Raw genomic sequence first — 112,931 nt, 5'->3', positions numbered from 1 at the left:
GGCACCGTGTACGCGGCGCTGGGGCTGGGCATTCTCAACAAGTTCATCGAAGGCTGGGCGGGCGCGGTGCTCGCGAAGATCGCGGTGCTTGTCTTCATCATCATCTTCATTCAAAAGAGACCTCAGGGCATCTTCGCGATGAAGGGCCGGAGCGCGGAAGCATGAGCAAGGTTGTACTTCCTACCAAGGGGCCGCTGCTGAGCGGTAAAGGCTGGACGGCCTTCTTCGTCGCGCTGATCGTCGTGTGCGCGGTCGCGCCGGCTCTCAACATGTGGGTGCCCGCAGACAGCCCGCTGCACATGAGCGACTACGCCGTGGCGCTGGTCGGCAAGATCATGTGCTACGCCATCTGCGCGCTGGCCATGGACCTGATCTGGGGCTACACCGGCATCCTCTCGCTGGGCCACGGCCTGTTCTTCGCGCTGGGCGGCTACATGATGGGCATGTACCTCATGCGCCAGATCGGCCGCGACGGCAACTACAAGAGCGACCTGCCCGACTTCATGGTGTTCCTCGACTGGAAGGAGCTGCCCTGGCACTGGACCTTCAGCGGCAGCTTCGGAATGACGCTCCTGCTCATCGTCGCGGTGCCCGGGCTCATCGCCTTCGTGTTCGGCTTCTTCGCCTTCCGCTCGCGCATCAAGGGTGTGTACTTCTCGATCATCACGCAGGCCATGACCTTCGCGGCGATGCTGCTGTTCTTCCGCAACGAGACGGGCTTCGGCGGCAACAACGGCTTTACCGATTTCAAGCGCATCCTGAACATCCCGATCGCCACGCAGGAAATGCGCATGACGCTGTTCGCGCTCACCGGCCTCACGCTGCTGGGCTTCTTCCTGTTCGCGAAGTGGCTCATCGGCAGCAAGTTCGGCCGCGTGCTGCAGGCCATTCGCGACGCCGAGACGCGCGTGATGTTCTCGGGCTACAACCCGCTGCCGTACAAGCTCACGATCTGGGTCATCTCCGCCATCATGTGCGGCGTGGCCGGCGCGCTGTACGTGCCGCAGGTCGGCATCATCAACCCCGGCGAGATGAGCGCGGCCAACTCCATCGAGATCGCGATCTGGGCCGCGGTGGGCGGGCGCGCGACGTTGATCGGGCCGATCATCGGCGCCTTCATCGTCAACGGCGCGAAGAGCTGGCTCACGGTGGCGTACCCCGAGTACTGGCTGTACTTCCTGGGCGCCTTGTTCATTGCTGTCACGCTGTTCCTTCCGAACGGCATCGTGGGGCTGGTGCGCAAGTGGTTGTCGAGGGAGAAGAAGCAGGCGCAGCCAGAACACGTGCAGGATGCACGCCGCGCCGTTGCGGCAGAGCAGGGCGTCGAGCCCGATGCTCTTGCATCGTTGCCCGTCGATGCGAAGGGAGCACGCGCATGAGCCGCCGGGCCGCTCCCCAGGCGAATACCGCAGCGCGAAGCGCGGAGGTTTCTCAATGACTCCCGACCTGATGGAAGCCGGCGCCGAACGCGCCGCACGGGCCCATGGCCTGCCGTACGACAGCGGCAGCACCGAATCGGGTGGCCGCGCCGCCGACTTCGGCCGCCACGTCACGCCGGGCGAGGTCGACGTCACGCACGGCCGTATCCTCTACCTCGAAGACGTGAGCGTGAGCTTCGACGGCTTCAAGGCCATCAACAAGCTGTCGCTCGACATTGCGCCCGGCGAACTGCGCTGCATCATCGGCCCCAACGGTGCGGGCAAGACCACGATGATGGACATCATCACCGGCAAGACGCGGCCCGACTCGGGCACCGTGTTCTTCGGCAGCACCATCGACCTGCTGCGCCACCGCGAAGCCGACATCGCGCAGCTGGGCATCGGCCGCAAGTTCCAAAAGCCCACCGTGTTCGAGCACCTGACCGTGTTCGAGAACCTCGAGCTCGCGCTGAAGACCGACAAGGGCGTGCGCGCGTCGATGCTGTTCAGGCTCGACTCGGCGCAGAGCGACCGGCTGGCCGAAGTGCTGCAGACCATCCACCTTGCCGACAGCGTGTCGCGCCTGGCCGGGAACCTGAGCCACGGCCAGAAGCAGTGGCTCGAAATCGGCATGCTGCTGATGCAGGACCCGAAGCTGCTGTTGCTCGACGAGCCCGTGGCCGGCATGACCGACGAGGAAACGGCGCGCACGGCGGAGCTGTTCCTCACGCTCAAGGGCAAACACTCGCTGATGGTGGTGGAGCACGACATGAGCTTCATCCGCACGATCTCCGAAATCGTCACCGTGCTGTGCGACGGCTCCGTGCTTGCGCAGGGCACGCTGGACGAAGTGCAGGCCGACGAGCGCGTGATCGAGGTCTATCTCGGCCGCTGAGGAACCGAACCCATGCTGACAGTCAAGAACATTCACCAGTACTACGGCGGCTCCCACATCCTGCGCGACGTGAGCTTCGAGGCCACGCTGGGCAAGGTCACCGTGCTGCTCGGCCGCAACGGCGTAGGCAAGACCACGCTGCTCAAGTCGTTGATGGGCCTTGTCCCCATCAAGAGCGGCAGCATCGAACTCGAAGGCAAGGCTATCCAAAAGGCCACGCCCTACGACAGGGCCAGGGCCGGCATCGGCTTCGTCCCTCAAGGCCGCGAAATCTTCGCCAGGCTCACGGTGGAAGAAAACCTGCGCATGGGCCTCGCCTACAAGAGCGGCAGTACGCCCATCCCGCAGGAACTGTTCGAGCTGTTCCCCGTCCTCAAGCAGATGATCAACAGACGAGGCGGCGACCTCTCCGGCGGCCAGCAGCAGCAGCTCGCCATCGCGCGCGCCCTGGCGCCCAAGCCCAGGCTGCTGATCCTCGACGAGCCCACCGAAGGCATTCAGCCGAGCATCATCAAGGACATCGGCCGCGTCATTCGCATGCTGGCCGACCGCGGCGACATGGCCATCGTGCTGTGCGAGCAGTACTACGACTTCGCCCAGGAACTGGCCGACGACTACCTCGTGATGGAGCGCGGCGAAGTCATCGCGCGCGGGCTCGGCAAGGACATGGAGGCACAAGGCGTGCGCCAGCTCGTGGCGATCTGAGCGCCCCGAAAGGCCCGGCGAGGCCCTGCGAGTACCGGGCCTTCGGCATCTCCGTATCGGTGCAAATTCAGGGTTTACCCTAAAATTCGGCTTCTGCCCGTCGCCGCCGGGCACCTCCAGGAGCCTGGCCTTGAACGCCTCCCCACCCGCGCTGGACAGCGCGGACACCGACATTTCCGCTTCTCCCTCTTCGCCTGCACCGCGCGTCAACTTCCTGCGGGCCGTGCTCGCGCTCGGCGTCGGCGGCTTCGCCATCGGCACCGGCGAGTTCGTCATCATGGGCCTGCTGCCAGAAGTGGCGAAGGACATCGACGTGAGCATCCCGCAGGCCGGACACGTCATCAGCGCCTATGCGCTCGGCGTGGTCATCGGCGCCCCCGTGCTCGCGGTGCTCGCCGCCGGCTGGCGCCGCCGCGCGCTGCTGATCGCGCTCATGGCCGTGTTCGCGGCCGGCAACTTCGCCAGCGCCGCGGCCCCCAACTACCTGCTGCTGAATCTGCTGCGCTTTGCCACCGGCCTGCCGCACGGCACCTACTTCGGCGTGGCCGCGCTCGTGGCCGCCACGCTCGCGCCGCCGGGGCGCCGCGCGCGGGCCGTGGGGCTCGTCATGCTGGGGCTCACCGGCGCCACGTTGGTCGGCGTGCCCATCGCGGCGTGGCTGGGCCAGTACTTCGGCTGGCGCGCGGCCTTCGTGTTCGTCGGCCTCATCGCGCTGGTGGCCATCGCGCTGCTTCGCCGCGACATCCCCGACCTTGCGCCGCCCGCGGGTGCCAGCCCATGGCGCGAGCTCGGCGCGCTCAGGCGCAAGCAGGTGTGGTTCACGCTCGGCATCGCCGCCATCGGCTTCGGCGGCATGTTTGCGGTGTTCAGCTACATCAAGCCCACGCTGATCGAGGTGGCCGGCATGTCCATCGGCGGCGTGCCCTTCGTGCTTGCGCTGTTCGGCCTCGGCATGGTCGTGGGCAACCTCGTGGGCGCGCGGCTGGCCGACAGATCGGTGATGCGCACCATCGGCGGCGTGATGGTCTATGCGGCGCTGGTGCTCGCCGTGTTCACCTTCGCGGCGCACAACGTGGTGGCGGCGTCGATCAACGTGTTCCTCATCGGCACCACGGTGGCCATCGGCCCGGCGCTGCAGATCCGCCTGATGGACGTGGCCGGCGATGCGCAGACCCTCGCCGCCGCGCTCAACCACTCGGCCTTCAACATGGCCAACGCGCTCGGTGCTTGGCTCGGCGGCGTGGCCATTGCGGCGGGCCTGGGCTGGACTTCGACCGGCTGGGTTGGCGCCTTGCTGGCGCTCGCCGGCATGGGCATCTTCGGCTGGGCGGTTGCGAGCGCGCGCGCCGCTGCGCGCCGGCTGGAAACGGTCGCCTGCTGAAGGCCGGGCTTCGGCCGGCGATTCAGGGGCCGCTGCGCTCGCGCAGCAGCGCCGCGAAGCGGGCAAGTTCCACTGCGTTCAGGTCCGACACCGCCCAGAGCTGCATGCCGCCCCGCGCCCAGCGCTCCAGCTGGTAGCCCTGCCGCGTGGAAGGTACCGGCGCCTCTGCTTGCGCCTTCCGGCTCGGCCAGACAAACACATTGATCACATGCGGCCCCGAGCGGTACACCAGCGCTGCCACGGTGCGCCCGTCGAGATAGTCGAGCCGCCCGCCCGTCAACGGAAAGCCTTCGGCGGCCAGGTCGATCACCGGTGGTGAAAAGTCGAGCTTGCCCGCGAACCACGGCTTGACCGTGTGCTGGTCGGACGAGGCCACGTCGGCCAGGTGCGAGGCCATCAGCGAACGCACGTGGTTGGCGGTGACGGCTTCGGCGAGCGCATCCGAAGCGGGGGGCAGGGGCGTCACGAGCAACGCCAGCGCCACGCCCCAGGCGATGGCGGCGCCGGTGGCGAACCAGGCCAGCCCGTGCCACCAGGTGCGGCTTTCGCGCGCGCGCGACGAGGGGGCGGCTGCGGTTTCGGCCCGCACCGCGCGCGTGATCCGTTCGGCGAGTCCGCCGGGCGGCGCATGCCGTGCGGCGTGGCGCCGGATCAGCATGCCCAGTTCTTCCTCAGACATTGACATGGCGTGTCTTTCCTCCTTCATCCCCGTGCCCGCCGGGGCGTTCGTCGCGCAGGCTCTCGCGCAGCAGCGTCCGCGCGCGCGACAGCCGCGACATCACCGTGCCCAGCGGCACGCCTGCGATGCGCGCGATGTCCTCGTAGCGCATTTCTTCCAGCTCGCGCAGCACCACGACCTCGCGGTACACCGGGGGCAGTGCGTCGATGGCGGCGTTGACGCGCTCGCCCTGCGTGCGCTGCTCCCACTGCCGCGCCGGATCGCCCGCGTCGGCAGGCGAGGGGAAGACGGCGGCCTCGCTGTCGCGCAACTCGTCGAACTCCACCTGGTCGGCCAACTGCCGGTTCTGCCGCATCCAGTCGTAGCAGGCATTGCGCACGATGCCCAGCAGCCACGGCCGCGCGCTCTCGCCGCGCAGGCTTTCGAAGAAGCGGAACGCGCGCAGGTAGGCCTCCTGCACCGCGTCGTCGGCGAGCTGGTCGTCGCGCAGCAGCCAGCGCGCAAGGTTCCAGGCCGCATCGAGGTGCGGCAGGGCGGCGGCTTCGAACTGGCGTGTGCGATCGGTCGTCAACAGGCTCAAGGGGCTCCTTCTTCCTGCATGACGGGGCGGCCCGGCGCTTTATTCCATCTTTTTTCAACGACCTGCCTGGAATAAGCAGGGCACGTCATGCGTCATGCCCTGTACGGATTCTGCTTGTTCGCGCTCTCTTCATCAGGAGGTTTTCCACCATGATCGCCACGCCCGGTTTTGCACGCATCCTCGTCCTGCTCTCGGCCCTCGCGGCCTCGGCCGCACCCGCGCTCGCGGCCGGGCCCAAGGCCTACGTCGGCAACTTCAAGGACAGCACCGTCAGCGTGATCGACACAGGCACCGAGCGCGTCGTCGCGACCGTGCCCGTCGCGGCGGGGCCCGACGGCATCGTCATTGGGCCGGACAGGCGCAGCGTGTTCGTCAGCGGCTCCGGCGCCTCGGCCGTGAGCGAGATCGACGCGGCCACCGACCGCGTCGCGCGCAGCATCGACGTCGGCAAGGGCCCGCAGGGCCTGGCCATGACGGCGGACGGCAAGTGGCTGCTGGTGGCCGTCAACGGCGACGACCGCGTGGCCTTCGTCGACACCTCGGCCCACGGCGTGAGCGCCACGGTGCCGGTGCCCAAGCCGCACACCATCGCCATCCGGCCCGACGGGCGGCAGGCCTACGTGGCGTCGCAGGAGCCCGGCCACTTCGCGCTGGTGGTGATCGACATGGCGACCCGCGCCGTGGTCACGCAGATTCCGCTCGACAAGCCGCCGCGCGACCTGGAGTTCGATGCCGACGGCAAGGCGCTGTACCTCACGCTAGCTGGCGTGGCCGCCGTGCAGGTGCTCGACCCCGCCACCAACCAGTGGGGCGCGCCGGTTCCCACGGGGGTGTCGCCGCACATCGCGCAGCGCTTCGCCGCAATGGCGAGCGGTGTGGTGGTGGTGCAGGGGCCTGGCGAGGTGTTGCTGTTCGACCCCGCCACGCGTGCGTCGGTGCGCAGCATCGGCGTGGGCAAGCAGCCGCACTGGCTGGACCTATCGGCGGACGGAAAGAAGCTGTGGGCGAGCAACGAGGGCTCGAACGATGTCAGCGTGGTCGACCTCGCGGGTGGGCCGATGCACACGGTGGCGGTGGGCAATGCGCCGCGCAAGATCGCAGTGCAGCGCACGGGCGCTTCGGAAGGCGCGCATGCAGGGGGTTCGGCGCACGTGGCCATCCGCAACTTCGCCTTCGAGCCCGCACAGGTCACCGTCAAGGTCGGCCAGACGCTGACCTGGCAGAACGACGACGGCGCGCCGCACGGCGTGGTCTTCAAGGACGGCTCGGCCGGCATCGACCTGCTGCTGCCCGGCAAGGCCTTCGCGCGCAGCTTCGACAAACCGGGCGTGTACGAGTACGCCTGCTCGGTGCATCCGTACATGACGGCGCGCGTCACCGTGGTGGGGGCGCAGTCCCGGCCGTGACGGCACCGGTTGACAGCTGCGAGCGAAGCGAACGACAGTGCGGCGAATGATCTGTGTAGACATCGTCGCGTGCCTGGAATGAAGGTGGCGCAACTTTCTCGCCGTCGTCTGTTGCGCGGCGGGCTGGCGGCCGCGTCGCTGGCGCATCCCTTCCTGAGGCTGAATGCGCAGCAGGCCTCGCGCGAACTGTTCACGCTGGGCGTGGCCTCGGGCGTGCCGCGCGCCGATGGCTTCGTGCTCTGGACGCGGCTGGCGCCCGATCCGCTGCAGGGCGGCGGCATGGGCGATGCGCCCGTCGAAGTGCGATGGGAGGTCGCTGTCGACGAGGGCTTCGGGCGCGTCGTGGCGAAGGGCTCGGCCACCGCGGCAGCCGAGCTCGCCCACTCTGTGCATGTCGAGGTGCAGGGCCTGCCGCCGGGGCGCCCGTACTGGTATCGCTTCACCGCAGCCGGCGCGCGCAGCCCCATCGGCCGCACGCGCACCGCGCCAGCCGACACCGACGACGCCTTGCAGCCGCTGCGCTTCGCCTTCGCCTCCTGCCAGCAGTACGAGCAAGGCTTCTACGCGGCCTACCGCGACATGGCCGCGCAGCCGCTGGACTTCGTCGTGCATCTCGGCGACTACATCTACGAAAGCTCCTGGGGCTCGCGCCACGTGCGGCGCCACGAGGGCGGCATTCCCACGCAGCTGGCCGGGTTCCGCGACCGCTACGCGCTCTACAAGACCGATCCGCACCTGCAGGCCGCGCACGCTGCCTTCCCCTGGCTCGTGACCTGGGACGACCACGAGGTGGCCAACGACTACGCGAACGACGTGTCGCCGCGCACCGTCGACTCCGCGCAGTTCCTCGCGATCCGCGCGGCCGCCTACCAAGCCTGGTACGAGCACATGCCGGTGCCCGCCAGCATGCGCCCGCGCGGGCCCGACGCCACCATCTACGGCCGCCATCGCTTCGGCCGCATGCTCGACGTGCTGCTGACCGACGGACGCCAATACCGCTCGCACCACGCCTGCCTCGCGGGCCGCAGCGCATCGCCGCTGGCCGACTGCCCCGACCGGCTCGCGCCCGAACGCAGCTTCTTCGGCGCGGCGCAGGAGGCCTGGCTCGCGCGCGAACTCGCGGCGCCGCCCGCGCGCTGGACCGTGCTCGCGCAGCCCACGCTGCTCGCCAAGGCCGACCGCAAGCGCGGCCCCGAGCACGGTTACTGGATGGACGGCTGGGACGGCTACGCCGCCGCCCGCGCGCGCCTGCTCGACGGGCTGGCCGCACACAAGGCGCGCGGCGGCAACGCGCTGGTCGCGAGCGGCGACGTGCACGCCTTCTGGGCCGCCGACCTGCGGCGCGAGGCGCAAGGGCCGGCGGTGGCGACCGAATTCGTCGGCGGCGCCATCACCTCCGAAGGGCCGAGCGCCGCCAACGTGGCGAACATGCTCGCGAAGAACGAGCACCTGCGCTACGGCCGCGGCGACAAGCGCGGCTACGCGCTCGTGACGCTCGATGCACACGGCTGCGAGGTCGAGTTCCGCGCGGTGGACGACGAGAAGAACGCCGATTCGGCCGTGGCGCCCATGGCCCGCTTCTCGGTGGCCCGGGGCGCGCCCGGCGTGCATCTCGAAACCACCTGAATCTCTGCCGCCTGCAGGATCGCGCGGCCGTGCCTATGATGGCCGCCGCCATTCTTCATCCCTCTCTTTCCTCGGAGCGAGACCTCATGAGCATTCCCACCATCCGCCTCGGCCGCACCGGCCTCACCGTGTCGCGGCTCGCCCTCGGCACCATGACCTTCGGCCTGCAGACCGACGAGACGGTGTCGCACCAGATCCTCGACAAGGCGGCCGAAGGCGGCATCAACTTCCTCGACACCGCCGACGTGTACCCGCTCGGCGGCACGGTCGAGACCACCGGCCGCACCGAGGAAATCATCGGCCGCTGGCTGCAGAAGCAGGGCTCCGCGGGCCGCCGCCGCTTCGTCGTCGCCACCAAGGCGGTCGGCAAGGTCGGCCCGAACAGCTGGGACCAGGGCGCGTCGCGCAAGCACCTGCTGGACGCCATCGACGCTTCGCTCAAGCGGCTGCAGACCGACCACGTCGACCTGTACCAGCTGCACAGCGACGACCGCGAGACGCCGCTCGAAGAGAGCCTGGAGGCGCTCGACGTGATCGTGAAGTCGGGGCGGGCGCGCTACATCGGCGTGTCGAACTTCCTGGCCTACCGGCTGGCGCGCGCGCTGGGCAAGGCCGAGCTGCACAAGCTCACGCGCTACGTGTCGGTGCAGCCACGCTACAGCCTGCTGTTTCGCGAGATCGAGCGCGAGCTGCTGCCGCTGGCCAGCGAAGAAGGCCTGGGCGTGATTCCCTACAACCCGCTGGCCGGCGGATTGCTGACTGGCAAGTACAAGCCCGGTGCGAAGCCGGAGGAGAACACGCGCTTCACGCTCGGCACCGCCGGCGGCATGTACCAGGACCGCTACTGGAACGAGCGCAGCTTCAACACCGTGACGCAGCTGCACAAGCTGGCGGACGAGGCGGGCGTGCCGCTGGCCACGCTGGCCGTGGCGTGGGTGATGGCGAATCCGCTGATCACAGCGCCGCTGCTCGGTGCGAGCCGGCCCGATCAGCTGGATGCGACGCTGGCCGCCGCCGAATACAAGCTTGATCCGGCGCTGAAGCAGAAGCTCGACGAGCTGACTGCCGAATACCGCAAGGGCGACGCCCCGCGCTGAGTTTGTCTTGCTCCTTCTCCCTCTGGGGGAAGGCCGGGATGGGGGCAGGCCTTCGCACAGGCGCTGCACTTTTTCGATTGCCGTCGTGCCCCCACCCCAACCCTCCCCCAGCGGGGGAGGGAGCAAAACAAAAAACTATTCGGCAATGGCCCGCGCACGGTACGTTCTTGGGCCATGCCCGAGAATCGCTGCCGGCATGAACCGCACGAAACCCCCGCAATTTCCACCGGCATCCGGACCACAAAGGCAGCCATGGCGCAGCTGATGTCCCTGCTCGTGCAGAACGCGATCCTGGTGGTTTTCGCGGCCAGCTTCGCCGCGCGCCTCGGGCTGCCAGTGCCGGCGGCCGCGGTGCTGGTGCTCACGGGCGCGCTGCTGGCAGCCGGCGATGTCTCGGTGCCCGGCGTGGTAATGGCTGCCGTCATCGCCAACCTGCTGGGCGACGGTGCGTGGTTCTATGCCGGGCGGCGCTTCGGCTACCGCTTCATGCGCATGCTGTGCCGCATCTCGCTGTCGCCCGACACCTGCGTGCGGCGCGGCGAATCGCTCATCACCGATTGGGGCGGCCTCTCGCTCGTGGCGGCCAAGTTCGTGCCGGGCGTGTCGGTGGTGGCTCCGCCCATGGCCGGGGCGCTGGGCATGTCGGTGCGGCGCTTCATCGGTTTCGACATCGGGGCAGCGCTGGTCTGGACGGGGCTCTTCCTCGGGCTGGGCTGGGTGTTCCGCAACCAGATCCAGGAAGTGCTGGCCGTTCTCGCGCAGGCCGGCGGCATCGCCACTGCGGCGGTGGCCGTGCTGCTGGCGGTGATTCTCGCGGTGCGCTACTGGCGCCGCCGCGCCTTCATGCGGCTCACGGGCATGCCGCGCATCTCGGTGGAAGAGTTGCACGAACTGCTGAGCGGCGAAGAGCCCCCGCTGGTGATCGACGTGCGCGGCAAGGCCGGCGTGCAGGTCGATCCGCGACGCATTCCGGGCGCGCAGTCGTACACGCTCAAGGCGCTGCAGCAGCGCAGCCTCGACCTGTCGCACGCGGCGGGGCGCGACGTGGTGCTGTACTGCAACTGCCCCAACGAGGTGTCGGCCGCGCAGGCCGCGCGCGTGCTGCTGGCGCGCGGTGCACGGCGAGCCCTGCCGCTGACAGGCGGGCTCGACGCCTGGGTGGCCTCCGGCCGGCCCACCAGCACCGACTAAAACCGAGGCAGCTGAGCGAAGAAGGGCCAGCCCCTTCGCCTGCAGAGACAGGGCGCCCGTGCTAAGGTGCCGCGCTCCGGGTTAACCCTTGTGTTGAACCCGCTGCCCGACACCTCCCCCCGCCAGCCAAAGAGGCCCCTCGTGCCATCTCCTCAAGCTCCGCTTTCTTCCGGCGCGCACGCGCCCGGCCTCAGCCCGGCCCTTACGCTGGTCTTCGCCATCGCCTGCGGCCTGTGCGTGGCCAACATCTACTACGCCCAGCCGTTGATCGGCCCCATCTCCGACACGCTGCAACTGCATGCCGGGCTGGCCGGCCTGATCATGACGTTGACGCAACTCGGCTACGGCGCCGGCCTGTTGCTGCTGGTGCCGCTGGCCGACGTGGTCGAGAACCGCAAGCTCATCGTGGGCGCGCTGTTCGGCGCGGTGATCGGGCTGGTGGGCATCGCGCTTTCGAACTCCGCCATCACCTTCCTCGTGGCCTCGTTCGTGGTGGGCGCATGTGCGGTCGCGGCGCAGGTGCTGCTGCCCTTTGCCTCGCACCTCGCGCCCGAGGCCACGCGCGGCAAGGTGGTCGGCAACATCATGGCCGGCCTGCTGGGCGGGATCATGCTGGCGCGGCCCTTTGCCAGCGTGGTGGCTTCCGCACTGGGCTGGCGCGCGGTGTTCTGGCTCTCGGCCGCGCTGATGGCCACGCTCATCGCCGTGCTGTGGCGCGTGCTGCCGCAGCGCCGGCCGCATGCCTCGGTGGGCTACGCGCGCACCATGGCCTCGCTGCCCGGCATCGTGCTGAACACGCCGCTGCTGCGCCGGCGCGGCTTCTACCAAGGGATGATGTTCTCCGCCTTCCAGGCCTTCTGGACTGCCGTGCCGCTGGCACTGGTGCACAAGTTCGGCATGGGGCAGCGCGGCATTGCGCTGTTCGCGCTGGCCGGTGCGGCGGGCGCATTGATGGCCCCCATCGCCGGCCGGCTGGCCGACCGTGGCCTGACCCGCCCGGCCACCGGCGCCGCCATTGCCGTTGCGCTGTTCTCCTTCGTGCTGGGCGCCGTCGCCATGCACTACCGCTCGCTGGCGGGGCTGGTCGCGGCCGGCATCCTGCTCGACGGCGCGGTGCAGCTGTGCCAGGTGCTCAACTTCCGCAGCCTCTTCATGCTCGCGCCGGAGCTGCGCGGCCGGCTCAACGGCCTGTTCATGACCTTCATCTTCATCTGCGCGGCCGTGGCCTCGGGCATTGCGGCCGCCGTGTACGCCTTTCATGGATGGAGCGGGCTGTGCCTGCTGGGCGGCGGGTATGTGCTGGTGGCGCTGCTGCATTACGCGACCGAGTTCCGCCGGCAGCCTTTACCCGCAGCCGTGGGCCAGTAGCCGGTGGTAGCCGGCAGCCGACGCATGCGCCCGTAGACTCGCCCGCTTTTGCGTTCAATTGCCTTCAATGAGTTCTCCGGCTTTTTCGCGGTCCATCCAGGTCACGCAGATCGATGCCAGCGGCATCTGGCCCATCCTGCTGCTTTGCACGGCCTACTCCGTCCTGATGTTCGCGGGGACCGTATGGATTCTCGACCCCGACGCGACGGGCTGGCGCATTGCGCGCGACATGGCGGCCATGCTCGTGCTCTTCGTGCTGTGGCTTGTGGGCCTGGTGGTCGTCGTGCGTGCGTGGCTCTGGGTCGAAGCGCATTGGCTGCCATCGGGCAAGCGCCGCGCAAAGCTGTTCAGCGGACGCACGCAGGTCGACGCCGGTGAAGGCGGCTTCTGCGTGCAGGGCCTGGGCCATGTCGACTGGATCGACGTGCTGGCCATCGAAGGCATTCCCGACAGCGACAACTACCTGATCGTTCACACCCGGCCGTTCAGGAAGCTGCTGCTGACCGTGTGCGTCGACGAACTGGCCCCGGTCATCAGCCACTACCTTGCCCTCAGGAGCAGCATCGAGGCAACGCGCTGGGGCAAGCGGCAAAGCCGCGCCATGGTTTTCTGCTGGCGGTGCTTCAGGGCCTGGATCTGGGCGGGGTACGCGCTCGCGGGCGCGGTGGGCATTGCGCTGCTCCTCAATGCGGGGGATGCGGGCTTCGTGAAGACTGCGGTGGGCCTTTGCGTGCTCATGCCGCTGGTCGCGTGGCTGGTCTGGGCCATTCCCATCTCGCAGATCAGCACCTTCTCGCCTTCGCGGGTGCGCGCCTTCGAGCTTGATGGCACACGGCTGCACAGCACCGACGGCGAATGGCAGTTCGACCTGCGCCGGGACCGCATCAGCCGCCGCCGTGTGAGCGGCATCGGCTACGAGTTCACCTTCCTCGCCATTCGTCCGGAGTCGGGGAAGGGGCTCGACCTGATCCTCGAAGGCGGCGCCGACCAGGAGGCGCTGCTCGACGCCCTGGACGACCGCGGCCTGCTGCCGCTGACGAACCCCGAGCTCTGAAAGGCCGGCCAGGCGGCGGTGGTAGCCTTGCCCCCCGATGAACCTCCGCACCAAGATCGTTGCGCTCGCAGTGGCACCCTTGCTCATCGCACTGGTGCTCGTGGCCCTCGCGGTGCGCCACCAGGAGCATGACCTCGCCCAGCGCGAGCGCGCCCTCATCGAGCGCAGCTACATGGACCAGCGCCGCAGCGAACTGCGCAGCTACGTCGACCTGGCCGTGAGCAACCTGCTTCCGCTGTACGAATCCGGCCAGGACGACGAAGCCACCCGCAACGAGGCCCTGCGCCGCCTCGCCGCGCTCAACTACGGCGACGACGGCTACTTCTTCGTCTACGACCTCGAGGGCAACTCGCTCATGCACTCGCGCCAGCCCGAGCTGGTCGGCAAAAACCTCTGGGAGCTGCGCGACTCGCGCGGCCGCTACACCATCCAGGAGCTGATCAAGGGCGCGAAGGAAAACGGCGGCGGCTACATCGAATACGAGTGGCGCAAGCCATCGAGCGCGCAGATGGCGCCCAAGCTCGGCTACGTTACGGCGCTGCCGCGCTGGAACTGGATGGTCGGCACCGGCCTGTACCTCGACGACATCCAGTCGACCATGGACACCCTCGACCGGCAGATGAACGCCAACGTCACCGCCACGCTGCTGTGGATTGCCGGCATCGCCGCGCTGTGCCTGGGCGTGGTCAGCGCCGCCGGCCTGCTGCTGAACCTCAGCGAGCACCGCACGGCAGAGGCCAAGCTGCGCCTGCTCGCGCGGCGCGTGGTGCAGTCGCAGGAAGAAGAGCGCGGCCACCTCGCGCGCGAGTTGCACGACGGCACCAGCCAGACGCTGGTGTCGGCCAAGCTGCTGATCGAATCGGCCGTGGAGTCGCTCGACCGCCAGCAGCACACCACGACGCCGCCCGCGCTGGCCAAGGCGCTGCAGCGGCTCAACGATTCGCTGATCGAGGTGCGCCGCATCTCGCACCGGCTGCGCCCCGCCTTGCTCGACACCCTGGGCCTGCCCGCCGCGCTGGAGCGGCTGGTCGACGAGTTCAGGGAAGAGGGCGGCGTCGATGCCTCGATGATGGTCGGCGGCGAGTCTTTCGAGCTGCAGCCCGAAGTGAAGACAGCGCTCTTCCGCCTGACGCAGGAGGCGCTGACCAACGTGCGCAAGCACGCGCACGCGCAGCACGTGCACATTGCGCTGAACTTCGACGACGAAGAGGGCGTGCGCCTGGAAGTGAGCGACGACGGCACCGGCTTCGACATTCAGGCCGTGCAGCTCGACCCGCGGCGCGGCATTGGCCTGCGCAACATGCGCGAGCGCATGGAAGCCATCGGCGGGCGGCTCACCATGAACTCCAACGCGGGGCGCACCTCCATCGAGGCCGAGGTGCCGGCCCGCAGCGCAAAGGCACAGGCCGCATGACCACGACACAACAAGCCAAGGACACGCCCACCGCGGCCGTGCGCCTGTTCCTGGTGGACGACCACCCGCTGGTGCGCGACGGCCTGCGCGCCCGGCTCGGCTCCATGCCCAACCTGCAGATCGTCGGCGAGGCCGGCAGCGCCGCCGAAGCGCTTGCGCTGGTGGAGAGCGTGCGGCCCGACCTCATGCTGATGGACGTCGGCATGAAGGACATGAACGGCATCGAGCTCGCGGCCCTGCTGCTGCAACGCCAGGGCGCGCCGCACATCGTGATGCTCAGCATGTACGACAACCCCGAGTACGTGCAGAAGGCCTTGCAGGTGGGCGCGCGCGGCTACGTGCTGAAAGATGCGCCAGCGGCGGAGATCGTCGCGGCCATCGAGGCTGTGTCGGCGGGCGGCACATTCCTGAGCCCGGCCGTGTCGAAGAAGCTGTTTCGCACGCAGGAGCCGAGGCCTTTGCTCACCCCGCGCGAGAGCGAGATTCTTTCTGCGCTGGGGCGAGGGGAGTCGAGCAAGCAGATTGCGCGTGACCTTGGCCTGAGCGTGCGCACGGTGGAAGCGCACCGGCAGAGCATCAAGCGGCGGCTGGGCATAGAGGGGCAGGCGGAGCTGATCAAGTACGCGGTGGAGCATGCGCGGGAGTTCGGGCGGGGCTCCTGAATAGCTTGCCTGCTTCGTTGACTGTCAGCGCTTTGTGTACCGGCGCTGCCGATTGGCGATTACTCGAAGGAATCGAGGAATCTTCAACAGAAGTTCTTTCTGTGCGAGGCTGGCCTTCTATACAGTGAATGCCCCTGTGGTCGAACGACCCACCAAGTGGGCATGGAGGGCACTACTTCTTATTGCATTGATGGATGAACCGCTTCGCCTCACGGCGGGCTGTTGGTGCGGCACGCATCGACGCGAACGTGAGGCACAAAAGGCGACGGCCAAGGTGCGCGAACACCTCAGCCGTCTAACCAAGTGACGTGCAGTACTTTGACAAGGAGCACACCAAGTGGCTAAACGAATTATGGCCGGGCCTGCGAGGCCGGCATCTGCGGACGCGACCACGGCTCGGGATCCGTCCGATCTTCTTGAGAACAAGTTGGAGCAGTTGAACTCGCTGCTGTGGTGCTTCTACGGCGCCGGAGACGGATGGTTCCAGGATGCGGGGGAAGCGCATCGAGAGAATCTGCTTTGGATTGCTTCTGACTTGGCGCGGGAGGCGGTGGAGTTGTATCAGGAGATGGGTCCGGTTGGATGAGACGTTTGGGCACCAAATCTTCAAAGTTGGTTTGGTGCCCCTTCGCGACTTCTAGAAACGCACCATGTGTGGTGATGGCTGATTTTCAGCAGCTGCCATAGGTGCATGGCTTCCTTCGTATTCTGGAAATTCGAGGACCGAAAAAACGCTCGTCTGGACGCTGAGCCCTATGTCCCAGATAGCATTTCTACGGACTGAACGGTCTCAAGTTAAGCGCTTGCCTCGCGTCTCGGCTTGCATAGTGACATTTCTATTTATAGAAATCTGGATAGAAGACACTCACCGGGTTCCCGACGCTCTCGGGATCCTCAATCGCCTTACGTGCTTGATTTGCAATTTCAGCACGGTAGGTCTGAAGTTTCGGGACGAGACTGTAGATATCGCTTGTATCGAAAATCAATGTTCGCGATTGATTAACGTCGAATGGCAGTCGATCAGCCTTGCGTATGAGTTGAACGACCGGGAGGCGAAGGGCGTGGCGTAGCGCGACCTCGTAAAAAACGTTTGGATTCAAATAAGAAAGGTCGGCGATCGCGAGCTTTGATTTCTTCAAATACTCTAGAACTTGCGTTGTGATCATTCCAGCTTCTCCGATCTGATCCGCCCGCACGACGGTCAGCCCCAGTTCTGCCAAAGCCGGCTGCACAAGCGATGACATGAAAAGATCGGCGTGTTTGCGCTCAACACTGTCATCAGCTCCGATGGGGGTGATATAGAAGCAGATTTTCTCCCAATCAGATGCGCTGGCAGAGTCATCCGCAACTTTCTTGACAATGGGAGGTGCGGGCTGTGTCGCCGGAGCGCGAGCAGTTGTGCCTGAACCATCCACGTTAGGCAGTTCTTCCAGTAGCTGTTCTACGGTAATGAGCGTTTCGGCTCCTCCGATTGTTCTAAGGAGACCAAGATCTTTGACATTGACGATGAATGTGTCGACGCATTCATCCAAATCGGGAACATTGATTCCTGAATCTCGCAAAATATCCTTAATAATCTCACGCTCGGGAAGTCGCTTGCCTTTGTAGTGATCGTAGAGCAGTTTAAATGGAGCAACCCCATCAATTGCCAGGTCGAATGCTGATTTGCGGCGTTCTTTTTCAGCCTTTGCCGGATTAACTGCAATTGATCCGATAGGTGTCAATTCCAAGAAGTCAGCGGCGTACGAACCTGTGGTGATCCCGTACTTCCCTGAATTCGTGATCATCATCTTTGTCGCGCTACTGGTCGCCGACTTGCCCATCTTCTCTAACAGGGTCAAGCGTCGCACTCGCTCGCCGGCAGCATGCTGCATGATGGCATTGCCTAGATCGAGTGCATCCTGAAATGATGAGGCGGGATATGGTCGTGCTGTACGTGTACGAGCGGCTTCCTCCGCAGGTTTAGTACGGGTTTTTGCGGCTACAGATTTTTTCTTTGCGGTTGCCATGCGGCGCTCCTTTTCGCTGTCATCGTGTTCGAACAAGAAACTGTGGAGCAATGCAACGTGTGTGCTACTCCAAAGAAGAGCGCTCTCTCCCGTTGCATAAGCTTACGCCGCCGCACGACATAGCAAGCATGAAGAAAGTTTTGCACAGTTCATCGCAAAATGATGGAAGTATTTTTGAAAAATTAAACGCCCCACAAAGGAACTGTCTTGGCGTTAAATGTGTATAGCTTTGTGTGAAATTTGTCTTTTATGCTTTCGATGTAGTTTTTGTCGGCATCGGAGTAAGTACCTATGTATAGACTCCAGAGCTTGGGTGGTTTGTTGTTTTCGGCGTGGGCAGCCTTATTGAGTGCCTCAATAATATGCTCATCGTATTTGCCAAATGCAAATCCAAAAGATATGATTGAGCCGTCGACATTGCAGAGGTGATCGTAGCAATTTGATAGATATCGATTGTGACGAATATGAGCAAGTTTTTCTTCACCATTGCCAGCTGTGACGAAAATTGGATATTCCCCGGAATCGAGGCGTTTTCCAATAGAATAAATCCTTCGCTGTCGTATTGTTCTTTTATTACTTCGGCGCCAGTATCAAATAGTGGAAGTGCTCCATGAAGATAGTGAACATTCTGCTTTGAAGCGTTTGGACCCCAGCGGAGCTCCGACCATTCAGGCTCTTTGCCGTGCTTGGTTTCCATGGGGTTTTCAAGTTCTCTGCCAAAGCCGTCAATTGCGTTTGGAATGTTTTGTCGCATTAGGACCCAATAGAGAAGCAGATCATAGTTGGTGCTAAAAAGATGGCCGTTGCTATCTAGAAATATCTTGAGAAATGTTGCGCAGGTAACCATCTTCTCTTCGGGTATCTTGAAGACATGTTCCGGGTGAAGTGCTTTGATTGCATCCAGCAAGCTTTTCTTGAGTTGCTTGTGAGCGGAGGTTATTTTTTCTTGGATTTCTTTTTCTGCGCCAAGTGCATTCAAAAGATCGGAAAATGTACTCAACTGCTCCATAATTAGTTCAAAATTCTTTGTCTTGAGCACGGAGAAAAGCTTTGAAAGCGTTTTATCGTTAAGATCTTGAACGAAATCGGCAAGAGCGTTGTATGAAAATATCTTGCTGTCATACGCCATGCTGAAACCATTCCCAATCAAGAGATTGATTTTTCTTTTTTTCTTTTGAAGATCGGTAATGATTTCTTGAAAATTGTCAATATGCTCCACGATTTCTGATCCTCGAAGTTTCTAAAAGCGCTGATCCTTGCATGTAGCCGCATCAGGCGTCCATCACCAAAATTTGGTAGAGGGTCAATCTTCGTATCTAGAAGTTAAACAGCGAGTTTGATCGTCCTTTAGGGCGTTCCAGCGCCTCAGATAAAGCTGTCGAAAGTGCAACGATCCGGAACAGCCTCTCGCTCTCACTCGGCCACATGGCGGTTAAGACGGTGGAAGACTTCTCTCTAGACGAGGGGGCCTTGGAAGACATTTGTTGATCTAGAGTCAAACCTTCATCAACTTAGTATTGGTATCGTCGCGGTCTTCGGGCGCGCCGGCGCTGTGTTCCCGATGGGCTCGTGTCTTCTCTGCCCTTCCTCTATCGGTAGCGACCAATTTGGTGAGTCACTCCAACCAGTTCATCACCGCAGTTGCAAAGCATGTTTTCAAGCGAATCCGACCGCATCGACCTCAGATCTTGAGGAAAAGCCGATCGGCGCACATACAGCGCCGACCCTTCGTGGCGCTCGATCGGAAGACCCATGGTGCGTGCGATTCGTAAGGGTTTCCGATGAACGTAGACTTTGTCTTCGGGCTCGATTCCGAAAGTTATCCCGATCTTGGTGGTGAAGTCATATCGGCCGAGATCCCTTACTTGCTGCAGGCCTGCTTCATCCAAGATATCTCCCACTACATTGAGCAATGCATCGAAGCCCAATTGCGCCACGGATTTCAAGCGTCGTCTTTTCGCTAAGAGCGCGTCGCGGCATGCGTTAAGCGTTATCCGCGAATAGCGCTTGTGCTTGTCCTTTTTCGGACCGTCCTGAGTCAACTCCATGGTGTCAGTCGCTTGTCTGATCGCGTCCGACAATGACAGCGCACGGTAGGCGTTCATAGTCCATCGCCTACTCGGTTCATAGGTTTGCTTGTAGTAGGTTCGGACTTCAGCGTATGTCGTGAAGATCAAGGATTCCCCCGTCTTGTGATTTCGCTTGGCTGCGAAGATGACGATGCTAATCGCGCAAGAGGAATCCCGTGGTTGCAGGAGATGCTCCGCTGGAGAAAAAATGGGCCAAGGGCACCGCACCATCCATCGCCCAGCTTTCAAGGAGCCACCCCATGACCGAAAGCGGCAAGCTATTCGCAGGCTCGATCCCCAAGCTCTACGACACGCTCATGGTCCCCTTGATCTCCGAGGCCTAGCCGCCGACACGGCTGAGCTGGTCGCCGGCTTCTCCCCCGGCGCAGTCCTCGAAGCAGCCGCCGGCAGCGACTACGCTGCTGCCCGGCAGGGCGACACAGCGCCGATGGCCGCAGCAGCAACATCGAAATGGCAGCAGGCCGATGCACTCAAGCTGCCGTTCGAAGACGCCTCGTTCGATGTCGTCTTCTGCCAGTTCGGCGCGATGTTCTTCCCCGACCGCGCCGCCGGCTACGCCGAGGCGGGCCGCGTGCTGAGGACGGGCGGGTGCTTTGTCTGCACCGTGTGGGACCGCATCGAAGACAACGCTTTTGCCGCGAAGTCACCAGCGCCGTCGCGGATACCTTTCCGCAAGACCCTCCATGGTTTCTGGCCCGCACGCCGCATGGCTATCAAGACGTGGCGCTGATCCGCAGCGACGTGAGCCGCGCGGGCTTCATCAGCATCGAGATTGAGACGCGCAAGAAGACGAGCCGCTCACCCTCGGCGTGCGACGTTTCCACCGCCTAATGCCAGGAAACGACGCTGCGCAACGAGATCGAAGCGCGCGACGCCAACGCGCTCAAGTTGACCACGGACCGCGCGGCACAGGCGATTGCCAGCCGCCATGGCGAAGGCCCGGTGGCTGGCACATGTGATGGCGGCGGCGGGGTAGCGGGGTAGCGGCGGGGGGCAGGGCGCTATCTTCAGTGCCCCGGTTGAAGAGGCCGGACCGACTTTCGCGAGAAGCCGGTCGATCAACCAATCAACTAGTCAGTCAATCAATGCGTCGTGACAACGATGGGGGCACCTTTCGTGATGATCATCGTGTGCTCGTACTGCGCCGACAGGTTGCCGTTCACGCCCGCAAGCGTCCAGCCGTCGGAAGCCTCGGTGACGATGCGGCTCTTGGTCGACAGGAAGGGCTCGATGGTGATGACCATGCCTTCGTGCAGCGTGCGCGTGTCCGAAGGATCGAAGTAGCCGGGAATGTGCTCGGGCTCCTCGTGCAGCGCACGGCCGACTCCGTGGCTCGCGAGGTTCTCGATGATCTTGAAGCCGTAGGCCTTCGCGGTGCGCTCGATGGCGGCGCCGATCCTGTTGATCGGCTGCCCGGCCCTGGCGGTCTTCATCGCTTCGGCCAGCGCAGTGCGGGTGGCGTGACAGAGGCGGGTCTTCTGTGGCGTGGTCGGCGGCACCACGGTGGTTCCGCCGGTGTCGGCGAAGTAGCCGCCGAGCTCGGCCGACACGTCGACGTTCAGCACGTCCCCGGCCCGGATGACGCGATCACTGGGAATGCCGTGCGCGGCCTCTTCGTTGATGCTGATGCAGGTCGTGCCCGGAAAGTTGTACGTGAACTTAGGCGCTGACCGTGCACCGTGCTCCTCCAGCAGCCGCTCGCCGATCAGGTCGAGCTCGCGCGTGGTCATGCCGGGTTCCGCTGCATCGAGCATCCGCTGCAGCGTCAGCGAAACGATGCGGCCGATTCGCTTCAGGGCTACGACGTCGTCTTGTGTTTCGATGGTCATATCGGGTCCTTGTGAAAGAGATGGGCGCAGGACGAAGGCCCGCCGGACTGGGGCTCGTCGTCAATTCTGGCCGACTGTAGCTGCAGGAGCGGTTGATACGAAGGCCCCTGAGCTGCCGGCTCTCGCCCTCCATAGCGGGCATCGGAAATCTCGCACTTGGGCCGCTTGTTGCGGAGCGGGGCCTCGGATATACCATTCACTCGTTTATGGACCCGCTCTACAAGAAAGCCATCGCGCAAGGGGTTGCGGGGATGGCCGTATTCGTCGTCTTCATTTTCTTGCCCGCGGGCACGTGGCAATACTGGCAAGGCTGGCTCTTCATCGCAGTCTTTTCCGCCTCGACCATCGGCTTCACCGTCTACCTCGCCCTCCACGACAGGCCGCTTCTCGAACGCCGCATGAATGCCGGGCCACAGCATGAGAAAGAGTGGTCGCAGAAGATCATCGTGTCGCTCATCATCCTCGCGTTTTTTATTTTTATCATCCTGCCTTCACTCGACTACCGATTCGGCGTTTCGCCGGTGCCCGCGTACCTGTCTCTTGTCGGGAACATCGTGATCGTCTTGTCGTTCCTCTTTATTTTCTGGGTGCTGAAGGTCAATAGTTTTGCAGCAGCCAACATCAGTGTTGCGGATGATCAAAAAGTGATCGACAGCGGCCCCTACGCTTATGTGCGTCATCCTATGTACGCTGGAGCGCTCGGGCTTTTCATCGGCATGCCGCTTGCACTCGGCTCGTGGCTCACGATCTGTCTCGTCCCGCTCATCCTGCCGGTGCTTTTCTGGCGGCTTCTCGATGAGGAAAAAATCTTGCGCCGCGATCTTCCCGGGTACAACGAATACGCAAGCCGTGTGCGTCATCGTCTCATTCCGCACCTCTGGTAGGAAGTGGGGCAGCCGCTTACAAGAAGTCGGTGCGCTGGAGGCGGTCGGTTGGCGGTGAGCGCCGGGGTGCCTATCGAACAGTCCGAACCTTAGATGGCGGGCCGCGGATCCTTATCTGCGATGGAGAGATCGATCGGAACCCGGATCTCGCGCGTGACGTTCCCGGGCATCTCGAACATCAGCGTGATGTGCCCTTTGACGCGTTCGAAGGTCTTGTCCAACTTCACCTGGAAGCCTCGTTGACTGCACAGGACGTTGTCGTAGGTCCAGAGTGCAAAGTCCTGCAGCGACGCAACCCTGATGTCGTCCTTCATCCGGAGCTTTTCGTGCTTCTCGTTGGTCAGTTCGTAGTCCTTGACCCTGTAGGTGACGAATTCAGCGATGTCGTCGTTCCTGTTGACGATGTGACCGTTCCGCTTGTACTCGTCGACCTTGGCCTTGGGCAGCGGGTAGTAGGTCAACAGGTCGAACTCGCTCGCCGGCTTCTTCTTGATCAGCGTCATGTCGGAATTGAGGACCATCACATGGGCGCCGAGATGCGTGAGCAACGCTCGTGCTTCGTCTGCCGGATACGGAAAGCGTGGGGTGGCGTAGGCCTGACAGGCGAACAGGGCAAGCAGGGCGGACAGGACCAGCGGCAGCAACTTCTTCATCGATGAACCAATGTGCGGTGGATGGCAAATGCTACGCCGGCGATTTCACGATCAAGAATGGTCTTCATTGGTCATGCGTGCTTTTCTGGTTCCGCTTTAGCCCGATTCAGCCTTGACCTCCAGAGACCGGTTCTTGCCGATTCTTGCCTCTACGACCGTCCTCGCGGAAAGTGTTGAACAGGCTCAGGAATCACAACCCAATCGTGCTTGCGCTCCTCCCAAACCGACCGAACGGGCGCCGGGTATGTTGGATCGCAGATTGCGCCAACAGCGATGCCAATCAACGCGGGATGCCGCCCGGCGCGGGCATAGACGGTAGATCCGCAAGTCGGGCAGAAAAAGGTTTCGAATGTGCCACCTGTTGCGGTCGCCCTCTCGTAGCGAGTTGCTTCGCCTGTGATCTTGACGCTCTCATCGGCGTAGTAGGCCAATACGCCGAAGGGTGACCCGCTTCGCCGCTGACAGTCGTGGCAATGACAAGCGACAACCGAGGAGCTCGGCCCCGGTAAATTTACGGAGAGCAGACCGCACTGGCACTTGGCCAAGAGTTCAAGGGACATGAGATTTCACAGGTGAAGGCGTGCAGGCGACATCCTCTCGATGCAGGGGCTAGGCCTGATGCAAGGCCTTCTCGGCCAACTCTTGGGCACGAGCCACTGAAATGCCTTCTGTTTGATCTATGACCAACTGGTCGTCCTCGGGGTCACCTTTGTGGAGGACCACCTTTGGACGTTGTTTGCCGGATTGAACTTGAACATCGGAAGGCCTGGCCGATGGGTACGGATAAACGCCAATGTCATTGCAAACCCAGCCGAAGAATCCTTCTCCCTGAACTGGATCGTCGAATGTTTCGTAGTAACGATCAAAGCTCTTCTTGCTTAGCGAGACCCAGACTCCCCAAAGAAATGGATCTTCGACTCCGTGGATAGGTATTTCAAGTACTGCTCGGACAAAGTAGTCGGTGCCTTCATCGTGAGTGATGGTGCAAAAATCGTCACTCAGTCTTCCCATGGATGCCTTCTGCTCATCCGAGAGGCATGCATAGTGGTCCGGTGCTCGAAAGGCGAAGCTGGGGGAGCCTTCGTGGACGTCACCACAGCAACTGCATTTGAAAGCGAAGATGGCAGCCATGAGCTCTGAGCCCTCCATTTGAAATCGGCTTCGGGGCGAACTGATTGCGCCCTCCAAGCGTCCGCGCGCGGCCGCGACAAGTCGGCGGCATAACTGAGCTGGCGAAGTGAAGTCAGGTTGCTGCCGCGCAACCCTCGGGCTTGAACACCCGCGCGGTCGAGCCCGGGTACTTCTCAAGCTTGGCAGCCGACCGCGACGGGCGCGGGAGCAACTCCCCGCCGCAGTTTGGGCATGTCCCGGCGAGGCGCTGGATGGAGCAATCGCTGCAAAACGTGCATTCGAAGGAACAGATACGGGCATCCGCTGAATCCGGCGGCAAATCTCGGTCGCAGCACTCACACCCAGGACGCATTTGAAGCATGGGGAAACCTCGGGAAGCTTGGTCGGTGGAGCTTAAACGAAGGCGAACTGGACGATGACGGCGAGCGTCGGCTCCTGGCCGCGTCCGGCCGTCTTCCTATGCGCTTGGTGCCTAAGCCATGGGCAAACTCAGCTCGACGATGGTGCCGTGCGGCTGCGCATGCTGGATGACAAGGGCCGCGCCGATGGACTGCGCCCGTGCCCGCATGTTGCCCAGGCCGTGGCCGGACACGCGGCCCTGTTCCGCGGAAATACCGGTTCCGTCGTCTTGCACGCGCAGTTCGAGCCGGTCGGGGCCTTCGACCCGCCTTGCCGTCACGCGCACGGTGGTGGCCGCTGCGTGCTTCAGCACGTTGGTGAAGGCTTCGAGCAGGATGCGTTGGACGTTGAGCACCGTGGTCGGCGTCAGGCCGTGCATCTCGGGCAGCGCCGCCACCTCCCATTCGACCCGCAGCCCCGCGGCCTGCAGCCGCGGCTGCAGCCGATAGCGCAGCGTGGCGAGGACCGTGGCGAGGTCGCCGTTCACCGGCTGCAGCGAATCGACCGCAATGCGCAGTTCGTCGAGCGCCGCGTGAGCCTGTTCCTGTAGCGCCTCGGCAGCGGCGCCGCCTTTCTTCATCATGCTGAGCAGTCCTACCAGATGTGCGCCCACGCCGTCATGGATGTCGCGCATGATGCGTTGGCGCTCCTGCAGCGCGGCCTGCTCCTCGCTCTGGCGCTGCTGCAGTCGATGAGACACGCCGAGCTCGGCTTCCCGCTCGGCGATGCGCCGCACCAGCGAGGCATTGAGCTCCCTGTATGCGGCCACCTGACGAACGTAGTGCCCCGCGACTGTCCCGCCCATTGCCAACACCAGGAAGAACACGGCCAGCGGCAGCATGGCGTAGGACATCGAGCCCGACTCGGGAACGCGGACCACCATGAGGTCGCGCGCACCGGCGACGATCGCCGCGACGCCGGCCAGGCACATCAGCGTCGACTCCCATGTTGGCGCCAGCCACATCTTGCGCACGATGCTGTACACCATCACCGTCGCCGGTAGTTGCAGGCTGCCGAGCACCAAGGTGTAGATCAACGGCTGGCGCCACAGAAAGCTGGCCGTCACGGCGCATACGCACAGCCCCAGGTACACCCAGAAGGCGATCCGCATCCAGGGGCGCAGCTCGGCGATCGCCACCATGACGAAGCGCGCCATCAGCAGCAGGAGCACGCAGAGCGCGATGCCGCCGACCGCGCCCCACGCCGGCCACGGCAGCGGCGGCGTGATCAGCAGCCGGCCGGAGATGGTCGTCACCCCGAAAAGCGAGATCAGCGCGAAGATGCCATACAGGCCCTCCCGGTGCTGCCACCACAGGCCGCCCGCAATCAGCCCCATGAACACCAGTGCCCAGGTGATCGCGGTGGGCGCGGACTGGCGCCAGAATTCATTGGTGCGATACATCGGGACCACCACCGACTGGACGCCGAAGATGACCGCGCTGAGTCCGCCCCAGCGGGCGGGCTGCACCGCCGCATCCACCTGCAGTTCGGTGGGGGCGTCATGCGAGAGCAGGGCCGCCGGCACCGTCATCAGGACCGGTAGCTTGGCCACGTCCGTCGACTCGTCACCCAGCTTGCCCAGCTTGGCCACCAGATGGCCGCCGACGCGCACCTCGACCTGGTTGCCGATGCGCGGAAAAAAAAGCGCGTATGGCTCCTCACCGCGGACCGGCGGCAGCATGAGCTGATAGCGGGCCCTGCCGCCGCCGTGAGGGTGGTCGATGTCCCACCGATGCGGCAGGGCGCGCTCGACGGGCGGCTCGGCCGGGCTTCCATCGGGCCAGAGCGTGACGAGCGCGCGGTCGATCTGCACGAAGCCCGCGTCGGCCCCACCGCCCGCATCGCCGGCATTGCCCGCCTCGGCGCTTGGCACGGCCAGCAGCAGCGCGAGCGCCAGGCTAGCGATCCAGCAAGCCCAGTTGACGGGCCTCGAAGACCGCCTCGGTTTTCGAATGCACGGCAAGTTTGCTGTAGATGCTCTTGACATGGGTCTGGATGGTGCTGAGCGAAATGCCGAGCAGGCTCGTCAGTTCGGGGTAGGTGTAGCCGCGGGAAACCAGGGCGAGGACTTCGGTCTCGCGCGGCGACAGCGAGGCGGCGGCGGGCGCCTGGGCCGGCCCGGGCGCGACCGCAGCGACCGGTGCGACCGGTGCGGCCGCGCCGGGCGCCATGCGGGTCAGCAGCTGGCGCGCAATGATCGGCGACATGGGCGAGCCGCCGGCGTGCAGCTGCAGCACGTGGCGCGACAGATCGTCCTCGGTGCCATCCTTGAGCAGGTAGCCGCGCGCGCCGGCCTCGAAGGCCCGGATCATGTTGGCCTCGTCGCCGAACATCGTGATCACCATCGTCTCGGCCTTCGGCGCGAGCTGGCGGCACCACTCGATGACCTCGAAGCCCGAGCCGTCGGGCAGGCCGAGATCGACCAGCAGCACATCGGGCCGCCCCTCGCGCAGCCATGCGCGGATCTCGCCGGCCGTGGCCGCCGTGAACACCAGTTCCAGCGCCGGGCTCTGGGCCACCGCGCTGCACAGGCGCTCGCGCGTGCCGGCCTCGTCCTCGACCAGCGCGACGCGGACGCGGTCAACGGCGGTCATTGCACAGCGCGGCCGCAGGGGGTGTCGCGAGCACAGTTTTCATTCAGGTCTCTTTCCTGGGAACCGGTGAGTGACAGGCCCGCACGCATGCGCGCGTGGGCTTCCGATGCGCGAGCTTTGCCTGCTTTGCACAGGCCGCGTATCCCGCGATCAGGGGAGGCGGCCTTCAGCCTTCTTTCGCACACTGCGCTCCACATTTTGTGACATCCGGCTCTGCTTTTTTACGAGGACCTCCCGACATGACATCTTTCAAGAAAACGCTGTGCGCGACTGCGGCAAGTACCAGCTTGGTGCTGTTGGCCGCTTGTGGTGGTGGCGGCGGCGGGGGCAGCGGCGCTGCCCTGTTCCCCATTGCCGGGTCGCCGCCAGCGGCCCCGCCGTCGACGCCCCCATCGGCGCCGCCAGCCTCGAACCCGCCGCAGACCTCATCGCAGTTGTCCGGCGTGGCCGCCACCGGCGCGCCCTTCGCGGGCGCCAACATCGTCGTCGTCGACCAGACCGGCGCCACCGTGTGCACGACGCAGACCGACAGCGCAGGGGCCTACGCCTGTGCCCTGCCCGCCAGTGCCAAGGCCCCGTTCGTGATCACGGCCCAGCGCGACGACCTGACGCTCTACAGCACGACCGCCAGCACCACGGGGGGCACGGCCAACGTCTCGCCGTTGACCACCATCATCGTTTCCCGGCTGTCGCCGGACGGCAACCCCGCCAGCCTGGCCGGTGCCATCCAGGCGAACCCCGGCGCCCTGACCGCAGCCTCGATCCAGCAGCAGGTGACGAGCCTGGTCGCCGCACTCCAGCCGCTGCTGAGCACGCTGGGCCAGGGGACGCTCGATCCGGTCTCCGGCGTCTTCGTGGCCGACGGCACCGGCCCGGACAAGGTGCTCGACGCCATCTCGGTGAGCGTGCGCCCCGACGGCACCGCCGCCAACATCGAGATCACGGTCAAGACCGTCCCCGCGACCGAGGGCAGCGCGCCCGTTTCGATCACTTTCCGTTCCAGCGACAGCAACACGCCGACGCTGCCTCCGATCGCGGCCGGCGATCTGGCGCAGGTGCCGTCGCCCGCGGCGGTCGCGGCGCTGTTCGACAAGGTCACGGCATGCTTTGCACTGCCGCTGTCGCAGCGCGTCAACGCGCCGAACGACACGTCGGCCGTGACGGGTACGGCCACCGACGTGATCGCGCCTGCCTGCCGCACGATGTTCGTCGGCGACGACCCCGGCACCTACTACCAGAACGGCTCGTACGTGGGGCGCGACAGCAGCAACGCCGGCGCCTTCGCGGGCCTGTTCAGGCCCGGCACCACCGGCCTCAAGTGGGACCGCGGCAACTTCGAGCATGTCCGCGCGAACGGCGACCTGCTCCTGAGCTACCGCACGACGGACGTGTCCGGCAACGTCGACTACGACACCATCGTCGCGCGCAACGTGAACGGCACGCTCAAGCTGTCGGGCAACGGCTATACCTACGCCGCCCGCGTGCGGCCTTATTCCGAACATCGCGAGCTGATCAATACGCCGGACTTCAGCTACTACACGACGGGCTACAACGTCAACATCGACAACAAGACGGACGGCAACGGCAATTCGATCTTCAGCCAGGTGGTGCTGACGACCCCCACCGGCTCGACGCGGGTCTACCTGCCGACCGCGGGGCTGTCCTATCTCGTCGCTGCGAAGGACGATGGCGTGACGCCGACGTCCGGCAGCGTCTTCCGCCTGCGCGGCGAGTACCAGAACACCGCGACGGCGGGCAACCCGAGCGACAGGGAGAGCAATCTGTTCTTCCTGAGCCCGCAGTACAGCGACGCGCAGATCAGCGCGCTGAACGACCAGAGCGTCTGGAAGCTCGAGTTCGTGCCGGTGGGTGGCGCTGTCGGCAATCCCGGCAACGTGACGCAGTCCTACCGCACGCTGTCGCGGGCGCAGAGCATCGGGGAGATCCGTCAGGTCGCCTTCGTCGGCCTGACGGCGGCGATGCGCTCGCAGCTGATCTCGGCAAGCTCGGCCACGGGCAGCTTCGTCTTCGGCGCGCCAAGCCAGAACGATCCGAACCTCATCGACTTCAGCGCCGACGGCAACCTGGACGCGTGGACCGTGCCGCAAGGCGCGCTTCCCCCCACGTCGTTCACGGCGTACGGGCGCGCACCGAGCCCCGGTCCGGGCCAGCAGGGCGCGCGCTTCAACGACAGCACGGGCGTTGCGAGCCAGGCACGCTCGGTGGTCCTGCGCTGCTCGACGCAGACCGTGAACGATCTGCACTGCGACAGCAGCCTCGGGCTGCAGTACGCCGCAGGCACGTCGGTCAACAACTTCGAGCTCTGGGCACGCACGTCCCGCCAGCTGGAGGTGAGCAAGAAGGTGGCGCTCTACGAGTTCCACTGAATCGGCATCGAGCCCGTTGCACGGCCCCGCCTCGGCGGGGCTTTTTCATTTGCGGGTTGGCGCTCGATGCGCGGTAGCTGGGCCTTCATGGCAACATTGAAATACCCTTGCCCCGATGTCTTTCAAACCACCTCATCAAAGTCCCCCCGAATGCCCGACCTTCCCCACAGCCCCGCCGCCGACCGCAACAAACAGCCCATTCTGGATGCGCTGACCCGCATCCTCGGCGAGCGTGGCACTGTGCTGGAGATCGCGTCCGGTACGGGGCAGCACGCTGCCTGGTTCGCGGCAGCCATGACTCAATGGGTATGGCAACCCACCGACGCAGATGCCCGCATGCTCCCCGCGATTGCAAGCCGAGTCGCAGAAGCTGCGCAGCCCAATCTCCGCCCGCCGCTCCTGCTCGACGTGATGGCCCCTCAATGGCCATTGCAGGGTTCCGCATCCGCTGAAGAAGAAAAGAAGTTCGACGCGATCTACTGCGCCAACATGCTGCACATCGCGCCTTGGACCACATGCGCTGCCTTGATGCACGGGGCCGCGCGGCATCTGCTTCCTGGCGGCGTGTTGATCACGTACGGGCCGTATTTGGAAGATGAAGTTCCAACGGCGCCGGGCAACCTCGCGTTCGACGAAGACTTGCGTGCCCGAAATTCCGCATGGGGCATTCGCCGCCTGGAAGACGTGACGGCAGAGGCGCACCGAGCAGGCCTCGTGCTGCGCGAGCGGCATGTAATGCCTGCGAACAACCTGCTGCTGGTCTTCGGCTTCCGGTGAATACGGGGTGCAGTCCGTTGCGCGGGAGATTCTTCCCGCGCCAGCGTGCATCGATCACGATGTTTCACTTTTGAAACGCGCGCGTGTCCCGCTCCTTCGGCGGGGCGTATAAAGTTCGAGCCCGGTGCGCTCTGCGCCACTCATTTCCCTTCAACCGTCCGATCAAAGAAAGAACCTCATCTTGAACAAGACCGACCTCATCACGGCCATCGCCGCCGACACCAACCTCAGCAAGGCCGACGCCGCCCGCGCGCTCGACTCCACCATCGAAAACCTGTCGCGCGCCCTGGCCGGCGGCGACACGGTGCAACTGATCGGCTTCGGCACCTTCGCCGTGGCAAGCCGCCCCGAGCGCACGGGCCGCAATCCGTCGACCGGCGAGCCGATGACCATCAAGGCCAGCAAGGCGCCCAAGTTCACCGCCGGCAAGGCGCTGAAGGACGCGGTCAACGCGCCCGCCGCAGGCCAGTAAGAGCTTCTTTCCTTCCTCCGTGGCGCCGGCGCAGCAGCGCACGGCCTGCGGAGGGGCCATCTTCAGGTCGCCGTCGCGTTCCGCGCTAGAGTCCGTGCACGTTCACAAGCTCAGCCATCCGACATGCCCGACGCACCTGTGCCAACGCCACGTTCCCACGCGCTCTTGCTGCCGCTGCTGCAGTGGCTGCTTCGGCTCCTTCCGATAGGGGCCTGTCTTCTGGTTCTGGGCTGCGCAGGCCCTACCGGGCCAAGGCCGGGAGCCGCCGTCACCAGCACGCTGACGGCCGAACAAACCAACAGCATCGCGATCCACGCACTGGGGCTGGTCGGCACGCCGTACCGCTATGGCGGCAACACGCCGGACGGCGGCTTCGACTGCAGCGGCCTCATCGGCTACGTCTATCTCAACAGCGTGGGGCAGTCGCCGCCGCGCACGGTGGCGCGGATGGCGGCCTTCGGCAGTCCGGTCGCAATGTCCGACGTTCGCACCGGCGACCTCGTGCTCTTCGGTTCGTTCGCACCGACGCATGCCGGCATCTACGTGGGCGGAGGTCGCTTCGTGCATGCGCCGTCGACCGGCGGCGAGGTGCGGCTCGACAGGCTCGATGGCGTGTATTGGTCGCGCCAGCCGATGCAGGCGCGGCGGCCCTGAGGGTTCAGGCGGACTTGCCGCGACCGCTCTTTCTGGCAGGGCCTTCGGCGCGCGGGCTCGCCGCACCCGCCGCGGCACTGCTCCCGTTCAACTGATCGACCCACGACAACGCATCGACATACGACATGAACCGGTTGAGATATTCCGGCGACAGGTCGCGCATCAGCGTGAGCGAACGGTGCACGAGGTGATGCGAGTTGAGGGGGCCTGCGTTCTCCGGCACCTTCGCCAGCGATTGCGTCAAGCGCCGATCCGCGCTGAGCTTGGACCATGTGCTCTTGAAGTAGCGGATCGACTTTAGTTCGGTGGAAGGCGAAGAGGCAGGGAGGCCGCGTGCCGCATTGCCCGCAGCGGGGGGCGAGCTATCGCCAAGCACTGGTGCATGCCGGGCAATGTGATCGACGAGGCCGGCAAGCGCCCCGCGCTCCGGTGCGGCTTCCTGTTTCGCCGCATCCGCGGGCCGCGCCTTCTCTAGATCCTCGCCGTACGCAGCAAGCAGCGTGAGCACCTTGTCGTCCAGAATGCGCCGAGCCTCGCCGCAGTACGCGGCTGCGCGCCTGGCCATCGCCTCGATGACACGAAAGCGCACGGGATCGAAGCGATGATCGCCGCGCTTGATCGATGCAGCGACCATCGCGGCGGTGTCGAGGCAAGTCTCGTGATCAGTCACGGGGCTTTGCGCTGGCATTGTTGGAGGGCCTCGGCGTGGGCGCCATTTCCACGCGCCTGTTCTTCGAGCGCCCATCGGCATCTGCGTTCGAGGCCACCGCCTGCTCAGACCCGAACGCCGCCGCGAAGATCGACGACGACGGTATGCCCGATTCGATCAGCGCCCGTGTCACCGTCAAGGCACGCTGCGCCGACAGCTCCCAGTTGTCTGCAAACTGGCGTGCGTTGTCGCGCATCTGCCGGTCGTCGGTAAAGCCGCTCACCATCAGGATCTCGTCGCGCGACTTGAGGTATGCGCTCAGCGGTGCGGCCAGGCTCTTGAGCAGTTGCCGGCCTTCGGGCTGAAGCTCCGCGGAGTTGAAGGCAAACAGCACGCTGCCGCTGATGCCGATGCGGCCGTTGTTCAGTGTCACGCGGCCGGCTGCGAGCGGCCCCGCGAGAGCTTGTTCCAGCGTTTGCCGCCGCTTGGCCTCGGCTTGCCGCTGCTTGACCTCGGTCTCCAGCTTGGACGCGAGCTCCAGCTGCATGCCGATCGCGCACACCAGGATCAGCACGAAGGCCCCGAGCAGGCCCGCCATCAGGTCGCCGAACACCGCCCACACCGGCACGCCCGGCTCGTCGAAGCCGGCGTCGAGGTCTTCGCGCATCATGCTTCGCTGTCCACCGGTGCCTGCTGTTGCTGGCGGCTGGCGATCTGCTGCATGTCTTCGACGATCTGCTTCTGCGACATGATGCTCAGGTCGATGACTTCGCGCGCCTGCGCAACGTAGTAGGCCAATTGCTCGTCGCTGCGCGCAATGGACTTGCCCAGCGCGCCTTCGATGCGCTGCAGGTGGCCCGCGAGCTTGTCGTTCGACTGGCTGAACAGCTGTACGGCAAGGCCGAAGGCTTCACCGAGGCTCGCCACTTCGACGGCGCTGCCGGTGATCTGCGCGGCAACGGCGGCCATCTTCTCGGACTCGGCGTCGGCCTTCTCGGTGAAGCGGCTGCCCACGCGCTCCAGCAGGTCCGCCGATGCGGACACCAGGGTGTCGATGGCCGTGCGCTGTTCGGTGGAGGCATGGTTCACGGCGTCGAGCAGGGTGGCCAGCGTTTCGAGGATGCGGCTGCGCTCTTCCAGCATCGCGTTGTCGCGGGTCATGCTGTCGGCGAGTTTCTGGCGCAGCTCGGTGACAACCTCGGCTGCGGCGCGCGGTGCTTCCGCTGCGGCTTGCAGCAGCTGCGCGATCTCGGCAACGGTGTTCTTCGCATGCGCCTCGGTCTGGGCCGACATGTCCCGCGCGGTTTGCGCCATGGCATCGATCAGTTGCTGCTGCTGGCTCGCGTTGTGTGCGCCGGCCTGCTGCCATTCCTGCTGCAGCGATGCGGCCATGGCGGCCAGCGATTGCGTCCACGCCAAGAGGCGTTGTTCGTCGCGCGATGCCATCTCGGACACGATCTCGGCCGCGGCCCGTGGCGCTTCCGAAGCCGCCTGCAGCAACTGTGCGATCTCGGCGACGGTGCTCTTCGCGTGCGCTTCGGTCTGGGCCGACATGTCGCGCGCGGCCTGCGCCATGGTGTCGAGCAACTGTTGCTGCTGGCTCGCGTTGTGTGCGCTGGCTTGCTGCCATTCCTTTTGCAGCGAGGCGGCCATGGCCGTGAGCGATTGCGTCCAGGCCGCGAGGCGCTGCTCGTCGCGCGATGCCATGTCGGTCTGCAGCTTCGCGTGTGCGCCATCGACCGTGTGCAGCAGCGACGCGGCATGCTGCGCGAAGGCGGCGGCGGCCGACGACAGGGCCTGGTGCGCATCGCCCGAGAGTTTTTCGCTCACGCGCTGATGCTGCGCAAGCGCGCTGCCCCAGGTGTCCGACACGTTGCCCACGGCGCTTTCGAGGCGGGCGGAGACGGTGTCCACCAGCGCGGCCGAGCGCTGTTCGAAGGTCTGCGCGAATTGGTCGTGCGAGCCGCGCATGTCCTTCGACAAGGCTTCGCTCGTGCGCTGGTGTTCAGCGAGCGCTGTCTTCCAGGTATCGGCCACGCGGGTGGTGGTGGCCTCGAAGCGGGTCGACAGGCCGTCGAGCTGCTGCTGCACGGTCTGCGAGATGGTGTCATGCAGCGTGGCTGTTTCGCGCGCGATGCCGGCCATGGTGGCTTCGACGACCGGCTGGATCGCAGCGCCGGCGACGCGTGCGCTCTCGGTCAGGCTCTGCTTCAGCGACTGGTCGACGGAAGCGGCGAGGCTGCCGTACACGGCCTCGGCCTTGCTGTGGAAGTGGTCCTGGCTGGTGGCGAGGCGTTCGTTCAGCGCGTGGCTCTGGCGTTCCATCGCCAGCATCATGGCCTGCAGCTGGCCGACCAGCTCGGGCATCGCGTGGGCCTGCTGCTGCAGCAGCTTGAACGATTCCTCACGCTGATGCGTGAGCGAGAAGACGCGCAGGACCGTCGCGATCTGGGTGTCGAGCAATTGCCCGGCCTGCAGCCGCTCGCGCCGGCTCAGCGCCGAGGCCAGGCCCAGCATCGCCGAGGCGGCCACGCCTGCCACGGAGGTGCCGAAGGCCAGTCCGAGGCCCTTCACGGGAGCGGACAGCGAGTCGCGGATGGTCTGCAGATCGGTCGAGCTTTCCAGCGCGAGGCCGGTGCCCTTGAGCGTGACCACCATGCCGACGAAGGTGCCGAGCATGCCCAGCAGCACGAGAAAGCCGGCGAGGTACGGCGTCATCGCCGGGCCGGGCAGGCCGACGCGTTCGCCCTCGATGCGCAGGCGCACCGCGTTCTGCAGCGAAGGATGCAGCCGGCCGAGCCATGCGCCGAGGTTGTCGGGCGGGGCGGAGAGGTCCGCCACGGCCTGCGTCAATGTGGAGGTGGCCTGCTGGAAGCGATGCAGTTCCAGCGCGCCCATGAGGTAGGACGCGCCGATGATCGCGGTGACGGCCAGCGCCAGCGGGTTCGTGCCGATGTATCCGGCGCCCACCCAGCCGACGACGGCCAGGCCTGCGACAAAGACGGCATATTGAAGGAAGCGGGTCATGGGGTCCTGGTGGCCTGGGTGCGAAGTGCTTCGAGCAGCCCTTCGACCGGTTGAAATCGAAAGTCCAGTTCGGCGAGCAGCACGTCCTGGGCGTCTTTGCGGAACACGTCCAGCCACGCGTCGGTGGGCTGGGTGCCGCTGTCTGTCTCTGCTTCGTCAGGCGTCTCGGCGGCCTTGCGCAAGCGCTCGAAGTGCTTTTCGAGCATCCCGGGCACGGCCGACAGCAGGCTGTGCTCGCGCGCCTCCAGCACCTGCGCCATGACCACGTCCACCGACGCCAGCCGGGCCATGGCCGGCGATTTGGCCGCCAGCGCCGAGCGCAGCCGGCTGCGCAGCGAACCGACACCGGCCTCCATCGCCTGTTGCCGGGCGAGGTAGCGCCGGCGGTACGGGGTGAACTCTGGCGTCGCGTCCTTGCTGGTGCCGAAGGTGCTGTCCTCGGCGATGGCATTCGCCAGGGCGGCTCTCACGCGTTGGCATTCGCCTTCTTCGGTGTTGCGGGGAGCGCGGGTGCCAGGCTGTGCCGTCGTTGCCGGTGCGCCATCGAGCGCTGCGGACAGCGAGATGGCATCGGTCCAGCCGAACCACTGGCTCAGTCGGTCGGCGGTGGGTTGTGCGGGTTCGCGAGCATCGATGTCGGCCAGTCGGGAAAGCAAGCGAATGAGCGCCGAGCCGTTGAAACTTGTGCGCCTGAAAACTTGCCCCATACCGCTTGAACGCGCCTGATCGAAACCTGGCAGTCTACAACAGCGACCTCTCGCAGAGGCCTGCCCGGCGGCCTCCCCAGGCCCCGGCTGTGTAACGAAATGCCAGTTCCATCACGCCCGTGGCGACTTCACGTGCTCGGGCCGCACGCCCATGCCCACGGTCCGCGCCGGCAGCCTGCGCAGCAGCGGCCAGCGCGCCAGCAGCCGCAGCGGCCAGGGCAGGTGCCCGGAACCGGACGCCAGCTCGCCGCCGAGCACGGGCACCAGCACGCGGTCCTGTACCAAGCGCTGCGCCGCCTGCGTCACGCGCACCGGCCATTCCCTGCGGCGCTGGAGCTGGGGCAGCAGGGCGTCGATTTCCTTCTCGCTCGCAGCGCCGGCCAAGGCCTGGGCCAGCAGGTTGGCGGCGGCCACGGCGTCCTGCACGGCGAGATTGATGCCGACGCCGCCCACCGGCGACATCGCATGCGCCGCGTCGCCGATGCACAGCAGCCCGCGGCACGACCAGGCCTCGAGGCGGTCGACCGTCACCTCGAGCAGCTTCACCGCGTCCCAGCCGGGCAGTGCCGATGGCAGCCGGGCGGCCAGAAAGGGGGCGACCTTTCCGATCTCTTCATGGAACGCCTCGATGCCCCGGACCTGCAGCGCAGCGTGGCCGCCCTTGGGAATCACGAAGGCGCATTGCCAGTAGTCGCCGCGGTTCAGCATCGCCAGGAAGCGCCCGCGCGCGATGTAGCCCCCGGTGGTGGAGGGGTCGCCGGCCTGCTTGGGAATGGCCATCCAAAGCGCGTCGATGGGTGCGCCGTAGCTGATGTGCGGCAGCGCCGCGGCATCGCGCAACGCGGAGTGCCGGCCATCGGCCGCCACCACCAGCGAGGCGTGCAGCTCGACATCCTGCGGCTGGCCCGCGCGGCCGCCGCGCCGCACCTTCACGCCGTTGACGCGTCCCTTGTCCTGCAGCAGGCCGATGACCTCGGCATCGGTCCACAGCTCGAAGCCCGGGTAGCGCCGGGCCTCGTCGCACATGAAATCGAGGAACTCCCATTGCGGCATCAACACCAGGAACTTGCCGTGCGCGGGCAGATGCGTGAAATCGGCCACCGGGATGCTGCGGCCTTCGAAGGTGACGCGCAGTTCCTCGATGCGGTCGTGCGGGCGCTGCAGGAAGGCGTCGAGCAGGCCCAGCTCGTGCAGGATCTCGAGCGTTGACGGGTGCACGGTGTCGCCGCGAAAGTCGCGCAGGAAGTCGAGATGCTTTTCCAGCACGACGACGGGCACGCCGGCCCGGGCCAGCAGAAGGCCCAGCACCATGCCGGCAGGACCGCCACCTGCGATGCAGCAGCGTGGTTGTGTGTCCATGGCTTCGATTCTTTCGCCCTCTGATCGCGTCCTGATGAGGGCTCACATGTTCGCGCCTGGTCCGGTTCCTGCGTGTAGGCCCGCAGGCATTGCACTGCGGGACGGCGCCAGTCGTACCCGGGTTTTCCATTACGCAAAGCCACGCATGCACTCCGCGCAGTCCGACGGATGCGCCCGCGCCGCAGCCCGGCAAAACTCCTCGGGTTCAACATAGAGGAGACATCCGCATGCACAGCATCCGACGCCATCTGGTGTGGCTGGTCGTGGCCGTGGTCGGCGCATTCGCGCTCGGCACCGTGGCCCTGACCCGAGGCGAAAGCGTCAACGCCCTCTGGGTGGTGGCCGCCGCGATCTGCACCTACCTGATCGCCTACCGCTACTACAGCCTCTTCATCGCCGACAAGGTGCTGGGCCTGGACGGCAACCGCAAGACGCCGGCACACCGCCACAACGACGGCCTGGACTACGTGCCGACCGACAAGAACGTGCTGTTCGGCCACCACTTCGCGGCCATCGCGGGCGCGGGTCCGCTGGTGGGGCCGGTGCTCGCGGCGCAGATGGGCTACCTGCCCGGCCTGCTGTGGATCCTGGCGGGCGTGGTGTTCGCCGGTGCGGTGCAGGACTTCATCATTCTGTTCATCTCCACGCGGCGCGACGGCCGCTCGCTCGGCGACCTCGTCAAGCAGGAGATGGGCGCGGTGCCCGGCATGATCGCGCTGTTCGGCACCTTCATGATCATGATCATCATCCTGGCGGTGCTGGCGCTGATCGTGGTGAAGGCGCTGGCCGAATCGCCGTGGGGCACCTTCACGGTGGCCGCGACGATTCCGGTGGCGCTGTTCATGGGCGTGTACCTGCGCTACATCCGCCCGGGGCGCATCGGCGAGGTGTCGCTGATCGGCTTCGTGCTGCTGATGCTGGCCATCTTCGGCGGCCAGGCCGTGAGCCAGAACCCCGAGTGGGCACCGCTCTTCACCTTCGACGGCAAGGCGCTCACATGGATGCTGGTGGGCTACGGCTTCATCGCCGCGAGCCTGCCGGTATGGCTGCTGCTGGCGCCGCGCGACTACCTGTCGACCTTCCTGAAGATCGGCACCATCATCGCGCTGGCCATCGGCATCGTGTTCGTGATGCCGACGCTGCAGATGCCGTCCGTCACGCAGTTCGCGCAGGGCAACGGCCCGGTGTGGGCGGGCAGCCTGTTCCCGTTCTTGTTCATCACCATCGCCTGCGGCGCCGTCTCGGGCTTCCATGCGCTGATCTCTTCGGGCACCACGCCCAAGATGCTCGACAACGAGCGCCATGCGCGCTTCATCGGCTATGGCGGCATGCTGGCCGAATCCTTCGTCGCGGTGATGGCGCTGGTCGCGGCCTCGTGCATCGAGCCCGGCATCTACTTCGCGATGAACAGCCCCGGCGCGCTGGTCGGTACGACCGCGCAGCAGGTGGCGGCCACGGTGTCGAGCTGGGGCTTCGTGATCACGCCCGAGATGCTGCTGCAGACCGCCAAGGACGTGGGCGAGACGACCATCCTCGGCCGCGCGGGCGGTGCGCCGACGCTGGCCGTGGGCATGGCCCACATCCTCCACCAGGTGATCGGCGGGCAGGCCATGATGGCCTTCTGGTACCACTTCGCGATTCTGTTCGAGGCGCTGTTCATCCTCACGGCCGTCGATGCCGGCACGCGCGCCGGCCGCTTCATGCTGCAGGACCTGCTGGGCAGCTTCGTGCCCGCGCTCAAGCGCACCGATTCGCTGCCGGCCAACCTCGTCGCCACGGCGCTGTGCGTCGCGGCCTGGGGCTACTTCCTGTACCAGGGCGTGGTCGATCCGCTGGGCGGCATCAACACGCTGTGGCCGCTGTTCGGCATCTCCAACCAGATGCTGGCCGCGGTGGCGCTGATGCTGGGCGTGGTCGTGCTGTTCCGCATGAAGCGCGAGCGCTATGCGTGGGTGGCGATTGCGCCTGCCGCGTGGCTGCTGGCGTGCACGCTCACGGCGGGCTGGCAGAAGATCTTCTCGGCAGACCCGAAGATCGGCTTCCTCTCGCACGCGGCCAAGTACACAGACGGCATCGCCAACGGCGTGCTGGTGGCGCCGGCCAAGACGCCCGAGGCCATGTCGCGCATCGTCTTCAACGACCGCCTCGACGCGGCGCTGTGCGCGCTCTTCATCTTCGTGGTGCTGAGCGTGCTGGTCTACAGCATCAAGGCCTGCCTGGCGGCGCGTGCGGCCAACCGGCCGACCACCAAAGAGACGCCGTTCGAGCCGGTGGGCGCCGCCGCCGCAACGGCCGCGCACTGACGCCATGGGCCTCGCATTGCCGGAAGCCGGGCGCTACTTTGCGCGCTCGCTCAAGCAGTCGCTGCGGCTCATGGTCGGGCTGCCCGACTACGACGCCTACCTGACGCACATGGCGGCCACCCACCCGGACCGCGCGCCGATGAGCTACGAGGCCTTCTTCCGGGAGCGGCTGGAGGCGCGCTACGGGGCCGGTAAGGGGCGTTGCTGCTGACGCGTCGCTGCATCTAGAATCCCGCGGTCGCGCGACGCGATCCCTTCGCCCAAAGCCCCGGCCACCGAGCCGGTGCGAGCCGGCGAAGGCACCCAACCCAGATTTTCTCCAGGCAGGGCGTACACGGTTTCTTCATCCGAGCGATGGGGAGCCGGTGTGGCGCTTCGCGATTTTCAAGAACAAATCGCCCTGAGGGAATCTCGCCATGTCCGTCCGTTCGCGCGCGCCGCGTTTTCGCCTGCGCCATCCGTCCCTGTTCGTTGCCGCCCTGGCCGCCGCTCACTGCGCGGCACAGGCCCAGAGCGCCCCCAATGAAGGCAGCACGCTCAAGGAAGTGACCGTCAGCTCCGAGCAGGACGTCGGCTATGCGCCATCCATCGGCAGCACCGCCACCAAGGGCTCCGCGCCCCTGCGCGACATTCCGCAGGCGGTCAACGTGGTGCCGGCGCAGCTGCTGCGCGACCAGGGCGCGACCTCGATGCAGGACGCGCTGCGCAACGCGCCCGGCGTGTCGTTCAACGCAGGCGACGGCCAGCGCGACCAGGTGGTGATCCGCGGCTTCACCGCCATCGCCGACTGGTTCGTCGACGGCGTGCGCGACGACGCGCTGTACTTCCGCGACCTCTCGGACACCGAACGCATCGAGGTGCTGAAGGGCCCGGCCGCGGTGCTGTACGGCCGCGGCTCCTCGGGCGGCCTGATCAACCGCGTGACCAAGAAGCCGGTCTTCGACCGCGCCTTCGGCGAAGTCTCGCTCGGCCTGGGCACGCACGACTTCAAGCGGCTCACCACCGACCTCAACACGCCAATCGGCGAGAACATGGCGTTTCGCCTCAACGTCGCGCGCGAGAAGTCGGGCAGCTACCGCGACCAGCAGTTCATCGACCGCTACAACATCGCGCCCTCGCTGGCCATCAAGTTCAGCCCGCAGACAGACCTGCTGCTGCAGTACACCAACGCCTACGACCAGCGGCTCACCGACTTCGGCATTCCGGCGCTCAACGGCCGCCCGGTGAACGTGCCCATCGGCACCTACTACGGCTCGGCCTTCGGCAAGCGCGACGACACCACCACGACGAAGGTGCAGTCGTTCACCGCCACGCTGAACCACCGCTTCAGCGACACGCTGAGCCTGCGCAACACCACGCGCTATTCCAGCTACGAGCTCGACCGCTACAACACGCTGCCCAGCGGCACCACCGACCCCGTTCGCCTGACCGTGGGCCGCACGCGCGGCTTCATCCTGCGCGACGAGAGCAGCTGGTTCAACCAGACCGACCTCACATGGCGCAACGAGCTCGGCGGCTTCAAGCAGGAATGGCTGCTGGGTGCGGAGTTCGGCCACCAGGAGAAGCGGGCGTATTCCGTGTCGTCGGCCACCGGCTTCGAACGCGTGAGCATCCTGAACCCGGTAACCGCACCCGCGCCGATCCCGCTCGCGAGCTACCTGGCCAGCAGCGCGATCCCGAGCAACACGCGCTTCAAGACCGCCGCGCTCTACGCGCAGAACCAAATCACCCTGGCACCGCAGTGGAAGGCGCTGATCGGCGGGCGCTACGACGTTTTCGGGCAGGACACCTCGTTCGAACGCGCGCTGGCGCCGCTGTCGCGCACCGATCGCAAGTTCAGCCCGCGCGCGGGCGTGGTCTGGCAGCCGAGCGAAACGCAGTCGTACTACGTGTCGTACAGCCGCTCGTTCCAGCCTTCGGCCGAGACCTTCGCGCTGTCGGCCAGCAACACCGCCAACGACCCCGAGATCACGGTGAACAAGGAGATCGGCGCCAAGCTCGACTTCCTGGACGGCGCGCTCAACCTCACTGCGGCGGTGTTCAACCTGGAGCGCTCGGGCATCAAGAACACTGACCCGACCAATCCCGCACGACAGATCAACGTGGGCACGCAGCGCACCAACGGCATGGAGCTGGCGCTGGCCGGCAAGCTGCCGGGGCGCTGGGACATCAGCGCGGGCTATGCGTACCTCGACGGCCGCATGACCAAGTCGCTTGCCACGGTGAGTTCGCTGCAGCTGCCGGTTGGAGCGGCGATGCCGGTGCAGGGCAAGATCGCGCCCCTCACGCCGCGGCACTCGGCTTTCGTGTGGCTCATGAAGGACCTGGGCAACGGCCTTAGCGCGGGCGGCGGCGTCAACTACGTGGCCGCGCGCTATGCGTCGCTGAGCAACCTCGTCACGCTGCCTTCCTATGTCACGGCAGACCTGGCCGCGAGCTACAAGACCGGGCGCTACGAGATTTCGGCGAACCTGAAGAACATCACGAACCGCAAGTACTACGTGTCGGGGCATGGCAGCGTGGACAACCTGATCATGCCGGGGCCCGGGCGCGAATTGCAGGTGATGCTGACCGCGAAGTTCTGAGGCACGGGCGCAGGCTCAGTCTCCGGCTGAGGCGGCCTGCGCGAAATCCGGCTTCTCCGTTCGGCGCGGCCGCGCGACGATGCCTCCACGACAACACTATTCGTGGAGAACATCGATGCCATCCGAACTCAACCTGATGACCGGCCTGTCGCTGCGCTTTCGCGTGCTGCTGTCGGGCGTGCTGTTGCTGGTGGCCGCGCTCAGCGCCGCGCATCCGTCGGATGCGGGCGTCGAGCTGCAGGCGGAACAGCGCTTCCAGCTGGCCCTCGAAGCACAGGCCGACCGCGACTACCGCACGATGCTCGTACAGCTGCGTCAGGCCGCCACCGAAGGCCATGCCGAGGCGCAGGAGATGCTCGGCATGGTGCTGCTGACCGGCCCGACGCTGTACGGCACGGCCGTGAAGGCCGACCGCTGCGAGGCGGGGGCGTGGATGCGCCGCGCGGCAATGCAGGGCAGCGAGACGGCGAAGGTGCAGCTGACCTTCCTGAACCGGCTGCGTGCCTCGCCTGCGGGGAAGCGCGCCTGCGAATGAATGAATGCGCCCTGCATCGACGGGCTCGCGAAGATTTCGCCGCCGCAGGCGGGAAGTTGGCCTACTCGCGGCGTCTGCGCCCGCGCATGGGCGAAGGCCGCGGGGCAGCGCAAGCTCGGGGCTCGACCATTCCGCTACAAGGATCTTCACCATGCGCAAGCCGACGACTCTCCCACGCCATCCCGAGGACGTCACGCAACTCGATGTGTCCCAGGCCGTTCTCGAGGACGAGGAGAACCCCAGCGCCCTGCGTGCACTCACGCCGCATGAACGCGCCTTGCTGTTTCCCGCGCGCGAGGGCTGGGGTGCCGCGTGCGGGCGCGCCGTGCGCAGCCTGACGAGCAGTCCCGTGAAGCTGCTGGGCGCCGCGGCGGTGGTGGGGCTCGCGCTGGCCTTGGCCTACGCGAAGCGCCCGGACCGGGCTTGAGCGTCCGCGCCGTGCTGCTGCTGAGTTTGCATTGCAGCAAACCCGCGTTCCAGATCGGCCGTCAGATCCAAGGGCGCCTCCAACCCGATGTGCAACCGCACCACCGCCCCGCGCCTGCTCCAGTCCGTCACGCTGCGCGCCGCGCGCATGTTGGTCCACGCCACCAGGCTTTCATAGCCGCCCCATGACGAGCCACGACCGAACAGCGTGAGTGCATCGACGAAGCGCTCGACCGCAGCGTTCTCGATGCCCGGTTGCAGCTCGATGGAAAGCAGCCCATTTGTGCCGCTGCAATCGCGCTTCCAGATGTCGTGCCCCGGGTGCTGTGGCAGTGCCGGGCAGAACACGGTCGCCACCTCGGGCCGCTCCTGCAGCCAGTGCGCCACCTCCAGCGCATGCCGCTCGTGCATCTGCAGCCGCGCCGACAGCGTGCGCATGCCGCGCAGCACCAGCCACGCGTCGTCGGGGCTCACGGTCATGCCGAACGCATCGCAGCGTTCGTTGAGCGGGCGCCATGCGGCTTCGGTGGTGGCGACGGTGCCCATCATCACGTCGGAGTGGCCCGAAAGGTACTTGGTCGCGGCCATCGTCGAGATATCCGCGCCCAGCGCGAGCGGGCGGTACTGGACGCCCGATCCCCAGGTGTTGTCCGCCGCGAGCAGCGCGCCGCGCGCGTGCGCCAACTCCGCCAGTTTCGGCAGGTCGCACATCTCGTAGACCAGCGAGCCGGGGCACTCCGCATACACGAGCCGCGTGTTCGGCTCGAACAATTCCTCGATGCCGCTGCCATCCGCCGCAAAGAACGAGCTGCGGATGCCGTACGGCTCGAGGAACGAATGCACGAGATTGCGCGTGGGCTCGTACACGCTGTCGGACATCAGCACGTGGTCGCCCGGCTTCAGGTACGACAGCAGCACCATGCCGATGGCAGCAAGGCCGGTCGGAAAGAGCCGGGTGCGGTAGGCGCCTTCGAGTTCGCTCACCGCATCCTCGAGCGCGAAGGTGGTCGGCGTGCCGCGTGCGCCATAGCTGAAGATGCGTTCCTCATCGCGCCGTGCACGCGCGTCGCGCATCGCGCCCACGCTGTCGAACAGCACGGTGCTCGCGCGCACCAGGGGCGTGTTGACGGGCGATCCGCCGGCGTATGACGGCGTCTTGCCGGTGCGCGTGAGCCGGGTGTCGAGCGTCAGGTCGGCGGGGACGGTGTGCGAGTCGGGCATGGTGAGGAGGGTGCGAAAGAGGCGGACCGCTATGTTGCGTCAATCAGTCGGCGCGTGCACCCGAAAGCTTGACGATGCGCGACCAGCGGTCAATGTCCTGGCGCAGCTGCGCCGCGAAGGCGTCCGGCGAGTTGGCCACCACCTCGCTGCCGCCGTCGGTCACGAGCTTGCTCACCTCGGGCAGATGCAGCGTGCGCACGATGGCTTCGTTCAAGTAGGCCACGCGTTCCGGCGGCGTGCCGGCGGGCGCGAAGAAGCCGTACCAGTCTTCGAAGCGCGCGCCGGCATAGCCCAGCTCTTCCAGCGTCGGCACCTTCGAGAACACGCCGATGCGGCGCGGACTGGTCACGGCCAGCACGCGCAGCTTGCCGTTCTGCACGAAGCCGGCGACCGAGGCGGTGGACGTGACCAGCACGTCGACCTGTCCGCCGAGCAGGTCGGTCAGTGCGGGGCCGGCGCCCTTGTAGGGCACGTGCGTCATCTCCACGCCGTTGTCCTTGGCCAGCACCACGCCGACGAGGTGCGACAGCGTGCCGTTGCCGGGCGTCGCATAGGTCACCTTGCCGGGGTTGGCCTTGGCCTTCGTCGCGAGGTCGGCGAAGCTCTTGAGGGGCGAGTTGGCGTCCACCACCAGCGCGAGCGGTGCGGCGTTGATCTGCGTGATGGGAATGAAGCTCTTGATCGGATCGAAGCCCGGCGCCGCATACAGCGTGGGGTTCACGGCCATGATCGACACCTGCGAGGTGAGCACGGTGTAGCCGTCGGGCTTGGCGTCGGCCACGGCCTTGGCGCCGATGTTGCCGCCCGCGCCGCCGCGGTTGTCGACCACTGCCGCCTGCCCCATGATTTCCGGCAGGCGTGTGGTGACGAGGCGCGCCGTTGCATCGTTGCCGCCTCCGGGCGGAAAGGGCGAGATGAACTTCACCGTCTGCGAGGGAAAGCCATTGCGTGGTGCCAGCGGTTCGGCGGCGGCGGGCTGCAGGGCGAGCGCCGCGAGCCATGCGGCGGCGACGGCATAACGGGCGATGTGCGGGATGCGGCTGGCGAACGACATGACGGAACTCCTGGAATAGGAACGGACAAGGACGAACGGAAAGCGGAACCGGGGATGTCAGCCGTGCGATGCGGCGGCGGGTAGGCGGAAGGCGGCGCGCTCCTGCGCGTCGAGCTGCGCGACGAGACCCGTTTCCCATGCGAGGTAGCGGCGTGCGGCTTCCTTGTTGCCGTCGTGGCGGTCGTGCACGAAGAACAGGTAGTCGATGCAGTCACTGTCGGCGGGCAGCGTGGGCGTGGCTTCGACGGGCAAGCCGGCGGCGCGCCATGCGGCCATGCCGCCTGCCAGCAGCAGCGGTGCGCTCGGCAAGCCCGCGAGCTCGGAGGCCGCGGCCCATGCCGCGAGCGCGGCGTCGTCGGCAACCAGCACGAGCTGGCGCGTCTCGGTGTTCGTCACGTCGCGGGCGAGGCGGGGGCGGATCGACCAGCGGGCCTGCGCGATGTGGCCGGCGCGAAACTGCATGCTGGCGCGCAGGTCGACTACCGCCACCTCGTTGCGCTCGATGCGCGCGGCGAGCGCCTGCGCATCGATGGTGGCCAGCGCGGGCGCGCGGGGCGTGGCGGCAGGCGCGAGCGACAGCCCGCTCGCCAGCCCACCTTCGAGCACGCTCGCGTCGTGCCCCATCTGCCGCAGCCAGCTCGCGATGGTCGGCGCACGCACGCCGTCGTTGTCGAACAGCACGAGCCGTGCGCCGCGCACGCCGAAGTACTGGTCACCGGCCTGCATCAGCTGGCCGCCCGGCGTGTGCTGCGCACCGGGCAGGCTGCCGGCCGCGAATTCTTCCGGCGTGCGCACGTCGCACAGGAACAGGGTGCGCTCTGCGTCGTCGGCCCACTGCCGAACGGCCTGCGCGTTCACCATCGGCACGTCGAAGCGGGCGGCCAGCGCCCTGGCGGCGGGGCGCAGGTCGGTGTTGCCGCTGTCGTCGGCGTAACGCTGCGTGCCGCCGTGCTCCAGCGTGTGATCGGCGAGGTACCAGCCCTGCGTGCCGTTCTCCAGCGCATAGACGGGGTTGGGCAGCCCCAGGTTGATGAGCGTCTGCGCGCCGATGATGCTGCGCGTGCGGCCCGCGCAGTTGATGACGATGGGCGTGGTGGTGTCGGGCACCAGCCGGCGCACGCGGTAGGCCAGCTCGCCGTTGGGGCAGCAGGTGGCGCTCGGGATGTTCATCTTGTGGAACTCGCTGGCGGGGCGGCCGTCGAGCACCACCACCTTGTCCTTGCGAGCGAGCATCTCCGCGAGCTGGCCGGCGCTGACGCGGGGCGTGTGATAGACCTCCTCGGCCAGTTCGCCGAAGGTCTTCGAGGGCAGGTTGACGCCCGCGAAGAGCACGTAGCCCGCGGCCTTCCAGGCGCGGGCGCCGCCTTGCAGCACGTGCACGTTGCCGTAGCCCAGCACGGCGAGGCGCGCGGCCGCGCGCTCGGCCACGTCGGCATCGCCTTCGTCGTACACCACCACCCGCACGCCGCGGCGCGGCACGAGGCGCGGCGCATCGATCTCCAGCCGGCTGAAGGGCAGGGGAATGCCGTAGAAGAGATGGGCCTCGCCGTACTGGCCGTGCTCGCGCACGTCGAGCAGCGCGATCTCGCCGCCGTCGTGCAGCCAGAATTTGAGGGTCTTCGGGTCGATGGAGGAAGTCATGAGGCGAGTCGTCGGGACGAATGAAATCCTGCGAGGCCACGCTGCGCGGCCCGCATGAAGGCAATGTGGAAAAAAGATGCGGCTAGCGGCGCGTCTGCACGCCGATGCCCATGGTCTGGTACGTGCCCGCGTCGAGGTCGTAGGCGGTGCGCTGGTTCAGCGTTTCGAGCGCGCGGCCGTACATGTGCAGGTGGCGGATGACCTGCTCGCCCTGGATCTCGACCGAGTGGATGTCCTCGGGCATCAGCGCGATGCCCTTGCCCGGCGCGACGACCACCAACTCCGTCTGCTTCAGCTTGCCCACGCCCGGCACGCTGCCGTCGTCGGTGCGCTCGTACACGCGGTTGTGCTCGGTGCCTTCCACGGCCGCGATGCAGGCCCAGGTCGTGTGGTTGTGCGGCACGATCTTCTTGCCCGGGCGCATCACGTTCAGGTACAGCGCATAGCTCTGGTCGGGGTCTTCGGCGATGAGGTAGCGGGCCTGGTGCTCGCCGGCCTCGGGTGGCGGGAAGTCGGCGGCGCCCCAGTATTCGGTGTGCGCGGCCAGGCCTTGCAGCGAATCGAGCACCACGTCGAGCTTTTCCCGGGTGGCTTCAGCGCTGCCTATGGCCTTCTTCATGTTGGCGATGGACGCCTCGACGGCCCGGCTGCGTTGCTCGGATGGGGTGCTCATGCGGTTTTCTCCAGTGGGGTTGCCTGTTCGGTGTGCATCCACTGTAGAGACGGGGGCGTGACGCAACAATCCAGCTGGCGCAGGAAACACTTCAATAAAATTAATACATGCCCACGCTCGATCTCGAACTGCTGCGCTCATTCGCGGCCGTCGTCAGCCATCACAGCTTTGCGGCGGCGGCGGTGCACCTGGGGCGCACGCAGTCGGCCATCACGCAGCAGATGCAGCGGCTGGAGGAGCAGATCGGCCATCCGCTGTTCGCCAAGCAGGGCCGGCAGAAGCGGCTCACGCAGCACGGCGAGAGGCTGCTCACCTACGCGCACCACATGCTCGCGGTGAACGACGAGGCGCTGCGCAGCCTGAGGCAGGGGCAGCTCGAAGGCAACCTGCGCATCGGCGCGCCGCACGACGTGGCCGAGACCATGCTGCCGCTGCTGCTGACCGAGGTGGCGCGCACCTCGCCGCTGCTGCAGCTGGACATCCACATCGGCCGCAGCCCTTACCTGATGACTTCGCTCAAGAGCGGCGAGGTCGACATGATCATCTCCAACCGCGCCGATGCGCAGTCGCAGTTCGAGGGCGTGGTGCTGCGCAACTCGCCCACCGTGTGGCTGTGCGCTGCAGGCTACGTGCATGACCCGGCCAAGCCGGTGCCGCTCATCATGGCGGACGGGCCCAGCATCTTCCGCCGCATCGGCCACGAGGCGCTCGACGCGGCGGGCGTGGCCTGGACGCCGCGCTACACCTCGTCGAGCCTGATCGGCATCAAGGCTGCGCTGCGTGCGGGGCTGGGCGTGACGGCCCGCGGCGTGGAGCAGCTCGACGCGGGCCTGCGCGTGCTCGGCGCGGGCGACGGCATGCCGCGGCTGCCCGACCTGGCCTACTACCTCTACGTGCGCAGCCACGTGGTGAATCCGGTCACGCGGCAGGTGTTCGAGACGTTGAAGAAGCACCTGCGGCTGCCTCGGACCGACATGCCGGCGTAGTAGGGGGCGCGGCACCGGATGACGCCGCGTTCAGCGCGGCGTCATCGGCGTCACCGCATAGTTGCCGCGCCCGCTCTGCTTGGCCCGGTACATGGCCGCGTCGGCCGTGGCGAGCAGGTCTCGCGGCGTTTCGTCGCCGTTGCCCAGGGCGATGCCGATCGATACGCCGATGACCGTGTCGCAATGCCCCATCTCCAGTTGCAGCGGCCGGGCGATCGCGTCGATGCAGCGCTGGGCCAGGGTCGTCGCGCCCTGTTCCGCGGAGCTTTCGAAGTCGGCGGCCAGCAGCACGAATTCGTCGCCCCCGATGCGCGCCACCGTGTCGGTCTGCCGCACCAGGCCCTGCAGCCGGTGCGCGATTTCCAGCAGCGCCTTGTCGCCCGCCTCGTGGCCGAGCGTGTCGTTGAGTTTCTTGAATCCGTCGAGGTCGAGGTAGAGCACGGCCATCTGGCGCGCATGCCGCTTGGCCCGTGCCAGCGCCTGCTGGAGCCGTTCGTCGAGCAGCTTGCGGTTGGGCAGGCCGGTCAGGCTGTCGTGGTGGGCCAGGCGCGCCAGGGCCTCCTGGTTGTCGAGCAGCTTGGCCAGCAGCCGGTTAAAGGCCTGCGTCAGGTACCCGATCTCGTCGTCTCGCACCACCCGCAGCGGCGTCAGTGCGAGTTCGCCGCGGGTCATCCGGTCGGCCTGGTCGGCGGCGCGCAGCAGCGGCCGCAGCAGCCACGCCATGATCAGTCCGATCACGATGAGTACCGCTGCCACGGCGGGCGCGCGTTGCTGCAGGATGAAGGTCTGCATGCGCCCCACCGGGGCCAGCGCTTCTGAAACGGGCAGCCGCGCCACCACGAACCAGCCGCTGTTCGGCACCGATGCGATGGCGGAGATTTCGTCGATGCCCTTGGCATTGCGCGTCGTCCCGCTGCCGCGATAGCCCGCCATGGCGCGGTCGTGCAGCGGGTTCACGCCGTCGGGCGGGGTTGGCGTGAGAGACATCGAGGCGTCCGTCGAGGCCACGAAGATGCGGTCGCGCGGTGACACCACCAGGATGCCGCCTGCTTCGCCCACGCGCCCCTGTTGCAGATGGTCGAGCAGGCCGTCGGCCGAGAGGTCCGCCGTTCCGAGCAGCACGGCCGCCACCTGCCCGGCGGCGTCGCGCACGGGCGCGGCCATGGGCAAGACCGAGTGCCTGGAGGCTGTTGCCCGCGGACGGCCCGGCGCGGACTGCCCCGCGCGCGCGGACGCGAATTCCGAACCGTCCGTTGCGAGCTGCCCCGTGCCGTCGAGCCGCTTGCCGGTGGCGTCCGCGACCATCAGGCCGAGCGGGAAGACCGGGCTCAGCGTGCTGCGCTCCGCCAGCCATGCCCGCAGCCGGTCGGGCTGCGTCAGGAGTTCCGGCGGCAGTGTGGCCGCCAGGCGTTCGAGGAACGACAACCGCTCGCCCAGGTAGTTGTCGACGTTGCGCGCCACGTAGGCGGCCAGCGCCGTTTGCTGCACCGCCACCGATCGGGTCAGTTCCTCCCGCATGAAGCGGCTGAGCTGGATGTAGCTGCCGGCGGTTCCCACCACCGCCATCAAAAGGCCCATCATGAGCAGGCGAACAACCAGGCTGTTGGCAGATTTTCTGAAGTTCACTCTGGCGGCTGGGCGTGGGGCGGTAGGTGCGGGACTGTATCCCAAGCGCCCAGGCGCCCCCTCACGGATGCCTCCCGGCAGGCACTCCGGCGGGCTACACGTTCTGGGAGGCGAGCGCGTCGCGCGCCGGCCGCAGGCGGCGCGACCAGACGAAGATGCCGCCCATGGCCAGCACCAGGAAGCCACCGAAGCCCGCCAGCGTGGGCAGCAGCGGCGCCCCGAAGTAGATCAGCGCACCGTACATCCCGAGCATGGTCAGCGAGGCCAGGCTCTCGTTGAAGTTCTGCACCGCGATCGACTGGCCCGGGTTCATGCGCAGCAGGCCGCGGCTTTGCAGCAGCGCGTTCATCGGCACCAGCAGCAGGCCTGCAAGCGCGCCGATCACCACCAGCATCGCGGCGGCGATGGCGGGCTGCGTCACCAGCGTCATCAGCAACACCATGGCACCCAGCGCGATGCCTAGCGGCAGCGCACGCAACGCGCGTTCGAGCGGAAACCAGCGGGACGCACCCATGGCACCGCCCGCCATGCCGATGGCCACCGCGATCTGCAGCAGGGCGCCCTGCGACAGCGCCAGCCCCAGCCGCTCGGCGGCCCAGCGCAGCACCAGGAACTGCAGCGTGGCCGACGCGGCCCAGAACAGGCTGGTGACGGCCAATGAGATGCGTGCGTCGACATCGCGCCACAGCAGCATCAGCGAGCGCCCGAACTCCCGCAGCAGCCGGCCCGGATGCGCCAGCGCCGCGCGATCGCGCGCCGGGTTGTGCGGAATCGCGAGCGTGCAGGCGGCGGCCAGCAGGTACATCGCACCGATGGCGGGCAGGGCCAGGCCCCTGTCGACCAGCGTGCTGCCCAGCGCCACGCCGAGCAGGATCGACAGCACCGTGCCCGCCTCGATCCAGCCGTTGGCGGCGACCAGCTCGTCCCGCGGCATCAGCTCCGGCAGGATGCCGTACTTGGCCGGCGAGTAAGCCGCCGCGCCCAGGCCGACCAGTGCGTAGGCCACCAGCGGCTGCACGTGCCACAGCAGCAGGGCACAGCCGCCGAGCTTGACGAGGTTGGTGGCCATCAGCACGCGACCCTTCGGTGCCGCATCGGCCACCGCGCCCGCGAAGGCGGCCAGCAGCACGTAGGAGAGGTAGAAGAACAGCCGCAGCGCGGGCGTCATCCAGCCGGGCGCGTGGCGCTGCATGAGCAGGCCGATGGCGACGATCAGCAACGCGTTGTCGGCCAGCGAGCTGAAGAACTGCGCCGCCACCACCGAGGCCAGTGCGCGCCGTGATCGCGCTCGCAACGTCACGCGGCCACGCCGAAGAAGTGCTGGCGGTAGCGCGGCGCCACGTCGTCCACGCGCAGCATCATCGGCAGGTCGGCGGTGTTGAACGCGACATCGAGCGCGGGCGGGCCGAGCAGGCGCGCGCCGCAGCGCAGGTAGCCCTTGATGAGCGGCGGCGCGGCGGGAGGCGCGGTGTCGCTGTCGGCATCGGCTTCCGCGTCGGTGTCCAGCGGCAGTGCGATGCGCGGCTCCACGCGCCAGCGCTGCTCGACCAGGTGCGTGCGGCACAGCCGGTGCCACAGCCGCGCGGCAGTCAGGCCCTGGTCGTCGAGCCCGATGCTGGCGCAGCCGATCATGGTGTCGAGTGCGTGGTCGACCATGTACTGCCCCAGCGCGGCCCACAGCGCCATGATCACGCTGCCCGAGCGCCAGTCTGCATCCACGCACGAGCGGCCCAGCTCCAGCGCCCGCGCACGCAGCGGCGCGAGCGGCGCCAGGTCGAACTCGGTGTCGGTGTAGAAACCGCCCGCGCGGCGCGCTGCTTCCGGCGTCAGCACGCGGTAGGTGCCGATGAGCGGGCCGCGGCCGTGCACCGGGTCCACTGCATGCACCAGCAGGTGGTCGCAGAAGGCGTCGAAGCGGTCGGCATCGAGTCCTGGCGGCGTACCTTCCGGCGGCGTGAGATGGGCGCCCATTTCCTGCGCGAACACGCGAAAGCGCAGGCGCTGGGCGTCGCGCACGTCCTCTTCGCAATCGGCCCAGCGGGTTTCCAGCACGGGCGCCGCGGTAGCAAGCGGCGCGAGCGAACGGCGGGGCAGGGCGTGCGAAGCGGTGATGTCCATGTGCATGTGGCAACGATTCAGTTGGATGGTGGATAGCGGTCGACCAGACGGTTCTGCCGCCGGTTGAGCCGTGCGAGGGCGAGCAGGCCGATGGGCCGTACGCCGGCCTTGCGCTGCGCGGCGCCGATGGCGAACAGCAGCCGCTGCTTTGCGAAGACCATGCGAAAGCCTTGCAGCACGCCGATGTCGGGGTCCCAGGCCTCGATGGCTTCGGAGCCCGTGCCGTTGATTTCCATGATGGTGAAGCCGCGCCCGGCGCCGAGTTCGCGCAGGCTCTCGTAGCGCACGTCGAAGCGTCCGAAATGGAAGTCGGGCATGTCGCGCGCGATGGCGTCGATGGCGCGCACCAGATCGGACGTGATGAGCGCCGCGCCGTCGCGGTACAGCCCGCCGACGCGGGTCGAGCCGATGGTGGCCAGCCGAACCTGCTGGCCGGCCGCCGGCACGCTCTCGGATGGCACGCTGCATTCGTGGCGCGGCGAGCGCGCGATGCGGCGCGCGCGCACGTCGGCCGCCACGAGCTGGGCCACGGTGCTTCGGCCGTCGCCCGTTACGCGCGGGAAGTAGCGCAGCGCGAGGCCGATGATGCGGCCCTCGCCGGTGACGGGATCGCGTGCGTAGAAGATGCCCGCCTCGCCTTCCTGCGGCAGGTAGCGTTGCAGCACGACCGTTTCGCCGGAAGGAAAGACGGCCAGGTACGCCCGCAGCGCAGCCATGTCGGGCAGCAGGCGAACGCCGTAACCGCACAGTCCGAGGTCGGGCTTGGCGACGATGGGGAATGCGAGGCCGTTCTCAGCCATGGTTTGCCGCAAGGAGTCTTCGTTCGCCGTGCCATCGTTGAACACCGCGCAGTAGTCGGCCGTAAGCGAGCGCGCCAGCGGTCCCATGCCGCGGAAGTATTCGAGCTTGCCTTCACCCACCAGCCCGCCCGAGGTGAGATGCGGGTTGGCCGCCGACGGCAGGGTCGCGCCACCGTAGCGCAGCGACAGCCACAGCCACTGCACCACCAGCGGCACGCAGATGAGCCACTTGGGCATGCGCTCCAGCACGCTGCATTCGCGCACTACGGCGAGCCGCGCGGTGTCGGCGCCGAGGTCGAGGCCGGCGGCCATCACGCGGCCTCCGCTGTGCGCGTGGCAACGAGCCCGACGGCGGCGATGCGGTCGATGTGCGCATACACCGGGCGCTCCAGTTCCTCGCCGAACACGTCGGGGTCGATTTCGGCATACGACCACTCGAAGCCCGGCGCGGTGAGCAGCGGCCGTATCTCGGCAAGGAACGGGTCTTCGCCATCGACCATCGCCACGCCGGTGTAGAGCAGCAGCTGCCCGCCCGGCGCCAGCCGCTTCAGCGACTCGGCCGCGATGCGCACGCCGAGCGCCCGCCCGAGCCGCGCGCCGCCGTGGCGGTAGGCGCGCTGCGCGGCATCGTCGAGGTAGGGCGGGTTCGACACGATGAGGTCGAAGTCGCCTTCGACCGCCGACAGCGCATCGCCCTGCGCGAGCGTCACAGGGATGCCGGCGGCTTCCGCATTGATGGCTGTGTACTCCAGCGCCAGCGGGTTGATGTCGTTCATCACGATCGTGCAGGGCGCGTCCATCGCCGCCATCGCCCGCGCTACGGCAATGCCGCCCGCGCCGCTGCCGCAGCCCACGTCGAGCACGCGCAGGGGCTGCTTCGTCTTGCGCGGGTTCAGCGCATGTTGGATGAAGCGTGCGAAGCGGTGGGTGTCGGGGCCGAAGAACACGGCGTTCTCCTCGACCGTCGGGTAGGCCGAGTGAAAGAACAGGTCGTCGCCGAGGCTGGCGATGCGCACCGTGCTGCGCAGCAGCGACCCCGTGTGCCGCACGATGCCGGCCTGCTCCATGCCGGCCAGCAGTTCCGGCGGCACGGTGCCCGCTTCGAACGGAAGGTTCCAGCCGAAGATGTCGCGCAGCGTCGCTCCCGGTTCGCGCCCGCGCCGCGCGAGCACGCGCTGGTGGGTCAAGGGCGTGACGGTCGTGAAGCAATAGCCCGTGGCCGCCACCTGGCGCAGCACGCCGGCCGCGTTCATCATGCGGCGACCTCTTCGGTATGCCGCAGTTCGGCGGTGTAGCGCGCGAAGCAGCGTTCGCCGCACACGAGCCGCATCAGCGCGCCTTCGGCGATGAACTGCCCGCAGGACGGATCGGCCTCGACCAGGGGCCGGATCACCTCGCGTATCCACGCGCGCGAGTGCGACACGTCGAGCGCCGCATGCAGGTCGAAGTAGGCGCGCGCACGGCCGCTCAGGCCCAGGCGGCGCATGCCGGCCGCCACCTGCTTCACGCGCCCGGGGGCGGTGAGCTCGATGACGCCGAGCGCGCCGATGGCGTGGTACGCATAGCGGCGCGTGGTCGCCAGCCCGACCATGGTGTTGGCGAGCGCGAGCGACTCCCACACGGTGGTGTCGATGGCCGGATGCAGGTCGAGTTCGCGCACCATGTGCTCCAGCATCTGGCCGTGCATGGCGCTGCGCTTGCCGTGGCCCATCTCGTCCCAGAAGTTGCGCGCGCATTCGAGCTTGGGCTGCGGCGGCAGCTTGACCTGGGTGCAGGCCAGCAGGTCTTCGAAGCCCGCTTCGCCCGCGGCCTCCTGCGTGAGGAACCAGCGCATCTGCGGCAGCGTGGCCTCTAGAGCCAGCCAGTCGAACAGCGGGTGATGCTGGCCGGGGCCCGTGCGCGCGAGCGACTCGAACCAGTTGCTGAAATGGTCCGCATTGCCGGCCGAGGCCGATGCCGCCACCTGCACCGTGGTGCGCAGGGCTTCGAGGAACCTGCCTTCGATCAGGCGGCACTCATGCTCGCGGGCGAGCTCGTCCTGCCAATGGGGCGATGGGGTGCCGAACTTCAGCCGTGCGGCGTTGAAGTGCGCCAGATGCCGATGAAGCTGCGTTTCCGCGTGGGTGTGGGCGTTCGGGGCGTCGTCTGGAGACATGGCCGATCCTCGTCATCCGCTGGGCAAAAGAGGCAGCGTGCGCCTTTGCAAAGCGGCTGTCCGTCAGACGGCGCCTACAGATTGGCCCCCAGGGCCGAAGATCGGGCTCAGGTCGCCCAGATGCGCGGCGTGGTCGCGGGCAGCTGCCACAGCTCGCCGCGCCATGCCTGCCAGACCTGCCGCAGCAACTGCATCGCGGGCTCGACCACGGGCGCGAGCACGCGCAGCACGATCACTTCGGCATGCGGGCTGGTGGCACCGGCGCTGCCGAACAGGGGGCTTGCTTCGAGCAATGTGCGTGCGTGCGCCAGCAGGGCGTCGCGCCGGGCGCGCGCCACCGGCGAGCCCGCCACGAAGAACAGCGAGGCCAGGCAGCGATGGCCGCCGAGGCCGATGGGGCTTTGCAGCAGCCGGTGGTCGGCCGCGTCGATGCGCCCGCGCTCCAGCCACACGCCGGGCACCTCGATGTGCTGCAGGTAGCTGCCGCGCTCGAAGGGCTGGTTGGCATTCGGCAGGCCGAGCGCGGTGATGTCCCAGCCGATCAGCTCGGCGCCGGGTTCGAGCTCGATGGAAAGCCGGTTCTCCGCCTGGCAGCCGCTGTAGCAGATGGCTTCGAGTGGCAGCCATTCGAGCCGCGCGCCGGCCGCGAGGCGGATGCGCGTGCGCTGCAGCGCCAGCTTGCCCTCGGAACGGTAGAAGCGCGAGGCGCCGGGCGTGGTGATCAGGCCGTGGCTGCCGTCGGCGGCCTCGATGTCGATGTCGAGCGTGTCGCCGCCCACCAGGCCGCCCGGCGGATGCACGAGCACGTTGTGGCAGATGGCATCCCCCTCGGGGTACAGGCTCTGCAGGATGCGCAGCGGGCCGTCATGGCGAAAGCGGGCGACGGTGCGGGCGGCTTCTTGTTTGTAGTCGAGATGGAGACGGGCGTGCCAGGGCATCGAGAGAGTCTAGAGCGTGTCGGCCAATCGGATTTTTCGTGGAACACCGCGGAACCGGCTTTGCCGGGCCGCAGGTGTTGCCCCCGGTAGGGGGTTGGCCAGCGAAACGGAGTGCGCGCAGTCTGGGGGCGAGTCCTATTTCCAGGCGCCGTCGTGCGCGGCACTCGCTTCGTCGATCAGCGCCGGTCCGATGCATTCGATCGGATGCGGCGAGGCGCGGAAGACGTCGCGGCACGACAGCTCTGCATCGCGCTGGTCCTGCCGCTCGCCGCGGAACACGCGCAGTCGCTCGGCATCGATGCCGAACACCACGCGGCCGATGTTCGACCAGAAGATCGCGCCCGCGCACATCACGCAGGGCTCGCCCGAGGCGTAGATCGTGGCGCCAGCGAGTTCCTCGCGCGAGAGCTTGCGCTCGGCCAGTGCGCGCAGCGCATTGATCTCTGCATGCGCCGTGCAGTCGCCGGTCTCGGCATTGCTGTTGCCAGCCTCGGCCAGCACCTCGCCGGCGGCCGAGACGATCACGGAGCCGAAGGGGCGGTTGCCCCGGCGGCGTGCCGCGTGCGACCAGACGATGGCCTTGCGCAGGTAGCGGCCGTCGCGTTCATCGAGTGCTGTTTCGGCGGGATAGTTGACGGTGTGGGTGTCGCTGTGGAAATTCATGCTTTGGGAAGGGAGCGTTCGCTGCGCAATGGGAGCATCGAAGTATTGAAGATGGCGTCGGACGCGGGCTTGATCTTGAGGCCGAAGACGTCGGCCACTTCGTCGACCTGCTGTTCGAGCAGGAGTTTCCGGATGTCGCCGAGGCCATGATCGCGCGTGTCGGCCGCGCCCACGTACTGCGCGGTGATGCCCCAGCGCTCGAGTTCGATTTTCTCATCGAGGATGGGCTCGCGCTGGCGCATGGCCGCGATGCTCGGCGCCGGATTGGAAAAAGTCTCGACGATGGCGCGGTTGCTCGCGCGCAGGAAGGCCGCAACCACCTTCGGGTTCTGCGCGATGAGGTTGCTGCCCGCGAGGATTGCGTTGCCGTACAGATTGACGCCCGCGTCGGCGTACTTGAGCACCGACAGTTCCTCGGGCTTCATGCGCGCGAACAGCGACACGGCCGAGTCGTGGAAGTAGGTGGCGGCATCGACGTCGCCGCGCACCATCACGTTGTCGCGCGCGCTGAAGTCGGTGGTCTGCCACTGGAAGGCGTCGGCGCGCATGCCCTGCTTGCGCGCGACCAGGGGCCATGCACGGCGGGTCGATTCGACGGCGGCGGCCGCCACCTTCTTGCCCGCGAGGCTCTTGAAGTCGCCGGTCACGCCGCGGTCCTTGCGGCCGATGATCGCGAACGGTGCGCGGTTGTAGTACTGGTACACGGCCTGCACCATCGGCGTGCCGGGGTTCTGCGCGTTGAACTCGACCAGCGAGCTGATGTCGCCCAGGCCGAGCTGGTAGACGCCGCTGGCGATGCGGGTGATGGAGGCGACCGAGCCGGCGCCGGTGTCGATGCTCACGTCGAGCCCCTCGTCCCTGTAGTAGCCCTTGGTCTGCGCGAGGAAGAAGGGCGCGGTCTGGCCGTTGATGCGGAAGTCGAGCGTGAACTTGAGCGGGGTGAGCTTGGCGCTGCCCTGCGCGAAGACGGCGGGAGCGGCAAGGGTGGCGGCGCTGGCCGCGAGGAAGGATCGACGTTGCATGTGGGGCCTCGGAAGCTTCGGTTCTTGAATCCCTCCGCAAAAATGCGGCGGGCGTTTCAAGAGCAATTTCCGGGCGGGCGCACGTTCGTGGTGCGTGCGCTGCTGAACGCTTCTACTCTTGCGGTGGGTCATGCACGACGCATGCCAAGGGATTTCGCTCGGGCATTGCAAGGGAAAACGTGCACCGACCAGGAAGCCGCGCCACAATCCGGGCGCGCAATTTGCAAGGCAGGTTGCGCAGAGTAGAAGCGTTCAGCCACGCGACGGTTCCCGTCGATGGCAGGAAATTGCTCTTTCAGTTCGTCCCCCACACGACCACCGAAGGAGTCCGCGCATGCTCGTCACCCAACAACCCGTCTTCCGCAAGTTCTGGCATGCCGTCATGCCGCTCACCGAACTGGCCGGCGGCCCGAAGCCCTTCAGGCTGCTGGGCGAAGACATCGTTCTCTTCATCGACGCCGACGGCCAGCCCGCCGCGCTGCGGGACCGCTGCTGCCACCGAACCGCGAAGCTCTCGAAAGGCTGGTGCGTGGACAGCGAAGGCCGGGCCTGCGGCACCGGCGCCATCCAGTGCGGCTACCACGGCTGGACCTACGACCGCAGTGGCCAGGTCATCCACATTCCGCAGTACGAGCCCGACCGCAAGATCTCGCCCGAGTACCGCACCACGGCCTACCGCTGCACGGCGCGCTATGGCTATGCGTGGGTGGCGCTCGAGGAGCCCATTGCCGACATCCCGGCCATTGCGGAGTTCGACGACCCGGGCTACCGCACCATCTTCCAGTTCTATGAAGAGTGGCGGACCAGCCCGATGCGTGCGCTGGAGAACTCCTTCGACAACTCGCACTTCAGTTTTGTGCACCGTGCCACCTTCGGCGTGGCCGCGAGCCCGAAGCCGAGCAAGTACGAGCTGGTGGAGAACGAATCGGGCTTCTATGCCGAGACGGTCATCGATGCGGCCAACCCGGTGAAGTTCCATGCGATCAGCGGCGTGACCGACCCGATCACCACGCGCCACATGCGCAACGCGTATTACCTGCCGTTCTCGCGCCGGCTCGACATCGAGTACCCGAGCGGCGTGCGCCACATCATCATCAACTGCTTCACGCCCATCGACGACGGCCGCATGCAGCTGTGCCAATGGCTGTTCCGCAACGACACCGAGGCCGACTGCACGGCGCAGATGCTGATCGACTTCGACGACGCGGTGACGCGCGAGGACAAGGACATCCTCGAATCGACCGACCCCGATGCGCTGGTCGATACGCGGCGGCGTGGCGTGGAGTATTCGATGGAGTCGGACCGGCCCGGCATGCTGATCCGCAAGCACCTGATGCAGCTGCTGGCGAAGCATGGCGAGGCGGAGGTTTATCGCGGCATGAGCAGTGCCGTGATTCCAATTGCCAAGGCTGCTTGAGGTCTTGTTTGCTGTTCTTGCTCCGCGAATGTCCCCCGGCCTTCGGCCTCCTCCTTTATTTCGCTGCGCAAGGCACCCCGCCAGCGTGATCGATCAGAGCACTTGTTGATCGGCTGCAAGCGCAGAGCGTGCCCTCGTGCGCAGGGCATCGGGTGCTCCCCGCAGCGAAATAAAGGAGGAGGCCGCAGGCCGGGGGACATTCGCGGAGGGGAGTACCCGGTGGCCTGTGCACACGCCCCGAACGACAACGCCAATGTCAGGCAGCAACAGTCGCGGGGCTCGGGCGCGAAGCGTGCGACGAGCCCTGTTCGTAGCGGTCCATCGCAAGGCCATCGGTGCGGATCTCCGGCCGCTGGCCCATCACCATGTCGGAAATGAGCTTGCCCGAGCCGCAGGCCATGGTCCAGCCCAGCGTGCCGTGGCCGGTGTTGAGGAACAGGTTGGCATAGCGCGTGCCGCCGACGATGGGCGTGCTGTCGGGCGTCATCGGGCGCAGGCCGGTCCAGAAGGTGGCGCGGGGCACATCGCCGCCGGGGAACAGGTCGGTCACCACCTTCTCGAGCGTGGCGCGGCGTGCAGGGTTCAGGCGCAGGTCGAAGCCGCCGAGCTCGGCCATGCCGCCCACGCGGATGCGGTTGTCGAAGCGCGTGACGGCCACCTTGTAGGTTTCGTCGAGCACGGTCGATTGCGGCGCGAGTGATTCGTCGAGCAGCGGCACGGTCAGCGAGTAGCCCTTGACCGGGTATACCGGAATGTCGAGGCCCAGCGAGGCGATGGCGGCGCGCGAATAGCTGCCGAAGGCCATCACGTAGCGGTCGGCCGTGAGGATCTTGCCGGCGGTGGTGCGCACACCGGTGATGCGGCCGCCGTCGGTTTCCAGCGCGTCGATGGTCTGGCCGAAGCGGAAGTCGACGCCCAGGCCGCGCGCGATCTCGGCGAGACCGCGCGTGAACAGGTGGCAGTCGCCGGTTTCGTCGTTGGGCAGGCGCAGGCCGCCCGTGAGGCGGTCGCGCGCGCCGGCCAATGCGGGCTCGACGCGGGCGAGGGCGTCGCGGTCGAGCAGTTCGTAGGGCACGCCGCATTCCTCGAGCACCGCGATGTCGCGCTGCACCGCGTCGAGTTGGGCCTGTGTGCGGAAGAGTTGCAGCGTGCCGCCGGTGCGCTGCTCGTACTGCAGGCCGGTGTCGGCGCGCAGCTGCTGCAGGCAGCCGCGGCTGTATTCGGCCACGCGCATCATGCGTTCCTTGTTCACGGCATAGGCCTCGGGCGCGCAGTTGCGCAGCATCGCGGCCATCCAGCGCAGCTGGAACAGCGTGCCGTCGGGGCGGATCGACAGCGGCGCGTGCTTCTTGAACATCCACTTGATCGCCTTCAGCGGAATGCCCGGCGCGGCCCACGGCGTGGAGTAGCCCGGCGACACCTGCCCGGCGTTGCCGAAGCTGGTTTCCTCGGCGGGGCCGGCCTGCCGGTCGAGCAGGGTGACCTCGGCGCCCGAGCGCGCGAGGTAGTAGGCCGTGGTGGTGCCGATCACGCCGCCGCCGAGAACGATGACTTTCATGGTGTATTCGCCGATTCAGATGGAATGAGTGGAATCTAAAGTGCACAATGCAGCGGATTCCACTGTTTTCATTGGTTTTGCAGTGAAATACACTGCCGGACATCGTCCAAAGCCGCGCGCGAAGTGAAATGCCAGAACTCGACCGAATCGACCGCCGCATCCTCGACCTTTTGCAACGCCAGGGCCGCGTTTCCATGACCGAGCTGGCCGAGCACATCGGTTTGTCGGCCTCGCCCTGCGCCGAGCGCGTGAAGCGCATGGAGCGCGACGGCGTCATCACCGGCTACCACGCGCACGTGTCGCCCGAGGCACTGGGCAAGACGCTGCTGGTGTTCGTCGAGATCAAGCTCTCCGCCAAGTCGGGCGACGTCTTCGACAAGGTGCGAAAGGAGCTGCTGCACATGCCCGAGGTGCTCGAATGCCATCTGGTGTCGGGCAGCTTCGACTACCTCGTGAAGGCGCGCCTGAGCGGCATGAGCGAGTACCGGCACCTGCTGGGCGACATCCTGAAGAAGCTGCCGGTGGCGGCCGAGTCGCACAGCTACGTGGTGATGGAAGAAATCAAGGAAACGCTGATGCTGGCGGTCGACCGCTGAGCACACACACGCATCATTCAAGGACAGGCATGACCATTTCGATTCGTCGCGACGGCACCACCGGCACGCGCCACATCCTCAAGATCCGCAACCACGAGATTCCCGTCGACGCCTCGCCCGCGGGCGGCGGCAGCGACGCGGGCCCCGAGCCGCATGACCTGTACGACGCTTCGCTCGCCGCATGCAAGGCGCTCACGGTGCTGATCTACGCACGCCGCAAGGGCATTCCGGTGGAAGACATCGAGGTCGTGGTCGACCGCGACGCCAGCGAGGAGCGCAAGGGCGTCTACCGCCTCAAGTCGGGCCTGCGCCTGAGCGGCGAGCTGAGCGAAGCGCAGCGCGACGAACTGCTGCGCGTGGCGAGCAAATGCCCGGTGCACAAGCTCATGACCGAGGTGAAGACCGAGATCGAGACCGGCTGGGCGGACTGAGCGCCAGGTGCCGCACGGCCAAAAGGCGTGGTCAGGTCCGTTTTGGGGCAAGGATTTACACTAGCCGGTGCCGTTTACAGGACACTTTCAACAATGAAGTGGGTCATTCTTGCCATCTTCGCGCTCAGTGCGCTTTACGTTCATTTCCGCGGCCAGGTGCGGCATCGCTTCTTCAGGCAGCTCTCCGACCACTCGACCTTCCTCGCTCCGCTGAACGTCTTCATGTACCTTTTCTCGAAGGTACCGGGTACGCCGTACCTGTCGCCCGCGCAGTTCCCCGAGATGCGCGTGCTCGAAGAGAACTGGGAGGTCATCCGCGAGGAAGCGCTGGCCATGCGCAACGGCGGCAGCATCAAGGCGTCGAGCCAGTTCAACGACGTGGGCTTCAACTCCTTCTTCAAGAGCGGCTGGAAGCGCTTCTACCTGAAGTGGTACGACGAGGCGCATCCCTCGGCCGCGGTGCTGTGCCCGCGCACCACCGAGCTGCTGAAAGGCATCGGCACCATCAAGGCCGCCATGTTCGCCGAGCTGCCGCCGGGCAGTCGTCTGGTGCGTCACCGCGATCCCTTCGCCGGCTCGCTGCGCTACCACCTGGGCCTGTGGACGCCGGGCGTCGAAGGCTGCTACATCGACGTGGACGGCCAGCGCTACCACTGGCGCGACGGCGAGGCCGTGGTGTTCGACGAGACCTTCATCCACTACGCCGAGAACACCACCAACCACGACCGCGTGATCCTGTTCTGCGACATCGAGCGCCCGCTGAAGTACCGCTGGGCCAGCGCCGTGAACCGCTGGTTTGCGAAGAACCTGCTGGCCGCCGCCGCGTCGCCCAACGATGCCAGCGACAAGACCGGCGGCATCAACCGCGCCTTCAAGTACATCTACCAGATCCGCGTGATCGGCAAGCGCCTGAAGGCGTGGGACAAGCGGGCGTACTACCTCGTGAAGTGGGCCATCTTCGGCGGCCTGGCGCTCTGGATCTTCTGGTAGCGCCACCAGGGCCGGCCTCTTGCGGCCTTTGCTGAACGCCAAAGGCGGTGCGAAGGCTTCGGGCTCCCCTCGGCTCGAATCGAACCCCGACGCATGAAGATCTGCCGCCCGTGAACGCCATCGACCGGCTGCCCGAACCCACGAACCTCGCGGGCGCGCAAGCGCTCATCGCGCGCGTGCAGGCATTGCTCGATGCCGCGGGGCTTGCGATGCGCGCGCCACCGTCCGAACCCACCACCTGCTGCGGCCGCGGCTGCAACGGCTGTGTATGGGAGGGCTGGCTTGCCGCCGTGGCCTACTGGCGCGACGAGGCCTCGCTGCTGCTCGATTGAAAGCTCGGACATGGCGCCCTTGGCCGCGGCAAGGGGCGCTCGCGATCGCATCCCCGTTCGATCATCCCGAAGATTTCTGCCCCTGAGGCCTTCCGCCTTGGGTCAGCTCTTGGGCTTTGCGTATTCCTCTGCGCTCATCACCTCGAGGCCGACGAACGAGTCGTTGCCTTCGACCCACGCGTCGTGGCCCGGCGGGATGGTGTACGACATGCCTTCCTCGATGACGGTCTGCGAGCCGTCATTCATTTGTACGGTGATCCGCCCGGACACCGCGTACCCGACGTGAGCCACCTGGCAACTGTCCGTGCCCACGACCGGCTTGATGCACTTCGACCAGCGCCACCCGGGCTCGAACTTGAAGCGTCCGAGCGTGTAGCCCTCGAGCCGGACCACCTCGACCCGGGTCTTTTCGGGCTGCCGAACCTCGTCCGGTTCGTCATGGGATTTCGTCTGAAGCTTGCTGACGTTCATCGGACTTGCCATCGCGACTCTCCTTGCGGCACGAGTGAGCAACTGGTTCGCGGCAGCCTCGTGCCAAGCCGCACGTGAACGATTGAACAGTAGTCCTGGGCCACCCGTGCGGTGACCCGGAAGCAGTGTTTTCTTTACCGATCATTCTTCCTTCATGGAGGCTGCGACGCGCTTGGTGAGCGGATGCAGGAGGTAGACGAGCAGCGAGCGTTCCCCCGTCTTGAAGACCACCTCGACCGGCATGCCCGGCTGCAGCGAGCGTTTGCCCAGCTTCCTCAGGCCCTCCTGCGTCACCGCCACCCGCGCGAGGAAATAGCTCGTGTTGGTCTGGGGGTCCGTCAATAGATCGCCGGATACCGAAACCAGCCGGCCCTGCACCACGAGCTGCGGAGAATGGGCAAACGTCGAGAAACGCACGTCCACCGGTATGCCGGCGTGGACGCGGTCGATCAGATGGGGTGGCACTCTTGTTTCAAGCAGCAAGGGCTCGTTGGCAGGCACCACATCCATCAGCTTTTGCCCCGGCGCGATCACGCCGCCCACGGTCTGCGCCACCAGCGCCACCACCTGGCCCGAAGCGGGCGAGCGGATCTCGGTGCGGCCCAGTTCGTCCCGCAGGGCAAGAAACTTCTCGAAGTCTCCAAGCACCTCGCGGCTGACTTCCGCCTGCTGCGTCTCCACTTCCTTGTGGTACTCCTGCTGCCTGGCGATGGCGCGCTGGCGAAGCTCCGCGACCGACCGCCGGGCCCGGCCCATGTTGCCGATGAGCTCGGCAATGAAGGTGCTCGATTCCGCTGCCTGGCGTTCCATCTCCAGCTGGCGAGTGCGCGGGACATAGCCTTCGGCAACCATCTTGCGTGTCTGGGTCAGTTCCTCGTCGAGAAGCGAAAGCTGGGTTCGGCGGCTGCTCAACATGCTCGCGTAGGCTTGGGACAACGCTTGCTGGCCCTGGATGTTCTCTTCGATCGATTGCAGGTCGGCGCGCAAGGCGGCGCGGCGCGACCTGAGCAATTGCTCCTGGTTGAACATCTGTTGCCGGATCAGCGGGTCCGTGGCAGCCGCCTGCAAGTCCGGATGGAATTCGATGATGTCCTGTCCCCCTTGCTCGGCCAGCAGGCGGCCTTGTATGGCGCGAAACCCCAGGTAGCGCTGCCGCACGGTTTCGAAGCTCGCCCTGGCCGCGGCGTCGTCGAGCTTGAACAGCAACTGGCCTTCCTGGACTTGATCGCCTTCGCCGACCCGCACCTCCTTGAGGATGCCTCCGATCTGGTGCTGGACCGCCTTGCGCTTCGTGTCGATGGCGACCTGCCCCTGGCTCGGCACGCCCTCGTCCAGCGGAGCAAATGCGGCCCACAGCAGAAACCCGCCGAACCCTGCGACCAAGGCCCATGCGCCGATTCGCCCTGCGCGTCCAAGCTCGTTTCCGAGTCCATTGGCATCTTGCGATCGATCGTCCTCGATCGGCGAGGGGACGGAACTCACGTCTCTGAGAAGATTCGGTTTGGCCATTTGGAACTCCCTGCGAGATGAATCGAGGACAGGACGGCGCCGGATCAGGCCGACTGCACCAAGGCCGCCGGTCGCACGTCGGGCCGAGGGCGACGAAAAGACGCGAGCACGGCATCGCGTGGTCCGTCCGCCGTCAATTCGCCATCGCCCAGAACCATGAGGCGGTCGGCCACGGCCACCGCGCCCTGGCGGTGGGTCACCAGGAACACTGTTGTCCCCTTGGCCTTCAGCTCCCGTATGGCTCGCAGCAGCGCTGCTTCCCCGGCATCGTCCAGATTGGCATTCGGCTCGTCCAGAACAATGAGCGATGGGGCGCCATAGAGCGCCCGGGCCAGCCCGATGCGCTGCCTCTGTCCCCCGGAAAGCAGGCGCCCCGCGTCCCCGATGGGGGTGTCGTAGCCTTTGGGAAAGCGCAGGATCGTCTCGTGCAGGCCGGCGCTGGATGCCGCCTCGATGACCTTGCGCGAATCGACCTCGCCGAGCCGCGCGATGTTCTCGGCAATGGAGCCCCCGAACAATTCGACGTCCTGCGGCAAATAGCCAAGATGCGGGCCCAGCTCGAGGCGATTCCAGCCCCGGACCGGCACGCCGTCGAGCAGCACCGCGCCACGGGACGCCGTCCAGATTCCGACCATCACCTTCACCAGCGTGGACTTGCCCGAGCCGGAAGGCCCCAGCACCGCGACCACGGTTCCCGCGGGGACCGCAAACGAAATGTTCTTCAGGATCGGGGCCGTGCGCCCTGCGGCCTCCGCAAAGACGCCTTGCAGGCTGATCTCGCCGGTGGGCGCGGCTCGGGAAGGGACAGGCGCCTGCTCGGGGAAGTCGGCCAACAGTTTCTCGAGACGTTCGAGTGCGGCACGGCAGGAGACAAACCCCCGCCACGCACCGAGCAGTTGGTCGATGGGCGCGAGGGCGCGGCCCATCAGCACATTCGCCGCAATCATGGCGCCTGCCGACAACTGTCCATCGATCACCAGCAGCGCGCCCGCCCCCAGCGCGAGCGACTGTTGGCTGTAGCGTATGAATTTGCTCCAGCCGGCGACGCGATTGACAAAGCCGTGCGCGGAAGCGCTCTTGTCCATGCAGGCCGCGTGCTGGCGATTCCAGCGCTCTTGCAGGTTGGCGACCATGCCCATCGATTCGAGCACCTCGATGTTCCGAAGCTTGCTCTGCAGGTCGCTCATCGTCTCGCTCGCGGCTTTCAGGGCTGCTTCCGATGGCGCGACGGTCTTCCTCTGGCCGAACCAGGCCAGTGCGGCCTGGACCAGGGCGAACCCAAGCGCCAGGACGCCGAGCCAGGGATGAAGAAAGAAGATCACTGCGATATAGATCGGCGCCCAAGGTGCATCGAAGAGCGCAAAGACGCCCAGGCCGGTCAGGAACTGGCGGATCTGGTTCAGGTCTGCGAACGGTCTGGACGCGGTGGATGCCGACTGGGCGAGGTAGGCCTGGAAGCTCCCGTTGAACACCCGGGTGCTCAGTTGCCGGTCGAAGCGCAGGCTGGCCCGCACAAGCAGGCGCGAGCGCAGCCATTCCGACAAGGCCAGCGCACAGAAAAGGAACATCGTGATCAAGGAAACCGCGAGCAGGGTCAGTTCGCTTTGACTGGCCAGCACGCGGTCGAACAGCTGCAGCATGTAGATGGTCGGCGCGAGCATGAGCAGATTGGTCAGGAAGCTCAGCATTCCGACCAGCAGGAACTCCCTGCGGAAACCCCAGAGCGCGCGCCCCAGTTCGCTGCGGTTGAAGAGCGGAGGTTTCTTCATGGCAGTGGACTCGCCTGAAGCGCGGCGCTCGCAGCGGTTGCGGCATCGCGCGGCTTCGGTACGGGGCTGTTGGCCGCCTTGCGCATCCGGTCCACCGCCTGCTCGCCGGCTTGCCGCAGCGCAGCCAGGACCTCGTCGCGTGCGCCGAATGCCTGCATAGCGCCGTCGCACAGCACCAGCATCTTGTCCGCCACGGCCAGCACGCTGGTGCGGTGCGTCATGACGACGAATGTCGTGCCACGCGCCTTGAGATTCGAAATGACAGCCGCCAATGCGGCGTCGCCGGCGTCGTCGAGGCTCGAATTCGGTTCATCGAGCACCACCAGCGCGGGCTCGCCGTAGATCGCGCGCGCCAATGCGATCCGCTGCCGCTGCCCGCCCGACAGCACGGTCCCTTCGGGGCCGATCGGGCTGTCGTAGCCCAGCGGAAGGCTCGCGATGCAGGCGTGCAGGTCGACGGCCAAGGCTGCCGCCTCGACCTTCGCAGGCCGCACCTCCCCGAAGCGCGCGATGTTCTCGGCCACCGTGCCCTCGAGCAGTTCCACGTCCTGGGGCAGATAGCCGATGTGCGGGCCGAGTTCGCTCTTGTCCCACGCGAACACGTCTGCGCCATCCAGCCGCACCTTGCCGCTCGTCGCGGGCCAAAGGCCGACGATCAGGCGTGCCAGGGTCGTCTTCCCCGCGGCAGAAGGACCCACGACGGCAAGCACCTCGCCGGGCACCAGGCCGAAGGCCACGTTCTTCAGAATGGCCGGACCGCTGCCCGGAGCGCCGGCAACGAGGCTTTCGACTTGCAGCGCGCCTCTGGGCGGCGGCAAGGACATCGTGTCCGGTCTTTGGGCGATGACGCCCAACAGGCTGTCCAGGCGCTGCCATGCATCGCAGGCATTCACCACCGCGCGCCATTGCGTCACGAGCTGCACCAGCGGCGCCAGGGCCCGGCCGCCCAGGATCGAGCCGACGACCATCATTCCGGCGCCGCCGTTGAGCTGGTTCTTCAGCAGCAGCCAGGCACCCAGGCCGAGCAGCAGGGAACCCATGGCGACCTGCAGGAACTTGCTGACGGCCTGATAGGCCCCGGCACGGTCCGAAGCGATGGCCTCGCGCTGCAGGAAGTCGCGTCGCTTGCCCATCCAGCGGCGATGGACGTCCGGCAGCATGCCCATCGACTCGATGACCTGCGAGTTTCGGAGCGCGGCGTCCGCATACTGCTGCGCTTCGATCGCGCTGCGATTGGCCGACACCAGCGGCGGCCGCGTGCTCCGGTCGTTGATCCACCCGACGAACACCTGCAGCAGCGAGCCCACGACGGCCGACAGGCCCAGCACTGGGCTGATGGCGAACATCAGCCCCACGAAGACCAGCGAAACCGGCGCTTCCATCAACGCCAGCAACGGCGGTGAATACAGGAACTCCCGCAAGGTTCGAAGGTCGTTGAGAGGCTGCACGGTCCCGCCCGGCAGCCGCTTGAGACCCGCTTCGAAGATGGCGCAGAACACGCGGTCCCGCATCTTCCGATCCAGTTTCTGTCCGGCCTGGTACATCACCTCCGCACGTGCCCAGTCGAGTATTTCCATCAGGCAGTAAGCGGCCAGGACCAGCAATGTCAGCATGGCCAGCGTGAGCGTGTTGCGGCTGTTCACCACTCGCCCATACACCTCCAGCATGTACCCGCTCGGCGCCAGCAGCAAAAGGCCGGAGCAAACACTGAACCAGGCCGCCCGCACGAAGTAGGCGCGGAGCGTTGTCACCGCCTGCCGCAATTCGCCAGACTTTTCCTGAGGCTTCATACCACCTCGCAGGTTCGACATCAGTACGCCTGAGCACAGGCCGGTTGAGAAGGGGACAGCATTTCTGCTGCCCCCTTGCGCCAGGACTCGCTACGCGATCGCTTCCGTTTGCTGGGTCGTGCCTATCAGGTTGGCCACGCCGTCGATTTCCAGGTGGACGTCGAAGTTGAAGCCCGCGAAGTCGGCATCGCCGTCGATCACCTGACCCACGAAGTTCAGGTCCACGTCCGAATTGATCGTCGTCGATGTGATCACATCGATCTTGATGATCTTGAACACATCGTTGTCCGCCGTATCGGCATAGTTCGAGCCGGTCGCGGTCAGATTCACCGTGTTATGCCCGGTTAGGCTGATGCCCGTGCCGGTGATTTCTTCGGTGCTGCTCAGGACCTGCACGCCCGTGATCTGGTAGTTGGCGCTGTCGTAGTCGTCCTCGCCGATGCTGACCACCTTCAAGCCTCCTCCGGCCGATTGATAGTCCGCCGCGGAGTTGGCGACCAGGAGCCTGGTCGTGGTGGTGTTGTCCGACGCCTTGAACAGCTTCAGCAGAACAACTACATCCTCGCCGTCCGTGATCTGGTCGATCGTGATGTTGATCGCGTCGGCGTAGGCCGTGTCCGTACCGACGATGGCCGCCCCTGGGCGCTGCGGTGGACTCGTCAGATTGGGGTTGCTCACCGGATTCGACTTGTAGAAGTCGAAGTTCAGCAACTCGCCCGATTGGACGGTATCGGAGTTCACGCCGAGGGTGTTGGTTGCGACGTTGACGAAACCGGCACTCTCGCTGGTGAAGGTTTCACCCGCCGCAAACGCGTGGTTGTTGCCTGCCAGCAGATCGCTGGAGTCGCTCGGAGGCGTGGACGCCCTGGCCGAAAGCACGCCGAAGAAGTCGTTGCTGTATTTCTGGACCACGATCTCCGGCGAGTTGTTGCCTTCCGTGTCGTAGTTGAAGGATGCCAGCGGCGCACTCGTGGAGAACGTCGTTTGTCCTCCGAAGACCTGATCCAGGTCGAAGGAGAAGGTGCCGTCCGTCTTGTTGAAGACGACCGTGCCCGTTGCCGCCTGCGTCGTCGTCGACGTCGGCCCGGGGTAGTAGTTGAAGCCGAACTTGTAGGTGACCGTCGTGGCGTCTTCGGCGAAGTGCGAGACGGTTGCATCGGTGATGGGCCGCCCGCCGCCGGTCGTTCCGGTCAGGCTGTTCAGCACGATGCCGTCGGTCGACGCGTTGTCCACGTCGTCGGCGCCAACGGAGATGTTGTAGGTCCCCGCAATGGGCTGGGCGTTGTTCGTCCCGTTGAGGTCGGAGATGGAGGTCACCGTCGGGCCGTCGTCGTCGAACTTGATGTTGGCGCCGATATTGAGCACCTTGGAATCGGTCGCGGTATCGCCATCACCGTCGGTGAGCGTCACGGCATTGGTCAGGGTGATCAACGTGTCGACCAGCGTGGCCTGCTGGGCCGCGTAATTCGACGAAGAACCCGGCAGCGCGTGGTCGATCTCGGCAAACTGCTGCAGCGTCACCGAACCGGTCCCGCTCACCGTGAGGTCGAAGATGGTGTTGGCCGCCGTGATGCCGGCCGCGGTGGCGGAGGTCGATCCGACGACCGTCGTGCCAATCAGGTACAGCTTGATGCTTGCACCGTCGCTCGAGAGCCCCGAAGCTCCCCCTTGCGTTGCCACGCCGAGCGCATAGGTCGATGTGGTGCTGCCCGCTCCATCGGCGCCATAGCTGCTCGACGTCACGCCGAAGGCCGTCGAGAAGTTCTGGGTGGCGGAGTCGGTGGCCGCTGCGATGGTCTGGGCGTCCTGGGTATTGAGCAGCGCCGTGTCGGTGGGCGTTGCCAGCACGATCGTCGGGCCATCATCGTCGAACTTGATGTTCGCGCCGATGTTGAGCACCTTGGAATCGGTGGCGGTGTCGCCATCGCGATCGGTGAGCGTCACGGAATCGGTCAGGGTGACCAGATCGTCGGCCAGCGTGGCCTGCTGGGCCGAGTAGTTCGACGAAGCACCCGGCAGCGCGTGGTCGATTTCGGCGAACTGCTGCAGCGTGACCGAACCGGATGTGCTCACGGCCAGGTCGAAGACGGTATTGGTCGCCGCGACGCCGGCTTCGGTGGCGGAAGTCGAACCGATGACCTTGCCGCTCAGCAGGTACAGGTAGATGGTCGCGCCATCGCTCTTGAGTCCGGAATCTCCACCTTGCGTTTTCACGCCGAGCGCGAAGCTCGAACTGGTCGTGCCCGCCCCGTCGGTGCCGAAGCTGCTCGAAGTCGTGCCGAACGCGGTCGCGAAGTTCTGGGTGGCGGAGTCGGTGTTGGTTCCGATGGTGTCGGCATCCTGCGTGTTGAGCAGCGCGGTGTCGGTGGGCGTCGCCAGCACGATGGACGGGCCGTCGTCCTCGAAGTTCATCATGGAGCCGACTTCTGCCGTTGCATTGGAAGCCTGCAGCAGCCTGAAACCCCCGATGTCGAAGTCGGCGTGGGTGTTGCCCGAGGCATTGAGGGCCGCCCCGTTTTCGATGAGTACGCGGTTGTGGTCCGCGGAGGTTGTGTATTCGATCGAGTAGCCGGCCTTGACGCCGGTGATCATCGCGACGCCGTTGGTGATGCTGATGGCGATGGCCGAACTCTGTCCTCCCTCGGTGCCGCCCGAGAAGGTTTCGAGAACCGCTCCGGTGACGGAGTCGAGCACGCGCACGCTCGTGATCGAAATCATCGCGTCGTTCGCATAGCCGTCGACGAAGCTGTTGCCGGACTCGGCCGCTGTGCTGTATGCAGTGATCTTGACCTGGGCACTTTTCCCGCTTTGCAGCTGCACGACGTCGAAATCGGCAGTCCTGGCTCCGAACATGCCGGTGAAGTCGATATTCGACTCCAGATTGGCCTCGGTCTGACTCAGTTCCGGAATGGTGACGTCCGCCCTGGCGCCGGTCACGAACGTGAATCGGATGCCCTCCTGCTCGGTGATCATCTGGCTGTTGGTGCCGAATGTGGTCATGTTGCTCGCGCCACCGGCCTGGCTGCTGACGATCGTGTCACCAGTGTTGATGTTGATGTCGTCTGCGGTGCTGTTGGGATCGGCCCCGGACTGATTTGCCGGGTCCTTCCCCGTCGCGATGATCGACACGTCGGAAATCCGGCCGTTGACGATCGTCGGGTTGTCCTTCGTGAACATCAGGAACAGGTTATTGCCCGATGGCGCACCTTCGAGATTGAAGTCCGCATCCTGGCTGACGCTGACGAAGACCTTGTTCAGCAGGTTGACTGCATCGTCGGGATTGGTCGCATCGGGGTTCGCTATCGCTTCATACTGGACCATCCATATCTTGGCGCCCGTCACCGGGGTTCCCGTTTCCTCGAGGTAGGCGGCGAACACGACGACATTGAGGGCCGTCTTCCCGTAGACGACGTTGTTGTTGGTCGGATCCGTGTACAAGAAGATGTCTTCGCCGTCGGCGGTGTTGAGACCGCTGTCGAAGCCATTGAGCGGAGCGCCGTTCGCGTCCGTGAAGGAGACGTCGATGATCGTGCCGGTTACGCTGAACGTGAACGCGTTGGTGCCGGTATTGGACCCGTTGTAGCCACTCAGGGCGGCGTTGATGGCGGTCCCGACACTTTGGGCCGCCAAGCGAGTGCTGAAGGCGGTCGGCAGCGAAAGTGCGGTGTCATTGTCATTGCTGTCGCCGGCAATGGCGGGAGTAGCGGCAAGGTTCTGCAAATTGGCGGATTCGTCCAGAGTGACGGTCGAGCCGGCCGTCAGATTTAGCGCGGACATAAACACTCCTTTGTTTGGAAAAATGCGCCGACAGCATTGATGCACCCGATTGACGCGCGTTCGCTGGCAATCGACCGGGCTCATGTATCAGCAGGGAGTGATGCTGAACCGCCGGACGGAGCGTTGTCCATAGGATAAAAGTTGTCACCCAAAGGATGACGCGCTGTGCCGGGCGTGCGCCCTCATGACCTTAACCTTTTGATACCTTGCGAGGTCCGCAGCCCTATCTGCACGATGGTGCGGTCTTTACCATTACCTCCCGGACACCTCCAAAACAAGCGCTTCGGAGGAAGCCATGGCAGAAGCCCCACTGTCGTCTGCTGGGCTGGAACCTGTGTGGAACGTAGATTCGCGGCCGTTCACGCAAGACTTCCGCCCGCTGTCGCCATTTGCACCACCCGCGCTGTGGACATCGAGCTGTTTTCAGCCAGCTTGCCTGGAGATTCCATCTCCTGCCCCGTGCCCTGCGGTCGAAAGCCGTGTTCCGGTTCTCGTCGCAACGTGCCTGGGCCGCGCATCGACGCTGTTCGGGCTGGTCCTGTTGGCCTCGAGGCACTCGGCCGGACGGATGTACCGGATCGAGCACGCGGAAATGAACAGCATCTCCGAGCTGGAAGCGCGCTGCATGCAGCAGGCGCCCCGTCTGCTGCTGGTGGACATCGCGTTGATTGCGCCGGAAAGAGTCAACAAATTGGACGATCTGCGCCGACGCTTTCCCGCCACCGACTGGCTCCTCGGCTGGGAGGAGCCCTCAATGCTCGGGCTGGATGCAGCGATCCGAAGTCAGGCGCGCGGCTGCGTCGAGTGGGCCGCGAGTGCAGAGCAGTTCGCGCAATCGCTGGATGCCGTGCTGGCAGGCACCTTGGGCTTCCCGGGTCCGGTGTTGCAGGCACTTTATCTGTCCGTGCTGCGATTGAAAGCAGCCGGCGGGCGGCCGGCGTCCTGTGCGATATCGCCTGCAATGAGACTGACCGCACGAGAGAACGAGGTGCTGTCGCTGATGTACCGTGACATGACCAACAAGCAGATCGCCGAGCGACTCGGCATCAGTGTCAACACGGTCAAGAAGCACCTCGCCCATGTGTTCGCGAAGCAGGGGCAGCACAGCCGACGCTGGCACCTCGCCTGATCCGGCGCGGCCTACTGATTCTGCGACCCGCGGTGCGCCCAGCCTGTGGTGTGCTTCTCGATCACGCTGAACAGTTCGTACATCAGCATCGCCATCGCGCCCACCACCATCAGGCCCGCGAAGGCCAGGCCCATCTGCATGGCCGAGCCGGCGGAGATCAGCAGGTAGCCGATACCTTCGTTGGCGGCCGTCATCTCGCTCACCGTGGTGCCCACGAAGGCCAGCGTGATCGCCACCTTCAGCGAGCCGAAGAAGTAGGGCATGGAACGCGGCAGGCCGATCTTCATGAGCACGTCCCAGCGCTTGGCGCCCAGCACGCGCAGCACGTCTTCCAGCTCGGGCTCGAGCGTGGCGAGGCCGGTCGCGATGTTGACCATGATCGGGAAGAAGCTGATCAGGAAGGCCGTAAGAATCGCCGGCCCCACGCCGATGCCGAACCACACCACGAGGATCGGCACGAAGGCCGCCTTGGGCAGCGCGTTGAACGCCGTCATCAGCGGGTAGATGGCCGCATACGCGATGCGCGAGCTGCCGATCACGAAGCCCAGCAGCACGCCGACCACGATCGCCAGGCCGAAGCCCGCCATCGTGACCCAGAAGGTGCGCCACGCGTGGCCCGCGATGATTTCCTTGAATTCCCAGAACTGGTTCCAGATGCGCAGCGGGCTCGGAAAGATGAAGTCCGAAACCTCGAAGCCCGCACAGATCACCTGCCACAGCAGGATCACCGCCACGAGCAGCAGCCATGGCGACCAGCGTTCGATTTGCTTGATGTTCTTCATGGCGCGTTCCTCAGTGCGCCGCCGCCGTGGCGCCGACGGCATTGCCGCGGATCGCGCCGATGTGCCCGCGCAGCTCCAGCACGATGTCGGTGAACTCCTTGGTGTAGGTGAGCTCCAGCTCGCGCGGACGCGGCAGCTCGATCTCGCGCTTCACCACGAAGCGCCCCGGACTCTTGCTCATCACGTACACCGTGTCGGCCAGGAACACCGATTCGCGCAGGTCGTGCGTCACCAGGATCACGTTGAACTGCTGCTCGGCCCAGAGGTCGCGCAGGATGCACCACAGCTCTTCGCGCGTGAACGCGTCGAGCGCGCCGAAGGGCTCGTCGAGCAGCAGCATCTTGGGCTCGTGGATGAGTGCGCGGCAGATGCTCGCGCGCTGCTGCATGCCGCCCGAGAGCTGCCACGGAAACTTGTCTTCGTAGCCCGCGAGCCCGACCTTCTGCAGCAGCTTGCGCGCGCGCTCGACGTACTCCTTGCGCTTGGCCTTGAAGTTCGAGCGGTAGGGCTCGACGATCTCCAGCGGCAGCAGCACATTGTCGACCGTGGTGCGCCACGGCAGCAGCGACGGCGCCTGGAAGGCCATGCCGGAGATCTTCAGCGGCCCGGTCACGTTCTGCCCGTCGATGCGGATCTTGCCCATCGACGGCATCTTGAGCCCGGTCGTGAGCTTCATGAAGGTCGACTTGCCGCAGCCCGAGGGGCCGACGATGGCGATGAACTCGCCGCGCTTGACCTTCAGATCGATGGCCTCGACCGCGAAGTGGTTGGCGCGAAGAAGCTCCTCGTTGTAGGCGAGCCAGACGTCCTGGAAGTCGACGAAGGGTGCGGCCGCGTCCTGCGATGCGTCCACCATCACTTCTTCGACAGGATGTTCAGTTCGACCGCAGGCGGCAGCAGCGAGGCGGTCCACACCGCGTCGGGGCTCACGCGCGTCTTGGTGCCGAACGCGTCCGACACCTGCGAGGCCATCAGCGACATGCGGCCCGCGTTGACCGTGCCGAAGCCTTCGGCGCGCGCGTCGGCGCTGTTGATGACGGTGTCGATGGCCAGCTGCAGGCGGCGCGTTTCGAGCTTGCTGTCGATGATGCCGTCGCGCGCCTTCACCGATTCGATGGCCATGGCCGGGTTGGCGACGACTTCCTTCGCGCCCTTGGCAAAGGCCGAGAGGAATTTCTTCACCGCTTCCGGGTTCTCCTTGATGAGCTTGGGCGAGGCAATGATGACGTTGCCGTACAGCTTCACGCCGTAGTCGGGGTAGGGCAGCACGACGATGTCGGCCGCCTTGGCGCCGCGCGCCTCGAGGTTGAGCAGCGAGGTGAAGGTGAAGCCGGTGATGGCGTCGATGTCGCCGCGCATCAGCATGGTCTCGCGCAGCGTCGGGTCCATGGCGGTCCAGTTGACGGGACCGATGTTGTTGGCCTTCGCGAAGATCGGGAACGCGCGGCGGCCGGCATCGAACACCGGCGCGCCGAGCTTCTTGCCGGCGAGGTCGGTGGGCTTGGTGATGCCGCTCTTCTTGAGCGCCATGACCGAGGCCGGCGTGTTGTTGTAGACCATCATCACCGCGACCGGCTTGTTGGGGCTGTCGGGGTTGTTGGCGTGGAACTCCATCAGCGCCGCGAGGTCGGCAAAGCCCATGTCGTAGGCGCCCGAGGCCACGCGTGTGACGGTGCCGCCCGAGCCATTTCCCGCGTCGATGGTCACGTCGAGGCCGGCGGCCTTGAAGTAGCCCTTGGCGGCGGGATGCAGGAACAGCGCGGCCGGTCCCTCGAAGCGCCAGTCGAGCTGGAACTTGATCGGCGTCGGGCTCTGGGCAAGGGCCGGTGAGAGGCCGAAGCTGAGGGCCGAAGCGGCGAGGAAGGACTGGAGCAGTTGGCGCTTGTTCATGCGGTATCCGTGATGTGAATGCTTCGGCATTCAAGCAAAAACGGTGCCCGCACGCGATTGGTGCGAACCCTCCCGATGGATCGATGCGGTGCGCCATCTGCACTCCCCAAATGCAAAAACGCGGCATTGCCGCGTTCTTTGGCACCGAAGGCGGGCAGTTCGCCCGCCGGATGGTCCGGTGATTACTTGTCGACGGTCACTTTCGCCACCGCCAGCGCCGTCATGTTGATGATGCGGCGCACCGTCGACGACGGCGTGAGCACGTGCGCCGAGCTCGCGGCGCCCAGCAGCACCGGGCCGACCGTGATGCCGTTGGCACCGGTCATCTTCAGCACGTTGTAGAGGATGTGCGCCGAATCGAGGTTCGGGCACACCAGCAGGTTGGCTTCGCCGCTCAGCGTGCTCTCGGGCAGGGCGGTGCGGCGGACGTCTTCCGACAACGCGGCGTCGCCGTGCATCTCGCCGTCGCATTCGATGTCGGGCGCCAACTGCGCGAACAGGTCGCGCGCCAGCCGCATCTTGCGGGCTGAGGCGCGGCTCGAGGTGCCGTAGTTCGAGTGCGACAGGAAGGCCACCTTCGGCGGCAGGCCGAAGCGGCGCACTTCCTCGGCGGCCATCACCGCGATGCTGGCCAGCATCTCGGCGCTCGGGTCTTCGTTCACGTTGGTGTCGGTGATGAAGATCGTGCCCTTGTCGAGCGTCAGCGCGTTCAGCGTGGCGAAGCCGGGCGCGTCGCGCTTCAGGCCGATCAGGTTGCGGATGTGCTCCAGGTGCACGTCGAAGCGCCCGACCAGCCCGCAGATCATCGCGTCGGCGTCGCCCAGGTGCAGCATCAGCGCGGCGATGGTGGTGTTCGAGCGGCGCACCATGGTCTTGGCGGCCTCCGGCGTCACGCCGCGGCGGCCCATGATCTTGTGGAAGCTCTCCCAGTAGGTGCGAAAGCGCGGATCGTCCTCGGGGTTGACGATCTCGAAGTCGGTGCCCGCGCGGATGTGCAGGCCGGCCTTCTTGATGCGCGCCTCGATCACGGCGGGGCGGCCCACCAGGATCGGCTGGGCCACGCCTTCGTCCACCGCCCATTGGGCAGCGCGCAGCACGCGCTCGTCTTCGCCTTCCGCGTAGGCCACGCGCTTGGCGGTGGCGATCTTGGCGGCGCTGAACACCGGGCGCATGAACATGCCGGTCTGGTAGACGAAGCGCGTCAGGTGCTGGCGGTAGGCGTCCATGTCCTCGATCGGGCGTGTCGCGACACCCGAGGCGGCAGCGGCCTTGGCCACGGCCGGCGCGATGCGCAGGATCAGGCGCGAGTCGAAGGGCTTCGGAATGATGTAGTCGGGGCCGAAGGCCAGCTCCTGGCCGGCGTAGGCGGTGGCCACCTCTTCGCTGATGTCGGCCTTGGTCAGCTCGGCGATCTCGCGCACGCAGGCCAGCTTCATCTCTTCCGTGATCTTGCTGGCGCCGCAGTCCAACGCGCCGCGGAAGATGTACGGGAAGCACAGCACGTTGTTGACCTGGTTCGGGTAGTCCGAACGGCCGGTGGCGATGATGCAGTCCGGGCGCACGGCCTTGGCCAGCTCGGGGCGGATCTCGGGCTCGGGGTTGGCCAGCGCCAGGATGATGGGCTGCGTGCCCATGGTCTTGACCATCTCGGCGCTCATGACGCCGGGGGCCGAGCAGCCCAGGAACACATCGGCGTCCTTCACCACGTCGGCCAGGGTGCGGGCACCGGTGTCTTTCTGGGCGTAGCGCGCCTTGGATTCGTCGAAACCGCCCGCGCGGCCCATGTAGATCAGGCCCTTGGAGTCGCAGGCATGGATGTTGGCCGGCTTGGCGCCCAGGCCGACCATCACGTCGAGGCAGGCGATGGCTGCGGCGCCCGCGCCCGAGACGGCGATCTTCACGTCCTCGATCTTCTTGCCGACCAGTTCCAGCCCGTTGAGGAGGGCTGCGGCCGAGATGATGGCGGTGCCGTGCTGGTCGTCGTGGAACACCGGGATGTTCATGCGCTCGCGCAGCTTCCTCTCGATGTAGAAGCACTCGGGCGCCTTGATGTCCTCGAGGTTGATGCCGCCCAGCGTGGGCTCCAGCGCCGCGATGATCTCGACCAGCTTGTCGGGATCGCGCTCGGCCAGCTCGATGTCGAACACGTCGATGCCGGCGAATTTCTTGAACAGGCAGCCCTTGCCTTCCATCACCGGCTTGGCGGCCAGCGGGCCGATGTCGCCCAGGCCGAGCACCGCGGTGCCGTTGGTGATGACGCCCACCAGGTTGCCGCGCGCGGTGTATTCGGAGGCCGTGGCGGGGTCTGCGGCGATGTCGAGACACGGATAGGCCACGCCCGGCGAATAGGCCAGCGACAGGTCGCGCTGGTTCAGCAGGGGCTTGGTCGGGGTGATCGAGATCTTGCCCTTGACGGGCGAGCGGTGGTATTCGCGCGCTGCCTCGCGAAGTGCTTCTTCTGCGGGGGAAAGGGGTGCAGCCATGAAAGTCTCCTTGTTTCTGACGGGCAATGAGGCTACCGCAAAAGCGCAGCCCCTTTGTACAGGGGGAATGCCGAAAACGCCTGAATCCATATCTTCGGCGTGATGGAGTTGGCCGGCCGGTTGGCTAAACTGCGCGATCGTTACCTGCGGGGGCTCACGGCTTGCGATTGGCCGGTGCTGGCCCGGGGTAGCGCCAACAGCGATAAAACCACAACGAGGGGCAACAACGCATGACATCAGGACCTTTCACCGGCAACGACCCCGATGTCGTGGTCATTGGCGGGGGCCCTTCGGGCTCCACTGTGGCCGCCTTGCTCGCGGACAAGGGCCACGACGTGGTGCTGATCGAGAAGGCGCAGCATCCGCGCTTTCACATCGGCGAGTCGCTGCTGCCGATGAACATGCCGCTGTTCGACCGGCTGGGCGTGCGTACCGAGGTCGAGGCCATCGGCATTCGCAAGCACGGCGCCGAGTTCGTTTCGCCCTGGCACGACCACAGCAGCCACTTCAACTTCGGCGAGGCGATGGACAAGAGCTTTCCGTACGCGGTGCACGTGCGCCGCTCGGAGTTCGACGAGCTGCTGTTCCGCCATGCCGCCGCGCGCGGCGCGCGCACCTTCGAGGGCCGGCGCGTCACCGGCGTGGACATGGACGCCGACACCGGCGGCGAGAAGCGCCCGCTGGTCAAGGTCAAGGCCGACGACGGTACCGAAACCACCTGGCGCCCGCGTTTCGTGATCGACGCCAGCGGGCGCGACACCCTGCTGTCGAACCAGTTCGACGCGAAGCAGCGCAACCGCAAGCACGCCAGCGCGGCCCTGTACGGCCACTTCGCCAACGCCGAGCGCCGGCCGGGCCGCTTCGAGGGCAACATCACGCTGTTCTGGTTCGACCACGGCTGGTTCTGGTACATCCCGCTGAAGGACGGTACCGTGAGCGTTGGCGCAGTGGCTTCGCCGGCCTACTTCAAGCGCCGCAAGGGCTCGCTCGAAGAGTTCCTGATGGAAACCATCGCGCTCGCGCCCAAGCTGGCCGCGCGCCTGAAGAACGCCACGCTGATGGAAGGCGCCACCTCCACCGGCAACTACGCCTACGACTCCAAGTTCTGCCGCGGCGACCGCTTCATGATGGTGGGCGACGCCTATGCCTTCGTCGACCCGATGTTCTCCTCGGGCGTGTACCTGGCGATGAACAGCGGCTTCGAGGCGGCGACCTGCGCCGATCACTGGCTCAAGGGTGAGATGAAGGAGGCCGAAAAGGCCTTCCGGCACTACGAGAAGGTGATGAAGCACGGGCCGAAGATGTTCTCGTGGTTCATCTACCGCATCACCTCGCCGGCCATCCGCCGCCTGTTCATGAACCCGCGCAACATCTGGCGCATGCAGGAGGCGATGCTGTCCATCCTGGCCGGCGACCTGTTCCGCGACACGCCCATCGGGCCGCGCTTCTGGGGCTTCAAGGTGACCTACTACGCGTCGTGCCTCGGCATCCTGCCGCAGGCCTTCAAGACCTGGGCATGGCGCCGACGCAACCTGAAAGAGTCGCTCGAAGCCGCCAAGACCTGATTTTTTCCGAGGAACACCGCGGAACCGGCTTTGCCGGGCCGCAGGTGTTGCCCCCGGCGAGGGGGAAGGAGAAGCGACACGAAGTGCGCGAAGCCTGGGGGAGTGCCTGGTCAGTCCGGGGTCACCGTGTGCTGCGCGAGCGCTTCGAGCGCGCGCACCAGCGCCGAGTGGTCCAGCTGGCCGTAGCCCATGGCCGCACAGGCGTTCATCAGCTGCGCCGCGTTCGCCGTCTGCGGCAGCGCCACGCCCAGCGATCGCGCGCTCTGCATCGCGAGGTTCAGGTCCTTCTGGTGCAGCGCGATGCGAAAGCCCGGCGCGAAGGTGCGCTTGATCATCCGCTCGCCGTGCACTTCGAGAATGCGCGAGCTGGCGAAGCCGCCCATCAGCGCCTGCCGCACCTTGGCCGGATCGGCGCCGGCCTTGGAGGCGAACACCAGCGCTTCGCCCACGGCCGCGATGTTCAGCGCCACGATGATCTGGTTGGCCACCTTGCAGACCTGGCCGTCGCCCGCGCCGCCCACCAGCGTCACGTTCTTGCCCATCCTGTCGAGCAGCGGCTTCACGCGCTCGAAGGTGCCTTCGTCGCCGCCGCACATGATCGTGAGGCTCGCGGCCTTGGCGCCCACTTCGCCGCCCGAGACCGGCGCGTCGATGTAGCCGGCGCCGAGCGCGACGATGCGTTTGGCGAAGCCCTTGGTGGCAATCGGGTCGATGGAGCTGCAGTCCACCACGATCTTGCCGCGCGAATCCTTCAGGCCTTCGGCCACGCCGTGCGTTCCCGGCTCGCCGAACAGCACTTTTTCCACGTCGGGCGTGTCGGGCACCATGATGAAGATCACGTCGGCCTGGCGCGCCACCTCGGCGGCCGAGGCGCAGATCGTGGCCTTCGAGATGAAAGGCTCGGGCGTGTTGCCCTGCGTGTTCACGAACAGCTGATAGCCCGCGTCGAGCAGGTGCCCCGCCATGGGCGCGCCCATGATGCCGAGGCCGATGAATCCGATTTTTTGCTGGGTTGTCATGTCTCTGTTTCCTTGTCCGATGCTCATTGCTGTTGGGTGAGTGCCTGGCGCCATCCGAGGCCTTCCACCGTGGTGGCGCGGGGCTTGTATTCGCACCCGATCCAGCCGTCGTAGCCGAGCGAATCGATGTGCCGGAAGAGCCACGGGTAGTTGATCTCGCCCGTGCCCGGCTCGCCGCGGCCCGGGTTGTCGGCCAGCTGGATGTGGCCGATGCGCGCCAGCTGCTTCGCGAGCGTGTTGCCCAGTTCGCCTTCCATGCGCTGCGCGTGGTAGATGTCGTACTGCACGCGCAGGTTGGCCGAACCGACTTCGTCGATCAGCGCCAGCGCCTGGTCGGTGCGTGTGAGGAAGAAGCCCGGAATGTCGAAGGTGTTGATGGGCTCGATCAGCAGGCGCAGGCCGGCCGTTTCGAGTTCGCGTGCGGCGAGGCGCAGGTTCGCGACCACCGTCTTGTGCGCGGCCTCGGTGGTCACGCCCGCGGGCACCTTGCCGACGAGGCAGTTGACCTGCGGGCAGCCGAGCGCCGTCGCGTAGTCGATCGCCATGGCGATGCCTTCGGCGAACTCGCCCGTGCGGTCGGGGTGGCAGGCGATGCCGCGCTCGCCCTTGTCCCAGTCGCCGGCGGGCAGGTTGTGCAGCACCTGCTGCAGGCCGTTGTCGCGCAGGGCGGCAGCGAGTTCCTTCTTCTCGAAGGGGTAAGGGAAGAGGTACTCCACGCCTTCGAAACCCGCCTTGGCGGCGGCCTCGAAGCGTTGCATGAAGGGAAGCTCGGTGAAGAGCATCGTGAGATTGGCTGCGAACTTGGGCATGTCGGTTCCCTTCTTTCTTTCTCTTCAATCGAGCAGGGCCGCGACGGCAGTCGGCGCATCGGCCAGCGTCTCGGCCAGCGGCTCGAACTCGGTGATGTTGTCGATCTCGGTGCCCATCGCGATGTTGGTCACGCGCTCCAGCATCACCTCGATCACCACCGGCACGCTGAACTCCGCCATCAGCGCTTCGGCGCGGCGGATGGCCGGTGCGATTTCTTCCTGCCTGTTCACGCGGATCGCCTTGCAGCCCAGGCCTTCGACCACTTTGAGGTGGTCCACGCCGTAGCTGCTCTCGATGCCGGCATCGGGGCCGGCGTTGATGTTGTCGAACGCGAGCTGCACGCAGTAGTCCATCTCGAAGCCGCGCTGCGCCTGGCGGATCAGGCCGAGGTAGGAGTTGTTGACCACGATGTGGATGTACGGCAGCTTGAACTGCGCACCCACCGCGAGCTCCTCGATCATGAACTGGAAGTCGTAGTCGCCCGAGAGCGCGACGATCTTGCGCGTCGGGTCGGCGGCGCGCACGCCCAGTGCGGCGGGAATGGTCCAGCCCAGCGGGCCGGCCTGGCCGCAGTTGATCCAGTGGCGCGGGTTGTACACGTGCAGGAACTGCGCGGCCGCGATCTGCGAGAGCCCGATGGTGCTCACGTAGCAGGTGTCGGTGCTGAAGTTGTTGTTCATGCACTGGTACACGCGCTGCGGCTTCATCGGCACTTCGTCGAAGTTGGTCTTGCGCAGCATGGTCTTCTTGCGCTCGATGCACTGCCTGGCCCAGTCGCGGCGGTCGGGCAGGCGGCCTGCGGCCTTCATTTCCTCGGCCACTTCGACGAAGAGCTGCAGCGCGGCCTTGGCGTCCGAGACGATGCCGAAGTCGGGCGTGAACACGCGGCCGATCTGCGTGGGCTCGATGTCCACGTGCACGAACTTGCGCCCCTTGGTGTAGACATCGACCGAGCCCGTGTGCCGGTTGGCCCAGCGGTTGCCGATGCCGAGCACGAAGTCGCTCGCGAGCATCGTCGCATTGCCGTAGCGGTGGCTGGTCTGCAGGCCGCACATGCCGGCCATCAGCGGGTGGTCGTCGGGAATCGCGCCCCAGGCCATCAGCGTGGGAATCACCGGCACACCGGTGGCTTCGGCGAAGCGCACCAGCAGGTCGGCCGCATCGGCGTTGATGACGCCGCCGCCGGCCACGATCAGCGGGCGCTCCGCCGCATTGAGCATCGTGATGGCCTTCTCGATCTGCGCGCGCGTGGCGGCGGGCTTGTAGGGCTTGAGCGGTTCGTAGCTGTCAATGTCGAACTCGATCTGCGCCATCTGCACGTCGAAGGGCAGGTCGATCAGCACCGGGCCCGGTCGGCCCGAACGCATCAGATGAAAGGCCTGCTGGAACACCTGCGGCACCTGGCCGGGCTCGCGCACCGTGACCGACCACTTGGTGACGGGCTTGGAGATCGACTCGATGTCGACCGCCTGGAAGTCTTCCTTGTAGAGCCGTGCGCGCGGCGCCTGGCCGGTGATGCAGAGGATGGGAATCGAATCGGCCCAGGCCGAGTACAGGCCCGTGATCATGTCCGTGCCCGCCGGGCCCGAGGTGCCGATGCACACGCCGATGTTGCCGGCCACCGCGCGGGTGTAGCCCTCGGCCATGTGCGAGGCGCCCTCGACATGGCGCGCGAGGATGTGCGCGATGCTGCCGCGCTGGCGCAGCGCCGAATACATCGGGTTGATCGCCGCACCCGGCACGCCGAAGGCCTGCGTCACGCCTTCCTTCTCCATCACCAGAACCGCGGCCTGGACCGCTGTCATCTTTGCCATCTAAGTCTCCTTTGGGATGCGCTCACTGTAGGAAGCGGGGCGAATTCCAAGAAGACGGCTGCGGACCATATAACCTATTCCAGGTTGGAATAAGTGACTACCATCCGGCCCATGGACAGATTGCTTGCAATGGAAATGTTCGTTCGCGTGGTCGAGACCGGCAGCTTCTCGAAGGCCGCGCGCGAGTTCAACACCACCCAGCCCACCGTGACCAAGCAGATCGCCGCCACCGAGGAGCGGCTGAAGGTGCGGCTGCTCAACCGCAACACGCGCGGCGTGAGCCTCACCGAGCCGGGCGCGCTCTACTACGAGAAGTGCAAGACCATCGTGCGCGAAGCGGAGGAGGCCGACAGCATCGTGCAGCTGCGGCAGACCCAGGCGCAGGGGCTGCTGCGCGTGGGCACGTCGGTGGCGTTCGGGCGGCGCGTGGTGGTGCCGCTGGCGCTGGAATACATGCGCCGGCATCCGCAGGTGCAGCTCGACCTGAGCTTCGAGGACCGTTACGTGGACCTGATCGCGCAGGGCATCGACGTCGCGATCCGCATGGGCAAGCTGGCCGATTCTTCACTGGGCGCGCGCTACCTGGGCGTGAATCCGTGGGCGATGGTCGCGTCGCCGGCCTACCTGAAGAAGCACGGCACGCCCAAGCGCGCGCAGGACCTGAGCGCACACGTGGCGCTGATCTACAGCAGCGTGGTGGGCGACGAGTTCTGGCGCATGCACACGCCCAGGGGCGAGCCGGTCACGGTGCCTGTGTCGGGCCGCTTCCGCTCGAACAACCTCTCGGCCGTGCTGGCCGCGGCGCGCGACGGGCTGGGCATTGCGCTGATGCCGCGCTACGTGGCCAGCGACTCGCTCGCCACGGGCAAGGTGCGCGAAGTGCTTGGCGACCATGCGCTGCCCGAGCAGGAGATTCATGCCGTCTTTCCTTCGCCCAAATTGGTGCCGGGCAAGGTGTCGGGCTTTGTTGCCTTCCTGCAGGGGCGGTTCGATGAAGGCTGGTGGGCGGGCTGACGGGTGTTCGTTGCTGAAGGGTTCGTTCGGGGTGTGTGCACAGGCCACCGGGTACTCCCCTCCGCGAATGTCCCCCGGCCTTCGGCCTCCTCCTTTATTTCGCTGCGGGGAGCACCCGGTGCCCTGTGCACAGGGCACGCTCTGGGTGCACCGCTGATCAACGACCGCTCTGTCCAACGCTCACGCCGATGGGGTGCCTTGCGCAGCGAAATAAAGGAGGAGGCCGCAGGCCGGGGGACATTCGCGGAGCAAGGTACCCCGTCGGCGTGAGCGCCCCCGAACAATCACGACGTGCGGCCACAAAGGACTATAGACAGCACATCCCTCTTCAGGCAGGCACGAAGGCCCCGTGCAAACCCAACGGCAGTGCGTAGGGCAGCGTGGCCTGTGCCACCGGCCCCGCCCCGAGGTGATCTGCCGCGAAGCACGACAGCACGGTCTTCTGCCGGCCGAAGTCGAGCGCCGTGCCCAGCACCCAGCCCGGCTTCGAGCCGTCCGGCACGAAGACGTGTTCTTCCACGATGGCCTGCGCGCCGTAGCTGAAGCGCTGGCTGCGGCCGGTCTCGACATCGGTGCGTGCAATTGCGCCGAAGCCCGGCAGTTCGCGCCGGATCTGCGTGGCATGGACCACATGGCGGTGGCGCAGGCCCACGCGGCGTGGATCGATGCGCGGGAACTCGGCGTCCTGCGGCAGCGCCGTTTGCGTGGCCTGGCCCGTGCTCAGGTTCAGCGTGGCGACGGTCAGATACGGCTCGGTGCTTTTCACGCGGCGCCCGCGCATCACTTCGCGGCTGCTCGTGAACACCGAGTCGGCGTCGTCCGAGCGCACATAGTCGACGTGGATCAGCGTGCCGCGCGGCGTGACCTCCTCCCAGGCGTTGCCGACGTGGAACAGGAAGCCGGCCGGCAGTGTCATCAGCTGGCGCCGCTCCCAGTTCTGCTTGTCGACGACCAGCACGCGCATGCCGAGCTCGGGCCGCCAGACGTGGGCATCGAGAAAGCTCGCGCCGGCCTCCTTGCGCTTGCCGTCGTAGACCAGTGGTGGCATCAGGAACACGAGATGCCGCTCGGTCACGGCGAAGTCGTGGACCATCGGCATGTCGGCCACCGGCACCACGGCAGCGCGCCGCAGCGTGCCTCCGGAGCCGATCTCGTACAGCGCCAGCAGGCCCTGGCCGGAGCTGACGCCGAAGTTCCAGACCGTGCCGTCCGGGTCCACCTTGGGGTGGGCCGAGAAGGGCATGCCCGCGAGGTCGGCGCGCCAGGTCTTCAGGCCCAGTGTGTCCAGCGTTCGCGCGTCGATGCGCGTGGCCGAGCCGCCTTCCCAGAGCGCCAATACCTCGCCCTGCATCGGCAGCACACTGGTGTTGGCGACGTTGATGCTGTCGGCCGAGGTCGGCGGCTCGACGCCCGGCGGCATGGTGCCGAAGGCCTCGAGCAGGCGACGGCCGGCCTTCACCTCGGCCATGCGCTTGGGCGTGGCGACATAGCGGCCCTGGTGCCGCACGTCGGCCCCTTCGATCGCGAGGCGATGCACCATGCCGTCGCCGTCGAACCAGTGGTGGTAGCGCTCGCCGCCCAGGTCGTGGCCGGCCGGACCGATGCGGAACAGCGTGCCGGCCACGGCATCGGGAAAGCGACCGCGCACCGTAGCGCGGGTGAGCGGCATGTCGTCAGGCGGCGTGGCGAAGCCGATCTTCCAGGGGGCGCCGGAGGTTTCGTACTGGGCTTGCCAGTCGTCGGCGCTCGCGGCGCGCGCCAGCGGTGCCAGGAGCGGAAGGGCGCCGGCGGATGCGAGCAGGCGCAGGAGTTCGCGTCGTTCCATGACTGCCTCAGCGCAGGTGAATGACGGTTTGCAGGTCGGCGTCGACGCGGATCGCAGCGGCCTCGAAATCAGGCGCGGCGCGGTTGCCCTTGGCATCGTTCGAGAAGCCGTAGCGCTCGGTCGGCATGCCCATGAGATTGGTGTCGAGCTTGCCGTTGCCGTTCTCGTCGGCGAATGCCCGCAAGGCGTAGCGGCCCGGTGCCAGGCCCGCGAACACGAGGCGGGCCTTGCCGCCCTGCATCGGCACGGTCTGCGCGGCCACCGACTTGCTTTCGGCGTAGCCGGCGGCGTCGCTGTACAGCGCGACGTAGAGCGTGGCATCGGCGGCGGGGCCGTCGGCGACGCTCAGGCTCAGGTCGGCGGCAAGGGCGCCCAATGGCGAGAAAGGCGCAAGGATCGCGGCGGTGCACAGTACGCGCACGGCCGGGCGGGACAGGAGGGCGGGAAGTTGCATGGCGGGGCCTCTGGAAAGTTGGAGGCCCGACGATCTCGCAGGCCACCCGCTGTGCCCAGCGCCATGCGACGGAATGCAGGATTGCGCGCGCGAAATGCACGCGGCGGGGAGCAGGCGGGCTCGCACCCGCCCGTGCCTCAGCCCCTTTTCCTGTCCTTGAGGCTTTCCGCGCGTTCTGAACTTTCGGCCGGTTCGTGCTCCACGCCCACGTGCCCCGAGTCCGCGAACAGACTCCACGCCGCCATGAACAGCGCCGCGATCACCGGCCCGATCACGAAGCCGTTGATGCCGAAGATCGCCATGCCGCCGATGGTCGACATCAGCACGATGTAGTCGGGCATCTGCGTGTCCTTGCCCACCAGCACGGGGCGCAGGATGTTGTCGACCAGGCCGATCACGAACACGCCCACGAAGATCAGCACGCCGCCCTGCCAGAAATGCCCCGTGGCCAGGAAGTAGATGGCCACCGGCCCCCAGATCAGCGCTGCGCCCACGGCGGGCAGCAGCGACAGGAAGGCCATCAGCACCGCCCACAGCAGCGCGCCCTGCACGCCGAGGAACCAGAAGGCCAGCCCGCCGATGGTGCCCTGCGCGATGGCCACTGCCACGTTGCCCTTCACCGTCGCGCGGATCACGGTGGTGAACTTGTTCAGCAGGTAGTGCGTGTGCGGCTTGGCCAGCGGCACGGCGTCGCGCATGGTCTTCGACAGCGTCGCGCCGTCGCGCACCAGGAAGTACAGCAGGTACAGCATCACGAAGAAGCTGACCACGAAGTCGAAGGTGTTCTGGCCGATGGCGAGCGCCTGGCTTGCGATGATCTGGCTGGCCTGCCCGGCGATGGCCGAGATGCGCGCCTGCCATGCCGCCATGTCGCCGAGGTCGAAGCGCTCGACCAGGTTCAGCAGCCATTGCGGCGAGGCATCGAGGATCTGCTGGAAGTAGGCCGCGAAGTTGATCTGGCCCGAACGGATGTTCTGCGTGACCAGCGCGATCTCCTGCACCAGCGAAACGCCCACCATGGCCAGCGGCAGGATCACGATGAACAGGCAGATGGCCAGCGTCGACAGCGCCGCGAAATTGGGTTTGCCGCGCATCTTCTTCAGCAGCCATTTGTAGAGCGGCGTGAACAGGATCGCCAGCGCCACGCCCCACAGCACCGCGCCGAAGAACGGCATCAGCACCCAGAGGAAGGCGACGGTCACGGCGGCGAGAAGGGCGAGGAACACGCCGCGCTGGAGTTGGGGTGAGTTCATAGGTGTCCCGGACTGTAGCCGAGCGGGAACCCGCGGCCGTGTCAGCCGGCGCGCCCTTGCGCAGTGCAACAGACTCGAGGGCGGGATTCGCCCCAAACGATGGCGGGCTGGTTGTTGCCTGCTATCGAATAAAGAGCGTTTCGCGGCAATAGTGCACAACTTCAGCGCTTGGTGCGCGGCAGCGCCACGGGCGCCAGCGTGGCGCGCAAGCGGCTTGGCGCGTCCGCTTCGGCGGCAACGTCCACTTCGAGCGCGCGTTCGACGTTGCCGATGTGATCGAGCATCAGCAGGCGCGCCTTGGCCGTGTCGCCCGCTTCGAGCGCCGCCACGATGGCGCGATGCTCCGTGCACGACTGTCCCGCTTCGTGCTTCGACTGGTAGAGCGTGGCCGCCAGCGTGGTGCGCGCCGTGAGGTCGCGCAGCACGTCGACCAGCAGCTGGTGCCCCATCTGCTCAGCCAGGCAGACGTGGAAGTCGGCCAGCAGGAAGGCGCGGGTGGCGGCGTCGGCGCCGTCGATGGCGCGCTGCTCGTCGGCGATGTGGTCGCGCAGCTTGCGGATCACCTTCGACAGCGGCCGCCCCGCGCTCGCTTCCAGGATGCCCGCCTCGACGATGCGGCGTGCCGAGAACGCGTCACGCGCTTCCTCTGCCGAGGGCTCCACCACGTACCAGCCGCGGCGCGACTGCACTTCGACGAAACCGCGTGCCTGCAACTGCATCAGCGCTTCGCGCACCATCGTGCGGCTCACCGAGAAGTTCTCCGCCAGCGCCTGCTCGCCGAGCCGCTCGCCCGGTGCGAGCTTCTGCGCGAGGATGGCCTCGACGACGCGTTCGGCAATGACGGTGGGGCTGACGTCGGCAGGCATGTTTTTTTCAGTGGGCGCTGGAGGCGGTACCGGTGCCAGCGTTTACCACGGACCCGGCTTCGGCCAGCGGCTCGTCGTCGGGCGAATAGCTGCCGTTGAGCACCGCATGCGCGCGTTCGCGGTCGATGTCGCCTTCCCAGGCGGCAATGGCCACGGTCGCCACGCAGTTGCCGATCAGGTTGCCCAGCGCGCGGGCGATGCCCATGAACCAGTCGACCGACAGCACCAGCACGAGGCCGATGGCGGGAATTGCGGGAATCGCATGCAGCGTGGCCGCCAGCACCACGATGGCCGAGCCCGGCACGCCGTGCGCGCCCTTGGAGGTGACCAGCGCGATCGCGAGGATCGTCAGCAGGTCGGCCATCGAGATCGGCGTGTTGGTGGCCTGAGCGATGAACACGGCCGCCAGCGTGATGTAGATCGAGAAGGCGTCGAGGTTGAACGAGTAGCCGGTCGGGATCACGAGGCCCACGGTCGAATCGCGAATGCCCATGCGGCGCAGCTTGGCCATGATCTGCGGCAGCACGCTGTCCGACGAGGTCGTGGCGAACACGATGGTGAGCTCTTCGCGCAGGTAGCGCAGCAGCTTGATCAGGCTGAAGCCCGACATGCGCATCACCAGCCCGAGCACCACGAACACGAAGATCAGCACCGCGCCGTAGAAGAGCGCGACCAGCATGCCCAGTTGCTTGAGCGAACCGATGCCGTACTGCCCCACGGTGAACGCGATGGCGCCCAGCACGCCCAGCGGCGCCAGCTTGATGATGATCCCCATGATCTTGAACAGCACTAGCGAAAGCGCATCGACCACCACCGCCACCGGCTTGCCGCGATCGCCCAGCAGCGTGAGCGCGCAGCCGAACAGCACCGCGAACAGCAGCACCTGCAGCACGTCGCCGGTGGCGAAGGCATTGACCACCGTGGTCGGAATGAGCTTCATCAGGAAGTCGATCGTGCCGCCGCTCGTGAGCTTGTCGGCGTTCGACGCATAGGCGCTCATCGCGGTCGCGTCGAGCTTGGAGGGGTCGACGTTCATGCCCGCGCCGGGCTGGAACACAAAGGCCAGCACCAGGCCCATGGCCAGCGCGATGGTGGTCAGTACCTCGAAGTAGATGAGCGACTTCACGCCCACCCGGCCCACGCGCTTGAGGTCTCCCGCGCCGGCGATGCCATGCACCACCACGCAGAACACCAGCACCGGGATGATCATCTTGATCAGCTTGATGAAACCGTCACCGAGCGGCTTGAGCTTGACGGCGTACTCGGGCGCCAGGAGCCCCGCGAGCACGCCCAGCACCAGCGCGATGACCACCTGACCGAAAAGCGATTTGGCGAAGCGGGGCATGGAGTCTCCTGTCTGTCTTTGCCTGAGGTTTGCATGCAAGCTAACACTTGTCTTGCATACAAGAACTGTAGGCAAGAAGACTTCGGAAGAGACAGAGGGTATTCCCGGGCACAGGTGATCGTGACGCCCGAGCGCGGCCGCCTTGAGCGCCTTTCGCTTAGTCAGCCTTGGCACACGAGACCAACGCGACCGCGGGCGCGAATGCGAACTGCACCTAACCGATCTGCCGCAGCCCGGCCATGACCTCTTCGGCCGGCGGCAGTTCGCTGGTACGCCAGACCAGGCGGGCATGGCGATCGAACAGGTAAACCTGTCCGGTATGGCGGTCGCCCGCCGCCGCGCCTCCCGTGAACAGCGAGAACATCGACTCGAGCGCCTCAGGGGCCGGCGCCGCCGCACTCCATGTGGGCCTGGCGCCGAAACGCCGCAACCAGGCGCTCAGTGCGGCGGGGTCGTCGGCGAGCGGGTCGATGCTCAGCGACAGCAGGCGCACCGCCGTGTGGCGCTCGGCCAGCAATGCCGCCTGCAGCGTCGAGAACAAGGCCCCCTGGATCGGGCAGACGGTGCTGCAACCGGTGAACATCAATTGCACGGCGGTTGGGCCGCCTCGCAACTGCGCCGCGAGCACCGGCGTGGCACCGTCGTGGCGGCGCAGCGGCAAGGCCGGCGCCGACACCGCCGGCATCACGGGGCCGACGCTGGCGTTTGCGCGGGCCGCAGGCACACCCAGCCAAGCCATTGCACCGGCGGCAAGCAGGCGCCGGCGCCCGAGGGATGCAGCCCGGGCGGGAATGAGAGGGGTATGGGTGTTCATTCGGGAAGGGCCTGCGTGAGGTAGTCCCACAAGGCCGCGCACTGGTCCCCGTCGGCATCGAAGTGCGGCATGGCTCGGGGCAGCGTGACGTGGGCCGGGTCGACGCCGGTGCGCAGCGTGCGGCAGAAGGATGCCCCGTCGTACGCGACGGGCGGGCCGCCGCGCCGTGGAAGGACTTCGCGCAACCGGCGCCGGTCGAGCGGCGGCGCGAAACCGGAGACCGCGGCAGTGGACTTGCCGGGGCCCGCATGGCACTGGATGCAGCGTGTCGCCGCGCCCGGCAGCGACGCGCTGTGGCCGGACAGCGTGCCGGCGAGTGGCTCGGTGCCATCGAACAGGCGCGCTCCACGCGCCGCGGAGGAATGCCCGGCGGCCTCACGCTCGCCGGGCCACGCCGGGCCGGCAGCCAGTGCGGTTCCGAGCGCCAGCGCCAGCGTCATCGAAAGCCTCGGCTTGCGAAGCGTGCCGGCCACTGCTACCGGATGTTGATGGTGCGCGCCATGCTCGGCACGCCGCCGTCGTCGAGCGCGAACAGCATGTAGTTGCCCGGCAGCACCGTGCCGCGATCGGCCGGAATGGCCAGCTGGTAGTTGCCTGCCGTGCCCGTGAAGGACAGCGGGATGCGACGCTGGTCGGTGTTGACCGAGTGCGTGGCCGATGCCATGCGCACCAGTGCAAAGCGGGCCGCCGCGCGGTCGGTCGCCACGGCGATCTGGCTCCCCCACGTGGCGCTGGTCGGCGCGGACGTGATGGCCGGGCGGGCCGCCGGCGAACCGTCGCCCGTCAGAAGGTAGGGTGGCGTGTAGATCTCCGCATCGGGGTGGTCGCCCGCGCAGTCGCACAGCCCGCCGCCGCCAGCCAGCACGCGTCCGTCCATCAGCAGCAAGGCCACGCTGTGATAGTTGCGCGGTTTCTGCATCGGCGGCAGCGTGATGAAGCTCTCGAGCCCCGGGCTCCACAGCTCGGCCGCCAGCACGCTGTAGGAGTCGGAGAACGGAACGGGCTGCGTCTGCCCGCCGATCACGAACACCTCGCCGTTGGGCAACACCACGCTGTTGACAAAGGTTCGGCCATAGGCCATCGGCGAGAGCTTGCGCACCGTGGGCGGCGTCGGCGCGCCCGCGCTGATGTCGATGATGTATGCGGTCTTGAAGGCGTTGCCGCTGTCGTGGTTGGGCGCGCCGCCGAGCTTGAGGATCTTGCCGATGTCGTACATCACGGCGCTGGCCGTCATGGCATAGGGGTCATCGCTGCGTGGACCGGCCTGCAGGATGGCGCCGCTGCCGCGCGTGTCGATCCAATGCATTGCTGCCGCGGGACCGGCGTGGAACACCCAGCCGTTGGCGGCGCCGAACAGCCACATGTGGTTGTCGCCCCGGTAGACCCCGGCCGCGTCCGGGCCGGCCAGCGGCGGGTCCGAGACATTGCTCGCGTCGGGCATGTTGGCCGGCACGCCGGACAGCGTGCGCCAGGTCTGGGTGACGGCCGACCACACCTCGCCGTACTTGCCGCCCTGCCCACCGTTCCACGACCCCCCGACCGTGAACACGGAGCCGTCGGACATCGTCGTGCTCGCCTGGTAGGCACGTGTGATACCGAGTTGCGCACCTGCCACCCAGCCGCCCAGCGCCGGGTCGTAGATCGAGGTCTTCGCCGCGTCGCTGCCGCCGCTGACCAGCACGCTTCCATCGCCCAGCATGCTCAGGCCGGGGCAGAACATCTGGTGGCCCGTGGCCGTGACCATCAGCGGGCTGGCGCTTCGCGTGACGGGGTCGAACACCGAGGTGTAGGTGTAGGCCTCGTTGCTGTTCGTGCTGAAGCTGGTGGGCGAGCGGGCCGCCCACATCAAAAGCTTGCCGTCCGGCAGGTTGGCGGCCGACGCGGGCACGAGCGGCAGTGTGATCGGATCGGACCAGGGCTTCACTGCGGCGGTCGATTGCGCCGCCGTGTACCCGGCGGCCGTGAACGGGTACTCGTTGGCCGGCAGCCACTTCCCCTTGAATCGCGAGCGCAGCCTGACCACGAGTCCCGCGCCGTCGATGGGAAGGTTTGTCACCGTCAGCGTTGTCGCGCTTGTCGATGTGTCCACCACGGGTGTCGTCGAAGAGGCCGACAGGATCGTCAAGCCGTACTGGTTGGCGCCCGTGTTGTTCCAGACGAAGGTCGCGCTGCGGCTGGCGAATTTGGTGCCGGGGGACGGGCTGGTGAGGGTCGCCGGCTGTCCGTCCGGCGGCACCGGCTTGTTGGCCGATGCGGACGTGCTCGCCAGCGCCGGATCGGGGCCCTGCGCTCTGGCGCCGCCTCCTCCGTCGCCGCCGGACCCCACCAGGAACACCAGGGATGCATACGCAAGTCCGCGCGCGGCGCGCGGCGATGGAACGCTGATCATCGCTGCTCCTTTATTTTTGTTCGTCGTCAGACGAGTGCGCAGCTTATTCCTTGGGTGTGCAAGAGGCAATAAAAAGTATTCAAAATTGATCCGCCGTGAGGCGCCACGACCCCATCGGCGGGACGGGTCATCACCTGGAAGCGGGCGACAACCCGCCCCCTCCATGTCCCCGTACTTTCAGTTGGCCTTGGTCTTCCGACCGTCGAGCGGCAGACGCCACAACTCATAGCGCTCCTCGCCACTCTTGACCGAACCGGCGAAGTGGTTGTTCAGCGCGCTCGAAGTGAAGACCAGATCGCCGTTCGGAAGGATCGCGGGCGTATCGGGCCACTGAACACCGTCGTCGGACGCGATCAGCGACATCGCCCGGGTGCGCGGGTCGTACTTCACGATGCCGTTGCGGGTGACGTCCGTGATGTAGAGCTTGCCCTTGGTGTCGGTCACGATCCCGTCCGTGTTGCCGCCTACCGCGCCGAGATCGCGGATGGCTGAGGCGATCTGTTCATCGCTCGACGCCGCATTGCGCAAGACCGACGTCGGTACCGAGCGGGCGCGCGTTCCCGTCGTCACTGTCCAGTACAGCGTGCGCGCATCGGGCGACAGCGCGATGCCGTTGATGCCGAGCAGCAGCGGGTTGCCCGGCCAGACTTCCGTGCCGTGGGAGATGACCTTGACGTCGGCCTCGATCTGCAGGCCCGGGTGCCTGTCGAGCACGCGTCGGGCCTCACCCGAGGCGAAGTCCACGATGATCAGGCCCACCATGTTGGCGGGTGCGCTGCGCATGCCGCTGTCGGAGATGTAGGCGATGCGGCGGCGTTCGTCGACGGCGATGTCGTTGAGGAAGCTGCCCTTGCGGTCGGCCACGCCGTCCAGCGCGATGCGCTTCACGGTGCGCCCCGACTTCAGGTCGAGCACCAGCACTTTCTGGGCACCTGCCGGAGCCTCGGTCTCACCGGCGACGAAACCCATGTCGAGCGCCCACAGCCAGCCGTTCCTGCGGTCGACATGGAAGCCGAGCACGTTGCGCAGACTGTCCTGCGGCGCGGCAGCCACGGCGTTGCCCGAAATCGAAGGAAATGCGGTCAGCCGTGCGGGACCGGTCTCCGCCCGGGTGTCGAGCCTGCTGAGCGTTGCGGGTGCAGACGCCGACACGAGGCGTGGGGTGCTCACGTAGGCGGTGCCTCGTGCATCGAAGTGCAGCCCTGCGATGGGCGCGCTGACCGAGGCGGCGAACGGGGCCGGGTCCTTGCCGTCCTTCGAGGGCTCCCAACTCACGCCGGCATAGCTGCGCCAGCGCTCGAGTGGGAGGCCGTCCGCCGCGTTGGCGGCTTGCTGGTGATGGAGGAGGGCGGCCAGCGCAAGGGCCGCGAGTTGAAATGAACGATGGCGCATGATGAAAAACCTGATGTGAAAAGAAATGGCGAGGCGAACCGCGGTCAAGCCACCTGGCGCAACTGCAGAAGTTCGAAGGCCCCGATCAACGGACCCGCATTGGCGCGAAACGCGTCCATGTGGGCTCCGCGCATATGGCGCTCCCAGGACGTCCGGTCGAGCCACCGTTCGAAGAACACGACCCTTCCAGGTTGATCGATGGCCTCATGCAGTTCGTAGCTGATGCAGCCCGGCTGCTCGCGTACGACCTGGACCAACTTCGCCTGGGCCTGGACCAGCGCTTTTTCGTGACCTGGCTTGGCTTGAACGAGTGCGACGATGACGAGATCGTTGGACATGCTGGATTTCCTGTTCAAAGGATCGAGCGGAAGGTCCCGCCTTCGACGCGCACGGCGGCGCCGTTCGACGCCGCACCCAAGGGGCTCGCAAGCAGCGTCACCATGGCCGCGATCTCATCCGCTTCGATCATTCGTGCGATCAGGGAACTGGGCCGGTAGGTCTGGAAGAAGTGGGCCTCGATCTCGGCGTCGGTCATGCCGGCGCGCGGCGCCGTCTGCCGCAGGTAATCCACGATGCCTTCCGAGCGGGTGGCGGAAGGCAGCACGCTGTTGACGGTGACCCCGGTGCCCTTGGTCAGCTCGGCCATGCCGCGCGACACCGCGAGCTGCGCCGACTTGCTGACGCCGTAGTGCACCATGTCCGGGGGCGTGAAGGCGCCGACCTCGCTCGACATGAAGATCACGCGGCCCCAGTTCTTCTGGAGCATGCGCGGGAAATAGTGGCGCGACAGGCGCACGCCCGACATCACGTTGACGTCGAGCATCCGAAGCCAGTCTTCGTCGGTGATGTCGGCAAAGGGCTTGGCCTCGTAGTAGCCGAGGTTGTTCACGAGGATGTCCGTGTCCGGCTGTGCGCCGATCAATGCAGCCACCCCTTCGGTGGTGCTCTGGTCGGCGACGACGGTCTTCACCTCGCTGCCTGGCGCCGCGCCAACGATTTCGGCGGCTGCCGCATCGAGCTTGTCGCGGCTGCGTCCGGTGATCGTGACCGACACGCCTTCGCGCGCCAGGGAGCGGGCGATGGCCAGTCCGATGCCGGCCGTCGCGCCGGTGACGATGGCGGTCTTGCCCTTGAGTTGCATGTCCATGGTGGGTTCCTGTTGGTTGTTGGTTATGGCCGGTGACGCGCTCGCGGTCGCAGCGATGACTTGAATGTATTGATTGCACTCGTGGGGATAAACTGGCCTTCGAGGAAAATATTTATTCTCGAAAGGACCAAATGAGTCGCAGATTCGATCACCTCGGTGATGTGGAGACCTTCGTCACGGTGGTCGAGAAGGGATCGATGACGACGGCCGCGGTCGCGCTGGCCACGACGCCATCAGTGCTCAGCCGGGCGATCACCCGCCTCGAGGCGCGCTTGGGCGTGCAATTGCTGCGGCGAACCACCCGGCGCCTGAGCCTGACCGAGCAGGGGCGGCTGTACCTGGAGCAGTCGCGCGCGGCCTTCGCGCTGATCGAAGAGGCCGAGCGCACGATGCAGGGACAAGGCGATGAGTTGAAGGGCAGCGTCCGGTTGAGTGCCCCCACCACCTATGCGCATCATCGATTGCCTGCGTTGCTGCAGCGCTTCTCGGCACAGCATCCACAAGTGCGCATCGAGTTGAACATCACCAACCGCAACGTGGACCTCGTGGCAGAGGGCTACGACCTGGCCATCCGGATGGGCAGCCTGCCGGACAGCGGACTGGTCGGGCGCAAGCTCGAGGACGCGGCCATGTGCCTGATCGCCGCACCGGGCTATATCGCCTGCGCCGGGGCGCCGGCAGGCGTCGGCGACTTGGCGCGGCATAGCTGCCTGGCTTTCGTGATGCCCAGCACCGGGCGGGTGTCGCCGTGGATCCTGCGGGCAGATGGACACGACATCGATTGGGTGCCGCAAGGCGGCTTGCAGGTATCGGACGATGTGCTGGGCGTGGTCACGCTCGCCCAAAGCGGTCTTGGCATATGCCAGACCTATGACTTCATCGCGCAGGATCTCATTGCGCAGGGGCGAGCCGTCGAGGTCCTGGCACCGGCGCGTGGTCGTTCGCGGCCGTTTTCGGTAATCTATGCACCGCATCGGCGGCTGTCGTCTGCATCGAGGGCGCTGATCGATTCGCTTATCGCGACCACATCCGAATAGTCGTGGTGCTTGGTAGTTTGCGAGTCCGACTCGCCTCGATATCGAGGTTCTCGCAACGCCAGCTTCCGCAGGCTTGGCTGATCAACGGTTTGCGTGTCTTTGGGGCCTCCGGTTTGTTCCCCGTGGGCAATAAGGAGGAGCAACAGGCTCTTCTGCGGTAAACCCTGATCGTCTACCAGACACATGTCCAAGAATCGGACACGCAATTTGTCTGAATGACTTGCATCACCCAGCCGGCCATTCAGAAATCCCTTGCGGATCAACGCCTTGGCGGTTGGCACGCCCCGTGCAAAGTACAGCGGAAGCCCATCCGATCCACCCCGGCCAGTGCGCTCGCTGCGACGCACGGGTTCGCATTCGCGCAGGGGGCCGGTACACGTTGCGCAGGAAGAAGAAGACCCCATGGACACACCGCAAGCGCGCCGAAATGCGCCGCAAGCCCACGACAGCGTTGCAGCCTGGTTCGAACCGCTGCTGTCCGAAAGACTTTCACAGGCGGGCTTCGGCACGCTGAGGCAGCTCGTGCGGCGCATCAACGACGCGGGCATGACCTGGTGGTATCCGGTGCGAGGCATCGGCGTCAGGCGCGCCGAACGCGTCGTGCAGTGGCTGCATGAACAGCAGGAAAGCACAGGCATGGAAGTGAGCCTGCCGCCGCACGGGCGCCGCCATGCGCCTTGACCCATCCGGATAATGGCGCCCTTCGTATCAGCAGCAAGGCAAGGATGAGCGCCGCGGATTTCCTTTTCTCCCCCGAAGTGCAGAAGCTCCTCACGGTGCTGTACGGGGCCCCCGATCAACAGTTCCCGACGAGCGAGCTTGCACGGCGCTCGAAGCTGGCCGAGGCCGAGGCCACCCTCACCGTGGAGCATCTCGTTCGCAGCGGCATCGTGAGGCGGCAGGCGGCGAAGGCCGACCAGGCCGAGACGGTCCAGGTCGATCGCTCGTTCGTCTTCCACAACGAACTCCGGAGCATCGCGCTGAGATCGTTCGCCGCGGCAGAGCCGATCCGCTCCATGCTGCGGTCCAGGTTCAAGGACTCTGTGGTGCGCGCGTTCGTGCTGGGAGAGGACGCGCAGGGCACCGTGGAACTGCTCGTCGTGCACGGCCAGCTGGTCCCGGACGAAGCCGCCATGGCGGCGGCTTGCCAGAAGCTGTCGAAAACCATGGGCCGGCACCTCAAGGTGCACGTCATCCCGCTCGGGAGATTCAACGACATGTCGCCGCGCGATCCGTTGTCTTCCAGGATCTCGGCCGCCACCGTGCATGAGATCGTCGTGCTCGGGGATACAAAGGCGGCACTGCCCGTCGAACGAGGCGGCCTCTTGCAGGCCGCCAGGAAGAAGTTGGCTACGCTGGCCAGGCCGTCTGCCTGACGGCCCACGGCGCGCGCCGCGCCCCGCTCAGTGCGACTGCTTCGGCAGGTTCAGGCTCTTGAGCATCGGCACCCAGCGCTCGAACTCGGTCTGCACGAACTTCGCCAGCTCTTCAGGCGTGCCGCCGCGCGGCTCCATGCCCATGGCGCGCGCGCGAGTGACGAAGTCGGGCTGCGCGATCACCTCGTTCACGGCCTTGTTCAGGCGGCGGATCGATTCGCCCGGCGTGCCGGACGGTACCGAGAGCGAATACCACAGCACGGCCTCGAAGTCGTAACCCTGCTCCTTGAAGGTCTGGGCGTCGGGTACCTGCGGCAGGCGCTGGCTGTCCATCACGCCCAGCACGCGCAGCTTGCCGGCCTGGATCAGCGACAGCGAACCGGTCAGCGAGGTGCCGTGGATGTCGATGGTGTTGCTCAGCAGCGCCTGCACGGCCGGTGCATCGCCGTTGAAGGGCACGTGCGTCGTGCTGAAGCCGTTGTTGCGCTCGAAGCTCAGCGGCGCAAGGTTGGTCAGGATGGCCTCGCCCGGCGAGCCGCGGTTGATCTTGCCCGGATGGGCCTTGGCGTAGGCGACCATCTCCTTGATGTTCTTGTAGGGCAGGTCGATGCGGCCGACGATGATCGCGGGCTGGTAGCCGATCTGCGAGACGGGCGCGAAGTCTTTCTTCGGGTCGTAGGGCAGCTTGTCGTACAGCACGGTGTTGTTGGCCAGCGTGCCGAGCGACGAGACCAGCACCGTGAGCCCGTCGGGGCGCGAGCGGGCCACGTAGTCGGCGGCGATGATGCCGCTGGCGCCGGGCTTGTTCTCCACGATGACCTGCGTGCCCTTCTTCGTGAGCTCGGAAGCCAGCAGGCGCACGTACTGGTCGGTGCCGCCGCCGGCCGCGAAGGGCACGACCAGGCGGATGGGTTGCTGTGCCTGCGCCGCGCCTGAAACCACGGCCAGTCCGAGCAACAGCGGGGCGATGAGTTTTCGATAAATCACTTTGTCTCCGATCTCTTTTAGGGGGTGAATGGCCTGCTGCCAGTCCCGTCGAGGCAGTCTATCGACGGGGCTGGCTCAAGGTGCTGCAGGGTGTGAAAAGCTGCTTTGTAGGTTGCGCACCGGCACGGGCGGGTTCGCCCCCTTGACGACGCCGGCTTCGCGCAGTGCCTCGATCTCGGCGGCGCCGTAGCCCGCCTCGCGCAGCAGTTCCTCGGTGTGCGCGCCGTGCGCCGGCGCCGCCTGGGTCCGGCGGCGCGGCGTATCGCACAGCTCGTAGGGCAGGCCGAAGCTGGCGTAGCCCGGCACGTCGCCGTTGGGCGCGGCCTCGATGACCATGCGGCTGGCGCGGAAGTCCGCTCCCGCGAGCGCATCGGCATAGCTGCGCACCACGCCCACCACGATGTTGTTGCGCGTGAGCAGTTCGACGCACTCGCCGGTGCCGTAGTGCGCGAGCCGCTCGCTCACGGCCGCCTTCATGGCGGGCCGGTTGGCCACGCGCAGCTCGTTGGTGACAAAGCGCGCGTCCGTTGCCAGCTCGGGGCAGCCGATGGTCTCGCACAGCCGCACCCAGTGCGCCTGCACGTAGGCCGAGATCACCACCATGCCGTCGCGCGTGCGGAAGATGTCGGCCGCCGGCGCGCTCAGCGGCTGGCCGTCGCCGCTGCGCGTGGGCTCCACGCCGCGCACCAAGTAGTCGCTCCAGTTGGCCAACTGGAGGTTCAGCGCCACCTCCAGCAGCGACACGCGGATGGTCTCGCCGCGGCCGGTGCGCTCGCGGCGGAACAGCGCGGCCAGGATGGCCTGCGTCGCCACCTGCACGCTGGCCGTGTCGATGATGGTGGCGCCCACCTTCTGCGGCAGGCCCTGCGGCTCGCCGGTCACGGACATGAGGCCGCTCTCGGCCTGCGCCGCGATGTCGTAGCCGGGCCGGTCGCGCGAAGGCGCATCGGCTGGGAAGCCGCTGATCGAGACGTGCACGAGGCCCGGGTGCGCCGCGCGCAGCGCCTCGGCGCCCAGGCCCAGCGCGTCGGCGGCGCCGGGGCGCAGGTTCTGCACCACCACGTCGGCGCCGGCGATCAGGCGGCGCGCTACCTCCAGCCCGCGGGGCTGGCGCAGGTCGAGCGCAATCGACTTCTTGCTGCGGTTGTAGGCGCGCAGCATCGCGTGGCCGAAGTGCCCGGTGTGGCGCGCCATGTCGCCTTCCATCGATTCGATCTTCAGCATCTCGGCGCCGAGGTCGCCCAGCGACATCGCCGTGCCGGGGCCCGCGATGTAGTTGCCGAGCTCGACGACGCGAATGCCCTGTAGGGGCGGTGGAGCGGTGGGTTCGTTCATCGGCCGCACTCTAGGAGCGTGCGGCCGCCATGGGAGCGCACGACGCGCAAAGCTGCTTTGCGCGATGCGCCGCCGGCCCTGCGTCTTGCGTTGCCACACTGCGGTCCCATGGATGCATGCACTGTTCGGGAACTCGGCACGACCCGGGACCTGCTGGGCGAAAGCCCCTGCTGGGATACGCGCTCGGGCGCCGTCTGCTGGATCGATTCGCTGGCGGGCACGCTGCACCGCCACTGGCCCGGCAGCGGGGAGTCGGAGCAGCACAGCCTGCCCGTGCCCGTCGGCTCGATTGCGTTGTGCGAAAGCGGCGCGGTGCTCGTGGCGCTGAAGCACGGCTTTGCGCACTACGATCTGAGCACGCGCACGCTGCAGACCATCGCGCTGATCGACACCGACCGCCCGGACGTGCGCCTCAACGACGGCAAGTGCGACCCGTGGGGCAACTTCGTGGCGGGCACGCTGCACGTGCATCGCCAGCCTGGCGAGCCCATCGGCGGTGGGCTGTACCGGTTACGGCCCGGTGGCGACGTCGAACTGCTGGCGGACGGCTTCGCATTGACCAACGGCCCCTGCTTCAGCCCGGACGGCCGAACCTTCTACGTGGCTGACAGCCCGCTGCGCACGATCTGGGCCTACGACTATTCACCGCATGGGCCGCTCGCCAACAAGCGCGCCTTCGCGCAGACCGACAGCTTCGGCTCCGGCCCCGACGGCGCGACCGTGGACGCCGAAGGCTTCGTGTGGAGCGTGCTGCCGCGCGCCGGCAGGATGGCGCGCTTTGCGCCCGATGGCCGCGTGGACCGCGTCGTCGAACTGCCCGCAACGCATCCGACCAGCCTGTGCTTCGGAGGGCCCGGGCTCGACAGGGCCTTCGTCACTTCGCTCTCGAAGAGCACCAACCTCTCGGGCGACCGCCCGCAGGACGGCGCGCTGTTCGAAGTGAACGGATTACCAGCCCCCGGCCTGCCGCCGCACCGCTTCGGCGGCTGAAGCCTTCTTCAGGCGCCGTCGTTCTCGCGCAGCGCCTCGGCCATGAAATCGACGAAGGCGCGCACCTTCAGCGGCAGCGTGCGGCTCTGGCGGAACACCGCGTAGACACCGTTCGAGAACGCGCGCACCGCGAAGCGGTATTCGGGCAGCAGGCGCACCAGCGTGCCGTCCTGGATGCAGCCGCGCACCGTGGGCTCCGACAGCAGCGCGATGCCCATGCCGCCCATGGCGGCCAGCCGCAGCAGCTCGCCGTTGTTCGAGTTCAGCACGCCCTGAATGGCCAGCTCCTGCTGCACGCCCTGCTCGTCGATGTACTTCCAGGTGACCGCCTCGTGCTCGCGCTTGTAGGTGAGGCAGCGCACCTGCAGCAGGTCATTCGGGTGGCGGATGCGCTTGTGCACCTTCATGAAGGCGGGGCTCGCCACCAGCACCTCGTCGCTGCTGAGCAGCCGCTTGATGACGAAGTTGGAGTCGTTCGATTCGCCGGTGCGGATGTCGATGTCGAAGTCCTGCTCCACCAGGTTCACCGGGTGCTCCGACAGCTCCAGTTCGAGCCGGATGTCGGGGTGGCGCTGCGCGAAGCCCGGCAGCAGCGGCCCGATGACGCGCAGGCCGATCTGCGTGCGCGAGTGGATGCGCAGGCGCCCCTCGGGCAGCAGCTTCGAATTGCGCGCCGCTTCCTCGGCCCGCGCCATGGCCTCCAGCACCACTTCCGCATGCTCCAGGAAGGCCTGGCCCGCCTCGGTCACCTTGAGGTTGCGGCTGGTGCGGTCGACCAGTTGCACGCCGAGTTCTTCCTCCAGCGCGCTGATGCGCCGAGAGATGGTGGCGGGCGACAGGCTCAGGCTGCGGCCGGCCGCCGAGAGGCTGCCCTTCCTCTGGACGATGACGAAGATCCGCAGCGAATCGAGGGCCTTCATTTCAATAAGCGCAAAGAAGCTGTGCGAAGCGTGGTGAGCCGGGCGGGGACCCCACTCCTACGATCAAGGCACGTAACCAAGCCCACAAGGAGACCAGCAATGGATTTCGGAATCTTCATATTGATGCAGCAGCGAAACAAGCACAAGACGTCGCACCAGATCCTGCGCGACGCGGTGGAACAGACGCGCCTGGCCGACGAGCTGGGCTTCGGTGCCGCGTGGTATGCCGAGCACCACTTCAGCAACTACGGCCTGTGCTCGTCGCCGCTGACCATGATCGCGCATTGCGCCGCGGTCACCCGCAACATCCGGCTGGGAACCGGCATTGTCGTCGCACCGCTGTACCAGCCCGCGCGCCTGATCGCCGATGTGGCCATGGTCGACCAGCTGTCCAACGGCCGTCTCAACCTGGGCATCGGTTCGGGCTACCAGCATTTCGAATTCGAGCGCTTCGGCGTCTCGCTCGACACCGCCAAGGCGCGCACGCTGGAGATGCTCGACATGCTCGAGCTGGGCCTGAAGCAGCCCAAGTTCAGCTATGACGGCGAGTTCTACCAGCAGCCCATGAGCGCCATCAGCCAGCGCGCGGTGCAGCAGCCGATGCCGCCGATGTGGATCACCAGCGTCGACCCGACCTTCGTGACCCGCGCGGTGCGCGGCGGCCACCATGTGTTCGTCTCGGGCGGCGACGGCGGCGTGGAAAAGCTGCGCCAGACCCGCAACCTGATCGACAAGGTCGCGCTCGCCGAAGGCAAGGACCCGGCCCAGGTGCAGGTCGGCGTGCTGCGCGCGGCCTACGCCAGCGACAACAAGGACGAGGTCGAGCGCTACCTCGACTGCGCACGCTTCCAGCGCCGCATTGCCGTGAGCCTGAAGCGCCGCACCGCCCAGGTGGCCGACGACTACCAGGTCGAGGAAGGCATCGTCGAAGGCGAGGCCACGCTCGAGGAAATGCGCGCCAACCTGCCGGTGGGCTCGGTGGACCAGGTGATCGAGCGCGTGGTGAAGGAAATCCGCACGCTCAAGCCCTGCCACTACGCGTTCCAGACGCAGATGGGCGACTTCGACCACCCCACCATGCTGCGCCAGCTGGAGCTGTGGGCCAAGGTGATCATGCCCGCGGTGCAGCGCGAGATTGCCAACGACCCGCCGCACGTCGCGCAGGTCGTGCCCGAACTCGCAGCCGCCTGAAACGGCGCCGGCCCAGCGACTCACCCGAGGGGAAAGCCATGACCCATGCCGTGTCCGATGCGATCCATGCCGATCCGGTCGCACCCGTCGCGCCGATCGAGCCGATGCTGTTCCGCCAGCTGCTCGGCTGCTTCCCGACCGGCGTGGCCGTCATCACGACGCGCGACGCGAACGGGCGGCCGGTCGGCCTGACCTGCAACTCGTTCAGCTCGGTGTCGCTGGAGCCGCCGCTGGTGCTGTTCAGCCTGCGCAAGGCCAGCAGCCTGGTGGGCGCGTTCAGCGAGGCCGAGGGCTTTGCCATCAACATCCTCTCGCAGAGCCAGGACGCGCTGTCGGGCCGCTTCGCCTCCAGCAAGATCGCCGACAAGTTCGAAGGCGTCGCCTGGCGCGCCGGCCCGCTGGGCATGCCGGTGATCGACGACTGCCTGGCCAGCTTCGAGTGCAGCGTGCACGCCTGCCACGAGGCGGGCGACCACGACATCTTCATCGGCGAGGTGAAGCACATGGGCGGCGGCGGCGCCGACCACGCGCTGGTGTTCTACAAGGGCGCCTACATGATGTTGGCGGAGTCGCTGCGCACGCTGGTGATCCAGGGGCGGCTGGGCACGGCCGATCTCGACGAGGCCTACCGCACGCTGTACGGCACGCTGCTGCGCCTGGCCTGCGAACGCGCCAGCGAAGCCGAACTCGAAGCGGTCGAGAAAGCCGTCGACGCCATCGAGCGCCACCAGCCCTCCGACACGCGCGCGCAGCGCATCGAATCGGCCAGCCGCTTCTTCTGCGCCATCGCGGACGCGGGGCACAACGAGGCGCTCATGCTGATGGCGCAGACCATGACCGCCATCCTGCGCGAACGCATGACGCATGTCGTTCCCGTGCTGCCGCGGCCCGACCTGTTCCCGCTGCGGCGCGAAGTGGCGCGGTGCCTGCGCCGGCGCGACGCCGGCGGCGCCGTGGCCGCGCTCGACGAACTGATCACCAGGCTGCGCAAGGACGCCCCCGCGGCCGCCTAGCACCGATTGGCGCGGCAAAGCGCCGCGCATGGACCACAGGACAGGAGACAACGAACATGTCGAACACCGACACCCCCGCCGCCACCGCTGCCAGCGGCGAGGCGCACGCCTACGCGGACTTCCGCCGCGAGCTCGAAGACTTCGCGCGCAGCGCATGCCCCCCGGAGATCCGCGCCGTCGTGGCCGCGGGCCAGAAGATCACCAAGCGCGAATACCTCGGCTGGCAGAAGATCCTCACCGCCAGGGGCTGGGGCGCGCCCAGCTGGCCGCGCGAGCACGGCGGCACCGGCTGGGACATCATGCAGCGGCTGATCTTCGAGGAGGTGATGGCCGAGGCCGACTGCCCGCCGCTGTACCACCACGGCCTGGGCCACATCGGCCCCGTCATCATCCGCTTCGGCACGCCCGAGCAGAAGGCGCGCTTCCTGCCGCGCATCCTCGACGGCAGCGACTGGTGGTGCCAGGGCTACTCCGAGCCGGGCTCGGGCTCCGACCTGGCCTCGCTCAGCACCAGTGCGCGGCTGGACGGCGACGAGTACGTCATCAACGGCCAGAAGATCTGGACCTCGCACGCCCACGAAGCCAGCATGATCTACATGCTCGTGCGCACCTCGAAGGAGGCGAAGAAACAGGACGGCATCTCGCTGGTCCTGGTGCCCATGGACACGCCCGGCATCACCGTGCGGCCGATCCACACCATCGACGGCTGGCATCACCTGAACGAAGTGTTCTTCGACGAAGTGCGCGTGCGCGCCGACAACCTGATCGGCGAACCCGGCAAGGGCTGGACCTGCGCCAAGTTCCTGCTCGAGCGCGAGCGCCTGCCCCCGGCCAACGTGGCGCGGCTGGAGCTGGTGCGCCGGCAGGTCACGCAGCTGGTCGAGCAGGCCGCCAAGGCTGCAGCGGGACGCCGCGATTTCGGCAGCCTACGCTACCGCCTGCTGCTGGCGGAGGCCGACGTGAAGGGCGCGCGCGTGATGATGGCCCAGGCCACCGACGACCTCATCCACCAGCGACCGCTGGGCGTGCAGCCCTCGGCCATCAAGATGACCTGCGCCGACGTGGCCCAGCGCCTGACCACGATCGCGCTCGACGCGGTCGGCCCCGACGCCGCGCACCGCTTCCTGGTGGAGCAGGGCGAGGGCGAGCCCGGTGCCGCCTGGGTGCAGAACTACTTGTTCACCCGCGCCCGCACGATTGCCGGCGGTACCTCGGAAGTGCAGCGCAACGTCGTTGCCAATGAATTGCTGGGAGCCTGAAAAGTGTCGACGTCATTCACCCCCTTGTTCCCCGGCATGCTGCTGGACGCCGCGGCGCGCTTCGCGCAGGACAACGAGACCACCAAGGACTTCGCCGGCACCGACCCCGTGCGCGAGATGGGCTGGACCTGCACGCTGGTGCCCGAGGAAGCTGGCGGCGTCGGCGGCACGCTGTCCGACCTGGCTTCCATCGTCGTCGGGCTTGCCACGCACGGCGTGCACCTGCCCGTGATCGAAACCTGCGCGGTCGCGCCGCTGCTGTTGCAGGCGGCCAATGCCGACACCTCCGCGCGCTGGCTCGAGGCGGTGTGCGAAGGCAGCGCGAAGATCGCGCCGCTGACCTCGCTCTCGGCCTCGCTCGACGAGGTCGCCCTGACGGCGAAGCAGCTGGACATCGGCTACGCGTTGACCGGCGAGGTGAAGGGCGTGGACGTGTCGCTGGCGGCCACGCACCACCTGGTGCCCGCGCTGCTGCAAGGCAGCGGCGAAACGGCGCTCTTCCTGGTCGACCACGAACACATGCCCGCGCCCGGCGCCACCTATCGCACCATGGAAGGCCGGCGCAGCGCCGACTTCAGGCTCGACGGCCTGACGGTGCCGGCGGTGGCGTGCATCGCACGCGGCGCCGCGGTGGACTCGGCCATCGGGCAAGCCGACAACGCCGCACTGCTGCTCACCGCGGCGGATACCGTGGCCGCGCTCGCCACGCTGATCGAGCAGACCGTGAAGCACCTGCAGGAGCGTCGCCAGTTCGGCGTGGCGCTGGCGTCGTTCCAGGTGCTGCGGCACCGCACGGCGGACATGTATGTGCGCTATCTCTGCGCCAAGGGCCTGCTGATGCACGCCTTCCAGGAACACGAGCGCGGCGCCGCCGACCTGCGCCGCACGCTGCGCCTGATGAAAGTCGCGCTGGCCGAGACGGCCCGGCTGTGCGCCGAAGGCGCGATCCAGATGCACGGCGGCATGGGCGTCAGCGAAGAGGTGCTGGCCACCCGCATGGCGCAGCGCCTGCTCGCCTCCGAGTTCCGCTACGGCGACCGCATGGCGCATGCGTCGCGGCTGCTGTATTCCCCGACCGAAGCCGCCGCCGCCGATGCGGCGGCCTGCGGCATGTCTCACGTTGCCAGGAGTTCGTCATGAGCGTCAGTCTTGAAGTTTCCGAGTTCGTCGCCGTCGTGCGGCTGGACAAGCCGCCCGTCAATGCGCTGAGCCGCGACACCCGCCATCGCCTGATCCAGGTGTTCGACGAGATCTCCGAACGCGACGACATCCGCGTGGCCATCCTCACTGGCACCGGCAAGTTCTTCTGCTCCGGCGCCGACCTGAAGGACCGCCCCTCGGCCGACAAGCCCGGCGACTTCCTCGACCACAACCGCTGGACCCGCGAGACCGGCAACGCCATTCGCGAATGCGCCAAGCCCGTCATCGCGGCCGTCAACGGCCCGGCACTGGGCGCGGGCTTCGGCCTGATGGCCGCGTGCGACATCTTCCTGGCCTCCGACGACGCGAGCTTCGCGATGCCGGAGATCAACGTGGGCCTGGCCGGCGGCGTCTCGATGCTGCGAACCATGTTCGGGCGCTCGTTCACGCGCCACATGTTCTTCACCGGCATGCGCGTGCCGGCTGCCGAGCTGTACCGCCGCGGCGTGCTCGACGAGGTGGTTCCGGCGGACGAGCTCATGCCCGCCGCCATGCGCCTCGCGCAGGAGATGGCCTCCAAGAGCCCGATCGCGCTGGCCTATGCCAAGCAGGCTGCCAACATGATGGACGTGATGCCGCAGCGCGACGGCTATCGCTTCGAGCAGAACATCACCATGGCGCTGTCGCGCACCGAGGACGCCAAGGAAGCGCGCCAGGCCTTCCTGGAAAAGCGCCCGCCCGTGTTCAAGGGGTGCTGAGCGATGGCGACAGTCGAAGTCGAAGTGGGCAAGGGGCTGGAGGCGCTCTTCAAGCCGCGCTCGATCGCGATCTTCGGTGCGTCGGACGACGTGACCAAGATCGGCGGGCGGCCGCTGCAGTTCCTGCAGAAGTACGGCTACCGCGGTGCGATCTATCCGGTCAACCGCAAGGGCGGCACGGTGCAGTCGCTGCCCGCCTATGCGAACCTTGCCGAGCTGCCGTCGGTACCCGACCTGGCCGTGATGGCGGTGCCGCCCGATGCGGTGCTCGAAGCGGTGAAAGACTGCGCCGCGCGCGGCGTGCGCGCAGCCGTCATCCTGTCCTCGGGCTTCTCGGAGATGGGCGAAGAGGGCAGCCGGCTGCAGTCGGCCATCGGCGAAGTCGCCAGGGCATCGGGCATGCGCGTGGTGGGGCCGAACTGCCTGGGCTCCATCGGCGTGGCGGACAGGAGCATCGCCACCTTCTCGGTGGCGCTGGAGTCGTCGTTCCCGACGGCGGGCCCGGTGGGCATCGTGTCGCAGAGCGGCAACCTCGGCAGCTACACGATGCGCCTGGCCGTCGAGCGCGGCATCGGCATCAGCCACCTGCTGACCACGGGCAATGAATGCGACGTCGACATTGCCGACGGCATCGCCTCGCTGGCGACCGACCCGGCCACCTCGGTCATCCTGTGCTGCATGGAAACCTGCCGTAATGCGGCCAAGCTGGTGCGTGCACTGGCCATGGCGCGCGAGGCAGGCAAGCCGGTCGTGGTGCTGAAGGTGGGCGTGTCGTCGGCCGGCAGCGAAGCGGCCGCCTCGCACACCGGTGCGCTCGCCGGTTCGGACGCCGTGTTCGACGTGGTGCTGCGCAATGCCGGTGCCATTCGCGTGCCCAGCATCGAGCAGCTGCTCGAAGTGGGCCATGCCGTGTCGGTGGTCGGCACGGCGCGTGCGCCGAAGGGGCCGCGCGTGGCGCTGGTCACGGCATCGGGCGGCTTCGGCGTGCTGATGGCCGACGCGGCCAGCGCGCAGGGGCTGGAACTGCCGAAGCTCTCCGCGGCCACGCAGGAGCGCATCGTGGCCGCGCTGCCCTACGCATCGCCGGGCAATCCCGTCGACATGACGGCGCAGGTGTCGAGCCGGCCCGAGCTGCTGGTGCAGGTTCTGTCGGCGGTGGCGGAAGACGCGAGCTGCGACGCGGTGATCCTGCAGTCGGCGTATGCGTTCCAGATGCCGCGGCTGCGCGACGTGTACCTCGCGGCGCTGGAGCAGGTGCGCCGTGCGCATCCGTCGCGACTCGTCCTGCTGTGCTGCAAGGCGCCGCCCGACACCATGGCGCAGCTGAACGAGATGGGCTTTCCGACGGTGGAGACCATCGATGCCGCGTGCGCCACGCTGGCGGCGCTGGTGCGCCTGGGCACGCGCGGCGAACAGGCCGAGGTGGCGACAACGCTGCCTTCGTCCGAGGCGCTGCCGCCCGAGGCCTTCGCCAACGAGGCCAGTGCCAAGGCCGTGCTCGCGCAGGCCGGCATCCCGGTGCTGAAGGAGGTCACGGCCAGCGGCCGGGGCGAGGCACTGGCCGCGGCGCGCGACATCGGCTTTCCGGTGGTGCTGAAGATCGTCTCGCCCGACATCCCGCACAAGACCGAGGTCGGCGGCGTGGTGACCGATGTGCGCTCCGAGGCGCAGCTGCGTGACGAATACGACAGCCTGCTGGCGCGCGTCGCGCAGAAGGCACCGCAGGCGCGCATCGCCGGCGTGCTGGTGGCGCAGATGGCGCAGGGCGGCACCGAGCTGATCCTCGGCACCACGAAGGACCCGGTGTTCGGCCCGGTCGTGATGGTGGGCCTGGGCGGCATCTATGCCGAGGTGCTGCGCGACGTGGCGCTGCAGGTGGCGCCGGTGACCGAGGCGCAGGCCACGCTGATGCTGCGCTCGCTCAAGGCCTTTGCGCTGTTCGATGGCGCACGCGGCCGGCCGAAGGCCGACGTGGCGGCCGCGGCGCGCGCCGTGGCGGCGCTGTCGCAGTTCGCCGCACGGCATGCGCGCAGCGTCGCCGAGATCGACATCAACCCGCTGGTGGTCCTCGACCACGGGCACGGTGCCTTCGCGCTCGACGCGCTGCTGGTGCCGGAAACGAAAGACAAGCCATGAATGCATCACAGTCCCTCGACGGCCGCGTGGCCTTCATCAGCGGCGCGGGCCACGGCATCGGCCGAGCCACCGCGCTGGCCTTCGCCCGGCTGGGCGCGACGGTCGGCGTGAACGACCTCAAGGCCGAGTTCGTGGAAGACACGGTCGCGGAGATCCGCCGTCTCGGCGGCAAGGCCGTGGCGGTGCCGCAGGACGTGTCGAGCCGCGAAGGCATGCGCCTGGCGGTGCAGCGCCTGGCCGGCGAGGCGGGCCGGCTCGACGTGATGGTCAACAACGCGGCCTGGGTGCGCTACCAGCCGCTGATGGAAATCACGCCCGAGGTGATGGACCGCATGGTCGACATCGGCTTCAAGTCGGTGATCTGGGGCATCCAGGCCGCAGCCGAGGCGATGGACCCCGAACGCGGCGGCGCCATCATCAACGTGGCCTCCATCGCCGGCTTCAAGTCGCCCGCGCGATCGGTGGTGTACAGCGGCCTGAAGGCCGGCGTGCTCGGCATCACCCGCGCCGCGGCGGCCGACCTGGGCGCGCGCCGCATCCGCGTGAACGCCGTGGCGCCCGGCGCGGTGCCCACCGAAGGCACGGCCAAGCACCGCAACGCCGAGCTCGACGCGAAGCGCATCGCGCGCACGCCGCTGGGCCGGCTCGGCACCGTGGAAGACATCGCCGACGCCATCTGCTTCCTGGCCGGCGACGGCTCGCGCTTCGTCAACGCGGAGGTGATCCGCCTGGACGGCGGCGCATCGGAGACATCGCTGTGAGCGCCGAGGGCATTTCTCCCCAGCGCCTGCAGAACGTGTACGTGGTGGCGCAACGCCCGGCCGAGCTGCATGCCTTCTACGAATCGGCGCTGGGGCTGAAGCTCAAGTTCCGCGACAAGGACCGCTGGTTCCAGTACGGCGTGGGCAACACCAGCGTGGCGCTGGCCTGCACCGAAGAGGCCGCGCCGGCGACCTCCGGCGTGGTGATGGTGTTCGAGGTGAGCGACTTCGCTGGTGCGCAGGAGCGCATCACCGGCGCGGGCGGCGAGGTGATCGGCACGCGCGACATGGGCGCGCACGGCGCGGTGATGTCGCTGCGCGACCCGGAAGGCAACGTGGTGCAGCTGTTCAAACGCGCCGCAGCGCCAGCGGCCCCGGCGGCATGAACCCGCGCGCACCGCTGCAGGCGCTGCTCGATCGCGAGGCGATCCGCGAATGCCTCTACCGCTACTGCCGCGGCATCGACCGTGTCGACGAAGAGGCCCTGCGCTCGGCCTACTGGGAAGACGCCACCGACTGCCATGGCGCCTGGAACGGCAGCGCCGAAGGCTTCATCGCGCAGGCGCTGCAGCGGTTGCGCCAGGGCGGGCGGCGCGTGCACCAGGTGAACAACATCGCGATCGAGCTGCACGGCGGCGTGGCCGCGGTGGAGAGCGGCTTCTTCGCACTGCAGGCCCCTGCCGATGCGCCCGCGAAGCGCACTTTGCTGTGCGGACGCTACCTCGACCGCTTCGAGCGCCGCCAGGGCGAATGGCGCATTGCCGCGCGCACGGTGGTGTACGACTGGATCGAGGAGCGCGAACGGCCCGAGCTCGCATGTAGCGACGCCGTGCTGTTCGGCGCGCGCCAGCCGGCCGGCTGCGCGGCGCCCAACGACATGCTTTATGCGCTGCTGCGGGATGTGCGCGCGGCGGACAACGAGGCGAAGCCATGATCAGGGACTCCGAGAAATTCCAGGCCATGCTCGCCGAGGTGCGCCGGTTCATCCATGACGAATGCCTGCCGCTGGAGGAACAGGTCGACCGCGACGACCTGATTCCCGAACCGGTCGTCCAGCGCATGCGCGAGATCGGCCTGTTCGGCCACAGCATCCCCGAAGCCTTCGGCGGCGCCGGCCTGACCACCGAGGAACTGACGCTGGTGAACCTCGAGGTGTCGCAGGTGGCCACCGCGTTCCGTGCGCGCTTCGGCGGCAACACCGGCATCGCATCGGAGTCCCTGGTGGTCGACGGCACGCCCGAGCAGCAACGCCACTACCTGCCGCGGCTGGCCAGCGGCGAGCTGACCGGCTGCTTCGCGCTCACCGAGCCCGAGGCCGGATCGGACGCCACGGCGCAGAAGACGGTGGCGGTGCGCGACGGCGACAGCTTCGTCATCACGGGGCAGAAGTGCTTCATCACCAACGCGCCGATCGCGAACCTGTTCACCGTGTTCGCCCGGACCGACCCGAACACGAAGGGCGCGGCCGGCATCAGCGCCTTCCTGGTCGAGCGAGGCGCACCCGGCCTGTCGACCTCGCAGCCCTACCGCAAGATGGGCCAGCACGGCTCGCCG

104 protein-coding genes and 2 pseudogenes (2 of these 106 running past the window's edge) are annotated in these 112,931 nt (G+C 66.8%); 48 read left to right on the top strand and 58 right to left on the bottom strand.

From position 1 onward, the window contains the following. The 5 genes from urtB to ASD05_RS14935 form a co-directional block, all read left to right on the top strand. Positions 1-165 carry the end of an urea ABC transporter permease subunit UrtB gene (urtB, locus tag ASD05_RS14955; protein WP_056594471.1) on the top strand. The gene continues 1,383 nt to the left of window position 1, outside the view, so the window shows 165 of its 1,548 coding nt (coding positions 1,384-1,548); its start codon lies off the left edge, out of view; its stop codon occupies positions 163-165. Then, positions 162-1,379, top strand: a complete 1,218-nt coding sequence (urtC, locus tag ASD05_RS14950) for an urea ABC transporter permease subunit UrtC (RefSeq protein WP_056593615.1) — start codon at positions 162-164, stop codon at positions 1,377-1,379. The genes urtB and urtC overlap by 4 nt, the downstream gene beginning before the upstream one ends. A 55-nt stretch (positions 1,380-1,434) precedes the next feature. Next, positions 1,435-2,313, top strand: coding sequence for an urea ABC transporter ATP-binding protein UrtD (gene urtD, locus ASD05_RS14945; protein ID WP_056593612.1), 879 nt, complete (start codon positions 1,435-1,437; stop codon positions 2,311-2,313). A 12-nt stretch (positions 2,314-2,325) separates the two neighbouring features. After that, positions 2,326-3,018: an urea ABC transporter ATP-binding subunit UrtE gene (gene urtE / locus ASD05_RS14940; RefSeq protein WP_056593609.1), complete on the top strand. Its 693-nt coding sequence runs from the start codon at positions 2,326-2,328 to the stop codon at positions 3,016-3,018. Positions 3,019-3,148: 130 nt separating this feature from the next. Further along, positions 3,149-4,399 carry an MFS transporter gene (locus ASD05_RS14935; protein WP_082572065.1) on the top strand — a complete coding sequence of 417 codons (1,251 nt, stop codon included), beginning with the start codon at positions 3,149-3,151 and terminating at the stop codon, positions 4,397-4,399. 22 nt (positions 4,400-4,421) lie between these two features. Here ASD05_RS14935 and ASD05_RS14930 read toward each other — a convergent pair whose 3' ends face one another. Both ASD05_RS14930 and ASD05_RS14925 read right to left on the bottom strand, forming a co-directional pair. Further along, positions 4,422-5,084: an anti-sigma factor family protein gene (locus tag ASD05_RS14930; RefSeq protein WP_056593603.1), complete on the bottom strand. Its 663-nt coding sequence runs from the start codon at positions 5,082-5,084 to the stop codon at positions 4,422-4,424. Then, the gene (locus ASD05_RS14925; RefSeq protein ID WP_235507965.1) at positions 5,071-5,658 is read right to left on the bottom strand and encodes a sigma-70 family RNA polymerase sigma factor; all 588 of its coding nucleotides are present in this window, start codon (positions 5,656-5,658) and stop codon (positions 5,071-5,073) included. Before ASD05_RS14925 ends, ASD05_RS14930 begins: the two co-directional genes overlap by 14 nt. Before the next feature lie 149 nt (positions 5,659-5,807). On the opposite strand from ASD05_RS14925, the gene ASD05_RS14920 reads away from it, so the two are divergent. The 9 genes from ASD05_RS14920 (at position 5,808) to ASD05_RS14880 (ending at position 16,062) form a co-directional block, all read left to right on the top strand. Next, positions 5,808-7,064, top strand: coding sequence for a plastocyanin/azurin family copper-binding protein (locus ASD05_RS14920; RefSeq protein WP_056593597.1), 1,257 nt, complete (start codon positions 5,808-5,810; stop codon positions 7,062-7,064). Between the two features lie 78 nt (positions 7,065-7,142). After that, positions 7,143-8,690 carry an alkaline phosphatase D family protein gene (locus ASD05_RS14915; protein ID WP_056593594.1) on the top strand — a complete coding sequence of 516 codons (1,548 nt, stop codon included), beginning with the start codon at positions 7,143-7,145 and terminating at the stop codon, positions 8,688-8,690. A gap of 86 nt (positions 8,691-8,776) precedes the next feature. After that, positions 8,777-9,787, top strand: coding sequence for an aldo/keto reductase (locus ASD05_RS14910; RefSeq protein WP_056593591.1), 1,011 nt, complete (start codon positions 8,777-8,779; stop codon positions 9,785-9,787). A gap of 252 nt (positions 9,788-10,039) precedes the next feature. After that, entirely contained in the window at positions 10,040-10,978 is a 939-nt protein-coding gene (locus tag ASD05_RS14905; protein WP_056593588.1) for a DedA family protein/thiosulfate sulfurtransferase GlpE, read from the top strand. A 141-nt stretch (positions 10,979-11,119) separates the two neighbouring features. Further along, positions 11,120-12,346 (top strand): MFS transporter, encoded by a 1,227-nt coding sequence (locus ASD05_RS14900; RefSeq protein WP_056594468.1) that lies wholly within the window; start codon positions 11,120-11,122, stop codon positions 12,344-12,346. 67 nt (positions 12,347-12,413) lie between these two features. Beyond that, a complete protein-coding gene (locus ASD05_RS14895) occupies positions 12,414-13,400 on the top strand; it encodes a hypothetical protein (protein WP_056593584.1) in 987 nt (328 codons plus the stop codon). Positions 13,401-13,437: 37 nt separating this feature from the next. Continuing rightward, positions 13,438-14,814, top strand: a complete 1,377-nt coding sequence (locus ASD05_RS14890) for a cache domain-containing protein (RefSeq protein ID WP_056593581.1) — start codon at positions 13,438-13,440, stop codon at positions 14,812-14,814. After that, positions 14,811-15,476 carry a response regulator transcription factor gene (locus ASD05_RS14885; RefSeq protein WP_056593578.1) on the top strand — a complete coding sequence of 222 codons (666 nt, stop codon included), beginning with the start codon at positions 14,811-14,813 and terminating at the stop codon, positions 15,474-15,476. Before ASD05_RS14890 ends, ASD05_RS14885 begins: the two co-directional genes overlap by 4 nt. Before the next feature lie 337 nt (positions 15,477-15,813). Next, positions 15,814-16,062: a hypothetical protein gene (locus ASD05_RS14880; RefSeq protein ID WP_056593575.1), complete on the top strand. Its 249-nt coding sequence runs from the start codon at positions 15,814-15,816 to the stop codon at positions 16,060-16,062. Between the two features lie 250 nt (positions 16,063-16,312). On the opposite strand, the gene ASD05_RS30100 is transcribed toward ASD05_RS14880, so the two are convergent. From ASD05_RS30100 to ASD05_RS30095, 4 genes and pseudogenes are all read right to left on the bottom strand, one after another. Continuing rightward, positions 16,313-17,485 carry a hypothetical protein gene (locus ASD05_RS30100; RefSeq protein WP_157610101.1) on the bottom strand — a complete coding sequence of 391 codons (1,173 nt, stop codon included), beginning with the start codon at positions 17,483-17,485 and terminating at the stop codon, positions 16,313-16,315. Between the two features lie 182 nt (positions 17,486-17,667). Continuing rightward, positions 17,668-17,949 carry a hypothetical protein gene (locus tag ASD05_RS30935; RefSeq protein WP_268810542.1) on the bottom strand — a complete coding sequence of 94 codons (282 nt, stop codon included), beginning with the start codon at positions 17,947-17,949 and terminating at the stop codon, positions 17,668-17,670. A 131-nt stretch (positions 17,950-18,080) separates the two neighbouring features. Then, a pseudogene (locus tag ASD05_RS30930) lies at positions 18,081-18,614 on the bottom strand (DUF4917 family protein); the annotation flags it as partial. A 460-nt stretch (positions 18,615-19,074) separates the two neighbouring features. Beyond that, the gene (locus tag ASD05_RS30095; RefSeq protein WP_157610099.1) at positions 19,075-19,590 is read right to left on the bottom strand and encodes a hypothetical protein; all 516 of its coding nucleotides are present in this window, start codon (positions 19,588-19,590) and stop codon (positions 19,075-19,077) included. Between the two features lie 224 nt (positions 19,591-19,814). On the opposite strand from ASD05_RS30095, the pseudogene ASD05_RS14870 reads away from it, so the two are divergent. Continuing rightward, positions 19,815-20,559 (top strand): annotated as a pseudogene (locus tag ASD05_RS14870) (class I SAM-dependent methyltransferase). Between the two features lie 98 nt (positions 20,560-20,657). Here ASD05_RS14870 and map read toward each other — a convergent pair. Beyond that, complete coding sequence (map, locus tag ASD05_RS14865; RefSeq protein ID WP_056593568.1) at positions 20,658-21,404, bottom strand: type I methionyl aminopeptidase; 747 nt, start codon at positions 21,402-21,404, stop codon at positions 20,658-20,660. Positions 21,405-21,610: 206 nt separating this feature from the next. On the opposite strand from map, the gene ASD05_RS14860 reads away from it, so the two are divergent. Next, complete coding sequence (locus ASD05_RS14860) at positions 21,611-22,288, top strand: methyltransferase family protein (RefSeq protein ID WP_056593565.1); 678 nt, start codon at positions 21,611-21,613, stop codon at positions 22,286-22,288. 89 nt (positions 22,289-22,377) lie between these two features. Here the strand turns inward: ASD05_RS14860 and ASD05_RS14855 are convergent, their stop codons facing one another. The 6 genes from ASD05_RS14855 to ASD05_RS14845 form a co-directional block, all read right to left on the bottom strand. Beyond that, a complete protein-coding gene (locus ASD05_RS14855) occupies positions 22,378-22,941 on the bottom strand; it encodes a hypothetical protein (protein ID WP_056593562.1) in 564 nt (187 codons plus the stop codon). Positions 22,942-23,090: 149 nt separating this feature from the next. Continuing rightward, the gene (locus ASD05_RS31050; RefSeq protein ID WP_082572063.1) at positions 23,091-23,501 is read right to left on the bottom strand and encodes a GFA family protein; all 411 of its coding nucleotides are present in this window, start codon (positions 23,499-23,501) and stop codon (positions 23,091-23,093) included. Positions 23,502-23,550: 49 nt separating this feature from the next. Next, positions 23,551-24,072, bottom strand: a complete 522-nt coding sequence (locus ASD05_RS29500) for a DUF2199 domain-containing protein (protein ID WP_082572080.1) — start codon at positions 24,070-24,072, stop codon at positions 23,551-23,553. A 112-nt stretch (positions 24,073-24,184) separates the two neighbouring features. Then, the gene (locus ASD05_RS29495) at positions 24,185-24,433 is read right to left on the bottom strand and encodes a DUF1272 domain-containing protein (protein ID WP_082572062.1); all 249 of its coding nucleotides are present in this window, start codon (positions 24,431-24,433) and stop codon (positions 24,185-24,187) included. Positions 24,434-24,544: 111 nt separating this feature from the next. Then, the gene (locus ASD05_RS14850) at positions 24,545-26,344 is read right to left on the bottom strand and encodes a sensor histidine kinase (protein ID WP_056593559.1); all 1,800 of its coding nucleotides are present in this window, start codon (positions 26,342-26,344) and stop codon (positions 24,545-24,547) included. Positions 26,345-26,369: 25 nt separating this feature from the next. Next, entirely contained in the window at positions 26,370-27,065 is a 696-nt protein-coding gene (locus ASD05_RS14845; protein ID WP_056593556.1) for a response regulator transcription factor, read from the bottom strand. A 239-nt stretch (positions 27,066-27,304) separates the two neighbouring features. On the opposite strand from ASD05_RS14845, the gene ASD05_RS14840 reads away from it, so the two are divergent. From ASD05_RS14840 to ASD05_RS14825, 4 genes are all read left to right on the top strand, one after another. After that, positions 27,305-29,452: a hypothetical protein gene (locus tag ASD05_RS14840; protein WP_082572061.1), complete on the top strand. Its 2,148-nt coding sequence runs from the start codon at positions 27,305-27,307 to the stop codon at positions 29,450-29,452. Between the two features lie 150 nt (positions 29,453-29,602). Beyond that, positions 29,603-30,229 carry a DUF938 domain-containing protein gene (locus tag ASD05_RS14835; RefSeq protein ID WP_056593551.1) on the top strand — a complete coding sequence of 209 codons (627 nt, stop codon included), beginning with the start codon at positions 29,603-29,605 and terminating at the stop codon, positions 30,227-30,229. A gap of 181 nt (positions 30,230-30,410) precedes the next feature. After that, positions 30,411-30,701, top strand: a complete 291-nt coding sequence (locus ASD05_RS14830; protein WP_056593546.1) for an HU family DNA-binding protein — start codon at positions 30,411-30,413, stop codon at positions 30,699-30,701. Positions 30,702-30,824: 123 nt separating this feature from the next. Beyond that, entirely contained in the window at positions 30,825-31,355 is a 531-nt protein-coding gene (locus ASD05_RS14825; RefSeq protein WP_056593543.1) for a C40 family peptidase, read from the top strand. A 4-nt stretch (positions 31,356-31,359) separates the two neighbouring features. Here the strand turns inward: ASD05_RS14825 and ASD05_RS14820 are convergent, their stop codons facing one another. From ASD05_RS14820 to ASD05_RS14800, 5 genes are all read right to left on the bottom strand, one after another. Then, positions 31,360-32,043: a DUF2894 domain-containing protein gene (locus tag ASD05_RS14820; RefSeq protein WP_056593540.1), complete on the bottom strand. Its 684-nt coding sequence runs from the start codon at positions 32,041-32,043 to the stop codon at positions 31,360-31,362. Further along, complete coding sequence (locus tag ASD05_RS14815) at positions 32,018-32,671, bottom strand: OmpA family protein (protein ID WP_056593537.1); 654 nt, start codon at positions 32,669-32,671, stop codon at positions 32,018-32,020. Before ASD05_RS14815 ends, ASD05_RS14820 begins: the two co-directional genes overlap by 26 nt. Further along, positions 32,671-35,031, bottom strand: a complete 2,361-nt coding sequence (locus ASD05_RS14810; protein ID WP_056593532.1) for a DUF802 domain-containing protein — start codon at positions 35,029-35,031, stop codon at positions 32,671-32,673. Before ASD05_RS14810 ends, ASD05_RS14815 begins: the two co-directional genes overlap by 1 nt. Beyond that, positions 35,028-35,738 (bottom strand): DUF3348 domain-containing protein, encoded by a 711-nt coding sequence (locus tag ASD05_RS14805; RefSeq protein WP_056593530.1) that lies wholly within the window; start codon positions 35,736-35,738, stop codon positions 35,028-35,030. The genes ASD05_RS14810 and ASD05_RS14805 overlap by 4 nt, the downstream gene beginning before the upstream one ends. A 111-nt stretch (positions 35,739-35,849) precedes the next feature. Beyond that, positions 35,850-37,097 carry an FAD-dependent oxidoreductase gene (locus ASD05_RS14800; RefSeq protein WP_082572060.1) on the bottom strand — a complete coding sequence of 416 codons (1,248 nt, stop codon included), beginning with the start codon at positions 37,095-37,097 and terminating at the stop codon, positions 35,850-35,852. Between the two features lie 227 nt (positions 37,098-37,324). Here ASD05_RS14800 and ASD05_RS14795 point away from each other — a divergent pair, with 227 nt between their 5' ends. The 5 genes from ASD05_RS14795 (at position 37,325) to ASD05_RS14775 (ending at position 42,947) form a co-directional block, all read left to right on the top strand. Then, complete coding sequence (locus ASD05_RS14795; RefSeq protein ID WP_056593525.1) at positions 37,325-39,400, top strand: carbon starvation CstA family protein; 2,076 nt, start codon at positions 37,325-37,327, stop codon at positions 39,398-39,400. A gap of 4 nt (positions 39,401-39,404) precedes the next feature. Continuing rightward, positions 39,405-39,611, top strand: a complete 207-nt coding sequence (locus ASD05_RS14790; RefSeq protein WP_007837269.1) for a YbdD/YjiX family protein — start codon at positions 39,405-39,407, stop codon at positions 39,609-39,611. Positions 39,612-39,816: 205 nt separating this feature from the next. Further along, positions 39,817-41,985, top strand: a complete 2,169-nt coding sequence (locus ASD05_RS14785) for a TonB-dependent receptor (RefSeq protein ID WP_056593522.1) — start codon at positions 39,817-39,819, stop codon at positions 41,983-41,985. Between the two features lie 115 nt (positions 41,986-42,100). Then, positions 42,101-42,520: a sel1 repeat family protein gene (locus ASD05_RS14780; RefSeq protein ID WP_056593518.1), complete on the top strand. Its 420-nt coding sequence runs from the start codon at positions 42,101-42,103 to the stop codon at positions 42,518-42,520. Between the two features lie 151 nt (positions 42,521-42,671). Beyond that, complete coding sequence (locus ASD05_RS14775) at positions 42,672-42,947, top strand: hypothetical protein (RefSeq protein ID WP_056593515.1); 276 nt, start codon at positions 42,672-42,674, stop codon at positions 42,945-42,947. On the opposite strand, the gene metC is transcribed toward ASD05_RS14775, so the two are convergent. From metC to ASD05_RS14755, 4 genes are all read right to left on the bottom strand, one after another. Then, the gene (metC, locus tag ASD05_RS14770) at positions 42,920-44,167 is read right to left on the bottom strand and encodes a cystathionine beta-lyase (protein WP_056593512.1); all 1,248 of its coding nucleotides are present in this window, start codon (positions 44,165-44,167) and stop codon (positions 42,920-42,922) included. The two genes, ASD05_RS14775 and metC, sit on opposite strands and share 28 nt — an antisense overlap. Before the next feature lie 43 nt (positions 44,168-44,210). Further along, a complete protein-coding gene (locus ASD05_RS14765) occupies positions 44,211-45,221 on the bottom strand; it encodes a Bug family tripartite tricarboxylate transporter substrate binding protein (RefSeq protein ID WP_056593509.1) in 1,011 nt (336 codons plus the stop codon). 57 nt (positions 45,222-45,278) lie between these two features. Beyond that, positions 45,279-46,862 (bottom strand): rhodanese-like domain-containing protein, encoded by a 1,584-nt coding sequence (locus ASD05_RS14760; protein WP_056593506.1) that lies wholly within the window; start codon positions 46,860-46,862, stop codon positions 45,279-45,281. Positions 46,863-46,944: 82 nt separating this feature from the next. Next, complete coding sequence (locus tag ASD05_RS14755) at positions 46,945-47,535, bottom strand: cysteine dioxygenase family protein (protein WP_056593503.1); 591 nt, start codon at positions 47,533-47,535, stop codon at positions 46,945-46,947. A 107-nt stretch (positions 47,536-47,642) separates the two neighbouring features. Here ASD05_RS14755 and ASD05_RS14750 point away from each other — a divergent pair, with 107 nt between their 5' ends. Further along, the gene (locus ASD05_RS14750) at positions 47,643-48,521 is read left to right on the top strand and encodes a LysR substrate-binding domain-containing protein (protein WP_056593501.1); all 879 of its coding nucleotides are present in this window, start codon (positions 47,643-47,645) and stop codon (positions 48,519-48,521) included. 30 nt (positions 48,522-48,551) lie between these two features. On the opposite strand, the gene ASD05_RS14745 is transcribed toward ASD05_RS14750, so the two are convergent. The 9 genes from ASD05_RS14745 to ASD05_RS14705 all read right to left on the bottom strand — a co-directional run bounded on the left by ASD05_RS14745 (position 48,552) and on the right by ASD05_RS14705 (position 57,843). Continuing rightward, entirely contained in the window at positions 48,552-50,102 is a 1,551-nt protein-coding gene (locus tag ASD05_RS14745) for a GGDEF domain-containing protein (protein WP_056593487.1), read from the bottom strand. Between the two features lie 139 nt (positions 50,103-50,241). Continuing rightward, positions 50,242-51,447 carry a lysophospholipid transporter LplT gene (lplT, locus tag ASD05_RS14740; RefSeq protein ID WP_157610095.1) on the bottom strand — a complete coding sequence of 402 codons (1,206 nt, stop codon included), beginning with the start codon at positions 51,445-51,447 and terminating at the stop codon, positions 50,242-50,244. After that, positions 51,444-52,271 (bottom strand): GNAT family N-acyltransferase, encoded by an 828-nt coding sequence (locus tag ASD05_RS14735; protein WP_082572059.1) that lies wholly within the window; start codon positions 52,269-52,271, stop codon positions 51,444-51,446. Before ASD05_RS14735 ends, lplT begins: the two co-directional genes overlap by 4 nt. 11 nt (positions 52,272-52,282) lie before the next feature. Then, positions 52,283-53,377 carry a hypothetical protein gene (locus tag ASD05_RS14730; RefSeq protein ID WP_056593483.1) on the bottom strand — a complete coding sequence of 365 codons (1,095 nt, stop codon included), beginning with the start codon at positions 53,375-53,377 and terminating at the stop codon, positions 52,283-52,285. Further along, positions 53,377-54,321 carry a N5-glutamine methyltransferase family protein gene (locus ASD05_RS14725; protein ID WP_056593482.1) on the bottom strand — a complete coding sequence of 315 codons (945 nt, stop codon included), beginning with the start codon at positions 54,319-54,321 and terminating at the stop codon, positions 53,377-53,379. Before ASD05_RS14725 ends, ASD05_RS14730 begins: the two co-directional genes overlap by 1 nt. Then, entirely contained in the window at positions 54,318-55,220 is a 903-nt protein-coding gene (locus ASD05_RS14720) for an iron-containing redox enzyme family protein (protein ID WP_056593479.1), read from the bottom strand. Before ASD05_RS14720 ends, ASD05_RS14725 begins: the two co-directional genes overlap by 4 nt. Positions 55,221-55,327: 107 nt before the next feature. After that, positions 55,328-56,158: an urease accessory protein UreD gene (locus ASD05_RS14715; protein ID WP_056593476.1), complete on the bottom strand. Its 831-nt coding sequence runs from the start codon at positions 56,156-56,158 to the stop codon at positions 55,328-55,330. Between the two features lie 135 nt (positions 56,159-56,293). After that, positions 56,294-56,821 (bottom strand): nucleoside deaminase, encoded by a 528-nt coding sequence (locus ASD05_RS14710; RefSeq protein WP_056593473.1) that lies wholly within the window; start codon positions 56,819-56,821, stop codon positions 56,294-56,296. After that, positions 56,818-57,843: an ABC transporter substrate-binding protein gene (locus ASD05_RS14705; RefSeq protein ID WP_056593470.1), complete on the bottom strand. Its 1,026-nt coding sequence runs from the start codon at positions 57,841-57,843 to the stop codon at positions 56,818-56,820. Before ASD05_RS14705 ends, ASD05_RS14710 begins: the two co-directional genes overlap by 4 nt. A gap of 334 nt (positions 57,844-58,177) precedes the next feature. On the opposite strand from ASD05_RS14705, the gene ASD05_RS14700 reads away from it, so the two are divergent. Then, positions 58,178-59,260 carry an aromatic ring-hydroxylating oxygenase subunit alpha gene (locus tag ASD05_RS14700; protein WP_056593467.1) on the top strand — a complete coding sequence of 361 codons (1,083 nt, stop codon included), beginning with the start codon at positions 58,178-58,180 and terminating at the stop codon, positions 59,258-59,260. Between the two features lie 256 nt (positions 59,261-59,516). Here the strand turns inward: ASD05_RS14700 and ASD05_RS14695 are convergent, their stop codons facing one another. Further along, positions 59,517-60,818 carry a D-amino acid dehydrogenase gene (locus ASD05_RS14695; RefSeq protein ID WP_056593464.1) on the bottom strand — a complete coding sequence of 434 codons (1,302 nt, stop codon included), beginning with the start codon at positions 60,816-60,818 and terminating at the stop codon, positions 59,517-59,519. Positions 60,819-60,946: 128 nt separating this feature from the next. On the opposite strand from ASD05_RS14695, the gene ASD05_RS14690 reads away from it, so the two are divergent. The 4 genes from ASD05_RS14690 (at position 60,947) to ASD05_RS14675 (ending at position 63,167) form a co-directional block, all read left to right on the top strand. Further along, a complete protein-coding gene (locus ASD05_RS14690) occupies positions 60,947-61,414 on the top strand; it encodes a winged helix-turn-helix transcriptional regulator (protein WP_007836101.1) in 468 nt (155 codons plus the stop codon). Positions 61,415-61,443: 29 nt separating this feature from the next. Next, positions 61,444-61,845: an OsmC family protein gene (locus ASD05_RS14685; RefSeq protein ID WP_056593461.1), complete on the top strand. Its 402-nt coding sequence runs from the start codon at positions 61,444-61,446 to the stop codon at positions 61,843-61,845. A 93-nt stretch (positions 61,846-61,938) separates the two neighbouring features. Further along, positions 61,939-62,835: a lipid A hydroxylase LpxO gene (lpxO, locus tag ASD05_RS14680; protein WP_056593457.1), complete on the top strand. Its 897-nt coding sequence runs from the start codon at positions 61,939-61,941 to the stop codon at positions 62,833-62,835. Between the two features lie 110 nt (positions 62,836-62,945). Then, positions 62,946-63,167 carry an oxidoreductase-like domain-containing protein gene (locus ASD05_RS14675; protein ID WP_056593454.1) on the top strand — a complete coding sequence of 74 codons (222 nt, stop codon included), beginning with the start codon at positions 62,946-62,948 and terminating at the stop codon, positions 63,165-63,167. Positions 63,168-63,269: 102 nt separating this feature from the next. On the opposite strand, the gene ASD05_RS14670 is transcribed toward ASD05_RS14675, so the two are convergent. The 5 genes from ASD05_RS14670 to ASD05_RS14650 form a co-directional block, all read right to left on the bottom strand. Then, entirely contained in the window at positions 63,270-63,650 is a 381-nt protein-coding gene (locus tag ASD05_RS14670; RefSeq protein ID WP_056593452.1) for a cupin domain-containing protein, read from the bottom strand. 129 nt (positions 63,651-63,779) lie between these two features. Further along, positions 63,780-65,147, bottom strand: a complete 1,368-nt coding sequence (locus ASD05_RS14665) for an HlyD family type I secretion periplasmic adaptor subunit (RefSeq protein WP_056593449.1) — start codon at positions 65,145-65,147, stop codon at positions 63,780-63,782. Positions 65,148-65,191: 44 nt separating this feature from the next. Beyond that, complete coding sequence (locus tag ASD05_RS14660) at positions 65,192-66,916, bottom strand: type I secretion system permease/ATPase (protein WP_056593446.1); 1,725 nt, start codon at positions 66,914-66,916, stop codon at positions 65,192-65,194. Then, positions 66,913-68,706: a type I secretion system permease/ATPase gene (locus tag ASD05_RS14655; RefSeq protein WP_056594459.1), complete on the bottom strand. Its 1,794-nt coding sequence runs from the start codon at positions 68,704-68,706 to the stop codon at positions 66,913-66,915. The genes ASD05_RS14660 and ASD05_RS14655 overlap by 4 nt, the downstream gene beginning before the upstream one ends. Positions 68,707-68,796: 90 nt before the next feature. After that, the gene (locus tag ASD05_RS14650; protein WP_056593442.1) at positions 68,797-72,483 is read right to left on the bottom strand and encodes a beta strand repeat-containing protein; all 3,687 of its coding nucleotides are present in this window, start codon (positions 72,481-72,483) and stop codon (positions 68,797-68,799) included. Between the two features lie 592 nt (positions 72,484-73,075). Here ASD05_RS14650 and ASD05_RS30370 point away from each other — a divergent pair. After that, a complete protein-coding gene (locus ASD05_RS30370) occupies positions 73,076-73,612 on the top strand; it encodes a helix-turn-helix transcriptional regulator (protein WP_162248889.1) in 537 nt (178 codons plus the stop codon). Between the two features lie 11 nt (positions 73,613-73,623). Here the strand turns inward: ASD05_RS30370 and ASD05_RS14640 are convergent, their stop codons facing one another. From ASD05_RS14640 to ASD05_RS14625, 4 genes are all read right to left on the bottom strand, one after another. Beyond that, positions 73,624-74,394 carry an ABC transporter permease gene (locus tag ASD05_RS14640; RefSeq protein WP_056594457.1) on the bottom strand — a complete coding sequence of 257 codons (771 nt, stop codon included), beginning with the start codon at positions 74,392-74,394 and terminating at the stop codon, positions 73,624-73,626. A gap of 10 nt (positions 74,395-74,404) precedes the next feature. After that, the gene (locus ASD05_RS14635) at positions 74,405-75,250 is read right to left on the bottom strand and encodes an ABC transporter ATP-binding protein (protein ID WP_056593436.1); all 846 of its coding nucleotides are present in this window, start codon (positions 75,248-75,250) and stop codon (positions 74,405-74,407) included. Then, positions 75,250-76,284 carry an ABC transporter substrate-binding protein gene (locus ASD05_RS14630; protein WP_056593432.1) on the bottom strand — a complete coding sequence of 345 codons (1,035 nt, stop codon included), beginning with the start codon at positions 76,282-76,284 and terminating at the stop codon, positions 75,250-75,252. Before ASD05_RS14630 ends, ASD05_RS14635 begins: the two co-directional genes overlap by 1 nt. A gap of 182 nt (positions 76,285-76,466) precedes the next feature. After that, positions 76,467-78,767 carry an NADP-dependent malic enzyme gene (locus ASD05_RS14625; RefSeq protein WP_056593429.1) on the bottom strand — a complete coding sequence of 767 codons (2,301 nt, stop codon included), beginning with the start codon at positions 78,765-78,767 and terminating at the stop codon, positions 76,467-76,469. Between the two features lie 230 nt (positions 78,768-78,997). Between ASD05_RS14625 and ASD05_RS14620 the strand changes: the two genes are divergently transcribed. Beyond that, positions 78,998-80,332, top strand: coding sequence for an NAD(P)/FAD-dependent oxidoreductase (locus ASD05_RS14620; protein WP_056593425.1), 1,335 nt, complete (start codon positions 78,998-79,000; stop codon positions 80,330-80,332). A 110-nt stretch (positions 80,333-80,442) separates the two neighbouring features. On the opposite strand, the gene ASD05_RS14615 is transcribed toward ASD05_RS14620, so the two are convergent. The 3 genes from ASD05_RS14615 to gcl are packed head-to-tail and all read right to left on the bottom strand — an operon-like array spanning position 80,443 to position 83,975. Continuing rightward, a complete protein-coding gene (locus tag ASD05_RS14615; RefSeq protein WP_056593422.1) occupies positions 80,443-81,351 on the bottom strand; it encodes a 2-hydroxy-3-oxopropionate reductase in 909 nt (302 codons plus the stop codon). 23 nt (positions 81,352-81,374) lie between these two features. Beyond that, positions 81,375-82,160, bottom strand: coding sequence for a hydroxypyruvate isomerase (gene hyi / locus ASD05_RS14610; RefSeq protein WP_056593419.1), 786 nt, complete (start codon positions 82,158-82,160; stop codon positions 81,375-81,377). Positions 82,161-82,184: 24 nt separating this feature from the next. Then, complete coding sequence (gene gcl / locus ASD05_RS14605; RefSeq protein WP_056593416.1) at positions 82,185-83,975, bottom strand: glyoxylate carboligase; 1,791 nt, start codon at positions 83,973-83,975, stop codon at positions 82,185-82,187. A 111-nt stretch (positions 83,976-84,086) separates the two neighbouring features. Here gcl and ASD05_RS14600 point away from each other — a divergent pair, with 111 nt between their 5' ends. Further along, on the top strand, positions 84,087-84,989 hold the full coding sequence (locus tag ASD05_RS14600) for a LysR family transcriptional regulator (RefSeq protein ID WP_056593413.1): 903 nt from the start codon (positions 84,087-84,089) through the stop codon (positions 84,987-84,989). Between the two features lie 328 nt (positions 84,990-85,317). On the opposite strand, the gene ASD05_RS14595 is transcribed toward ASD05_RS14600, so the two are convergent. The 11 genes from ASD05_RS14595 to ASD05_RS14545 all read right to left on the bottom strand — a co-directional run bounded on the left by ASD05_RS14595 (position 85,318) and on the right by ASD05_RS14545 (position 96,474). Beyond that, positions 85,318-86,814 carry a carotenoid oxygenase family protein gene (locus ASD05_RS14595; protein WP_056593410.1) on the bottom strand — a complete coding sequence of 499 codons (1,497 nt, stop codon included), beginning with the start codon at positions 86,812-86,814 and terminating at the stop codon, positions 85,318-85,320. 7 nt (positions 86,815-86,821) lie between these two features. After that, positions 86,822-87,268: a DUF2141 domain-containing protein gene (locus ASD05_RS14590; protein WP_056593407.1), complete on the bottom strand. Its 447-nt coding sequence runs from the start codon at positions 87,266-87,268 to the stop codon at positions 86,822-86,824. A gap of 137 nt (positions 87,269-87,405) precedes the next feature. Continuing rightward, positions 87,406-88,521: an AI-2E family transporter gene (locus ASD05_RS14585; protein WP_056593404.1), complete on the bottom strand. Its 1,116-nt coding sequence runs from the start codon at positions 88,519-88,521 to the stop codon at positions 87,406-87,408. Between the two features lie 161 nt (positions 88,522-88,682). After that, a complete protein-coding gene (locus ASD05_RS14580) occupies positions 88,683-89,387 on the bottom strand; it encodes a GntR family transcriptional regulator (RefSeq protein ID WP_056593401.1) in 705 nt (234 codons plus the stop codon). Between the two features lie 7 nt (positions 89,388-89,394). Continuing rightward, positions 89,395-90,732, bottom strand: a complete 1,338-nt coding sequence (locus ASD05_RS14575; RefSeq protein WP_056593398.1) for a C4-dicarboxylate transporter DctA — start codon at positions 90,730-90,732, stop codon at positions 89,395-89,397. 214 nt (positions 90,733-90,946) lie between these two features. Continuing rightward, complete coding sequence (locus ASD05_RS14570) at positions 90,947-91,546, bottom strand: SCO family protein (protein WP_056593394.1); 600 nt, start codon at positions 91,544-91,546, stop codon at positions 90,947-90,949. Further along, positions 91,543-91,986 carry a hypothetical protein gene (locus ASD05_RS14565; protein ID WP_056594455.1) on the bottom strand — a complete coding sequence of 148 codons (444 nt, stop codon included), beginning with the start codon at positions 91,984-91,986 and terminating at the stop codon, positions 91,543-91,545. Before ASD05_RS14565 ends, ASD05_RS14570 begins: the two co-directional genes overlap by 4 nt. Positions 91,987-92,021: 35 nt before the next feature. Then, positions 92,022-93,935 carry a galactose oxidase-like domain-containing protein gene (locus ASD05_RS14560; RefSeq protein ID WP_056593391.1) on the bottom strand — a complete coding sequence of 638 codons (1,914 nt, stop codon included), beginning with the start codon at positions 93,933-93,935 and terminating at the stop codon, positions 92,022-92,024. A gap of 177 nt (positions 93,936-94,112) precedes the next feature. Further along, positions 94,113-95,327, bottom strand: a complete 1,215-nt coding sequence (locus ASD05_RS14555) for an L-dopachrome tautomerase-related protein (protein WP_056594451.1) — start codon at positions 95,325-95,327, stop codon at positions 94,113-94,115. Positions 95,328-95,371: 44 nt separating this feature from the next. Further along, a complete protein-coding gene (locus ASD05_RS14550; RefSeq protein ID WP_056593388.1) occupies positions 95,372-95,665 on the bottom strand; it encodes a putative quinol monooxygenase in 294 nt (97 codons plus the stop codon). 14 nt (positions 95,666-95,679) lie between these two features. Continuing rightward, positions 95,680-96,474: an SDR family NAD(P)-dependent oxidoreductase gene (locus ASD05_RS14545; protein ID WP_056593385.1), complete on the bottom strand. Its 795-nt coding sequence runs from the start codon at positions 96,472-96,474 to the stop codon at positions 95,680-95,682. Positions 96,475-96,605: 131 nt separating this feature from the next. On the opposite strand from ASD05_RS14545, the gene ASD05_RS14540 reads away from it, so the two are divergent. The 3 genes from ASD05_RS14540 (at position 96,606) to ASD05_RS14530 (ending at position 98,887) form a co-directional block, all read left to right on the top strand. Beyond that, entirely contained in the window at positions 96,606-97,511 is a 906-nt protein-coding gene (locus ASD05_RS14540) for a LysR family transcriptional regulator (protein ID WP_056593382.1), read from the top strand. Between the two features lie 402 nt (positions 97,512-97,913). Then, positions 97,914-98,192: a phage integrase family protein gene (locus ASD05_RS14535; protein ID WP_056593379.1), complete on the top strand. Its 279-nt coding sequence runs from the start codon at positions 97,914-97,916 to the stop codon at positions 98,190-98,192. A 44-nt stretch (positions 98,193-98,236) separates the two neighbouring features. Continuing rightward, positions 98,237-98,887, top strand: a complete 651-nt coding sequence (locus ASD05_RS14530) for a hypothetical protein (protein ID WP_056593376.1) — start codon at positions 98,237-98,239, stop codon at positions 98,885-98,887. A 27-nt stretch (positions 98,888-98,914) separates the two neighbouring features. On the opposite strand, the gene ASD05_RS14525 is transcribed toward ASD05_RS14530, so the two are convergent. Both ASD05_RS14525 and ASD05_RS14520 read right to left on the bottom strand, forming a co-directional pair. Next, positions 98,915-99,874 (bottom strand): Bug family tripartite tricarboxylate transporter substrate binding protein, encoded by a 960-nt coding sequence (locus tag ASD05_RS14525; RefSeq protein WP_056593373.1) that lies wholly within the window; start codon positions 99,872-99,874, stop codon positions 98,915-98,917. Positions 99,875-99,949: 75 nt separating this feature from the next. Continuing rightward, a complete protein-coding gene (locus tag ASD05_RS14520; RefSeq protein WP_056593370.1) occupies positions 99,950-101,209 on the bottom strand; it encodes a CaiB/BaiF CoA transferase family protein in 1,260 nt (419 codons plus the stop codon). Positions 101,210-101,317: 108 nt separating this feature from the next. On the opposite strand from ASD05_RS14520, the gene ASD05_RS14515 reads away from it, so the two are divergent. Further along, entirely contained in the window at positions 101,318-102,199 is an 882-nt protein-coding gene (locus ASD05_RS14515; protein ID WP_056593367.1) for an SMP-30/gluconolactonase/LRE family protein, read from the top strand. An 8-nt stretch (positions 102,200-102,207) separates the two neighbouring features. Here ASD05_RS14515 and ASD05_RS14510 read toward each other — a convergent pair whose 3' ends face one another. After that, a complete protein-coding gene (locus ASD05_RS14510) occupies positions 102,208-103,119 on the bottom strand; it encodes a LysR family transcriptional regulator (protein WP_007839043.1) in 912 nt (303 codons plus the stop codon). A 99-nt stretch (positions 103,120-103,218) separates the two neighbouring features. On the opposite strand from ASD05_RS14510, the gene ASD05_RS14505 reads away from it, so the two are divergent. The 10 genes in view from ASD05_RS14505 to ASD05_RS14460 are tightly spaced (at most 56 nt apart) and all read left to right on the top strand, a layout consistent with a single transcriptional unit that may run on beyond the window. Next, a complete protein-coding gene (locus tag ASD05_RS14505) occupies positions 103,219-104,310 on the top strand; it encodes an LLM class flavin-dependent oxidoreductase (protein WP_056593364.1) in 1,092 nt (363 codons plus the stop codon). Between the two features lie 38 nt (positions 104,311-104,348). After that, on the top strand, positions 104,349-105,323 hold the full coding sequence (locus ASD05_RS14500) for a flavin reductase (RefSeq protein ID WP_200955431.1): 975 nt from the start codon (positions 104,349-104,351) through the stop codon (positions 105,321-105,323). A gap of 56 nt (positions 105,324-105,379) precedes the next feature. Beyond that, positions 105,380-106,582: an acyl-CoA dehydrogenase family protein gene (locus ASD05_RS14495; protein WP_056593361.1), complete on the top strand. Its 1,203-nt coding sequence runs from the start codon at positions 105,380-105,382 to the stop codon at positions 106,580-106,582. Between the two features lie 3 nt (positions 106,583-106,585). After that, positions 106,586-107,722, top strand: a complete 1,137-nt coding sequence (locus ASD05_RS14490) for an acyl-CoA dehydrogenase family protein (RefSeq protein WP_056593358.1) — start codon at positions 106,586-106,588, stop codon at positions 107,720-107,722. Further along, complete coding sequence (locus tag ASD05_RS14485) at positions 107,719-108,480, top strand: enoyl-CoA hydratase/isomerase family protein (RefSeq protein ID WP_056593355.1); 762 nt, start codon at positions 107,719-107,721, stop codon at positions 108,478-108,480. Before ASD05_RS14490 ends, ASD05_RS14485 begins: the two co-directional genes overlap by 4 nt. Positions 108,481-108,483: 3 nt before the next feature. Next, positions 108,484-110,616 (top strand): acetate--CoA ligase family protein, encoded by a 2,133-nt coding sequence (locus ASD05_RS14480; RefSeq protein ID WP_056593352.1) that lies wholly within the window; start codon positions 108,484-108,486, stop codon positions 110,614-110,616. Next, positions 110,613-111,377, top strand: coding sequence for an SDR family NAD(P)-dependent oxidoreductase (locus ASD05_RS14475; RefSeq protein WP_056593349.1), 765 nt, complete (start codon positions 110,613-110,615; stop codon positions 111,375-111,377). The genes ASD05_RS14480 and ASD05_RS14475 overlap by 4 nt, the downstream gene beginning before the upstream one ends. Then, on the top strand, positions 111,374-111,763 hold the full coding sequence (locus ASD05_RS14470; RefSeq protein ID WP_056593346.1) for a VOC family protein: 390 nt from the start codon (positions 111,374-111,376) through the stop codon (positions 111,761-111,763). The genes ASD05_RS14475 and ASD05_RS14470 overlap by 4 nt, the downstream gene beginning before the upstream one ends. Beyond that, positions 111,760-112,311, top strand: coding sequence for a nuclear transport factor 2 family protein (locus ASD05_RS14465; RefSeq protein WP_056593342.1), 552 nt, complete (start codon positions 111,760-111,762; stop codon positions 112,309-112,311). Before ASD05_RS14470 ends, ASD05_RS14465 begins: the two co-directional genes overlap by 4 nt. Next, a protein-coding gene (locus ASD05_RS14460; RefSeq protein WP_056593339.1) for an acyl-CoA dehydrogenase family protein crosses the window boundary here: on the top strand, positions 112,308-112,931 show its 5' portion. Its footprint extends 543 nt past the window's final position; 624 of the gene's 1,167 nt are visible here — the first part of the coding sequence; its start codon is at positions 112,308-112,310; its stop codon lies beyond the right edge, outside the window. The genes ASD05_RS14465 and ASD05_RS14460 overlap by 4 nt, the downstream gene beginning before the upstream one ends.

The organism is Variovorax sp. Root434 (genome assembly GCF_001426595.1).
Classification (GTDB): Bacteria; Pseudomonadota; Gammaproteobacteria; order Burkholderiales; family Burkholderiaceae_C; genus Variovorax.
This window is presented reverse-complemented; position numbering and strand designations above follow the sequence as displayed.

Excerpts from the sequence above, each read along its gene's own strand:
- urtC (WP_056593615.1), top strand. The coding sequence starts at position 162 with ATGAGCAAGGTTGTACTTCCTACCAAGGGGCCGCTGCTGAGCGGTAAA.
- urtD (WP_056593612.1), top strand. The coding sequence starts at position 1,435 with ATGACTCCCGACCTGATGGAAGCCGGCGCCGAACGCGCCGCACGGGCC.
- urtE (WP_056593609.1), top strand. The coding sequence starts at position 2,326 with ATGCTGACAGTCAAGAACATTCACCAGTACTACGGCGGCTCCCACATC.
- ASD05_RS14930 (WP_056593603.1), bottom strand. The coding sequence starts at position 5,084 with ATGTCAATGTCTGAGGAAGAACTGGGCATGCTGATCCGGCGCCACGCC.
- ASD05_RS14920 (WP_056593597.1), top strand. The coding sequence starts at position 5,808 with ATGATCGCCACGCCCGGTTTTGCACGCATCCTCGTCCTGCTCTCGGCC.
- ASD05_RS14915 (WP_056593594.1), top strand. The coding sequence starts at position 7,143 with ATGAAGGTGGCGCAACTTTCTCGCCGTCGTCTGTTGCGCGGCGGGCTG.
- ASD05_RS14910 (WP_056593591.1), top strand. The coding sequence starts at position 8,777 with ATGAGCATTCCCACCATCCGCCTCGGCCGCACCGGCCTCACCGTGTCG.
- ASD05_RS14905 (WP_056593588.1), top strand. The coding sequence starts at position 10,040 with ATGGCGCAGCTGATGTCCCTGCTCGTGCAGAACGCGATCCTGGTGGTT.
- ASD05_RS14895 (WP_056593584.1), top strand. The coding sequence starts at position 12,414 with ATGAGTTCTCCGGCTTTTTCGCGGTCCATCCAGGTCACGCAGATCGAT.
- ASD05_RS14890 (WP_056593581.1), top strand. The coding sequence starts at position 13,438 with ATGAACCTCCGCACCAAGATCGTTGCGCTCGCAGTGGCACCCTTGCTC.
- ASD05_RS14885 (WP_056593578.1), top strand. The coding sequence starts at position 14,811 with ATGACCACGACACAACAAGCCAAGGACACGCCCACCGCGGCCGTGCGC.
- ASD05_RS30100 (WP_157610101.1), bottom strand. The coding sequence starts at position 17,485 with ATGGCAACCGCAAAGAAAAAATCTGTAGCCGCAAAAACCCGTACTAAA.
- ASD05_RS30095 (WP_157610099.1), bottom strand. The coding sequence starts at position 19,590 with ATGAACGCCTACCGTGCGCTGTCATTGTCGGACGCGATCAGACAAGCG.
- map (WP_056593568.1), bottom strand. The coding sequence starts at position 21,404 with ATGACCATCGAAACACAAGACGACGTCGTAGCCCTGAAGCGAATCGGC.
- ASD05_RS14860 (WP_056593565.1), top strand. The coding sequence starts at position 21,611 with ATGGACCCGCTCTACAAGAAAGCCATCGCGCAAGGGGTTGCGGGGATG.
- ASD05_RS14855 (WP_056593562.1), bottom strand. The coding sequence starts at position 22,941 with ATGAAGAAGTTGCTGCCGCTGGTCCTGTCCGCCCTGCTTGCCCTGTTC.
- ASD05_RS31050 (WP_082572063.1), bottom strand. The coding sequence starts at position 23,501 with ATGTCCCTTGAACTCTTGGCCAAGTGCCAGTGCGGTCTGCTCTCCGTA.
- ASD05_RS29500 (WP_082572080.1), bottom strand. The coding sequence starts at position 24,072 with ATGGCTGCCATCTTCGCTTTCAAATGCAGTTGCTGTGGTGACGTCCAC.
- ASD05_RS29495 (WP_082572062.1), bottom strand. The coding sequence starts at position 24,433 with ATGCTTCAAATGCGTCCTGGGTGTGAGTGCTGCGACCGAGATTTGCCG.
- ASD05_RS14845 (WP_056593556.1), bottom strand. The coding sequence starts at position 27,065 with ATGACCGCCGTTGACCGCGTCCGCGTCGCGCTGGTCGAGGACGAGGCC.
- ASD05_RS14840 (WP_082572061.1), top strand. The coding sequence starts at position 27,305 with ATGACATCTTTCAAGAAAACGCTGTGCGCGACTGCGGCAAGTACCAGC.
- ASD05_RS14835 (WP_056593551.1), top strand. The coding sequence starts at position 29,603 with ATGCCCGACCTTCCCCACAGCCCCGCCGCCGACCGCAACAAACAGCCC.
- ASD05_RS14825 (WP_056593543.1), top strand. The coding sequence starts at position 30,825 with ATGCCCGACGCACCTGTGCCAACGCCACGTTCCCACGCGCTCTTGCTG.
- ASD05_RS14820 (WP_056593540.1), bottom strand. The coding sequence starts at position 32,043 with ATGCCAGCGCAAAGCCCCGTGACTGATCACGAGACTTGCCTCGACACC.
- ASD05_RS14815 (WP_056593537.1), bottom strand. The coding sequence starts at position 32,671 with ATGCGCGAAGACCTCGACGCCGGCTTCGACGAGCCGGGCGTGCCGGTG.
- ASD05_RS14810 (WP_056593532.1), bottom strand. The coding sequence starts at position 35,031 with ATGACCCGCTTCCTTCAATATGCCGTCTTTGTCGCAGGCCTGGCCGTC.
- ASD05_RS14805 (WP_056593530.1), bottom strand. The coding sequence starts at position 35,738 with ATGGGGCAAGTTTTCAGGCGCACAAGTTTCAACGGCTCGGCGCTCATT.
- ASD05_RS14800 (WP_082572060.1), bottom strand. The coding sequence starts at position 37,097 with ATGGACACACAACCACGCTGCTGCATCGCAGGTGGCGGTCCTGCCGGC.
- ASD05_RS14795 (WP_056593525.1), top strand. The coding sequence starts at position 37,325 with ATGCACAGCATCCGACGCCATCTGGTGTGGCTGGTCGTGGCCGTGGTC.
- ASD05_RS14790 (WP_007837269.1), top strand. The coding sequence starts at position 39,405 with ATGGGCCTCGCATTGCCGGAAGCCGGGCGCTACTTTGCGCGCTCGCTC.
- ASD05_RS14785 (WP_056593522.1), top strand. The coding sequence starts at position 39,817 with ATGTCCGTCCGTTCGCGCGCGCCGCGTTTTCGCCTGCGCCATCCGTCC.
- ASD05_RS14780 (WP_056593518.1), top strand. The coding sequence starts at position 42,101 with ATGCCATCCGAACTCAACCTGATGACCGGCCTGTCGCTGCGCTTTCGC.
- ASD05_RS14775 (WP_056593515.1), top strand. The coding sequence starts at position 42,672 with ATGCGCAAGCCGACGACTCTCCCACGCCATCCCGAGGACGTCACGCAA.
- metC (WP_056593512.1), bottom strand. The coding sequence starts at position 44,167 with ATGCCCGACTCGCACACCGTCCCCGCCGACCTGACGCTCGACACCCGG.
- ASD05_RS14765 (WP_056593509.1), bottom strand. The coding sequence starts at position 45,221 with ATGTCGTTCGCCAGCCGCATCCCGCACATCGCCCGTTATGCCGTCGCC.
- ASD05_RS14760 (WP_056593506.1), bottom strand. The coding sequence starts at position 46,862 with ATGACTTCCTCCATCGACCCGAAGACCCTCAAATTCTGGCTGCACGAC.
- ASD05_RS14755 (WP_056593503.1), bottom strand. The coding sequence starts at position 47,535 with ATGAGCACCCCATCCGAGCAACGCAGCCGGGCCGTCGAGGCGTCCATC.
- ASD05_RS14750 (WP_056593501.1), top strand. The coding sequence starts at position 47,643 with ATGCCCACGCTCGATCTCGAACTGCTGCGCTCATTCGCGGCCGTCGTC.
- ASD05_RS14745 (WP_056593487.1), bottom strand. The coding sequence starts at position 50,102 with ATGATGGGCCTTTTGATGGCGGTGGTGGGAACCGCCGGCAGCTACATC.
- ASD05_RS14735 (WP_082572059.1), bottom strand. The coding sequence starts at position 52,271 with ATGCACATGGACATCACCGCTTCGCACGCCCTGCCCCGCCGTTCGCTC.
- ASD05_RS14730 (WP_056593483.1), bottom strand. The coding sequence starts at position 53,377 with ATGGCCGCCGGCCTCGACCTCGGCGCCGACACCGCGCGGCTCGCCGTA.
- ASD05_RS14725 (WP_056593482.1), bottom strand. The coding sequence starts at position 54,321 with ATGATGAACGCGGCCGGCGTGCTGCGCCAGGTGGCGGCCACGGGCTAT.
- ASD05_RS14720 (WP_056593479.1), bottom strand. The coding sequence starts at position 55,220 with ATGTCTCCAGACGACGCCCCGAACGCCCACACCCACGCGGAAACGCAG.
- ASD05_RS14715 (WP_056593476.1), bottom strand. The coding sequence starts at position 56,158 with ATGCCCTGGCACGCCCGTCTCCATCTCGACTACAAACAAGAAGCCGCC.
- ASD05_RS14710 (WP_056593473.1), bottom strand. The coding sequence starts at position 56,821 with ATGAATTTCCACAGCGACACCCACACCGTCAACTATCCCGCCGAAACA.
- ASD05_RS14705 (WP_056593470.1), bottom strand. The coding sequence starts at position 57,843 with ATGCAACGTCGATCCTTCCTCGCGGCCAGCGCCGCCACCCTTGCCGCT.
- ASD05_RS14700 (WP_056593467.1), top strand. The coding sequence starts at position 58,178 with ATGCTCGTCACCCAACAACCCGTCTTCCGCAAGTTCTGGCATGCCGTC.
- ASD05_RS14695 (WP_056593464.1), bottom strand. The coding sequence starts at position 60,818 with ATGAAAGTCATCGTTCTCGGCGGCGGCGTGATCGGCACCACCACGGCC.
- ASD05_RS14690 (WP_007836101.1), top strand. The coding sequence starts at position 60,947 with ATGCCAGAACTCGACCGAATCGACCGCCGCATCCTCGACCTTTTGCAA.
- ASD05_RS14685 (WP_056593461.1), top strand. The coding sequence starts at position 61,444 with ATGACCATTTCGATTCGTCGCGACGGCACCACCGGCACGCGCCACATC.
- lpxO (WP_056593457.1), top strand. The coding sequence starts at position 61,939 with ATGAAGTGGGTCATTCTTGCCATCTTCGCGCTCAGTGCGCTTTACGTT.
- ASD05_RS14670 (WP_056593452.1), bottom strand. The coding sequence starts at position 63,650 with ATGGCAAGTCCGATGAACGTCAGCAAGCTTCAGACGAAATCCCATGAC.
- ASD05_RS14665 (WP_056593449.1), bottom strand. The coding sequence starts at position 65,147 with ATGGCCAAACCGAATCTTCTCAGAGACGTGAGTTCCGTCCCCTCGCCG.
- ASD05_RS14660 (WP_056593446.1), bottom strand. The coding sequence starts at position 66,916 with ATGAAGAAACCTCCGCTCTTCAACCGCAGCGAACTGGGGCGCGCGCTC.
- ASD05_RS14655 (WP_056594459.1), bottom strand. The coding sequence starts at position 68,706 with ATGAAGCCTCAGGAAAAGTCTGGCGAATTGCGGCAGGCGGTGACAACG.
- ASD05_RS14650 (WP_056593442.1), bottom strand. The coding sequence starts at position 72,483 with ATGTCCGCGCTAAATCTGACGGCCGGCTCGACCGTCACTCTGGACGAA.
- ASD05_RS30370 (WP_162248889.1), top strand. The coding sequence starts at position 73,076 with ATGAACAGCATCTCCGAGCTGGAAGCGCGCTGCATGCAGCAGGCGCCC.
- ASD05_RS14640 (WP_056594457.1), bottom strand. The coding sequence starts at position 74,394 with ATGAAGAACATCAAGCAAATCGAACGCTGGTCGCCATGGCTGCTGCTC.
- ASD05_RS14635 (WP_056593436.1), bottom strand. The coding sequence starts at position 75,250 with ATGGTGGACGCATCGCAGGACGCGGCCGCACCCTTCGTCGACTTCCAG.
- ASD05_RS14630 (WP_056593432.1), bottom strand. The coding sequence starts at position 76,284 with ATGAACAAGCGCCAACTGCTCCAGTCCTTCCTCGCCGCTTCGGCCCTC.
- ASD05_RS14625 (WP_056593429.1), bottom strand. The coding sequence starts at position 78,767 with ATGGCTGCACCCCTTTCCCCCGCAGAAGAAGCACTTCGCGAGGCAGCG.
- ASD05_RS14620 (WP_056593425.1), top strand. The coding sequence starts at position 78,998 with ATGACATCAGGACCTTTCACCGGCAACGACCCCGATGTCGTGGTCATT.
- ASD05_RS14615 (WP_056593422.1), bottom strand. The coding sequence starts at position 81,351 with ATGACAACCCAGCAAAAAATCGGATTCATCGGCCTCGGCATCATGGGC.
- hyi (WP_056593419.1), bottom strand. The coding sequence starts at position 82,160 with ATGCCCAAGTTCGCAGCCAATCTCACGATGCTCTTCACCGAGCTTCCC.
- gcl (WP_056593416.1), bottom strand. The coding sequence starts at position 83,975 with ATGGCAAAGATGACAGCGGTCCAGGCCGCGGTTCTGGTGATGGAGAAG.
- ASD05_RS14600 (WP_056593413.1), top strand. The coding sequence starts at position 84,087 with ATGGACAGATTGCTTGCAATGGAAATGTTCGTTCGCGTGGTCGAGACC.
- ASD05_RS14595 (WP_056593410.1), bottom strand. The coding sequence starts at position 86,814 with ATGGAACGACGCGAACTCCTGCGCCTGCTCGCATCCGCCGGCGCCCTT.
- ASD05_RS14590 (WP_056593407.1), bottom strand. The coding sequence starts at position 87,268 with ATGCAACTTCCCGCCCTCCTGTCCCGCCCGGCCGTGCGCGTACTGTGC.
- ASD05_RS14585 (WP_056593404.1), bottom strand. The coding sequence starts at position 88,521 with ATGAACTCACCCCAACTCCAGCGCGGCGTGTTCCTCGCCCTTCTCGCC.
- ASD05_RS14580 (WP_056593401.1), bottom strand. The coding sequence starts at position 89,387 with ATGCCTGCCGACGTCAGCCCCACCGTCATTGCCGAACGCGTCGTCGAG.
- ASD05_RS14575 (WP_056593398.1), bottom strand. The coding sequence starts at position 90,732 with ATGCCCCGCTTCGCCAAATCGCTTTTCGGTCAGGTGGTCATCGCGCTG.
- ASD05_RS14570 (WP_056593394.1), bottom strand. The coding sequence starts at position 91,546 with ATGAACACCCATACCCCTCTCATTCCCGCCCGGGCTGCATCCCTCGGG.
- ASD05_RS14565 (WP_056594455.1), bottom strand. The coding sequence starts at position 91,986 with ATGACGCTGGCGCTGGCGCTCGGAACCGCACTGGCTGCCGGCCCGGCG.
- ASD05_RS14560 (WP_056593391.1), bottom strand. The coding sequence starts at position 93,935 with ATGATCAGCGTTCCATCGCCGCGCGCCGCGCGCGGACTTGCGTATGCA.
- ASD05_RS14555 (WP_056594451.1), bottom strand. The coding sequence starts at position 95,327 with ATGCGCCATCGTTCATTTCAACTCGCGGCCCTTGCGCTGGCCGCCCTC.
- ASD05_RS14550 (WP_056593388.1), bottom strand. The coding sequence starts at position 95,665 with ATGTCCAACGATCTCGTCATCGTCGCACTCGTTCAAGCCAAGCCAGGT.
- ASD05_RS14545 (WP_056593385.1), bottom strand. The coding sequence starts at position 96,474 with ATGGACATGCAACTCAAGGGCAAGACCGCCATCGTCACCGGCGCGACG.
- ASD05_RS14540 (WP_056593382.1), top strand. The coding sequence starts at position 96,606 with ATGAGTCGCAGATTCGATCACCTCGGTGATGTGGAGACCTTCGTCACG.
- ASD05_RS14535 (WP_056593379.1), top strand. The coding sequence starts at position 97,914 with ATGGACACACCGCAAGCGCGCCGAAATGCGCCGCAAGCCCACGACAGC.
- ASD05_RS14530 (WP_056593376.1), top strand. The coding sequence starts at position 98,237 with ATGAGCGCCGCGGATTTCCTTTTCTCCCCCGAAGTGCAGAAGCTCCTC.
- ASD05_RS14520 (WP_056593370.1), bottom strand. The coding sequence starts at position 101,209 with ATGAACGAACCCACCGCTCCACCGCCCCTACAGGGCATTCGCGTCGTC.
- ASD05_RS14515 (WP_056593367.1), top strand. The coding sequence starts at position 101,318 with ATGGATGCATGCACTGTTCGGGAACTCGGCACGACCCGGGACCTGCTG.
- ASD05_RS14510 (WP_007839043.1), bottom strand. The coding sequence starts at position 103,119 with ATGAAGGCCCTCGATTCGCTGCGGATCTTCGTCATCGTCCAGAGGAAG.
- ASD05_RS14505 (WP_056593364.1), top strand. The coding sequence starts at position 103,219 with ATGGATTTCGGAATCTTCATATTGATGCAGCAGCGAAACAAGCACAAG.
- ASD05_RS14500 (WP_200955431.1), top strand. The coding sequence starts at position 104,349 with ATGACCCATGCCGTGTCCGATGCGATCCATGCCGATCCGGTCGCACCC.
- ASD05_RS14495 (WP_056593361.1), top strand. The coding sequence starts at position 105,380 with ATGTCGAACACCGACACCCCCGCCGCCACCGCTGCCAGCGGCGAGGCG.
- ASD05_RS14485 (WP_056593355.1), top strand. The coding sequence starts at position 107,719 with ATGAGCGTCAGTCTTGAAGTTTCCGAGTTCGTCGCCGTCGTGCGGCTG.
- ASD05_RS14480 (WP_056593352.1), top strand. The coding sequence starts at position 108,484 with ATGGCGACAGTCGAAGTCGAAGTGGGCAAGGGGCTGGAGGCGCTCTTC.
- ASD05_RS14475 (WP_056593349.1), top strand. The coding sequence starts at position 110,613 with ATGAATGCATCACAGTCCCTCGACGGCCGCGTGGCCTTCATCAGCGGC.
- ASD05_RS14465 (WP_056593342.1), top strand. The coding sequence starts at position 111,760 with ATGAACCCGCGCGCACCGCTGCAGGCGCTGCTCGATCGCGAGGCGATC.